General features: G+C 70.8%; 109 protein-coding genes and 4 pseudogenes (1 of these 113 only partly in view). 59 read left to right on the top strand and 54 right to left on the bottom strand.

Annotated elements, in window-relative coordinates:
• Positions 1-16: 16 nt before the first annotated feature.
• Positions 17-250: pseudogene (locus ACXJY8_RS07025) on the bottom strand (integrase core domain-containing protein); the annotation flags it as partial.
• A 61-nt stretch (positions 251-311) separates the two neighbouring features.
• Between ACXJY8_RS07025 and ACXJY8_RS07020 the strand changes: the two are divergent.
• Positions 312-1525 (top strand): IS3 family transposase gene (locus ACXJY8_RS07020; RefSeq protein WP_463771847.1). Its coding sequence is split into 2 segments (ribosomal slippage): positions 312-591 and positions 591-1525, totalling 1215 coding nucleotides; the frame shifts between segments, so codons are not numbered across the junction.
• Between the two features lie 20 nt (positions 1526-1545).
• On the opposite strand, the pseudogene ACXJY8_RS07015 reads toward ACXJY8_RS07020, so the two are convergent.
• Positions 1546-1788, bottom strand: a pseudogene (locus tag ACXJY8_RS07015) (DDE-type integrase/transposase/recombinase); the annotation flags it as partial.
• A gap of 89 nt (positions 1789-1877) precedes the next feature.
• On the opposite strand from ACXJY8_RS07015, the gene ACXJY8_RS07010 reads away from it, so the two are divergent.
• The gene (locus ACXJY8_RS07010; RefSeq protein WP_463777946.1) at positions 1878-2630 is read left to right on the top strand and encodes an IS6 family transposase; all 753 of its coding nucleotides are present in this window, start codon (positions 1878-1880) and stop codon (positions 2628-2630) included.
• A 229-nt stretch (positions 2631-2859) separates the two neighbouring features.
• On the opposite strand, the gene ACXJY8_RS07005 is transcribed toward ACXJY8_RS07010, so the two are convergent.
• Positions 2860-3714, bottom strand: a complete 855-nt coding sequence (locus tag ACXJY8_RS07005) for a Crp/Fnr family transcriptional regulator (protein WP_463777944.1) — start codon at positions 3712-3714, stop codon at positions 2860-2862.
• A gap of 230 nt (positions 3715-3944) precedes the next feature.
• Between ACXJY8_RS07005 and ACXJY8_RS07000 the strand changes: the two genes are divergently transcribed.
• Entirely contained in the window at positions 3945-4208 is a 264-nt protein-coding gene (locus ACXJY8_RS07000; protein ID WP_463777942.1) for a helix-turn-helix transcriptional regulator, read from the top strand.
• Positions 4209-4505: 297 nt separating this feature from the next.
• On the opposite strand, the gene ACXJY8_RS06995 is transcribed toward ACXJY8_RS07000, so the two are convergent.
• Complete coding sequence (locus ACXJY8_RS06995) at positions 4506-4889, bottom strand: VOC family protein (protein WP_463777940.1); 384 nt, start codon at positions 4887-4889, stop codon at positions 4506-4508.
• 393 nt (positions 4890-5282) lie between these two features.
• On the opposite strand from ACXJY8_RS06995, the gene ACXJY8_RS06990 reads away from it, so the two are divergent.
• Positions 5283-5750, top strand: coding sequence for a Ros/MucR family transcriptional regulator (locus tag ACXJY8_RS06990; RefSeq protein ID WP_463777937.1), 468 nt, complete (start codon positions 5283-5285; stop codon positions 5748-5750).
• 63 nt (positions 5751-5813) lie between these two features.
• On the opposite strand, the gene ACXJY8_RS06985 is transcribed toward ACXJY8_RS06990, so the two are convergent.
• Entirely contained in the window at positions 5814-6284 is a 471-nt protein-coding gene (locus tag ACXJY8_RS06985; protein ID WP_463777935.1) for a response regulator, read from the bottom strand.
• 541 nt (positions 6285-6825) lie between these two features.
• Here ACXJY8_RS06985 and ACXJY8_RS06980 point away from each other — a divergent pair.
• Positions 6826-7206 carry a hypothetical protein gene (locus ACXJY8_RS06980; protein WP_463777932.1) on the top strand — a complete coding sequence of 127 codons (381 nt, stop codon included), beginning with the start codon at positions 6826-6828 and terminating at the stop codon, positions 7204-7206.
• A gap of 45 nt (positions 7207-7251) precedes the next feature.
• The gene (locus ACXJY8_RS06975) at positions 7252-7503 is read left to right on the top strand and encodes a hypothetical protein (protein WP_463777930.1); all 252 of its coding nucleotides are present in this window, start codon (positions 7252-7254) and stop codon (positions 7501-7503) included.
• 274 nt (positions 7504-7777) lie between these two features.
• Here the strand turns inward: ACXJY8_RS06975 and ACXJY8_RS06970 are convergent, their stop codons facing one another.
• The 8 genes and pseudogenes from ACXJY8_RS06970 to ACXJY8_RS06935 form a co-directional block, all read right to left on the bottom strand.
• Positions 7778-10009 (bottom strand): TonB-dependent siderophore receptor, encoded by a 2232-nt coding sequence (locus ACXJY8_RS06970; RefSeq protein WP_463777926.1) that lies wholly within the window; start codon positions 10007-10009, stop codon positions 7778-7780.
• Positions 10010-10279: 270 nt separating this feature from the next.
• Positions 10280-11033, bottom strand: a pseudogene (locus ACXJY8_RS06965) (IS6 family transposase).
• Between the two features lie 76 nt (positions 11034-11109).
• Positions 11110-11256 (bottom strand): annotated as a pseudogene (locus ACXJY8_RS06960) (ATP-binding protein); the annotation flags it as partial.
• A 160-nt stretch (positions 11257-11416) separates the two neighbouring features.
• Complete coding sequence (locus ACXJY8_RS06955) at positions 11417-11797, bottom strand: cupredoxin domain-containing protein (RefSeq protein WP_463777923.1); 381 nt, start codon at positions 11795-11797, stop codon at positions 11417-11419.
• Positions 11798-12242: 445 nt separating this feature from the next.
• Positions 12243-14192, bottom strand: coding sequence for a methyl-accepting chemotaxis protein (locus ACXJY8_RS06950; RefSeq protein WP_463777920.1), 1950 nt, complete (start codon positions 14190-14192; stop codon positions 12243-12245).
• 1015 nt (positions 14193-15207) lie between these two features.
• Entirely contained in the window at positions 15208-15726 is a 519-nt protein-coding gene (locus tag ACXJY8_RS06945) for a hypothetical protein (protein WP_463777917.1), read from the bottom strand.
• A gap of 103 nt (positions 15727-15829) precedes the next feature.
• Entirely contained in the window at positions 15830-19006 is a 3177-nt protein-coding gene (locus tag ACXJY8_RS06940; protein ID WP_463777915.1) for an efflux RND transporter permease subunit, read from the bottom strand.
• Positions 18996-20075 carry an efflux RND transporter periplasmic adaptor subunit gene (locus ACXJY8_RS06935; protein ID WP_463777912.1) on the bottom strand — a complete coding sequence of 360 codons (1080 nt, stop codon included), beginning with the start codon at positions 20073-20075 and terminating at the stop codon, positions 18996-18998. Before ACXJY8_RS06935 ends, ACXJY8_RS06940 begins: the two co-directional genes overlap by 11 nt.
• A 281-nt stretch (positions 20076-20356) precedes the next feature.
• Here ACXJY8_RS06935 and ACXJY8_RS06930 point away from each other — a divergent pair, with 281 nt between their 5' ends.
• The gene (locus tag ACXJY8_RS06930; protein ID WP_463777909.1) at positions 20357-21289 is read left to right on the top strand and encodes a DMT family transporter; all 933 of its coding nucleotides are present in this window, start codon (positions 20357-20359) and stop codon (positions 21287-21289) included.
• 55 nt (positions 21290-21344) lie between these two features.
• Here ACXJY8_RS06930 and ACXJY8_RS06925 read toward each other — a convergent pair whose 3' ends face one another.
• The 4 genes from ACXJY8_RS06925 to ACXJY8_RS06910 form a co-directional block, all read right to left on the bottom strand.
• Positions 21345-21668 carry a helix-turn-helix domain-containing protein gene (locus tag ACXJY8_RS06925; RefSeq protein ID WP_463777906.1) on the bottom strand — a complete coding sequence of 108 codons (324 nt, stop codon included), beginning with the start codon at positions 21666-21668 and terminating at the stop codon, positions 21345-21347.
• Positions 21652-22026 (bottom strand): type II toxin-antitoxin system RelE/ParE family toxin, encoded by a 375-nt coding sequence (locus tag ACXJY8_RS06920; RefSeq protein ID WP_463777904.1) that lies wholly within the window; start codon positions 22024-22026, stop codon positions 21652-21654. Before ACXJY8_RS06920 ends, ACXJY8_RS06925 begins: the two co-directional genes overlap by 17 nt.
• Before the next feature lie 81 nt (positions 22027-22107).
• Positions 22108-22719 carry a flavin reductase family protein gene (locus ACXJY8_RS06915; RefSeq protein WP_463777901.1) on the bottom strand — a complete coding sequence of 204 codons (612 nt, stop codon included), beginning with the start codon at positions 22717-22719 and terminating at the stop codon, positions 22108-22110.
• 10 nt (positions 22720-22729) lie between these two features.
• Positions 22730-23293, bottom strand: coding sequence for a nitroreductase family protein (locus ACXJY8_RS06910; RefSeq protein ID WP_463777897.1), 564 nt, complete (start codon positions 23291-23293; stop codon positions 22730-22732).
• A gap of 190 nt (positions 23294-23483) precedes the next feature.
• On the opposite strand from ACXJY8_RS06910, the gene ACXJY8_RS06905 reads away from it, so the two are divergent.
• Positions 23484-24425 (top strand): RgsD C-terminal domain-containing protein, encoded by a 942-nt coding sequence (locus tag ACXJY8_RS06905; RefSeq protein ID WP_463777894.1) that lies wholly within the window; start codon positions 23484-23486, stop codon positions 24423-24425.
• A 40-nt stretch (positions 24426-24465) separates the two neighbouring features.
• On the opposite strand, the gene thrS is transcribed toward ACXJY8_RS06905, so the two are convergent.
• On the bottom strand, positions 24466-26493 hold the full coding sequence (gene thrS, locus ACXJY8_RS06900) for a threonine--tRNA ligase (RefSeq protein ID WP_463777891.1): 2028 nt from the start codon (positions 26491-26493) through the stop codon (positions 24466-24468).
• A gap of 390 nt (positions 26494-26883) precedes the next feature.
• On the opposite strand from thrS, the gene ACXJY8_RS06895 reads away from it, so the two are divergent.
• Positions 26884-28278 (top strand): 2-hydroxycarboxylate transporter family protein, encoded by a 1395-nt coding sequence (locus ACXJY8_RS06895; protein WP_463777887.1) that lies wholly within the window; start codon positions 26884-26886, stop codon positions 28276-28278.
• Here the strand turns inward: ACXJY8_RS06895 and yidD are convergent.
• Both yidD and ACXJY8_RS06885 read right to left on the bottom strand, forming a co-directional pair.
• Positions 28259-28603 carry a membrane protein insertion efficiency factor YidD gene (yidD, locus tag ACXJY8_RS06890; RefSeq protein ID WP_463777884.1) on the bottom strand — a complete coding sequence of 115 codons (345 nt, stop codon included), beginning with the start codon at positions 28601-28603 and terminating at the stop codon, positions 28259-28261. The genes ACXJY8_RS06895 and yidD overlap by 20 nt on opposite strands.
• A 1-nt stretch (position 28604) precedes the next feature.
• Positions 28605-29048 (bottom strand): iron-sulfur cluster assembly scaffold protein, encoded by a 444-nt coding sequence (locus ACXJY8_RS06885; RefSeq protein ID WP_463777880.1) that lies wholly within the window; start codon positions 29046-29048, stop codon positions 28605-28607.
• A 348-nt stretch (positions 29049-29396) separates the two neighbouring features.
• Here ACXJY8_RS06885 and folE point away from each other — a divergent pair, with 348 nt between their 5' ends.
• The 3 genes from folE (at position 29397) to ACXJY8_RS06870 (ending at position 31737) form a co-directional block, all read left to right on the top strand.
• On the top strand, positions 29397-30164 hold the full coding sequence (gene folE, locus ACXJY8_RS06880; protein WP_495885049.1) for a GTP cyclohydrolase I FolE: 768 nt from the start codon (positions 29397-29399) through the stop codon (positions 30162-30164).
• A gap of 28 nt (positions 30165-30192) precedes the next feature.
• Positions 30193-30609, top strand: coding sequence for a phosphoribosyl-AMP cyclohydrolase (gene hisI, locus ACXJY8_RS06875; protein WP_463777875.1), 417 nt, complete (start codon positions 30193-30195; stop codon positions 30607-30609).
• Positions 30610-30705: 96 nt separating this feature from the next.
• Positions 30706-31737: a patatin-like phospholipase family protein gene (locus tag ACXJY8_RS06870; protein ID WP_463777872.1), complete on the top strand. Its 1032-nt coding sequence runs from the start codon at positions 30706-30708 to the stop codon at positions 31735-31737.
• Positions 31738-31760: 23 nt separating this feature from the next.
• On the opposite strand, the gene ACXJY8_RS06865 is transcribed toward ACXJY8_RS06870, so the two are convergent.
• Positions 31761-32192 carry a CBS domain-containing protein gene (locus ACXJY8_RS06865; RefSeq protein WP_463777869.1) on the bottom strand — a complete coding sequence of 144 codons (432 nt, stop codon included), beginning with the start codon at positions 32190-32192 and terminating at the stop codon, positions 31761-31763.
• A 198-nt stretch (positions 32193-32390) separates the two neighbouring features.
• On the bottom strand, positions 32391-33206 hold the full coding sequence (locus tag ACXJY8_RS06860; protein ID WP_463777867.1) for a rhomboid family intramembrane serine protease: 816 nt from the start codon (positions 33204-33206) through the stop codon (positions 32391-32393).
• Positions 33207-33504: 298 nt separating this feature from the next.
• Between ACXJY8_RS06860 and ACXJY8_RS06855 the strand changes: the two genes are divergently transcribed.
• Positions 33505-34113 carry a PAS domain-containing protein gene (locus ACXJY8_RS06855; RefSeq protein ID WP_463777862.1) on the top strand — a complete coding sequence of 203 codons (609 nt, stop codon included), beginning with the start codon at positions 33505-33507 and terminating at the stop codon, positions 34111-34113.
• A 77-nt stretch (positions 34114-34190) separates the two neighbouring features.
• The gene (locus ACXJY8_RS06850; RefSeq protein ID WP_463777859.1) at positions 34191-34817 is read left to right on the top strand and encodes a PilZ domain-containing protein; all 627 of its coding nucleotides are present in this window, start codon (positions 34191-34193) and stop codon (positions 34815-34817) included.
• Between the two features lie 18 nt (positions 34818-34835).
• Here the strand turns inward: ACXJY8_RS06850 and ACXJY8_RS06845 are convergent, their stop codons facing one another.
• Positions 34836-36113 (bottom strand): deoxyguanosinetriphosphate triphosphohydrolase, encoded by a 1278-nt coding sequence (locus ACXJY8_RS06845; RefSeq protein ID WP_463777856.1) that lies wholly within the window; start codon positions 36111-36113, stop codon positions 34836-34838.
• Between the two features lie 197 nt (positions 36114-36310).
• Here ACXJY8_RS06845 and erpA point away from each other — a divergent pair, with 197 nt between their 5' ends.
• Entirely contained in the window at positions 36311-36637 is a 327-nt protein-coding gene (erpA, locus tag ACXJY8_RS06840) for an iron-sulfur cluster insertion protein ErpA (protein ID WP_056349834.1), read from the top strand.
• A 136-nt stretch (positions 36638-36773) separates the two neighbouring features.
• Positions 36774-38621 carry an aq_1923 C-terminal domain gene (locus tag ACXJY8_RS06835; RefSeq protein WP_463777852.1) on the top strand — a complete coding sequence of 616 codons (1848 nt, stop codon included), beginning with the start codon at positions 36774-36776 and terminating at the stop codon, positions 38619-38621.
• Between the two features lie 64 nt (positions 38622-38685).
• On the opposite strand, the gene cuyB is transcribed toward ACXJY8_RS06835, so the two are convergent.
• The 4 genes from cuyB to ACXJY8_RS06815 all read right to left on the bottom strand — a co-directional run bounded on the left by cuyB (position 38686) and on the right by ACXJY8_RS06815 (position 42148).
• Positions 38686-39396, bottom strand: coding sequence for a cysteate racemase (gene cuyB, locus ACXJY8_RS06830; protein ID WP_463777849.1), 711 nt, complete (start codon positions 39394-39396; stop codon positions 38686-38688).
• A 144-nt stretch (positions 39397-39540) separates the two neighbouring features.
• Positions 39541-40428, bottom strand: a complete 888-nt coding sequence (locus tag ACXJY8_RS06825; RefSeq protein WP_463777847.1) for a LysR family transcriptional regulator — start codon at positions 40426-40428, stop codon at positions 39541-39543.
• Between the two features lie 33 nt (positions 40429-40461).
• Complete coding sequence (gene rnd, locus ACXJY8_RS06820; protein WP_463777845.1) at positions 40462-41613, bottom strand: ribonuclease D; 1152 nt, start codon at positions 41611-41613, stop codon at positions 40462-40464.
• Positions 41614-41692: 79 nt separating this feature from the next.
• The gene (locus ACXJY8_RS06815) at positions 41693-42148 is read right to left on the bottom strand and encodes a hypothetical protein (RefSeq protein WP_463777842.1); all 456 of its coding nucleotides are present in this window, start codon (positions 42146-42148) and stop codon (positions 41693-41695) included.
• Between the two features lie 185 nt (positions 42149-42333).
• On the opposite strand from ACXJY8_RS06815, the gene aspS reads away from it, so the two are divergent.
• From aspS to ACXJY8_RS06800, 3 genes are all read left to right on the top strand, one after another.
• Complete coding sequence (gene aspS / locus ACXJY8_RS06810; RefSeq protein ID WP_463777837.1) at positions 42334-44148, top strand: aspartate--tRNA ligase; 1815 nt, start codon at positions 42334-42336, stop codon at positions 44146-44148.
• Between the two features lie 54 nt (positions 44149-44202).
• On the top strand, positions 44203-44514 hold the full coding sequence (locus ACXJY8_RS06805) for a hypothetical protein (RefSeq protein WP_463777833.1): 312 nt from the start codon (positions 44203-44205) through the stop codon (positions 44512-44514).
• A 102-nt stretch (positions 44515-44616) separates the two neighbouring features.
• A complete protein-coding gene (locus ACXJY8_RS06800; protein ID WP_463777830.1) occupies positions 44617-45309 on the top strand; it encodes a hypothetical protein in 693 nt (230 codons plus the stop codon).
• A gap of 4 nt (positions 45310-45313) precedes the next feature.
• Here ACXJY8_RS06800 and ACXJY8_RS06795 read toward each other — a convergent pair whose 3' ends face one another.
• Positions 45314-45568, bottom strand: a complete 255-nt coding sequence (locus ACXJY8_RS06795) for a DUF3297 family protein (RefSeq protein WP_108036089.1) — start codon at positions 45566-45568, stop codon at positions 45314-45316.
• Between the two features lie 396 nt (positions 45569-45964).
• On the opposite strand from ACXJY8_RS06795, the gene ACXJY8_RS06790 reads away from it, so the two are divergent.
• The 4 genes from ACXJY8_RS06790 to ACXJY8_RS06775 all read left to right on the top strand — a co-directional run bounded on the left by ACXJY8_RS06790 (position 45965) and on the right by ACXJY8_RS06775 (position 50992).
• Positions 45965-48298: an NADP-dependent malic enzyme gene (locus tag ACXJY8_RS06790; RefSeq protein ID WP_463777827.1), complete on the top strand. Its 2334-nt coding sequence runs from the start codon at positions 45965-45967 to the stop codon at positions 48296-48298.
• A 173-nt stretch (positions 48299-48471) separates the two neighbouring features.
• Complete coding sequence (gene gnd / locus ACXJY8_RS06785) at positions 48472-49446, top strand: phosphogluconate dehydrogenase (NAD(+)-dependent, decarboxylating) (RefSeq protein WP_463777823.1); 975 nt, start codon at positions 48472-48474, stop codon at positions 49444-49446.
• A gap of 106 nt (positions 49447-49552) precedes the next feature.
• Entirely contained in the window at positions 49553-50281 is a 729-nt protein-coding gene (gene pgl, locus ACXJY8_RS06780) for a 6-phosphogluconolactonase (protein ID WP_463777820.1), read from the top strand.
• Positions 50282-50413: 132 nt separating this feature from the next.
• Entirely contained in the window at positions 50414-50992 is a 579-nt protein-coding gene (locus ACXJY8_RS06775) for a hypothetical protein (RefSeq protein ID WP_463777817.1), read from the top strand.
• A gap of 125 nt (positions 50993-51117) precedes the next feature.
• Here ACXJY8_RS06775 and ACXJY8_RS06770 read toward each other — a convergent pair whose 3' ends face one another.
• The 8 genes from ACXJY8_RS06770 to ACXJY8_RS06735 form a co-directional block, all read right to left on the bottom strand.
• On the bottom strand, positions 51118-51285 hold the full coding sequence (locus ACXJY8_RS06770) for a hypothetical protein (protein ID WP_463777815.1): 168 nt from the start codon (positions 51283-51285) through the stop codon (positions 51118-51120).
• Between the two features lie 167 nt (positions 51286-51452).
• Positions 51453-51650 carry a hypothetical protein gene (locus ACXJY8_RS06765; protein ID WP_463777812.1) on the bottom strand — a complete coding sequence of 66 codons (198 nt, stop codon included), beginning with the start codon at positions 51648-51650 and terminating at the stop codon, positions 51453-51455.
• A gap of 170 nt (positions 51651-51820) precedes the next feature.
• The gene (gene oxlT / locus ACXJY8_RS06760; RefSeq protein ID WP_463777810.1) at positions 51821-53119 is read right to left on the bottom strand and encodes an oxalate/formate MFS antiporter; all 1299 of its coding nucleotides are present in this window, start codon (positions 53117-53119) and stop codon (positions 51821-51823) included.
• A 410-nt stretch (positions 53120-53529) separates the two neighbouring features.
• Positions 53530-54012, bottom strand: a complete 483-nt coding sequence (locus ACXJY8_RS06755; protein ID WP_463777808.1) for a hypothetical protein — start codon at positions 54010-54012, stop codon at positions 53530-53532.
• 89 nt (positions 54013-54101) lie between these two features.
• Positions 54102-54875: a DeoR/GlpR family DNA-binding transcription regulator gene (locus ACXJY8_RS06750; RefSeq protein WP_463777806.1), complete on the bottom strand. Its 774-nt coding sequence runs from the start codon at positions 54873-54875 to the stop codon at positions 54102-54104.
• A 107-nt stretch (positions 54876-54982) separates the two neighbouring features.
• Positions 54983-55984: a 4-hydroxythreonine-4-phosphate dehydrogenase PdxA gene (pdxA, locus tag ACXJY8_RS06745; RefSeq protein ID WP_463777803.1), complete on the bottom strand. Its 1002-nt coding sequence runs from the start codon at positions 55982-55984 to the stop codon at positions 54983-54985.
• A complete protein-coding gene (locus ACXJY8_RS06740; protein WP_463777800.1) occupies positions 55981-57270 on the bottom strand; it encodes a four-carbon acid sugar kinase family protein in 1290 nt (429 codons plus the stop codon). The genes pdxA and ACXJY8_RS06740 overlap by 4 nt, the downstream gene beginning before the upstream one ends.
• 1 nt (position 57271) lies before the next feature.
• A complete protein-coding gene (locus tag ACXJY8_RS06735; protein ID WP_463777798.1) occupies positions 57272-58288 on the bottom strand; it encodes a 2-keto-3-deoxygluconate permease in 1017 nt (338 codons plus the stop codon).
• A gap of 464 nt (positions 58289-58752) precedes the next feature.
• On the opposite strand from ACXJY8_RS06735, the gene ACXJY8_RS06730 reads away from it, so the two are divergent.
• Positions 58753-59703, top strand: a complete 951-nt coding sequence (locus ACXJY8_RS06730; RefSeq protein ID WP_463780447.1) for an NAD(P)-dependent oxidoreductase — start codon at positions 58753-58755, stop codon at positions 59701-59703.
• Positions 59704-59853: 150 nt separating this feature from the next.
• Here ACXJY8_RS06730 and ACXJY8_RS06725 read toward each other — a convergent pair whose 3' ends face one another.
• Positions 59854-60096, bottom strand: a complete 243-nt coding sequence (locus tag ACXJY8_RS06725; RefSeq protein ID WP_463777796.1) for a hypothetical protein — start codon at positions 60094-60096, stop codon at positions 59854-59856.
• Between the two features lie 134 nt (positions 60097-60230).
• On the opposite strand from ACXJY8_RS06725, the gene ACXJY8_RS06720 reads away from it, so the two are divergent.
• Positions 60231-61316 (top strand): YeiH family protein, encoded by a 1086-nt coding sequence (locus ACXJY8_RS06720; RefSeq protein WP_463777794.1) that lies wholly within the window; start codon positions 60231-60233, stop codon positions 61314-61316.
• An 88-nt stretch (positions 61317-61404) separates the two neighbouring features.
• On the opposite strand, the gene ACXJY8_RS06715 is transcribed toward ACXJY8_RS06720, so the two are convergent.
• Together ACXJY8_RS06715 and ACXJY8_RS06710 are read right to left on the bottom strand one after the other, a co-directional pair.
• Positions 61405-62523, bottom strand: coding sequence for a 2'-deoxycytidine 5'-triphosphate deaminase (locus ACXJY8_RS06715; RefSeq protein ID WP_463777791.1), 1119 nt, complete (start codon positions 62521-62523; stop codon positions 61405-61407).
• A 101-nt stretch (positions 62524-62624) separates the two neighbouring features.
• Complete coding sequence (locus ACXJY8_RS06710; protein WP_463777788.1) at positions 62625-63044, bottom strand: hypothetical protein; 420 nt, start codon at positions 63042-63044, stop codon at positions 62625-62627.
• A gap of 144 nt (positions 63045-63188) precedes the next feature.
• On the opposite strand from ACXJY8_RS06710, the gene apaG reads away from it, so the two are divergent.
• The 3 genes from apaG to speG are packed head-to-tail and all read left to right on the top strand — an operon-like array spanning position 63189 to position 65339.
• On the top strand, positions 63189-63581 hold the full coding sequence (apaG, locus tag ACXJY8_RS06705; RefSeq protein WP_055950877.1) for a Co2+/Mg2+ efflux facilitator ApaG/CorD: 393 nt from the start codon (positions 63189-63191) through the stop codon (positions 63579-63581).
• A gap of 4 nt (positions 63582-63585) precedes the next feature.
• On the top strand, positions 63586-64758 hold the full coding sequence (argE, locus tag ACXJY8_RS06700; RefSeq protein ID WP_463777783.1) for an acetylornithine deacetylase: 1173 nt from the start codon (positions 63586-63588) through the stop codon (positions 64756-64758).
• Positions 64755-65339: a spermidine N1-acetyltransferase gene (gene speG / locus ACXJY8_RS06695; RefSeq protein ID WP_243913205.1), complete on the top strand. Its 585-nt coding sequence runs from the start codon at positions 64755-64757 to the stop codon at positions 65337-65339. Before argE ends, speG begins: the two co-directional genes overlap by 4 nt.
• An 82-nt stretch (positions 65340-65421) precedes the next feature.
• Here the strand turns inward: speG and ACXJY8_RS06690 are convergent, their stop codons facing one another.
• The 4 genes from ACXJY8_RS06690 to ACXJY8_RS06675 all read right to left on the bottom strand — a co-directional run bounded on the left by ACXJY8_RS06690 (position 65422) and on the right by ACXJY8_RS06675 (position 70350).
• Positions 65422-66627: a hypothetical protein gene (locus tag ACXJY8_RS06690; protein WP_463777777.1), complete on the bottom strand. Its 1206-nt coding sequence runs from the start codon at positions 66625-66627 to the stop codon at positions 65422-65424.
• Between the two features lie 172 nt (positions 66628-66799).
• Positions 66800-67819, bottom strand: a complete 1020-nt coding sequence (locus tag ACXJY8_RS06685) for an Hsp33 family molecular chaperone (RefSeq protein ID WP_463777775.1) — start codon at positions 67817-67819, stop codon at positions 66800-66802.
• Between the two features lie 273 nt (positions 67820-68092).
• Entirely contained in the window at positions 68093-69046 is a 954-nt protein-coding gene (gene argF, locus ACXJY8_RS06680) for an ornithine carbamoyltransferase (RefSeq protein ID WP_463777771.1), read from the bottom strand.
• A gap of 110 nt (positions 69047-69156) precedes the next feature.
• The gene (locus ACXJY8_RS06675) at positions 69157-70350 is read right to left on the bottom strand and encodes an aspartate aminotransferase family protein (RefSeq protein WP_463777768.1); all 1194 of its coding nucleotides are present in this window, start codon (positions 70348-70350) and stop codon (positions 69157-69159) included.
• Between the two features lie 273 nt (positions 70351-70623).
• Here ACXJY8_RS06675 and ACXJY8_RS06670 point away from each other — a divergent pair, with 273 nt between their 5' ends.
• The 9 genes from ACXJY8_RS06670 (at position 70624) to ACXJY8_RS06630 (ending at position 79075) form a co-directional block, all read left to right on the top strand.
• Positions 70624-71097, top strand: a complete 474-nt coding sequence (locus ACXJY8_RS06670; protein ID WP_463777765.1) for a RidA family protein — start codon at positions 70624-70626, stop codon at positions 71095-71097.
• Positions 71094-71846 (top strand): glycerophosphodiester phosphodiesterase family protein, encoded by a 753-nt coding sequence (locus tag ACXJY8_RS06665; RefSeq protein WP_463777758.1) that lies wholly within the window; start codon positions 71094-71096, stop codon positions 71844-71846. Before ACXJY8_RS06670 ends, ACXJY8_RS06665 begins: the two co-directional genes overlap by 4 nt.
• 80 nt (positions 71847-71926) lie before the next feature.
• Positions 71927-73324 carry a GNAT family N-acetyltransferase gene (locus tag ACXJY8_RS06660; RefSeq protein ID WP_463777755.1) on the top strand — a complete coding sequence of 466 codons (1398 nt, stop codon included), beginning with the start codon at positions 71927-71929 and terminating at the stop codon, positions 73322-73324.
• Positions 73321-74481, top strand: a complete 1161-nt coding sequence (locus tag ACXJY8_RS06655; RefSeq protein ID WP_463777752.1) for a M20 aminoacylase family protein — start codon at positions 73321-73323, stop codon at positions 74479-74481. The genes ACXJY8_RS06660 and ACXJY8_RS06655 overlap by 4 nt, the downstream gene beginning before the upstream one ends.
• Before the next feature lie 102 nt (positions 74482-74583).
• The gene (locus tag ACXJY8_RS06650) at positions 74584-75084 is read left to right on the top strand and encodes a glutathione peroxidase (RefSeq protein WP_463777747.1); all 501 of its coding nucleotides are present in this window, start codon (positions 74584-74586) and stop codon (positions 75082-75084) included.
• A 367-nt stretch (positions 75085-75451) separates the two neighbouring features.
• Entirely contained in the window at positions 75452-76147 is a 696-nt protein-coding gene (locus tag ACXJY8_RS06645) for a sigma-70 family RNA polymerase sigma factor (RefSeq protein ID WP_463777744.1), read from the top strand.
• Positions 76148-76351: 204 nt separating this feature from the next.
• Positions 76352-76579, top strand: a complete 228-nt coding sequence (locus ACXJY8_RS06640; protein WP_463777741.1) for a hypothetical protein — start codon at positions 76352-76354, stop codon at positions 76577-76579.
• Between the two features lie 444 nt (positions 76580-77023).
• A complete protein-coding gene (locus ACXJY8_RS06635; protein WP_463777739.1) occupies positions 77024-78067 on the top strand; it encodes a hypothetical protein in 1044 nt (347 codons plus the stop codon).
• A gap of 126 nt (positions 78068-78193) precedes the next feature.
• Positions 78194-79075 carry an alginate O-acetyltransferase AlgX-related protein gene (locus tag ACXJY8_RS06630; protein ID WP_463777735.1) on the top strand — a complete coding sequence of 294 codons (882 nt, stop codon included), beginning with the start codon at positions 78194-78196 and terminating at the stop codon, positions 79073-79075.
• A gap of 76 nt (positions 79076-79151) precedes the next feature.
• Here the strand turns inward: ACXJY8_RS06630 and ACXJY8_RS06625 are convergent, their stop codons facing one another.
• A complete protein-coding gene (locus tag ACXJY8_RS06625) occupies positions 79152-80135 on the bottom strand; it encodes a cation diffusion facilitator family transporter (protein ID WP_463777732.1) in 984 nt (327 codons plus the stop codon).
• 286 nt (positions 80136-80421) lie between these two features.
• Here ACXJY8_RS06625 and ACXJY8_RS06620 point away from each other — a divergent pair, with 286 nt between their 5' ends.
• Complete coding sequence (locus ACXJY8_RS06620; protein ID WP_463777729.1) at positions 80422-80880, top strand: HIT family protein; 459 nt, start codon at positions 80422-80424, stop codon at positions 80878-80880.
• Position 80881: 1 nt separating this feature from the next.
• Here ACXJY8_RS06620 and ACXJY8_RS06615 read toward each other — a convergent pair whose 3' ends face one another.
• The 3 genes from ACXJY8_RS06615 to ACXJY8_RS06605 form a co-directional block, all read right to left on the bottom strand.
• The gene (locus ACXJY8_RS06615) at positions 80882-81289 is read right to left on the bottom strand and encodes a PilZ domain-containing protein (RefSeq protein ID WP_463777725.1); all 408 of its coding nucleotides are present in this window, start codon (positions 81287-81289) and stop codon (positions 80882-80884) included.
• A gap of 195 nt (positions 81290-81484) precedes the next feature.
• Positions 81485-81712, bottom strand: a complete 228-nt coding sequence (locus ACXJY8_RS06610; RefSeq protein ID WP_463777723.1) for a hypothetical protein — start codon at positions 81710-81712, stop codon at positions 81485-81487.
• A 66-nt stretch (positions 81713-81778) separates the two neighbouring features.
• Entirely contained in the window at positions 81779-83860 is a 2082-nt protein-coding gene (locus ACXJY8_RS06605) for an NAD(+) synthase (protein ID WP_463777719.1), read from the bottom strand.
• Between the two features lie 260 nt (positions 83861-84120).
• On the opposite strand from ACXJY8_RS06605, the gene ACXJY8_RS06600 reads away from it, so the two are divergent.
• From ACXJY8_RS06600 to ACXJY8_RS06575, 6 genes are all read left to right on the top strand, one after another.
• Positions 84121-87549: a DNA translocase FtsK gene (locus tag ACXJY8_RS06600; RefSeq protein WP_463777716.1), complete on the top strand. Its 3429-nt coding sequence runs from the start codon at positions 84121-84123 to the stop codon at positions 87547-87549.
• 116 nt (positions 87550-87665) lie between these two features.
• On the top strand, positions 87666-88622 hold the full coding sequence (locus ACXJY8_RS06595) for an outer-membrane lipoprotein carrier protein LolA (RefSeq protein WP_463777713.1): 957 nt from the start codon (positions 87666-87668) through the stop codon (positions 88620-88622).
• A gap of 301 nt (positions 88623-88923) precedes the next feature.
• On the top strand, positions 88924-90207 hold the full coding sequence (gene serS, locus ACXJY8_RS06590; RefSeq protein ID WP_463777709.1) for a serine--tRNA ligase: 1284 nt from the start codon (positions 88924-88926) through the stop codon (positions 90205-90207).
• The gene (gene surE, locus ACXJY8_RS06585; protein WP_463777706.1) at positions 90207-90986 is read left to right on the top strand and encodes a 5'/3'-nucleotidase SurE; all 780 of its coding nucleotides are present in this window, start codon (positions 90207-90209) and stop codon (positions 90984-90986) included. The genes serS and surE overlap by 1 nt, the downstream gene beginning before the upstream one ends.
• Before the next feature lie 33 nt (positions 90987-91019).
• Positions 91020-91682 (top strand): protein-L-isoaspartate O-methyltransferase family protein, encoded by a 663-nt coding sequence (locus ACXJY8_RS06580; RefSeq protein WP_463777703.1) that lies wholly within the window; start codon positions 91020-91022, stop codon positions 91680-91682.
• Positions 91683-91801: 119 nt separating this feature from the next.
• Entirely contained in the window at positions 91802-93166 is a 1365-nt protein-coding gene (locus ACXJY8_RS06575; RefSeq protein ID WP_463777700.1) for a M23 family metallopeptidase, read from the top strand.
• 81 nt (positions 93167-93247) lie between these two features.
• Here the strand turns inward: ACXJY8_RS06575 and ACXJY8_RS06570 are convergent, their stop codons facing one another.
• A complete protein-coding gene (locus ACXJY8_RS06570; RefSeq protein ID WP_463777697.1) occupies positions 93248-94390 on the bottom strand; it encodes a polyamine ABC transporter substrate-binding protein in 1143 nt (380 codons plus the stop codon).
• Entirely contained in the window at positions 94387-94746 is a 360-nt protein-coding gene (locus ACXJY8_RS06565) for a RidA family protein (RefSeq protein WP_463777695.1), read from the bottom strand. Before ACXJY8_RS06565 ends, ACXJY8_RS06570 begins: the two co-directional genes overlap by 4 nt.
• 323 nt (positions 94747-95069) lie before the next feature.
• Between ACXJY8_RS06565 and ACXJY8_RS06560 the strand changes: the two genes are divergently transcribed.
• Positions 95070-95336, top strand: coding sequence for a GlsB/YeaQ/YmgE family stress response membrane protein (locus tag ACXJY8_RS06560; protein ID WP_108040045.1), 267 nt, complete (start codon positions 95070-95072; stop codon positions 95334-95336).
• Positions 95337-95487: 151 nt separating this feature from the next.
• Here the strand turns inward: ACXJY8_RS06560 and ACXJY8_RS06555 are convergent, their stop codons facing one another.
• Positions 95488-95706 carry a YgaP family membrane protein gene (locus tag ACXJY8_RS06555; protein WP_056185312.1) on the bottom strand — a complete coding sequence of 73 codons (219 nt, stop codon included), beginning with the start codon at positions 95704-95706 and terminating at the stop codon, positions 95488-95490.
• 283 nt (positions 95707-95989) lie between these two features.
• On the opposite strand from ACXJY8_RS06555, the gene ACXJY8_RS06550 reads away from it, so the two are divergent.
• Positions 95990-96418, top strand: coding sequence for a translation initiation factor 2 (locus ACXJY8_RS06550; RefSeq protein ID WP_463780445.1), 429 nt, complete (start codon positions 95990-95992; stop codon positions 96416-96418).
• Positions 96419-96422: 4 nt separating this feature from the next.
• On the opposite strand, the gene ACXJY8_RS06545 is transcribed toward ACXJY8_RS06550, so the two are convergent.
• The gene (locus ACXJY8_RS06545; protein WP_463777691.1) at positions 96423-96893 is read right to left on the bottom strand and encodes a low affinity iron permease family protein; all 471 of its coding nucleotides are present in this window, start codon (positions 96891-96893) and stop codon (positions 96423-96425) included.
• A gap of 74 nt (positions 96894-96967) precedes the next feature.
• Positions 96968-97858 carry a DUF3108 domain-containing protein gene (locus tag ACXJY8_RS06540; RefSeq protein ID WP_463777687.1) on the bottom strand — a complete coding sequence of 297 codons (891 nt, stop codon included), beginning with the start codon at positions 97856-97858 and terminating at the stop codon, positions 96968-96970.
• Positions 97859-98047: 189 nt separating this feature from the next.
• On the opposite strand from ACXJY8_RS06540, the gene ACXJY8_RS06535 reads away from it, so the two are divergent.
• The 6 genes from ACXJY8_RS06535 to phnE (ACXJY8_RS06510) all read left to right on the top strand — a co-directional run bounded on the left by ACXJY8_RS06535 (position 98048) and on the right by phnE (ACXJY8_RS06510) (position 102982).
• Positions 98048-98713, top strand: coding sequence for a DUF1045 domain-containing protein (locus tag ACXJY8_RS06535; protein ID WP_463777684.1), 666 nt, complete (start codon positions 98048-98050; stop codon positions 98711-98713).
• Positions 98714-98725: 12 nt separating this feature from the next.
• Positions 98726-99352 carry a DapH/DapD/GlmU-related protein gene (locus tag ACXJY8_RS06530; RefSeq protein ID WP_463777682.1) on the top strand — a complete coding sequence of 209 codons (627 nt, stop codon included), beginning with the start codon at positions 98726-98728 and terminating at the stop codon, positions 99350-99352.
• A 92-nt stretch (positions 99353-99444) separates the two neighbouring features.
• A complete protein-coding gene (phnC, locus tag ACXJY8_RS06525; protein ID WP_463777680.1) occupies positions 99445-100245 on the top strand; it encodes a phosphonate ABC transporter ATP-binding protein in 801 nt (266 codons plus the stop codon).
• 32 nt (positions 100246-100277) lie between these two features.
• Entirely contained in the window at positions 100278-101204 is a 927-nt protein-coding gene (phnD, locus tag ACXJY8_RS06520) for a phosphonate ABC transporter substrate-binding protein (RefSeq protein ID WP_463777678.1), read from the top strand.
• Positions 101205-101255: 51 nt separating this feature from the next.
• Entirely contained in the window at positions 101256-102134 is an 879-nt protein-coding gene (gene phnE / locus ACXJY8_RS06515; protein WP_463777674.1) for a phosphonate ABC transporter, permease protein PhnE, read from the top strand.
• A complete protein-coding gene (gene phnE, locus ACXJY8_RS06510) occupies positions 102131-102982 on the top strand; it encodes a phosphonate ABC transporter, permease protein PhnE (protein ID WP_463777671.1) in 852 nt (283 codons plus the stop codon). The genes phnE (ACXJY8_RS06515) and phnE (ACXJY8_RS06510) overlap by 4 nt, the downstream gene beginning before the upstream one ends.
• 39 nt (positions 102983-103021) lie before the next feature.
• Here phnE (ACXJY8_RS06510) and ACXJY8_RS06505 read toward each other — a convergent pair whose 3' ends face one another.
• On the bottom strand, positions 103022-103543 hold the full coding sequence (locus ACXJY8_RS06505; protein ID WP_463777669.1) for a DUF1993 domain-containing protein: 522 nt from the start codon (positions 103541-103543) through the stop codon (positions 103022-103024).
• A gap of 124 nt (positions 103544-103667) precedes the next feature.
• A complete protein-coding gene (gene phnF, locus ACXJY8_RS06500) occupies positions 103668-104414 on the bottom strand; it encodes a phosphonate metabolism transcriptional regulator PhnF (protein ID WP_463777666.1) in 747 nt (248 codons plus the stop codon).
• Positions 104415-104559: 145 nt separating this feature from the next.
• On the opposite strand from phnF, the gene phnG reads away from it, so the two are divergent.
• The 7 genes from phnG to ACXJY8_RS06465 all read left to right on the top strand — a co-directional run.
• Positions 104560-105003 (top strand): phosphonate C-P lyase system protein PhnG, encoded by a 444-nt coding sequence (gene phnG / locus ACXJY8_RS06495; RefSeq protein WP_463777663.1) that lies wholly within the window; start codon positions 104560-104562, stop codon positions 105001-105003.
• Positions 105003-105650, top strand: a complete 648-nt coding sequence (gene phnH / locus ACXJY8_RS06490) for a phosphonate C-P lyase system protein PhnH (protein WP_463777660.1) — start codon at positions 105003-105005, stop codon at positions 105648-105650. The genes phnG and phnH overlap by 1 nt, the downstream gene beginning before the upstream one ends.
• A complete protein-coding gene (locus ACXJY8_RS06485; protein ID WP_463777658.1) occupies positions 105641-106789 on the top strand; it encodes a carbon-phosphorus lyase complex subunit in 1149 nt (382 codons plus the stop codon). The genes phnH and ACXJY8_RS06485 overlap by 10 nt, the downstream gene beginning before the upstream one ends.
• Positions 106786-107691 carry an alpha-D-ribose 1-methylphosphonate 5-phosphate C-P-lyase PhnJ gene (locus tag ACXJY8_RS06480; protein WP_463777654.1) on the top strand — a complete coding sequence of 302 codons (906 nt, stop codon included), beginning with the start codon at positions 106786-106788 and terminating at the stop codon, positions 107689-107691. Before ACXJY8_RS06485 ends, ACXJY8_RS06480 begins: the two co-directional genes overlap by 4 nt.
• Complete coding sequence (gene phnK / locus ACXJY8_RS06475; RefSeq protein ID WP_463780443.1) at positions 107691-108461, top strand: phosphonate C-P lyase system protein PhnK; 771 nt, start codon at positions 107691-107693, stop codon at positions 108459-108461. The genes ACXJY8_RS06480 and phnK overlap by 1 nt, the downstream gene beginning before the upstream one ends.
• Positions 108462-108538: 77 nt before the next feature.
• Positions 108539-109231, top strand: a complete 693-nt coding sequence (phnL, locus tag ACXJY8_RS06470) for a phosphonate C-P lyase system protein PhnL (RefSeq protein WP_463780441.1) — start codon at positions 108539-108541, stop codon at positions 109229-109231.
• A 23-nt stretch (positions 109232-109254) separates the two neighbouring features.
• On the top strand, positions 109255-109838 hold the 5' portion of the coding sequence (locus ACXJY8_RS06465; RefSeq protein ID WP_463777651.1) for an alpha-D-ribose 1-methylphosphonate 5-triphosphate diphosphatase. Its footprint extends 559 nt past the window's final position; 584 of the gene's 1143 nt are visible here — the first part of the coding sequence; its start codon is at positions 109255-109257; the stop codon falls past the right edge of the window.

The following is a 109838-nucleotide window of genomic DNA, read 5'->3' as shown; positions in this document are numbered from 1 at the left end:
GTTTGTGGTCTACGGCCTATGCAAGTTCTCGGGCGATGACAGCTTGGTTGGCGAAGGCTCGGGGCGTCAAGCCGCCCAGGGCCGTGTGGGGTCGATCTTCGTTGTCGTGGCACCTCCAGTCCTCGATGCGCTCACGGGCATCGGCCAGCGACAGGAACCACGAGGCGTTCAGGCATTCCGCTCGTAGACGGCCGTTGAACCACTCGATGTAAGCGTTGTCGGTCGGCTTGCCCGGTCGGGAGAAGTCGATCTCGTGGGATTGCCCCGGTTTGGTGGACACCGACAACGCTTTCGCGTGAGGTGTTTATCCGATGCCCAAGAGCCATCCCCCATACCCCGCCGAGTTCCGCCGACAGATGGTCGAGTTGGTCCGCGCCGGCCGTGATCCGAACGATCTGGCTCGCGAGTTCGAGCCCTCCGCACAGGCCATCCGCAACTGGGTGGCCGAGGCCGACCGCAGCGAAGGACGGCGTGATGCGAAGCCACCGCCTGCCGACCCCGGCCTGACAGCGGTTGAGCGCGATGAACTCGTCCGGCTACGGCGCGAGAACCGGCAGCTGAAGCTGGAGCGCGATATCCTCTCTCGCGCGACGGCCTGGTTTGCTCGGGAGACCGGGGTTCTGCCGTCGGGGTCTTCCGGTTCATGAACGCGAACCAGGCCGACTTCCCGATCGCTGCCATGGCACGCATGCTCGGCGTGTCGAAGGCGGGATACTATGCCTGGGCTGGCCGGCAGCCCTCGGCGCGTCGGACAGCGGACGCAGCCCTGCTCAAGCGAATCCGCACCGTCCATCTCGGCTCGCACGAGACTTATGGCGCGCCACGCGTCCACGCCGACCTGCGCGAACAGGGCGAGCGGCACTCTCGCAAACGCATAGCCCGGTTGATGCGCGAGGCTGGCCTTGTCGGAGCCAGTCATCGGCGTGGTGGCCCTGTCACGACGCGGCGAGATCGAGAGGCGCGCCCGGCTCCCGACCTGGTCGACCGTAACTTTGCCGCCGCTGCCCCGAACCGGCTCTGGGTAGCGGATATCACCTACGTGCCGACTGATGCGGGCTTCCTCTACCTCAGCATCGTGCTTGACGCCTTCAGCCGCCGGATCGTCGGCTGGGCCATGGCCAATCACCTGCGTTCGGAGTTGGTTCTGGACGCTTTGGAGATGGCCGTGACACAGCGCAGGCCCCGCGACGTGATCCATCACTCGGACCAAGGATCGCAGTACACGTCGCTGGCCTTCGGCAGCCGCTGCCAGGAGGCGGGCGTGCGACCCTCGATGGGTTCGGTCGGCGACGCCTACGACAACGCCATGGCCGAGAGCTTCTTCTCGACCCTCGAATGCGAGTTGCTCGCCCGCCGCCGCTTCCGTTCGCAGGCCGAGGCACGAATGGCCTGCTTCAGCTACATCGAGGGCTTCTATAACCCGCTGCGCCGGCACTCGGCGCTCGGATACCGCTCGCCCGTCGTATACGAGCAGGAGACCCGACCGCACCCGTCACCTGAGACCCGGCTCAGCCAAGCCCCCTAACCGTCCACAGAAACGGGGCAATCCCACTCGACCCCGTTCAGGTAAGCCCACTGGTCGAGCATGCGCCCGGCGAACTCCGGTCCATTGTCGACCCGCAGGCTCTTGGGCCGCCCCCTCAGCCGGACCAAGGCATCGAGTGCCTCGGTCACCTGGAAGGCGCGGAAGTTGGCTCTCGGCGTGAGTGAGAGCGCCTCTCGCGTGTGGCAATCGACGACCGTCAGGATCCGGAACGGACGACCGTCGAAGAGGCGGTCGGACATGAAGTGGGCCTGTCGCAAACGCGAATGCGCCTTCGTTCACGGATCGTTAGCCATCCCTGACCAGCTTGCCGCCTCCGCCTTGGAGCCGGCCCATGATCCTGTCTACCATCGCCGCCAAGCTGAAGCAGCGCTCCAAGGCTGACTTCAAGGGCCGGCACTACGAGGCGTCGCTCATTGTGCAGGCCGTCTCCTGGTACTTGCGCTATCCGCTCAGCTACCGCGACATCGAGGAGTTGTTCCTGGAGCGTGGCCTGGAGGTCGATCACAGCACCCTGAACCGCTGGGTCTTGGCCTACGCGCCGCTGATCGAGAAGCGGTTGCGGCAGTTCCGCAGACCACACTGCGGCTCGGTCCGGATCGACGAAACGTACATCAAGGTGCGAGGTGAGTGGCGCTACCTATACCGGGCCGTCGATAAGCACGGGAACCCTGTCGACTTCCTGCTGACCGCCAACCGCGATCTCGATGCGGCCAAGCGCTTCTTTCGCAAGATGCTTTCGGCCGAGCCGTTGCTCGCCCCAGACCGCATCGGCACGGATGGCGCCGGCACCTACCCGCGGGCCATCGCCGAGAGCCGGAAGGCGGGCCTGCTGCCGGGAACGCCGATCCACTACGTCACCAAGCATCTGCAGCAGGGGATCGAGAGCGACCACTTCCGGGTTAAGCGGTCGATGCCGCGGGTGGGCGGCTTCCGCTCGTTCAACACGGCGCGGCGCACGATCCAGGGTTTCGAGGCCATGCTGTGGCTGCGCAAGGGCTTCGGCTTTGCCGGCGCATGGACCGTGCGCGAGCAGAACCGGATGCTTGCCGTCTGCTTCGGACTTTCACAGGCGAACAAAGCATGAAAATGAGGAGGTAGAGGCCGTTCTGCGCCCTATACTCAAGCTTGCGACAGGCCCGAACGGGGGAGGGGCAGGCATCCGGTTCCGTGAGAGGAAAGCTCAGGCTGAGTAAGCGCTGTTCGAATAGAACGGACGAAGCTGACGGCTGTCTGTCTCAACACCATCGCCGGTGGACTATCCACAGCAGGCGTCGTCGCACGGCTTAAGGGTCGCCGTTCCGAGTTCAGCGGGATCAATGCCGCTCTGATCGCCGGATTTGTACCGTCCCCAGGCTGCCACCTTCGAAGGTCAGGCGTTGAGGCGGCTCTGTGTGACTGGTTCGGATCTCCGCCACCGCCCCGTCGATGGCGATGAAGTTTGCGTATCCCTCCACGTGCAGGTAGCTGGCCTCAAACTCAGCCATGGCTTGCAGCCCTACCCAGTTCAAGATGACGAGGCGGCGATTTTTGAGTTCGATCAGCTGTTTATGTCTGAGTTCCTGAAGCGAACGATTGACGTGCACACCTGACAGACCAGCGATCTCGGCAAGATCTGTCTGCCTCAACGGCAGTTCAAAGCTTTGGCTTTGTGTCCGCCCGATAACGCGGTGGCGGACATACAGCTCGCAGAAGAGATGCGCTAATCGTTCGACGGCGGTACGCGTCCCGACGTTCATCAGCCATGTCTGAAGGGTCGCCTCATTCGCCAGGGCGCTCGTTTGCAAGGCGCGCGCGACGTTTGGGTGCTGTTGCAGCCTGCCGACTACATCAGGCGGGATCCATGCAATCCGACAGGGGGAAAGCGCCTCGATGGAATGGCACATCTTATCTTGGCGAAAACTCTCCAGATCACAGATGTCACCAGGGATGAGGAGCGCCAGGATCTGACGCCGGCCGCTGCTACGCAGTTTGAAGCGACAGGCCAGCCCTTCCAAGATCAGGAAAGCACCGGAGGCCTCATCACCTTCAGCAAAGAGGGTGGAGCGTGCATCAATCCGCTTGGATGATCCGCTGACCTCCTGCAGGAATGTTCGCTCAACATCCGATAGGCGGGCGAAGCCTTCGAGTTTGCGGATCGCGGGATTTTGCGATTGCACTGAGTTGGGCATTGGCAGTTTGTGCAGTTGTGCACACCCCTTTGACGCATTGGATCGACACCCAACACAGATCACAAATTTGTGAAAAGTCAAATTCAGTATTCAGGATTTTCGTCCTCCATTTGATGGATGACGTACGCAAATTTCTGTCATCCAAAATTGTCAAATTGCAGAAAATCAACCTCCTTCGCCCTCTGCAAAATCGAGGCGAGAACAGGCTTCGTGGAAAAGGATGCACGTCTATGCCGAAGGCCAAACAGGCTCTGGTCGCGGCTGGAACGCCCGTCCGGCTAGAGGTCGTGCCCTGGCGCGGCCTGCGCCGCGAGGATGCTGCCCGCTACGTCGGCGTTAGCACCGCGAAGTTCGATGAATGCGTGAAGGACGGGCGGATGCCCAAGCCCTTCAGGATCGACGGGTGCGTGATCTGGGACCTGCGCCGCCTCGATGCTGCTTTCGATGCCTTAAGCGAGCCTGCCGAGGTGAATTCCTTTGCTGATTGGTCGTGAAACCCGCCGAGGCCAACTAGCAAGCCGCCCGATCGCACTGACTGCGAGACCGAACGCAGGAATAGCCGTAACCCGGCATTCATACCCGCGAGCGCAAGCAGAGACATGAACTCACTCGTTTCTAACGTCGTCCAGATGCAATCTGCCAGCGTAACTCAGCAAATCGGAGTTGCTGTGACACGTCAGCAGATTGAGGCTCAGCGAGCTGTGGCCGACTTGGTGGCCGGGACAGCGGCAGCAGCGTCGCCACCTGCTCCTCCCGGCCAGGGTCAATTGGTTGACCGGCAGGTGTAGGCTTCAATCAGCGAATTTGTAGCGCGCGCAGAGCTTGTTGCCGTCCGGGTCGCGCAGGTAGGCGAGATAGATCCGGCCCATTGGCGTCTGACGCTCGCCTGGTGGGTTTTCGACGGAAGTGCCACCATTAGCGACGCCGGCCTCGTGCCAAGTGCTGGCTTCCTCGGGGCTGTTCATCGCGAACCCGATGGTGCCACCGTTCGCAGCCGTCGCAGCTTCCCCGTTGATCGGCTTGGTGATGACGAACCGGCTCCCTCGGTGAGCGTAGACCAAGCGGCCGAGGGCATCTGTGTTGCCGGGCTCGCTGCCCATGGCTCCAAAGAGCGCGTCGTAGAACGCCTTCGACTTAGCTAGGTCGTTGCTGCCGACGACCATATGGCTGAACATGGCATATTCCCCTTCGCGATGAAGATCCTGGGCTACCGCGCGCGAGACCCTACCCACAAGCCACAATCATGCTCGGCTTACGGCGTTAGGCGCTTCCTCGCGGCCTTGGCCAGAAAGGCAGCGTGACGCGGCAATTTCCGGTCTTAGTGTGACAGGGACACCGGACATGCCTGACTGATCCATACGGCTCTCCATAGGGAGCACGGTTGGCCGCCGGCCATATCGGGAGGTGTTGGCCGAACGGCTTCGCTCCCGCTGGCCAGCTTTTGCCGGATTGGGTCTATCGCCAAGCCTTTCCAGCCGGCTTGGGCACCATCATTTACCGCAAGGCTTGATAATCCTTCTCAAATGTAGGATTGCCTGTTGGATAAGGTATCACAACAGAAAAGTAGCATGTCAGAGAACACAGAAAATCAAAACACCGACATCGTCGACCTCGCAGGCGACATTGTCTCTGCGTATGTGTCGAACAACTCCGTTAGACCGGCCGATCTGCCGGACCTGATCCGTCAGGTTCACACGGCGCTTCAGGCGCTTGCCACCGGAGCTGCAGCAAAGTCGCCCGATGCCGAGATCGAGAAGCCGACGGCGGCCCAGATCCGCAAGTCGGTGACGCCGGGCGGCCTGGTCAGCTTCCTCGACGGCAAGAGCTACAAGACGCTCAAGCGTCATCTAACCGGCCATGGCCTCGATCCGCATAGCTACCGTCAGCGCTACGGTCTCTCGGCCGACTACCCAATGGTCGCCCCAGAGTACGCCGCGCGCCGCTCAGAGCTTGCGAAGTCCATTGGCCTTGGTCGGGTCGGCGGTCGTGAGGAAGACGTCGAGCCGAAAGCGAAAGCGCGTACGAAGGCTGCGTAAAGCCTCAACCGCTTGCGCTGTGACCTACAGTGCCAACGAATGACGAGCGGCTCTAAACCGTCATTAGAAAGCTGACGCATTTGGTAGCCGTCTGGTCATAGGACGCAGCATACTTTTGACCGTCTCATAAGGTCTTGGCCGGTTGATGACCTCATCGAGCCGAGACCATAGCGTCTTAGGAGAGAAAGGCTTTGCGATAACCTCGTTGACGCCCAAACGTACGGCGCGCTCAACCCTATCTTTTTGTGGCTGAGCCATCATCAGGATTATCGGAACAGTAGGAGCTGGGGAAGTTTCCGGGTTTCGGATTAGGCGGATGACTTCCTCGCCGGAGAGAATGTCGAGTTCCCAATCCAAAATTACCAAATCGGGGCGGCTCTCGGCGATGCATCCAAGAGTTTCGGCTCCATCAACAGCCTCCTGTATTCGCCTGATGCCGCTTCGTTGCAGCATATCGCGGACAATACGACGAATATAAAGGCTCTCGTCAGCAATAATGGCTGAGAGATCGGGAAAACTCGGAGCGCCGATCATAAGAGGGAACCTCGTCGACGCACAAAATTATCGCGACATTGAACCTTAGCGCTATCTGCCTTAACTTTCTCCCCGACAAAAACTGTTGAACTGCGAGCCGCATTGCCATTCTCGATTTGATGCGATGGCATCTTGGCGCGCGTTAGGTCCGGCTAACCGGCTTCAGGCACTCTCCCTGCAAGCCAAGTTGCGTACCGGCTTAGCGTGAGATGGACGATCCTACCCCGCCGGTTCCGTGAGCAGATCGGACGGCGGGGGCAGGCTTGTATCATGAGCCGTATTAGAATTAGGCGGCTATCTACGAGGCTAATTGACATCATATCAGCCTCAAGATGACTGCGCCCGCGCAGATTACGAGCGTCCCGATAAGGACAAGTTCAAGTCGCGTCATGGGTGCACACTTTGTGCACTCGCGGGAACCCTCAACGTAATCTGGGATAATCTCACGGGATAGTGAAGTTATGACGCGAAGGGTTTCGGCCTATGGCGCCCGTGGTGTGCCTCCCCTATCCCGTCCGGTCTGCAACAGCCGCCGGACCCCATGTCAGCCTCATCGAAACCTAACCTCGTCCCCGCCGATCCGAAGATCTGGCGCGAGGCCTTTCTCAACCTCCGGCCCAGCGTCGTTCCGTGCCCGGGCTTCACGCTTCAGTCCTGGGGTGGCGGGCACGAGGCGTGCGTCGACTTCCCGGATCGTTGGGCGGATGAGGCCGTGGCGCTCGGCTGGACGACGCTGGAGTGCTTCGGCGTGCACCCAGAGGCCGGCACGATCCGTGTCGACTTTTGCGGTGCCATGGTGCTCAGCGGCGAAAAGGTCTCGATGGTGCTTGACGACAGGATTGCCTTCGAGCGGACAACCTTCCGCCGCGACAAGCCCGGCCGGCCCAGCGGTGCGGTGCCGCTGTGGTTGTTCGGGCGGTGACGCGGCTCGGGGGCGCCCTATCTCAGCGGCATGTCTGACCAACCAATGACTACGGGCGACCTCTACAAGGCGAAGATCATTACAGATGCGGAACTTCAAGTCGTCGTTGACGCCTTCCTGGCTGATCCGGCGATGGCGTCCCACGTCTTCGCGAGCGGCTATCAGGTCGATGTCGTGAAAGCCGTCAACGCGAACGAATGGGCGCGGGGGCAGCTCAGGTCAGCCGGAGTGTCACCCCTTCTGAAGCGCATCGCTGCTCGCACCGCGATCCTGCTGGCCAGGGCGAAGAAGCCGTGAATGCCAACGAGAGGTCGTATCTTTTCGCCGCTAGCCTCCGACCGCTGGTCTGTCGACGTTCAGGCCCATCCAGACCAGATAGATCATTGGCACTGGGTCATTCGCCTGAACGGCAGGCATATTATCAGCGGAGGATGTTACCGCTCGGTCCGCCATGCGAGGCTGATGGCCGCCGGCAGCCTGCGGGTGAGGCAGGCTATCCACTACGGCCAAACACACCAAGAAGCCGAACAATGACCACAACGATCAGCCTCGCTGGATGTGCCTTGCGCCGCTACCACCGGTAGATCAGGCTGCCCAGGACCGTGGCTGGCTCGTTGCGGTTGCAGAAGCCGAACGAGCAGGTCTGATAGCGCCGGTCGAAGATGTTGTAGGCGTTCACCTGGGCGCGGAACCCTTTGTAGCGCGGATCGAGGGCGGCGAAATCGTAGGCCACGAGCGCGTCGTAAAGGGTCACTGCGGTGTTGCGCGCCGTGTTCAGGTCATCCGCGAAGCTCGTCCCGATGTAGCGGATGCCGCCGCCGACCTGGAGACCGCGCAGGGCTGACGAGGGCGGGAAGGCATAGGTTACAAACGAAGCGTAGGTGTCGCCAGGGATGCCCGAGACCCGGTTGCCATCGGTGGATACGGCTTCGCCGTTCGCATTGAGGGCGGTGCCGCTCTGGAACCGGATGTCGACGTGGGTGTAGGCAATCGTCAGATTGGTACCCGGCGCGATATTGGCCGTCGCCTCGGCCTCGAAGCCAGTGGAACGCACTGCCCCCGTGGCCGAAGAGAACGCGATGGCGTTCGGATCGGTGCGCAGGATGCTTGACTGGACGATGTCGAAGCCAGCGAAGGCGGCCTGGATGTTGGTGCCGGGGATCAGGTACTTCACGCCGGCCTCGATCTGGTCGCCGGTGGCAGGCTTGAAGGCCTGACCATTTCGGTCAAGGCCGACCTGCGGGGTGAAGGTGGTGGCGTAGCTTGCGTAAGGCACGAGCCCGGGTGCCAGGACGTAACCCAACCCAACGCGGCCGGTGAAGGCACTATTGTCCTGGCGGGAGACTGCGGAGTCTGTCGTGGCGCGGTTATCTTGGAAGACCTGATCGAAACGTCCGTTCACGGTCAGGATAAAGTCGCCGAACTTGGCTTGATCCTGGAGGTAGACGCCAACCTGATCCTGGGTCTGACGCGCGGCGGCTCCGAGAGCCGGGGTCGCGATGAACTGCTGGCCGTAATTGCGGGTGATCAAGTTGAGATCAGGGACCGCAACATTATCGCCGAAGTAACTTCCGAAGCGGCTGGTCAGGCTGTAGCGGGCGTAATCGATGCCACCAACCAAGGTATGAGCGACCGGGCCAGTGGCGAAATGTGCTTCGAGCTGATTGTCGAGGGTCTGTTGCACGATGCCGGAGCGGATGTAGCCGTTATCCCGGGTGCCGATCGTCCGCTCGGCATTGATAGAGGTAATGTCGACGTACTTGCCCGAGAGAAACACCCCGTAGTTCCGAAAATTCTGGCGGAAGATCAGGTCGGGCGTGAACTTGTGCTCGAAGGCGTAGCCAATCCGGTACTGGGTCTGGTCGAGGCCGGCGAAGCGCGGATCGCCCATATAGAAGTTCGTCGCGCGGAAGCCAGGGTCGTTGTAGAAGAACGTCGTGGCTGGAACGTTCCGGACTTGGTACTCGCTCAGGAACGTGAACGTCGTGTCGGCAGAGGGCTTCCAGGTGAAGGCCGGTGCGATGTTGAGCATGTCATCGTTGGTGCCGAGCCCGATGAAGCTGCCGGCCTCACGTCGTATGCCCGTGAGGCGATAGGCCATTGTGCCGCCCGATCCTTCGATCGGACCACCAACATCAAAGTTGCCTTGGAACCGGTCGAAGCTGCCGGCCTGGAACTGCACCTCGCCGAAGGGGGTGAAGACAGGGCGCTTCGAGGTCACATCGAGGATGCCGCCGGGCGAGCCAAGGCCATAAAGGCCCGAGGCTGGTCCGCGCAGGATCGTCACCGCCTCCAAGCCGTAGGGCTCGGTTTTCGGATAGGCGAAGCCGCTGCCGATGATGCGTAGTCCGTCGCGGTAGAGGCCCTGGTTGGTGAGGACGTCGAACCCGCGGATGAAGATCTGGTCGAAGCGCGGGTCGTAGCCGGACCGCGCCGAGACCCCTCCTGGGACGTAGGCTACCGCCTCGGCAAAAGTCTGGACGTTGCGGTCGTTCAGCTCCTCACGCGTGACGACCGAGATCGATTGCGGGGTCTCGACCAAGGGGGTGTTGGTCTTCGTCGCGGCCGTGGCGATCCGCGCCGTGTAGCCAGTGATGCCCGAAGGGCCGCCTCCACCGCCGCTTGTGGCCGCCGTCCCACCATCGCCTCCGCTGAGATTGGAGCTGCTACCACCGAGCGCGGGCGCGGGTGCCGTCCCTTCGACCGAAAGTTGGTCGAGTTGGACGCTCTGTTGGGCGCCTGCTGTTCCGGTGAGAGCGGTGCTGGCGAGCAGCAGGGCAAGGAGGGGGGATCGGCTAGGCATGACGCACGCTGGTAGAAGCGCCTTAAGCGGCGCAGTACGCGTTTCATCGCTACTCGCGGATTACGACGCAAGCCGAAAACGTGTTGTAAAACACACACTTAGAGCACTTCAAATCTGAAGAAGTTCTAAGGTGATGTGTCAGCCAGGTGATCTGAGCAACGCGACCTGCGCCCGAAGCTCCTCAATCTCTGCCAGCAATGCTCCGGCATCCACGGGGGCCTGTCGCAAGCCATGCCGTGGGCGGCAGCAGAGGCAGGATCTGCCCCGTTTTCAGGTTTTGTTAACCGCCTGAAGTCCGAAGCAGACCCTGAGTAGCCGGTTCTGCTCACGGACGGTCCAGGCGCCGGCAAACCCAAAGCCCTTGCGGAGCCAGAGCATGGCCTCGAAGCCCTGGATGGTCCGCCGCGCCGTGTTGAACGAGCGGAAGCCGCCGACCCGCGGCATGGGTTGTTTCACCCGGAAGTGGTCGCTTTCGATGCCCTGCTGCAGGTGTTTGGTCACGTAGTGGACTGGAGTGCGGGGCAAGAGGCCGCCGCTCCTGACAGCTGCGATCGCGGCCGGATAGGTGCTGGCGCCATCCGTGCCGATCCGGTCTGGCGCAAGAAGCGGCTGATCCACCAGCATCTTGCGGAAGAAGCGCTTGGCGGCGCCGAGATCCCGGTTAGCGGTCAGCAGGAAGTCGACAGGATTGCCGTGCTTGTCGATGGCCCGGTAGAGGTAGCGCCACTCACCCTGCACCTTGATGTAGGTCTCGTCGATCCGGACCGATCCGCAATGCGGCTTACGGAACTGGCGGAGCCGCTTCTCCATCAGCGGCGCGTAAGGCGAGCACCCAGCGGTTCAGGGTGGAGTGATCAACCTCCAACCCACGTTCCAGGAACAGTTCCTCGATATCGCGGTAGCTCAGCGGGTAGCGCAGATACCAGGAGACGGCCTGTACGATGAGCGCAGCCTCGTAGTGCCGTCCCTTGAAGTCACCCTTGGCGCGCTGCTTGAGCTTGGCGGCGATGGCGGACAGGATCATGGGGCGGCCTCCAGAATGGAAGGCGCCATGCAGGCCGTATGGTCAACGTCGGGTAAACGCCAGCGCTATCGCGTTTGCGACACGCCCACTGGCCGGCCTTGTTCAGGGCCTTCTCCTGTTCGAGCGCATTGACCAGGTCGACGGTGGCGAAGAATCGGACCTTCTTGCGATGGTGCTCGATGGCCTGCACGCCCAGGGCCGTTGTGACGTGCGTTTTGCCGGTTCAGGGCGAACTCAACGGTCGCGACGCCGTCCTCGGCCTAGGTAAAAGAGAAGTCTTACTTAATCCAAGCAGGCAAGGATTGACCAATAGGCTGAGCGTACCCCGCTTTCATGCTTCCCCAACGCGTCGCAGCAGTCGTATCGCTAAACCAGGCGACTGCTCAGTCGACATGCACGGCAAGCTTCATCTTCGGATGCACGCCGCAGAGAACGAGGAAGTTGCCACGCTGAGCGAATACCATCGTGGTTTGGGTGCCGGGTGCCTGATCGCCGAAGTCACGGCGGACCCCATCCGCCTCAATATAAGCGTGATGGACGGCCGTCGCCTCCTCGTTGGACAGCACGATAGACCCGCCGGCTTTCAATGTAACGGCCTGGAAGCCGAATTGTCGGGCTTTCTGGATGACGATACCGGCGACGTTCGAGAAGCTGGCATGTGCCTGGATACACCCGAGAACGCCAAGCAATCCTGAGATCGCAATGAAACAGGGCCTTTTTCTCCACGTACTCATCATCACGTACCACACCACGTCATAGAGCATCTTCTGCTTAGCGGGGTCTCTAACGCGCGACCAGTCCTAAAAGCGGTTTGATCTTGATCGGATTTCCAGTTTCTATATTCGTAAATGATTGCAGGTGGATCAAATCAGCAGAAATCTATTTCAGGCTCTATGTTCGCATAAACCATAGCTCAAAGAGTTCGGGATAAGGCGACGTTTTTTACTTTTTGATTGAACGCTAGCCACAGTAAACTTCACCAACGGCGTGACTGCGTCGGACGCATAGCTAAAACGGTGTCGGGCAACCAATCGTTGAACCGACATCCATCGCGCAGGCGGCAATGTCCGAAAGTATGGATTTCAGCCTGTCTGCTATCGGCCGAGCAGGCAACGAGGCTGACGTTTCACTTGCGGTAGATCCAAGGTTGGCGCTTGGCCTATGGAGCTAATCTCCGAACTTAGAACAAGGTGATACAGGCCCGCACTGTCATCTACCGAAGGCTTGCGCTTGCAGACCTTTGTCGATCACCGACAGGAACTGCACGTTCAGGCTGGTGCCGGACCGATGCCGCATGGCGCAGTCGAAGCGGCGTCCGTCCGCATCAATGACAACTTCGAAGCGGTCCGGTACTTGGGCGGGTTGACTGAGGTGCAATCGAGCGCCGCCTTCGGACAGGTCGCGGATGGAGCAGGCGATGCGCGCGCCGCCGGGCAGGTGGATCCAGGCTTGAAGGAGGACGCGAGGCCGTCGCTCTGTGCGCCGCTCCTCCATCCCGATGGTCCAGTTATCCAGCCCTGCGCTGATGCTGGACACCCCGTCGGCCGCCTGCTGCATGCTGGCCAGGATCGCGCCCGTGGCCTGCGCCTGCTCGTCCATCGCGGCGGTGACGCCGTCGACATGCCGACTGATCGTGCCGATCGCCGCCGTGATCGTCGCCAGGGTGGTGGCGACCTCGCCGGACACCGCCTGCATGCCGGCGATCTCGCTGCTAATCCGGTTCGTGGCGGCGGCGGCTTGGCCGGCCAGGTTCTTCACTTCGGTGGCGACCACCGCGAAGCCGCGCCCGGCCTCGCCGGCCCGGGCCGCCTCGATCGTCGCGTTGAGGGCCAGGAGATTGATCTGCTGGGCGATGTCCGTAATCATCGTGGCGACGCCGCTCATCGCCTGGGCCGCCCCCCGCAGCCGCTCGGTGGCGGCATCCGCCTCCCCGGCCCGGCCGTGGATGTCGTCCACCACGGTCTTGGACTGGGCCATGCTGCGGGAGATTTCCAGCGCGGAGGCGTTCATAACGTCGGCCGCGTCTGTGACCGCCTGGACGTTGTCGAGGGTGCGCTCGGCGGCCTCGACCGCGACGGAGCGCGCCGCCATGTTGGCGGTGACGTCGGTGGCGTACTTGACGATCTTGGTCAGGCGGCCGGCGGGATCGAAGATCGGGTTGTAGCTGGCCTGGATCCACACGGACCGGCCGCCCTTGCCGAAGCGCTGGAACATGCCCGTGGAGAATTCCCCAGCGCGCAGGCGGTCCCAGAAGGCAGCATACTCCGCTGTCTGGGCGTAGCCGGGCTCGACGAACTGGGCGTGCGGCCGGCCCCGGATCTCCTCGATCCCGTAGCCGACCGCCGTCAGGAAATTGGCATTGGCATCGAGAACGGTCGCGTCGGGGGCGAACTCGATCACCGCTTGCGAGCGGTTGACCGCCGCCAGCTGCGCCATCGCGTCCGCGACCTGCAGCTTCTGCGCGGTGATGTCGGTGGCGAACTTGACCACCTTGATCGGCACCCCGTCCCGGTCCCGGATCGGGTTGTAGGTAGCCTGGATCCAGATCTCGCGACCGCCCTTGGCGATGCGCTTGAACTCGCCCGAGCGGAACTCGCCGCGGCCGAGCTCCGCCCAGAACGCGCGGTACGCGGCCCCCGCGCGCTCCTCCGGGTCGACGAACAGGCCGTGATGGCGGCCCTGGACCTCGTCGAGGCTGTAGCCCACCGCGGCCAGGAAATTGGCGTTGGCCGCGAGGATCGTGCCGTCGAGGCCGAACTCGATGACGGCCTGGGAGCGCTGCAGGGCCTCGAGCTGCCCGTCATGGTCGATGGCCCGCAGGACCTCCGCGGTGACGTCGGTGGCGAGCTTGACCACCCGGGTCACGCGCCCGGCCCGATCGCGGACCGGGTTGTAGGTAGCCTGGATCCAGACCGCCCGGCCATCCTTCGCGAAGCGCTTGAACGCGCGCGTCTGCGGCTCGCCGCTGCGCAGGGCGTCCCAGAACGCGCGGTAGGCCTCGCTGGCCTGCTCCGCGGGGGAGACGAAGCGCCCGTGGGGCTGTCCCGTCACCTCGGAGAGGCTGTAGCCCATCAGGTCGAGGAAGAGCCTGTTGGCGGTGAGCACCGTGCCGTCGGGGGTGAACTCGATGCGAGCCCGGGACCGATCGATGGCCGCCATCAACGCACGTAGATCGGTGTCGAAGAATGGCACTTAGAACCTCCCGCGATGCATTGTTCGCGCCTTAAGCGCGTCTTGTTGAATAATCCTAAAAAAACTTCGAACATTTCCCAAGCGGGTCGGTGCCCAATCCCGGTTATAAGCAGCAGCCTTTTCACATATGCGTGAACTTTATCTTCGAGGCTAAACTTTTTAGGCCCTCATGTTTACATATAGGATTATTATCTTATATGCTTCGATGATCAATCGATTTGGGAGCTACGGTGCCGCCGTCTTCTCGTTGACGGACACGGCGCCGCATCGCCTCGAACCGAGGCGCGACGTGCTGCGCAGAGTCAGCGACATGGCCTGCAAATGTTTTCACGCTGATGAACTCCAGGAGCTTATCGACTTCCTGAGCGAATGCCGATCAACGTCTATGTAGTGTTGTAAGTAGCCGCTTGGCCTTTGAGCTTCCATCGGTGGCTCGTCTGACCGGGCTATGGCTGGTTCCCACCCTACATCCCTCGAAAGCAGACCGTCGCGAAAACACCCTGAACAGTCATCCCAAGGTGCCTCTCCACCGGTATACTTCTAAGACGCTAGCCTGCGCGAAGCGCATAGCTCGGTAATGTCGGGTATCCGGTCGGTTTCCTGACATTTGATCTTCGCGAAATTTTCGCGAAGCATTCTGTTGCAGACGGTGTCGGAAAAGGCTGACCGGAAATCTCCCGGCGTAAAAACCCTTTCCTCATACCTGACAACAGGCTTGCGCAGATCATCGTAGGACCTTGACGTGCTCGCTTGGCTTACGACGGGTCCGCCCCTCTTAATCAATCGGTCCAAAGCCAAGCGACCGGGTCAAGCAGAAGCTGTGATGACATTGGCCAGGAGCCGGCGCGGCGCGCGAAATCCCGGATGATCCCGGATAATCCCGCCAATTATCTCTGACTGTCGCCAGTTAGCGATGACATGGCCATCTGGGGCCGGTTCCCGAGCCGTCTTCGGAGCTGCGTCCCGAGCCGCCTTGGGCCCGTCAGCGGATCCAGACCTTCACCGCGTACTCCGCCGCCGTGCCGTCCGGGTTGATGGTGAGGATGCGGGTGGTGTCGAGACCCTCGACGCCCTCCTCCGTCTCGTAGGTCATCCGCAGGCCCGGCACCTTCCGGGCGTTGCACGGCGCCAGCGGCGAGCCCGGCGCGTAGCGCGGGAAGGACTCGGTCGGGGTGAAGCTCACCGTGCCGCGGCGCGGGGGCTCCAGGATGCGGGCCACCACCGGCCCCTGGGACGCGCAGTCGGGATAGAGGTAGGCGAAGAAGGCGATGGCCCGCGCCTCGCCCTTCGGCACGACCCGGGCCATCGGAAAGACCTGGATCGGCATGGGACTGCCTGGCGCGGGGCTGCCCGGTGCGGGTTCGCCCCGACCCGGATCGCCCCGCGAAGAATCGCCCGGCGTCGCCTCGACTGGTGGTGCCACCGGCACCTCGAGGGCCCGGGCGGCGGGCACGCTCCAGAGGACAGGGACGAGGAGGAGGGAGAACGGCGTCGGGCGCATGACGGGCTCCGGTGGGCGGGCGCCTATGGGCGGGGCTGGCCTCGCCGCCGGTCCAGGATGGCGGGCCGGCCCGTCGAAATTGCGGCGGGCCGGCGAGGGCGCCTCAGGCGACTGGCCGAAGCGCCCTGCCCTGCGGCGCCCCGAAGCGCGCGAAGCGCAGGGCCAGGGTCGGCAGGATGAGGAGGTTGAGCACCGTCGAGGTGGCGAGGCCGCCGAGGATGACGATGGCCATCGGACCCTCGATCTCGCGGCCGGGCTCGCCGGCCCCGAGGGCGAGGGGCAGGAGGCCGAGCCCGGTCACGAGGGAGGTCATCAGGATCGGCACCATCCGGTCGGCGGCCCCGAGCACCGCCGTGTCCCGGTCCCAGGCCTGCCCCTCCTCCACCACGAGGTGCTCGTAATGGGCGATCATCATGATGGTGTTGCGCAGGGAGATCCCGAACAGGGTCACGAAGCCCACGATCGAGCCCAGCGACAGCACCGCCCCGGTGGCGAAGACCGCGAGCACCCCGCCCACGAAGGCGAAGGGCAGGTTGACCAGCACCAGCATCAGGTTGCGCAGGCTCCCCGTGACGATGGCCAGCAGGAGCACGATGCCGAGGCCGGCCAGCCCCGAATAGACCAGGAGGTCGCGCCGGGCCCGCGCCTGCGCCTCGGCCGAGCCGGCGAAGCCCACATAGGTGCCGGGGGGCAGGGCGACCTCGCGGGCGATCTTGCGCCGGGCATCGGCCACGAAGCCGGCCACGTCGCGCCCCGTCACGTTGGCGGTGACCGCCTGGACCCGCTGCGCGCCCTCGTGCTGGACCTGGTAGCGGCCGGAGGTCTCGTAGATGTCGGCCACCTGGGCCAGGCGCACCACCCGGCCGCCGGAGCCGCGCAGGGGCAGGTCGCTCAGGGCCGAGAGCCGGCCCCGCGTGGCGGAATCGAGGATGACGAGGACGTTGAACACCGCGTTGCCGGCATAGGTCTGGCCGACGATGTCGCCCTGGTAGGCGGTGCGCACCACCTCCATGACCTCGATGGCCGAGAGGCCCCAGTGGCGCAGGTCGTTGAACCTCAGGCCCACATTGACCTGGGGCAGGCCCGCCGGGGAGCTCTGCTGGATGTCGACCGCGCCCCGGACCTCGGCGAGCTCGCGGGCGATGTCGCGGGCGGCGGTCTCGATGGCGGAGAGATCGGTGCCGAAGACGTTGATCACCACCGGCGCGGTGAAGCCCGAGACCGTCTCCTCGATCCGCTCGGTGAGGAAGGTCTTGAGTGAGAAGGCGGCCCCGGGGAAGCCCGCCATCACGGCCCGGATCCTGGCCTCCGCCGCCCCCTGCCCCGCCCCGTCGAGGCCAGGCTCCAGGTCGATGTGGATCTCGCTGTAATGGGTGCCGGCGGTGTCCTGGCCCGCCTCGGCCCGGCCGATCTGCGAGGCGACCGCCCGGATGCCCGGGATCTCCTTGAGGGCGGCGGTGATGCGGGTGCCCAGCCGCAGGGATTCCTGCAGCGAGGTGCCGGGGGCGGCCGCCATGTGCAGGATCAGGTGGCCCTCCTTGAGGTCGGGAAGGAAGGTCGAGCCGAAGAACGGCACCAAGGCGGCCCCCAGGAGGGTGACGAGGAGGCCGCAGGCCATGACGAGGCGCGGGAAGCGGTCGATCCGGGTCAGCAGGCGGGCGTAGAGGCGGCGCGCGGCGCGCATCACCGGCGGCTCCTCGGTCGAGGCCTCGCGCCGGTTCGTCAGCAGCCACATCGCCAGCGCCGGGGTCACCGTGAGGGCGACGGCCAGCGAGGCCACCACCGCGAGGATGTAGGCGAGGCTCAGGGGGCCGAACAGCCGGCCGGCGATGCCCGACAGGGCGAGCACGGGCAGGAACACCAGCAGCACCGCGATGGTGGCGTAGGCCACCGCCGTGCGCACCTCCAGGATGGCGTCGAGGACCACCCGCCCCTCGGGCCGCGGGCCGCCGAGGCGGCGGTTCTCGCGCAGGCGCCGGACCACGTTCTCGACGCCGATCACCGCGTCGTCCACCACCTCGCCGATGGCGATGGCGAGGCCGCCCAGCGTCATGGTGTTGAGGCTCTCGCCCAGCGCCTGGAGCGCCACCACGGCGGCGATGAGCGAGAGCGGGATCGCCAGCGCCGAGATCACGGCGGTGCGCCAGTCGTAGAGGAAGACGAACAGCACCACGACCACCAGGATGCCGCCGAGCCCGAGGGCCTGCAGCACGTTGCCGTTGGCGATGGCGATGAAGTTGGCCGGGCGGAACAGGTCGGCGTGCAGGGTCACGCCCTCGCGCGACAGGGCCGGGCGCAGCTCCTCCAGGGCGGCCTCGACCCGGGCGGTGACCGCGCGGGTGTTGGCGCCGTACTGGGCGCCGACCATGAGGAGCACCCCGGGCCGGCCGTCCACCAGGGCGGCGCCGATCGCCGGCTCGCCGGTGGCGACCACGGTGGCGACGTCCGCCAGGGTCACGCTGGCCCCGCCCTCGTTGATCAGCACCGTGCGCGAGACCGCCTCGGGGCTGAGCGACTGGCCGTCGGTCTGGAGGGCGATGCGCTGGTTGGGCGTGTCGACGAAGCCGGCCCCGCGCACGCCGGTGGCCTTGCGGGCGGCGGCCAGCACGTCGTTGACGCCGATGTTGAAGCGCACGAGGTCGTTGGGGCGGATCTGCACCTGGAGCGAGCGCACCGCGCCGCCGTAGACCGAGACCTGGGCGATGCCCGGCACGGCGAGGAGGCGCAGGCGGACGGTCCAGTCCGCCAGGGTGCGCAGGTCCATGTCGGAGCGGCTCTGGGTGGTCAGGCCCACGAGCAGCACCGTGCTGGTGGCGGAGGTCAGCGCCGTCATCGCCGGCGGCAGCACGCCTTGGGGCAGGCGGCCGGCCAGCGCCGTCAGCCGCTCGGTGACGAGCTGGCGCACCCGGTAGATGTCGCTGCCGGCCCCGAAGGTCACGGTGATCACCGACAGGCCTTGGATCGAGCTCGAGCGCAGGGAGACCACCCCCGGCAGGCCGTTGACCGCCACTTCCACGGGCTGGGTCACCAGCACCTCGACCTGTTCCGGGTTGAGGCCGGGCGCCTCTGTCTGGATCACCACGGCGGGCGGGGCGAATTCCGGGAAGACGTCGTACTGGGCGTCCGCCAGCACGACGAAGCCGTAGCCGGCCAGCGCCAGGCTGAGCGCCAGGACGATGCCGCGGAAGCGCACCGCGAAGGCGACCAGGGCCGCCTGGGGGCCGCCATGGCCCTGTGCCCCGGAACGCCCCGGCTCGGGACGGTACGCCTCAATCGTCATCGACGCCGCCCGAGACCTGGAGCTGGCTCTTCATCTCCTCGGAGAGGAGCGCCTGCGCGCCCGCGAGCACGATCTCGGTGCCGCCGGGCAGGTCCTCCACCACGTAGGCGTCGGCCGACATCGGCGGGTCGGCCTTCAGGCGGTGGCGGGCGAAGGCGTCGGGCCCCACCGCCCGGTAGATCCAGGCGCCCCCCTGCCAGTGCACCACCGCGTCCTCGGGCACGCTCAGGCCCGTGACGCTGCGGTCCGCCGCCAGGAAGGCCAGCATGCTCATGCCGGGCAGGAAGCCGCTGTCGCCCGGCACGGTGTAGAAGAAGCTCAGGCCCTGGATGCGCGGGTCCGTGCGGGTCGCGGGGGAGACGTAGGTCAGGGCGACCCGCGCGCTCTGGGGCGGCACCTCGGCGAAGGCCGCCGCCGGCGGGCCCTTCAGGCCCTCCCCCGGGGGCAGGGTGACCTGCACCAGGAAGTCGGTCCGCTCGATCAGCCGGGTGATGGTGGCCGAGCGCTCGACGATGGCCCGGCCGATCACCGGCCCCCATTCCTGCTGGGCGGTGGCCGAGAGGGTGCGCACCTGCGATTCCGCCGCCGCCAGGGCGGCCTGGTCGGTCTGGGCGGTGCCCCCCGCGGTCTCGAGCTGCACGGTGGTGGCGTATTGACCGAGCGACCTCGCCCGCTGCAGGGCGCTGCGCGAGACCTCGGCCCGGGCCTGGGCGGTCTGGAGGGCGGCCCGGGCGCTGGCATAGGCGTTGGTCAGGTCGGTGACCCGGGCGAGGTCGAGGACGCTGCCATAGGCCTGCAGCTCCTCCCGGTGCTCGGCCAGGGGCCGGGCCTCGGTGACGATGCCGATGCGGGTGCGCTCGGCGGCCGAGAGGCGCACCACGGTGCGGCCCTCCTCCACGGCGGTGCGCTGGGCCGGCAGGTGCGCGGGTTTCGCCGCCCCGGGTCTGGCCTGGAGCGCCTCGAGGCGCTCGCGCGCCGCGCCGAGGAGGGCGGCGCCCTGGGGCGAGACGGCGAGGCCGCCGAGGCCGGCCGCCGCGAGGCCGGCGAGGAGGAGGGATCGCCACGTCACCGGATGTCTCGCCCTCCCCTGCCGTTGCCGCGGCCGTGTCGCCGCCGCGTTCCGGGCCGGCATAACCTTGTCCACCGGCATAGGGAATCGGCGCGCCCGTCGATAGCGCGGGCGGATCGATAGCGGGGGATGGGTACGGTCCCTGGGCGGCGCCGGCGGCGGATGCGGGCGGATTTCGATGGCGGTGTTGCGCCGGGCGGCCTGTCCCCGCGCGGCGCGGCGGGCTATCCCCGCCCGCGTCGGCCGGCCTCGGGCCCGGCGAGCCCAGGGAGATCCGCCCCATGCGCGTCCCGGAGACGCCCGCCGGACGCGCGGCCGAGCCGGCCGCCACGGCCTACCCGCTCCTCGTGTTCACGATGCTGCTCTGGGGCGGCAACGTGGTGGCGAGCAAATGGGCGGCGGGCGAGGTCTCGCCCCAGGTGCTGACCTGCCTGCGCTGGGCCTTCGCCTGCCTCGCCCTGGCGCTGCCGGCGCGGGCCGGCCTCGTGGCGGAGTGGGACCGCTTGGCGCGGCACTGGCGCTACGTGCTGCTGATGGGGGCCTGCGGCTACACCCTCTACGCCAGCCTGTTCTACGCCGCCGGCCTGTTCACCAGCGGCATCAACATCGCCCTGTTCCAGGGGGCGATCCCGGTCCTCGTCATCCTGATCAACTATCTGGTCCACCGGGTGGCGGTGACGGGCGCGCAGCTCCTCGGCGTGGCCGTGACGCTCGCGGGCGCCGTGGTGGCGGCGACCCACGGCGACTGGCGGGTGCTCGCCACCTTCGCCTTCAACCGGGGCGACGTGCTGATGCTGGTCGCCTGCCTGCTCTATGCCGGCTACACCGTGGCGCTCTCGCACAGGCCGAAGGTCTCGGGCCTCAGCTTCTTCACGGCGGTGGCGCTCTCGGCCCTCGTGACCTCCCTGCCGCCGCTCTACGCCGAATGGGCGCTGGGCCACACGATCTGGCCGACGCGCAAGGGCTGGGCCATCGTGCTGTTCGTGGCGCTCGGGCCCTCGCTCATCGCGCAGCTCGCCTTCATGCGCGGCGTCGAGCTGATCGGCCCGAACCGGGCCGGTCTCTTCGTCAACCTGGTGCCGATCTTCGGGGCCGGCCTCGCCATCCTGCTGGTGGGCGAACCCTTCCGCTGGCACGACGCCCTGGCGCTGGCCCTCGTCATCGGCGGCATCGCCATCGCGGAGAGGCTGGGGCGCCGCCGCCGGGGTGCCTAGGCCGGCGCGGCATCGGTCGTCACGGCTCGCGCAGCGAGACCGAAGGTGGGGAGCGTCAGGCGAGAACCTGCAACCCGTGCTTCCGGACGACGCTCAGCAGCTTGAGCGCCATCCCGCTCGGCCGCTTGGCGCCGGTTTCCCACTTCTCGACGGTGCTCTCGCTCGTGTTGAGGTAGCGCGCGAAGACGGGCTGGCTGACGTTGTTGGCCTCACGGATCTGCTTGATCTGAGCAGGCTCGATGTCGTTCGGGACAGCCAGATGACGCGCATCGAAGTCGCGCATTGTCGCCTTGTCGAGGGCACCCACCTTGTGAAGCATGGCAGCAGACGTGTGGAGCGCCTCGGAGGCCGCGCTCCTGAATCTAGCTTTCGTCGCCATGGCAAATCTCCGTCAGGTCCCTGTCTGCAATGAGTTCGGCAAGCTGCTTCTCGGTCATCGCCCCGTAAGCCTTGGCGAGGGTTCGAAAGTCCTCCAGTTCGTCGTCCGCGATGTTTGCTCTGTCCTTCTTGGCGAACAGGTAGGCGAAGATCCAGTATCGACCCCCCTTGGCCAGGATGATGCTGCGATGTCGGTTCTTGTCCAGGCGCTTCTTGAAGACGCCGCCCCCCAGATCGTCGGCCTGACCTCGCGCTACATCCCGGATCGCCTCGCACAGCGCGTCGTCCCGGATGCGAGCCTTTCGGGCGGCTTTGAAGAACCATGCCGTCTTGAAGGTTCTGGGGATGTCGGCGGCCATCTTGAATCGTAGCACTAAGTGATACAGAAATCAAGGATTGGCGGCCATGTGCCTGGCTGACTTGAGGGGAGGCCGAGTGGCCTACCCGCCCCCGCCGGCTGGGCGGCGCAGCTCGAACCGGGTCTCGGATTCGGCGGTGAAGTAGTCGAAGTAGCCGCCGCGCAGGATCGGCCGCATGGCGCCGGTGTCGACGAGGCCGTCCTTGATGAAGCGGTCGTCGATGTAGATCGAGACCACCTGCCCGATCACCAGGAAGTGCGAGGCGTCGCTGCCGTCCAGCGGCGTCAGCGGCACGGTCTGCAGCCACCTGCACTCCAGGGCGGCGGGCGATTCGGCGACCCGGGGCGGGCGCACTTTTCGCGATGGCGCCGGGGTCAGGCCCGCATAGGCGAACTCGCTCTCTCCGCGCGGCAGGGGCGCCGAGGTGGCGTTCACCGCCTCGCGCAGGTCGTAGGTGGCGAGGTTGCAGACGAACTCGCCGCCCTCCTCCGCGAAGGTCATGGCGTCCTTGCGCCCGGCCGAGGAGAACATGACCATGTCGGGGCCGGATGCCACGGCGTTGAAGTAGGAATAGGGCGCGAGGTTCACCGCGCCGTCGCGGTTCATCGCGCTGATCCAGCCGATCGGGCGCGGGGCCACCAGGGCCTTCAGCGGGTTGTGCGGCAGGCCCTTGGTCTCGGCGTCGTAATGCATGGGGTGCCCCTCAGAGCCGGGTGACGATGTCGGCCAGCACCGGGCGGGGCCGGTCGGGCGGCACCTCCTGGGCGCGCCCGATATGGATGAAGCCCGCGAGGCGCTCGCCGGGCTCGAGGCCGAGGACGTCGAGGATGCGGGAATCGTAGGCGAACCACTCGGTGAGCCAGGCGGTGGCGTAGCCCGCGGCGTTGGCCGCCACCACGAGGTTCATCGCCACGGCGCCGGCCGAGAGCACCTGCTCCCATTCCGGAATCTTGACGTGCGGGCCGGCCCGCGACACCACCGCCACCACCAGGGGGGCCAGGGCGAGGCGGTTGCGCTCCAGCGCGAGGCGGGCGGCGTCGGCCTCCGGATGGTCGGCGGCATAGGCCGCCGCGATGGTCCCGCCGATGCGCGTCCGGGCCTCGCCGGCGATCACCAGGAAGCGCCAGGGGGCCAGCTTGCCGTGGTCCGGCACGCGCGCGGCGATGGTGAGGAGCGCGTCGAGCTCGGCCGCGTCCGGGCCCGGCCCGTCCAGGCGGAGGGGCGGGACCGAGCGGCGGGTGCGCAGGAGATCGAGGGTGGCGTTCATGGCGTCCCTGGAGCAGGATCGGGCGAGTGGAGGCGGGGCCTCGCACCCGGAGGGCCGGCACCCGGGCCGGGGCGGCCTTGCCGCCGCCATGGTCCGGTTCCAGAGGGCGGGCACCGGGGCGCGGCGGCCACCCGTGACATGGCGCGTCGGCGGCGGATTGGCAACGCCGGCGGAAGCGGGGAGGTGCGGGATGGCGCGGGCAGGATACGGATCGGTCTGGCTGGGCTGCGCCCTCCTCCTCGGCGGTCCCCCCGGACCCGCCGCGGCGCAGGACGGCAACGCCTTTCACAACCGGATCGGGCCCAACCTCCCCTCCCCCACCCTGTCGGCCCCGTCGATGTCCGATCCCTCGGCGCCGCCGCTGCCCAGCGCGGCGAGCGCGGCCCTGAACCTCTCGGCGGTGTTCGCCGGCGGCGACAGGCCCCTGCGCTCCGGGCTCGCCTGGCGCATCTACGAGGACCGCACGGACGGGACGAAGCCCGCTATCGTGGCCCGCTCCGAGGCGGCCGAGCCGAGCTTCACCCTGGCGCCGGGCTCCTACGTGGCCACCGTGACCTACGGCTTCGCCAGCGCCTCGCGCCGGGTCGTCATGGCGGGCCAGCCGGCCTCCGAGCAGCTCAAGGTCAATGCCGGGGCGCTCAAGCTCTCGGGCGCCATCGGCGACGTGAAGCTCAGCTCCGACCAGCTCGCCTTCTCGGTCTTCGTGCCGATCGGGACGAATTCGGAGGGGCGCCTCGTGCGCAGCGGCGTCAAGGCGGGCGAGCTCCTGCGCCTGCCGGAGGGCACCTACCACGTGGTCTCGACCTATGGCGGCTCGAACGCGATCCAGCGCGCCGACCTCAAGGTGGAGAACGGCAAGGTCACGGACGCCACCCTCAACCACCGCGCCGCGACCCTGACCCTCAAGCTCGTGGCGGCCGAGGGGGCGGAGGCCTTCGCGGGCACCGCCTTCTCGGTGCTGACGCCGGGCGGCGACACCATCCGCGAGGCCATCGGGGCCTTCCCGCAGGTGACCCTGGCGGAGGGCGACTACGTCCTCATCGCCCGCCACGACGGGCAGGTCTACACCCGCGAGTTCAAGGTCGAGAGCGGCCTGAACCGCGACGTCGAGGTCATCGCCAAGGCGGGCTGACGCCGCCTCCCGCCTCGTCTCCGGGGTGGGAGGCGCGGCCTCAGGGCGTCGGCGCCTCGCCGTGCCGGCCGTCGAGGGCGACCTCGGCGCTCGGCACGGTCTCGGCCACCGAATCCGCCCGGATGCGGTCCGGCGCGGTCGCCTCCGCCACCAGGGCGGCCAGGGTCTCGTCGAGGCCGCCGGTGCGGGTGTGCTGGCTGCCGAGGCGCCGCACCGAGACCGTGCGCTCCTCGCCCTCCTTGCGGCCGACCACGAGCATCACCGGGACCTTGGCCAGGGAGTGCTCGCGGACCTTGTAGTTGATCTTCTCGTTTCTCAGGTCGGCCTCGACACGCAGGCCGAGGCGCGTCGCGGCGGCCACGACCTCCCGGGCATAGGGGTCGGCGTCGCCCGTGATGGTGGCCACGACGATCTGCGTCGGCGCGAGCCAGAGCGGGAAATGCCCCGCGAAATGCTCGATCAGGATCCCGGTGAAGCGCTCCAGCGAGCCGCAGATGGCGCGGTGGACCATGACCGGGGGCTTCTTGCCGCTCTCGGCATCGACGTAGAACGCGCCGAAGCGCTCCGGCAGGTTGAAGTCGACCTGCGTCGTGCCGCACTGCCAGTCGCGCCCGATGGCGTCGCGCAGGACGTACTCGAATTTCGGCCCGTAGAAGGCGCCCTCCCCCGGGTTGATCGCGGTCTTGATCCGGCCGCCGGACTGCTCCTCGATCTGGGTGAGCACCCGGGTCATGACGTCCTCGGCATGGTCCCAGAGGGCGTCCGACCCGACCCGCTTCTCGGGGCGGGTCGAGAGCTTCACCACGATCTCGCCGAAGCCGAAATCCGCGTAGGTGGAGAGGATCAGGTCGTTGATCTTGAGGCACTCGTCGGCGAGCTGGTCCTCGGTGCAGAAGATGTGCGCGTCGTCCTGGGTGAAGCCGCGCACCCGCATCAGGCCGTGCATGGCGCCCGAGGGCTCGTAGCGATGGACCACGCCGAACTCGGCCATGCGCAGGGGCAGGTCGCGGTAGGACTTCAGGCCGTGCTTGAAGATCATCACGTGGCCGGGGCAGTTCATGGGCTTCAACGCGAACCAGCGCTTGTCCTCGGCCTCGTCGCCGGCGCTCTGGGCCGCGAACATGTTCTCGCGGTACCAGCCCCAGTGGCCGGAGGTCTCCCACAGGGCCTTGTCGAGGATCTGGGGGGCGTTGACCTCCTGGTAGTCGCCGCGCAGGCGCCGGCGCATGTAGGCGATCAGCTCCTGGAACACCGTCCAGCCCTTGGCGTGCCAGAACACGACGCCGGGTCCCTCCTCCTGGAAGTGGAACAGGTCCATCTCGCGCCCCAGGCGCCGGTGGTCGCGGCGCTCGGCCTCCTCCAGGCGGTGCAGGTAGGCGTCGAGATCCTCCTTCGTGGCCCAGGCGGTGCCGTAGATGCGGGTCAGCATCGGGTTGTTGGAATCGCCCCGCCAATAGGCGCCCGCCACCTTCATCAGCTTGAAGGCGGTGCCGACCTTGCCCGTGGAGGTCATGTGCGGGCCGCGGCAGAGGTCGAACCAGTCGCCCTGGCGGTAGACCTTGAGGTCCTCGCCGGGCGGGATCGCGTCCACGAGCTCGACCTTGTAGGCCTCGCCCTTCCCGGCGAAGAGCGCCCGGATGTCGTCGCGCTTCCAGACCTCCTTGGTGAAGGGGGCGTCGCGCGCGATCAGCTCGCGCATCTTCGCCTCGATCTTCGGGAAGTCCTCCGGCGTGAAGGGCTCGTCGCGGGCGAAGTCGTAGTAGAACCCGTTCTCGATCACCGGGCCGATGGTGACCTGCGTCGCCGGCCACAGGGCCTGCACCGCCTCGGCCAGCACGTGGGCGCAGTCGTGCCGGATCAGCTCGAGGCTGCGCGGATCGGTGCGGTCGAGGAACTCGATGCGGGCGTCCCGCTCGATCGTGTCGTCGAGGTCGCGCACCGTACCGTCGAGCGCCATGGCGACGGTGCGCTTGGCCAGGGACTTGGCGATGCCCTCGACGACGGCACGGCCGGTGATCGCGGCGTCGTAGCTGCGGGTGTTGCCGTCGGGGAAGGTCAGGGTCGGCATGGCCGGGGCTCCTTGGAGGCTCACTCCTGCGTACGCGGCAGGTAAGCGGGGGCGGTTCTCGGATCGGGGCGGCCGCGATGCGCCGCCGCGCCGGGCCGTTTAGACCCATTCGCAGCGGGAAGGAACGCGAATTCCGAGCGGGGCATCGCCCGCGCCGGGCCGGCGCTCCCGTCCCCGGACTGCCGACAATCGCGGGCTGCTGACAATCGCAAGTGATCCTCAATCACCATTGCCGCCCGTGCCGGCCGATCAATTGACAAGGACGGCCCGACCCGACTGATGCTGGCCCCCGGCCTTCCGTTCCGCACGGTCGAGACCAGAAAAAAATCCAAAAATCAGAGACGAGCCGGCCCCGCGGGGCAAACAGGGCTTTCGCCGGGAGACACGTTCATGCCGAGCCCCGTACCGACGGCGCACCCCGAGGGCGTCGCGATCACCACGACGGCCCACCTGCCGGGGGGACGGGCCGGGACGCAGCGATTCTGGCCGCAGGGCTGGTGGCGCCTCGTCGACATCCAGATCGGCATCATCCCGCTGCCGGTCTACCTGATCCTGGTGGCGCTGCTCTGGGTGCTGACCGCGGAGGGCGAGATCAAGGCCGACGCGCCGACGATGATCGCCGTGCTGGTGCTCGGCGGCTTCACCTGCGCGGAGATCGGCAAGCGCCTGCCGGTCCTGCGCCAGATCGGGGCGGGGGCGATCTTCGCCACCTTCATCCCCTCGGCGCTGGTCTACTACGCGCTGATCCCGGGTCCGATCGTCAAGGCGATCACCGACTTCACCAAGTTCACCAACTTCCTCTACCTCTACATCGCGGCGATCATCGTCGGCAGCATCCTGGGCATGGACCGGGCGGTGCTGATCAAGGGCTTCCTCAAGATCTTCGTCCCCCTCGGCCTCGGCTCCCTGGCGGCGGGCTGCGTCGGCACCCTGGTGGGCACCCTGCTGGGGCTCGGGGCGCACCACACCTTCTTCTTCATCGTGGTGCCGATCATGGCCGGCGGCGTCGGCGAGGGCGCGATCCCGCTCTCCATCGGCTACGGGGCGATCCTCGGGATGCCGCAGGGCGACGTCTTCGCCCAGGTGCTGCCGCCGGTGATGCTGGGCAGCCTCACGGCGATCATCCTGGCCGGCACCCTCAACGCGGTGGGCAAGCGCCGCCCGCACCTGACCGGCGAGGGCCGCCTGCAGCCCGACACCGAGAACGACATGGAGGCGGGCGCGCCCGTGGAGACCGGCCCGATCGACGCCGCCACGGTGGCGGCGGCCGGCCTCACGGCGGTGACGCTCTACCTCCTCGGCGTGATGTGCCACCACCTCACCGGCCTGCCCGCCCCCGTGGCGATGCTGTTCCTGGCGGTGCTGGCCAAGCTCGCCAGCGCGGTCTCGCCCCGGCTCCAGGCCGGCGGCTTCATCGTCTACAAGTTCGTCCAGGTCGGCATGACCTACCCGCTGCTCTTCGCCATCGGCGTCTCGCTCACCCCCTGGGACAAGCTCGTGGCGGCGTTCACGATCCCGAACCTCATCACCATCGTGGCCACCGTCGTCACCCTGATGGCGACGGGCTACGTCGTCGGGCGCCGGCTCGGCATGTACCCGATCGAGACCGCCATCGTGAACGCCTGCCACAGCGGCCAGGGCGGCACCGGCGACGTGGCGATCCTCACCGCCGCTAACCGGATGACCCTGATGCCCTTCGCCCAGATCGCCACCCGCATCGGCGGCGCCCTCACGGTGACGGGCACGCTGGTGTTCCTGAAGTGGATCACGGCGGCGCCGGTCTAGGCGCCCCCTCCTCCGTCGCCTCGCAGGCGAAGGGCGAGGGCGGTGCGTTGACCCCGCGCCAGCGGCCGTAGCGCCAGGGGCGGAACCAGGCGGCGCCCGGCGGCAGCGCCTCCGGCACCAGGTCGATGCCGTGGGTGCCGAGGGGGCCGCAGCGGCAGATGCGGGAAAACCCGATCCAGCCGCCGGCCCAGAGCCCGTGTCGCTGGATCGCCGCGTCGGTGTAGTGCGAGCACGAGGGCCAGTGCCGGCACTGGCGGCCGATCAGGCTCGACAGGGTGAGCTGATAGGTGCGGATCGCCCCGTGGGCGACGCGGCGGAGGAGCATGCTACTCGGCCGCCGCCGCCCCGGCCTCGATCCGGTCGAGGGCCTCCACCACCGCGTCGAAGGTCAGGAGCGTCGAGGCGTGGCGGGCCTTGAAGTCGCGCACCGGTTCCAGCACGGCGAGGTCCGCCCAGGCCCCCGTGGGCGCCGGGCCGTTCTCCTTGAGCATCCGCCGCATGGCGGCCCGGACCGCGCGCAGCTCGTCGGTGCTGGTGCCGACCACGTGGCGGGCCATGAGCGAGGACGAGGCCTGGCCCAGGGCGCAGGCCTTCACCTCGTGGGCGAAGTCGGTGACCGTACCGTCCCGCACCGCGAGGTCCACCGTGACGGTGGAGCCGCAGAGCTTCGAATGCGCGGTGGCGCTGGCATCCGGCGCCGGCAGGCGCCCGAGACGCGGGATGTCGGCGGCCAGTTCGAGGATGCGACGGTTGTAGATGTCGTCGAGCATGGAAGATCGATCCAGTTGCGGGTCCGCGGGGTTCATCTGCGGTTCCGCCAGGTTCCCTCGCGGCTCCGCCGGGACGGCCGGGCGCGGAGCCGGCTTCCGATCCCGGATGTCTGATCCGCGCGGCCCGCATTGCGCGACGGCGCGATAACGTCGATATAGGCCCCCACGCACCGTTTCGCGAGGAGGCGGCTCGTCGACCCGGGTCGCGCCCACGGCCGGGGTCGCGCCACGGCAGACGGCACCGTCCGGGCATCGGCCGAGCTTTTCCGACGGCCCCATGGTTCGACGATGTACGCAAAGCCTGACAGCCACCCGATGACGACCCGGATCGCCCGGGCGGAAGATGCCATGGATGCCGCGCTCAAATCCCTCTCCTACCGCCTGACCGAGACGGAGGAATCCGGGATGGAACCGACCCGCCAGAACGGCGCCCTCAGCGCCATGCGCAACGACAACGCGCGCGCGCCCGAAGCCCCCGAGACCGCACCCGAGATCGCACCCCTGCCCGCCTCCGCCCAGCGGGTGCCCGAGGCCGTCGCCACCGGCCGCCCGAGCCGCGAGGAGGCCGAGGCCGCCGTGCGCACGCTGCTGCGCTGGGCCGGCGACGACCCGAACCGCGAAGGCCTGCGCGACACGCCGGCGCGGGTGGTAAAGGCCTACGGCCAGATCTTCGGCGGCTACAGCCAGGATGCCGACGCGCTGCTCGAGCGGGTCTTCGAGGAGGTCGAGGGCTACTCGGACATCGTGCTGGTGCGCGACATCCCGTTCTACTCCCACTGCGAGCACCACATGGTGCCCTTCATGGGGCTGGCGCACATCGCCTACTACCCGACCAAGGGCGTGGTCGGCCTGTCGAAGCTCGCCCGCGTGGTCGACACCTTCGCCCGCCGCCTGCAGACCCAGGAGACCATGACGGCCCAGATCGCCGACGTGATCGAGAGCATCCTCAAGCCCCGCGGCATCGCCGTGATGGTCGAGGCCGAGCACCTCTGCATGGCGATGCGCGGCGTCCAGAAGGCCGGCGTCTCCACCATCACCACCCAGTTCCGCGGCGCCTTCCGCAACGACGCCAACGAGCAGGTCCGCTTCCTCACCCTCGTGCGCAACAAGTCCTGAGCCGGCCCGCGATGACGTCTGTCTCCCCATGACCCGCGCCTTCCCGGAGCCGGGCAGCCGGGCCGAGGTCGAGGAGGGGACCGCCTTCACCCCCCGCTTCGACGCCAACGGCCTCGTCTCCTGCATCGCCGTCGACGCCGCCGACGGGCAGGTTCTGATGCTCGCCCACATGAATGCCGAATCCCTGGCCCGCACCCTGGAGACCGGCGAGGCTTGGTACTGGTCGCGCTCCCGGGGCGAGCTCTGGCACAAGGGCGCCACCAGCGGGCAGGTCCAGCGCGTCGTCGAGATGCGGGTCGATTGCGACCAGGACGCCGTGCTGATCCGCGTGACGGTCGGGGGCGACGGCGGCTGCTGCCACACCGGCCGGCGCGCCTGCTTCTACCGCCGGGTCGATCACGATCCGGCGACCGGCCGCGCGACCCTGCGGCCCGCCGATGCCTGATCCCGGCGCGATGCGGACCTGTCCGAGGCGGGTCCGGCCCCGGCGCGCCGTCCGTGTCCCGTCTTCCCGGTCCCCCCGTTCCGGCGCCGTCCGGCGATGATGTGGGACGGCCTGTCCCCCGGGCCCGCCCGGGTCGAGGTCCGGCAAGTGGCGCCCGCCCGCGCGCGCTTTCCGGCCGGGGCGGTCGAGCCCGTGGCCCCGCCGCAGGCCCCCGGCCCCCGCATCGGCCTCGCGCTCGGCGGCGGCTCGGCCCGGGGCTGGTCGCAGATCGGGGTGATCGAGGTGCTGGAGGAGGCCGGCATCCATCCGGCCGTGGTGGCCGGCTGCTCCATCGGCGCCGTGGTGGGGGGCTGCTACGCGGCGGGCCAGCTCGGCCTGCTCAAGGCCTTCGCCCTGTCGTTGACCCGGCGCAGCGTGATGGGCCTCCTCGACCTGCGGCTGCGCTCCGGCCTGATCGCGGGCGACCGCCTGAAGCGGCGCCTCCAGCACGACCTCGCCGACCGCCGCATCGAGGGCCTGCCGATCCGCTTCGCCAGCGTCGCCACCGACCTCCACAGCGGCGAGGAGGTCTGGCTCACCCGGGGCTGCCTGGTGGAGGCCCTGCGCGCCTCCTACGCCCTGCCGGGCGTCTTCCCGCCGGTGCGCTGCGGCGGCCGGCTCCTCCTCGACGGCACCCTGGTCAACCCGGTGCCGGTGACGATCGCCCGGGCGCTGGGGGCCGACCTCGTGATCTGCGTCAACCTCAACGGCGACCCGCGCCCCGGCACGCGGGAGGCATCGCCCGCCCGGGTCACGGCCGAGGCCGTGCTCCCCGCCCCCCGCCGGCCCCGGCGCTGGATCCTGCGCCGTCCGGGGCCGCGGCAGGCCGAGCCCGAGCGGGCGAACGGCCTCGCCACCCCTGGGATGGCCCGGGTCATGCTCGACGCCTTCAACATCACGCAGGACCGGATCTCGCGGGCGCGCCTGGCCGGTGACCCGCCCGACATCGCCATCGTGCCGCGCCTGGCCGGGATGGGGCTGTTCGAGTTTCACCGGGCGGCCGAGGGGATCGCCCTCGGCCGGGAGGCGGCGCGGGCCGCCCTGCCCCAGATCCGCGGCCTCGTGGCGGCGGCCGCCGCCCGGACCTGATCCGGGCCCGGACCGGACCTGTCTCACGCCATGGTGATGTAGTCGCGCATGGCCCGGTGCTCGGCCTCGACGGCCTCGATCCGGCGCTTGACCACGTCGCCGATGGAGATGAGGCCGGCGAGCCGCTCCTCCTCGACCACCGGCACGTGGCGGAAGCGGCCCTCGGTCATGAGATGCATGACCTCCTCGATGCTGCAGGCGCGGGTGCAGGTGGTGACTTCGGCGGTCATGTGCTCCGAGACCAGGGCGTCGAGGGCGTTGGCGCCCTTGGCGGCGAGCGCCCGCATGATGTCGCGCTCGGAGAGGATGCCGCGCACCGCCCCGTCCGCATCGCTGACGACGACGGCGCCGATGCGCTTCTCGGCCAGGAGGTGGATGGCCTCGTCGAGGGTGCGCTGCGGCTCCACCGTGACGACGGAGCGGCCCTTCTCGGCGAGGATGCGAGCAACGGTCATGGACGTGTCCTTTCCCTGAATTCACCCGTGGGATGGGGCGGCCGGGCTTGGCCTGTCGCGGCGGGGCGCCCGGCTCGGTCTATGGCGATTGTGTGGCGTGCGCCCGCATATGGCAAGATCCCGCAGGGTCTTGCCGGGTGAATAGCAGGATAATTCAGATTTTGGGGCCGGAGCCGGGGCCGGAGCCGGGGCCGGCGATCAGCGCCGGGTGCGGTCGAGCAGCGGCAGCAGGAAGAAGCCCGCGACGAAGCCGCCGAGATGCGCGTCCCAGGCCACCGAGGTCGCCTCGGCGCCGAGCGGCAGGGCGATGATCCCGAACAGGAAGTTCGTCGCCAGCCAGATCCCCAGGAACACCACCGCGGTGCGGTTGCGCATCAGCTCCGGGATGGTCTGGAGCGGGGGTGGCGCCGGGCGCTGCCAGGGGAGGGCGCCGGCATAGACCGGCGGCGGCTGGAACACGAAGCGCGCGGCGGCCGCCATCAGGGCCGAGACGCCCGCCGAGGCCCCGATCAGGGGCGCGGTGCTCAAGGGGTCGAGGAGGACGTGGAGGATGCCGCCCGCCACCGCGCCCACGAGGGCGATCAGGCCGTAGCGCCAAGGGCCGTAGCGGCGGGCCACCGGCGAGCCGAAGGCGGCGAGCCAGACGGTGTTGAAGATCACGTGCATCCACGAGCCGTGCAGCAGCGCGTAGGTCGCGAAGGTCCAGGGCATCGCGGCGGGGTCGGCCGCCACGTAGCGCGCGAAGGCCTGCCGGGCCTCGACGACCTCGGGGTCGCCCGCCAGCGCCGCGGCCGCCCGCAGGAGTTCCTCGGCCCGGGCGGGATCGACGGCCACGCTCCAGCGCCCGGGAATCAGGGCGAGGTCGATCAGGGCGGCGATGTCCCAGGTATCCGGCAGCACGAATTCGCGCAGGGCGTGGATTCCCACCAGCACCCCGATCGACGCGGTGACCACGCCCGGCATGTTGAAGATCGGAACGCGGTTCTGCGGCGGCAGGTCGGGGCTGGCATCCATGGGGCCACCATGTCGGGGCGGGATGCGGCGCCGCAAGCCCCGCGGTGCCGGAAAGCCGCGCCGCGTGAACAATCGCCGCGCTCCGCCCGGCCTCGCGCGGAGGCGGCCTGCCTAAACTTGTCGGTGGACAACCCCCGGTCCCCGTTAACCTTGACGAAGGGTTAAGGGGGCGTCGCGAGGGTGGGCGGCATAAGCTCTGCGCGGAGCCTGGCACAGACTTCGGGAGCGGCCCAGAACCGTCCCGAAAGCGCCCGATCCGAGAAGGTCCCTCGCCGGACCGTGCCATTGTGGGACTCCCATGAAGCATCCGACCAGCCGCCTGCTCCACGCCTACTGGGACAAGCTGCGGCACGCCCGCGCCGCGCCGGAGCGCAGCGAGATCGAGCCCGGCGAGATCCGCAACCTCCTGGCCGACAGCCTGATCCTCGAGGTCGACATGGCGCGCGGGGCGGCCTCGGTCCGGCTGGCCGGCACCCATGTCTGCGCCCTGTTCGGGCGCGAGCTGAAGGGCCGGGACTTCGCCGGCCTCTGGGGTCGGCCCGACGCCGATCCGTGGCTGCTGGTCGAGGCCGTGGCCCTGGACACGGTCGGGGTCGTGGCCGGCCTGCAGGGCCTGACCGAGCGCGGCGAGGGCATCGACCTCGAACTCCTGCTGCTGCCCCTGCGCCACCACGGCGAGACCCAGTCCCGCATCCTGGGCGCCCTCAGCCCGACCTGCGTGCCGCACTGGCTCGGCATCCGGCCCCTGACGCAGATCCGCACCACCTCCCTGCGCATCCTCGGCCACGAGGCCGCCCCGGCCTACCGCGATGCGCAGGCGACCCTGCAGGACCTGCCCGAGCCCGCCAACGACAGCGCCCCCCTCCGGCGCGGCCACCTCCTCGTCCATCCCGGCGGACGCGCCTGAACCGGGCAAACCTTATCGTAACCAGCGACCGGTAGCCTGACGGGCAGTGAAGCCTCGAAACGAGTCGCCCTGTTCCCATGATCGAGGTCGCCGCCCGTCCGCCCGCGAGGCTGCCCCGTGACGTCCGGATCTCGGACCTGCGCCGGCACCACCGCGTCAAGGTCTCCATGCTGGGGCGCTACATGCTGGCGGACCGGCGGGAATACCCCTGCCAGACCGTCGACATGTCCCCGGGCGGGGTCCGCCTCACCTGCGCCGTCACCGGCGAGGTCGGCGAGCGCGTGGTGCTCTACCTCGAGCATGTCGGCCGGATCGAGGGCACCATCGCCCGCCTCATCCCCGGGGGCTTCGCCGTCCGCCTCAGCGCGACGCCGCGCAAGCGCGACAAGATCGCCTCGCAACTGACCTGGCTCGCCAACCGGGAGAGCCTCGGGCTGCCGGAGGGCCGCACGCACGAGCGCCTGACGCCCCTGGTCACGGGCGTCCTCCTGCGCCTGGAGAGCGGACGCGAGGTGTCGGCCCGGATCATCGACATCTCGATGTCGGGTGTCGCGCTCGCCACCGGCAGCACCCCGGCGATCGGCATGAGCCTGATGGTCGGGCGGACCCCCGGGCGGGTGGTGCGCCATTTCGAGGGCGGCATCGGCGTGCACTTCATGCTGCCGATCTCCGCCGACCTGTTCCACGAGGGGCTGATCCTCTGAGGTCGCCCGCCCCCGGCCCTACGGGTCGGTGAGGGGCAGGCCGCGGCTGGCCGGGCTCCAGTGCAGGTCCGGTGTCGTCGCGAACAGGCGCCGGTGGGCGATCACCGCGTAGGTGTCGGTCATGCCCGCGATGTAGTCGGCGACCCGGCGGGCGATGCGTCCCGCCTCCGCCCCCTCCAGGCCCGCCGACCATTCCTCCGGCATCGCGCCGGGCTCGTCCGTGAACCGCGCGAACAGGTCGGACACGATGTCGTTGGCCTTGGCCCGCACCGCGAGCACGCCGGGGTGGCGGTACATGCGGGCGAACAGGAAGGTCTTGATCTGCGCATCCGCCCGCGTGATCGCCTCCGAGAAGGCGACGACCGGCTCCGGCGCCGCCCGGATATCCGCCACCGAGGCCGGATTCAGCGCGGCGAGGCGCCGGGTGCTCTCGGCGATCACGTCCTCCACGAAGCGGGTGATGACGCGCCGTGCCAGCTCGTGGATCTTCCGCGAGGGCTCCAGGTTCGGGTACAGCCCCTCGATCTCGTCGAGGAGGCCGCGCAGGAACGGCACCGCGGCGAGGTCGGCGAGGTCGAACAAGCCGGCGCGCAGGCCGTCGTCGAGGTCGTGGCTGTCGTAGGCGATGTCGTCGGCGAGCGCCGCGGCCTGCGCCTCGGGGCCGGCGAAGCGGGCGAGTTCGAGGTCGTTGAGAGCGTCGTATTCGAGGATCGCGGCCGGGATGCCGCGGCCCGTCCAGCGCCGGGTCGGGCGCCCGTCCGGCTCCAGCAGCGGGCCGTTGTGCTTGACGAGCCCCTCCAGGGTCTCCCAGGCGAGGTTGAGCCCGTCGAAGCCGGCGTAGCGCCGCTCCAGCCGGGTGACGATGCGCAGGGCCTGGGCGTTGTGGTCGAAGCCGCCATGGTCCGCCATGCAGGCGTCCAGGGTGTCCTCTCCCGTGTGCCCGAAGCAGGTGTGGCCGAGGTCGTGGCTGAGGGCCAGCGCCTCGGCGAGGTCCTCGTCGAGACCGAGCGCCCGGGCGAGCGCCCGGGCGATCTGGCTCACCTCCAGGGTGTGGGTCAGCCGCGTCCGGTAATGGTCGCCCTCGTGGTGGACGAAGACCTGGGTCTTGTGCTTGAGGCGCCGGAAGGCGGAGGAATGGATGATGCGGTCGCGGTCGCGCTGGAAGTCGCTGCGCGTGGGCGAGATCGCCTCGGGGATCAGGCGCCCGCGGGTGGCCGCCGGGTCGGTGGCATAGGGCGCCCGCCAGCGCTCGCCGCGCCGCCGGGCCTCGCCCCGCCCAGTCTCATCCGCCTGCATCACGTCTCGCCGCCCCCATTCGATCGACCGGAAGAGTTCCGCCGGGCCTCGGCCCGGCCCCCGACGCGCCGTCGCGTTGCAGCATCGGCCCCCCAGGCATATCTTGTGTGTCCCACCCGTTGTTCCAACGCCGCCCCGGCCCGCGACCGGCCGGGACGGCCGGCGGATTTCGAGAGCACCCCGCGAGACTATCCCCGATGGCCGACATCACCCTGACGCCCCGCGCCGCCAAGCGCATCAACGAGATCATGGGTGCCGAACCGCCCGGCGCCTCCCTGCGGATCAGCGTGAACGGCGGCGGCTGCTCGGGCTTCTCCTACGCCTTCGACATTGAGCGGGCGCGGGCCGCCGACGACGTCGCGATCGAGCGCGACGGCGCCACCGTCCTGGTCGACCCGATGTCGCTGGAATACATGAGCGGTTCGACCATCGATTTCGTGAACGACCTGATCGGCCAGTCCTTCAAGATCGAGAACCCCCAGGCCACCGCCTCCTGTGGCTGCGGAACCTCGTTCTCGCTGTGAGTGCGGCGCGGCCCCCGCGGGGGCCGCTCCCGCGATTGCCTCCCGCGTGAAACTGCGGCACGGATGGGCCTTCTCCCCGACGCCTCCGGGCCTTTCCCCCTGAAAGCGCCTCTTCGCCAGCGATCCGGATAAGCCCATGACCTGCTCGAAAGGCCGCCCCCTCCGCGCGTGGGCGACCGGTGCCTCGGCCTGCGTCCTCGTCCTCCTCGGTGCGGGGACCGCCGTGCGGCCCGGGCCGGCCCAGGCCCAGGAGGCGGCCTCGGCGGTCCAGGACGTCACCCTGCAGGACGTGACCCTGGCCTTCGGCGACACGGTGCTGCGGGCGCCGCGCCTCACCGCCAGCGGCACCCGCCTCTCGAAGGACGAGCTCACCGCCCTGCTGAAGCCCGGCCCCGGTGAATCCTGGGCCTCCCGCCTCGTGCGCCTCGACGCCGCGAGCCTGGCGATGCCCGAGTTGCGGGTGGAGCGCACCGGCACCGCCGGGGCGACGCCGGTGGTCACCTATCGCGACGTGGTCGCCCGCGACGTCCGCGCCGGGCGCATCGCCGAACTCACCGCCGCCGGCGCCGCGATCCTCCTGGAGGGCGGTCCCCAGAAAGGCACCGGCACCTACGGCCGGATGCGCGCCACCGATCTCGACCTCACCGTGCTCGCCCGCCTCTACGGCGAGGCGGGCGACGGCAAGAGCGCCCTGCAGCGGATCTACGCCACCTTCGCGGTCGACGACGTCGCCTACGTGGATGCCCAGGGCACCGCCGTGAAGATCGCCCGGATCGAGGGCCGCGACCTCAGCGGCCGGCAGATCCCGGCGACCTGGACCGGCGCGCTCCAGGCCTTCACGGCCGTGGACTACGAGCGGCTCGCCCCCCCCGAGCGCTCGCGGCTGATGAGCCTCGGGGCCGACCTCGCCGAGGCGATCTCGGTGGGCTCCCTGGAGGCCAGTGGCCTCAGCGTCCAGGAGGCCAAGCCCCGCGACGCCTTCAGCCTCGGCATCGGCCGCCTCGGCCTCACCGGCGCCGGGCTCCACCTGGAGGACATCAGCTTCGCCGGCATCGACGGTGCCAAGGCCCGCCTCGCCCGGCTCTCCCTCGACGGCTTCTCCCTCGGCCCGACGGTGGCGGCCCTGCGCAAGCTGTCCGCCCTGACCACGCCGCCCTCGGAGGCCGAGCTGCGCCTGCTGACGCCGGCCCTCGGCACCCTGGCCCTGAAGGATCTCAGCCTCGACCTGCCCGCCGAGGCGAAGGCGCCCCGTGATCCCGCCGACAGGACGCCCATCGACAGGACGCCCGCCGGCGGCACGGGGGCCGCCCCGACCCATGTCGGCCTGCGCGACGGCTCGATGAACTTCGCGACCCCGCGCGACGGGGTGCCCACGGCCGGGCGCCTCAGCCTGTCCGGCCTGACCCTGCCGGCCTCGGCGGTGGCCGGGGTACCCGGCCTCGGCTCCCTCGGCCTCTACGGCTACAGCGACCTCGACCTCGCCCTGGTGGCCGACACCTCCTGGGACGAGGCCGCCCGCGAGCTGAAGCTCGCCGAGGTCTCGGTCTCCGGCAAGGACATGGGCAGCCTGCGCATCAACGGCATGCTCGGCGGCATCGGCCCGGAGGTCTTCAACCCGGACGTGGCGGTGTCGAGCTTCGCCATGCTGTCGGCCACCGCCAAGGCGCTGGACCTCACCATCGAGAATACCGGCCTGTTCGACCGCTTCATCGCCGCCCAGTCGAAGGTGCTCAGCCTCAAGCCCGAGGAGCTGAAGCAGGAATACGTCACCGCGAGCGTGTTCGGCGTGCCGGCGATCCTGGGCAATTCGGCGGGCGCCAAGGCGGTGGGCGCCGCCATGGGCCAGTTCGTGACCAAGCCCGGCACCCTCTCCCTCAGCCTGCGGCCCAAGAACGCCGCCGGCATCGGCATGCTGGAATTCACCGCCGCCCCGACCCCGGCGGCCCTGTTCGACCGCCTCGAGGTCAACGCCAAGGCCAATTGAGCCGCGGCGCATCGAGCCCAAAGGTCATCGGGCCCGAGGCCCGTCGGAGCCGGCCGGGCCGGGGTCACGCCGCCCGGCGGACCGGGGCGGCGGCGGCCACGCAGGCCTGCGCCAGGGCGTCGGTGGCATCGAGCAGGACCGCGCCCAGGGGCTCCGCCGGGTCGGTCAGGGCGAGCGGGATCTCGGTGCAGGCCATCACCACCTGCCGGCAGCCGTCCGCGACCAGCGCCGCGGCCGCGGCCTGCAGGAGGGGCCGGGCCTCGGCGCCCCGCCCCGCCTTGACGAGGCGGACCGCCCGCATCACCGCCGCCTGGTCCGCTGGGGCGCGGCAGGTGAAGCCGTGGCGGCCGAGATGCCGGGGATAGAGCCCCGCCCGGAGGGTGCCGTCGGTGGCGAGCAGGCCCACCGGCCCGCCCGCCAGGCCCCGGCGGGCGAGCGCCGCCGCCACCGCGTCGACGATGTGCAGGATGGGGACGGGCGTCAGGGCCTGGAGCGCCCCGTGCCAGTGATGCGCGGTGTTGCAGGGGATCGCCATGCGGGTGGCGCCGGCCGCCTCCAGGCGGCGCAGGGCCAGGGTCATCGCCGGCAGCGGGTCGGGCCCCTGCCCCAGGATCGCCCGGGTCCGGTCGGGAATGTCGGCGGCCTGGGCCACCATCACGGCGAGATGGTCCTGATCACGGGCGGCGGGCGTCGCCTCCACGAGCTTGCGCAGGAAGTCCACCGTCGCCATCGGCCCCATGCCGCCGAGCACGCCCAAGATCTCGCGTCCCGCCATCGTCCCCGTCCTCGTCGTGCGTCCCGACGGAGGGATGCGCGAAGACCGGCGCGGGGGCCAATGCCGAGTCGGAACGCCCCATGCGGGTTCGGACTAACCCGCCCCAAGCGTTATGCGGGTTCGGACTAACCCGCCCCATGGGTCTCATACGGGTCCGGACGGACCCGTCTCCGCCGCCGCCCAGATCGCCGCCACGGCGGCCCGCGTCCTGGGCCCGTGGGTCTTGGCGGCGTTGCGGTAGAGCCGGATCTCCAGGGGCACCGCGGGTCCCGCTGTGACGAGGCGCCCCTCGGCGAGTTCGCGGGTGACGAGGCTGCGCGGCACGAAGGCGAGGCCGTGGCCCTCGAGCGCCATGCATTTCAGGGCCTCGGCCATCGGGTTGGCATGGGCCACCGGCCCCGGCGGCAGGCCGAGCTCGGCCTCGGCGAGCTGGCTGACGCGCCCCAGGAAGGAATCCCGTCCGTACCCGAGGCGCGGCACCGGCCCGTTCTGCGCCAGGTCCGGGCTGCGCACCGGAACCAGCGCGTCGGCGCCGACGACCCGGTGGGGATAGAGCTCCGGGTCGAGGGGGATCGGCACGCCCGGATGGTGGAAGGTCAGGAGGAAGTCCGAGCCGCCTTCCACCAGGGCCTGGAGGCAATCGTGGAAGTCGTCCGGCAGGAGCCGCGTCGCCACCGGTCCCGTGCGCGCGGCGAGGGCCCGGAACCAGGCGGGGAAGAACGTCAGCGCCAGGGTGTGCAGCCCGGCGATGCGCACCAGCGGCTCGGCGGATTCGAGGCCCGCGCGCAGGTCCGCCCGGGCGCCGAGGAGCACCCGCACGCTCTCCTCGGCGGTGTCGCGGAAGCGGCGTCCCTCCGGGGTCAGGGTGGTGGGATAGGTGCTGCGATCGACGAGGTTCACCCCGAGCCAGAGCTCCAGGGCCCGGATGCGCCGGCTGAAGGCCGACTGGGTGACGTGGCGGGCCTCCGCCGAGCGGGAGAAGCTGCGGGTCTGGGCGAGGCTGAGGAAGTCCTCCAGCCACTTCAGCTCCACGATGTCAGTCCCACGACGCGCGCCCGCGCCGGTTCAGGCGAGTTCGCGCACCACCACCCGGCCGCGCTCGGCCGAGAGGGCGAGGCGGCCGCTCTTCAGGGCCAGGGCCTTCTCGCCGAACAGGGCCCGGCGCCAGCCGTGCAGCACGGCCACGTCGGCCGCGTCGTCCTCCGCGATGGCCTCGAGATCCTCCACCGTGGCGATGATCTTGGGGGCGACCCCTTCGGTCTCGCAGACGGCCTTCAGCAGGACCTTGAGCAGCTCGACCAGCGCGCCGTTGCCGCCCCGGCCGCGGCTGCGCTCGGGCAGCGCGATGTCCGAGAGGTCGCGGGCGAAGCCGCGCTCCACCGCCGCCAGGATGTCGGTGCCGGTGCGCGAGCGCTCGAAGCCGGCGGGGATCGAGCGCAGGCGCCCCAGCGCCTCGACGCTGCGCGGGGCCGAGGTGGCGACGTCGATCACCGCCTCGTCCTTGAGGATGCGCCCGCGCGGCACGTTGCGGCTCTGGGCCTCGCGCTCGCGCCAGGCGGCGACCTCCATCAGCACCGCGATCTCGCGCGGCTTGCGCATCCGGCCCGACAGGCGCCGCCAGGCCGAGCCCGGGTCGGCCTTGTAGGTGTCCGGCGAGGTGAGCACGCTCATCTCCTCGTCGAGCCACTCGCCGCGGTCGGTGGAGAGGAGCTGGCCCGCCAGCACCTCGTAGACCTTCACCAGGTGGGTGACGTCCGAGAGGGCGTAGCTGAGCTGGGCGTCCGAGAGCGGCCGGCGCGACCAGTCGGTGAAGCGCGAGGACTTGTCGATCTTGGCCTTGGCCACGTCGTTGACGAGCTGCTCGTAGGAGACCGAGTCGCCGTAGCCGCAGACCATGGCGGCGACCTGGGTGTCGAAGAAGGGCTGCGGCAGCAGGCCCCCGAGGAGCCAGATGATCTCCAGGTCCTGGCGGGCGGAATGGAACACCTTCACCACGCCCTCGTCGGCCATCAGCGCGAAGAACGGCGCGAGGTCGAGATCGGGCGCGAGCGGGTCGACGAGCACCCCCGTCCCGTCCGGCGCCGCCATCTGGATGAGGCAGAGCTTCGGATAGTAGGTCGTCTCGCGCATGAACTCCGTGTCGACGGTCACGAAGGAATGGGCGGACAGGCGGGTGCAGGCCTCGGCCAGGGCCGCAGTGGTGGCGATCAGATCCATGAATCGGCTATACCGAAGGTTCTCGTCCCAGGCGAGGGACGCCGGACCCGGTCACCAGAATTCGCGCCCGCGAATACCTCTAGGCGGCGACCTCGCGCGGCCCGTCGCGCGTCTTGACCGGGCGCCGCCGCGCCGCCAGCGCCCGGACATGGGCCGCGCGCTCCCGGCGCTGCGCCTCGGCCCGGGCGAGGAGCCAGTCGAGGATGCCGGCCTCGATCCGCGTGGCGCTGGCCGGGTCGGTGAGCCGGCGGATGCGGTCGGCGCGAAAGCCCCGGTAGCCGCCCCGGCCCCGGTCGATGCCGCCCAGGAGCGTCCGGCCCGGCCCGAGCTTCAGCTCGCGCGCTTCCACCCGCCGGGTGCTCCAGGCCCCGCGCGAATCCTCGTAGACGATCTCGAAGGTGCCCTCGAGGGGCAGGACGCGCCACCGGCCCTCCTGCCGCTCGCCCGTGGCGGGCGCGGCGGCGGCCCCGGAAGCGGCCGCGGGAGCCTCTACCCCGGTCTGCCGCAGAATGTCGAAAAAAGCGTTGGAATTCATGGGACTAATATGGGAATCGCCGGGTGATTCCGGAAGGGTTCCGAGGCCGCGCCGGCCGGGTTTCGGCGGCCTTCGGGCCTCCCCCGCGCATCGCCGTCGCCTTGACTTCACCTCTCCCGCGTGAATGGTGCGCCGCTCAATCCCCAAAGCCCGTGATCCGTCAGCCCGTTATGCAGCAGCCCGTCATGCACCGTTACCGGACCCATACCTGCGGGGCGCTCCGGCCGTCCGATGTCGGCCAGAGCGTCCGCCTCTCCGGCTGGTGCCACCGCATCCGCGACCATGGCGGCGTGCTGTTCATCGACCTGCGCGACCATTACGGCCTGACGCAGTGCGTGGTGGATTCGGATTCGAAGGCCTTCCAGGCCGCCAACGCGGCGCGCTCGGAATGGGTCATCCGCATCGACGGCCGGGTCCGCACCCGTCCCGCCGGCACCGAGAACCCGGACCTGCCCACCGGCACGCTGGAGGTCTACATCGACGACCTCGAGGTGCTCGGCCCCGCGGGCGAGCTGCCGATGCCGGTCTTCGGCGACCTCGACTACCCGGAGGAGACGCGGCTCAAGTACCGCTTCCTCGACCTGCGGCGCGAGAAGCTGCACGCCAACATCATGAAGCGCGGCGCGATCATCGACAGCCTGCGCCGGCGCATGCGCGAGGGCGGCTTCTTCGAGTTCCAGACGCCGATCCTCACCGCCTCCTCCCCGGAGGGCGCGCGCGACTACCTCGTCCCGTCCCGCGTCCACCCGGGCAAGTTCTACGCGCTGCCGCAGGCCCCGCAGCAGTTCAAGCAGCTGACGATGATCGCGGGCTTCGACCGCTACTTCCAGATCGCGCCGTGCTTCCGCGACGAGGATGCCCGCGCCGACCGGTCCCCGGGCGAGTTCTACCAGCTCGACATCGAGATGAGCTTCGTCACGCAGGAGGACGTGTTCCAGGCGGTGGAGCCGGTGCTGCGCTCGGTCTTCGAGGAATTCGCCGAGGGCAAGCGCGTCACCGGCACCTTCCCGCGCATCCCCTATGCCGAGGCGATGCTGAAATACGGCGTCGACAAGCCGGACCTGCGCAACCCGCTGATCATCGCCGACGTGACGGCCGAGTTCGCCCGCGAGGACGTGGCGTTCAAGGCCTTCAAGGGCGTGATCGCGTCCGGCGGCGTGGTCCGGGCCATCCCGGCCACGGGGGCCGCGACCCAGCCGCGCTCGTTCTTCGACAAGCTCAACGACTTCGCCCGCGCCGAGGGCGCCCCGGGCCTCGGCTACATCATCTTCGAGGACGACGGCGGCACGATCACGGGCAAGGGCCCGATCGCCAAGTTCATCCCTGCCGACGTGCAGGCGGCCCTTCGCGAAAAGACCGGCACCGGGGCCGGCGACGCGGTGTTCTTCTCGGCCGGCACCGAGGCCAAGGCGGCGGCCCTCGCCGGCAAGGCCCGCATCCGCATCGGCGACGAACTCGGCCTGTCCGACAAGGACCAGTACGCGTTCTGCTGGATCACCGACTTCCCGATGTACGAGTGGAACGAGGACGAGAAGCGGATCGACTTCTCGCACAACCCGTTCTCGATGCCGAACTTCGACCGGGAGGCGTTCCTCGCCCTCGACCCGGCGGATGCCGAGACGATCCTGAACATCAAGGCGTTCCAGTACGACATCGTCTGCAACGGCACCGAGCTGTCCTCGGGCGCGATCCGCAACCATCGCCCCGACGTGATGGAGAAGGCCTTCGGCATCGCCGGCTACGGCGTCGAGGTGCTGGAGGAGAAGTTCGGCGGCATGCTCAACGCCCTGAAGCTCGGCGCGCCCCCGCACGGCGGCATCGCGCCGGGCATCGACCGCATCGTCATGCTGCTCTGCGGCGAGCAGAACCTGCGCGAGGTCGTGCTGTTCCCCATGAACCAGCGCGCCGAGGACCTGATGATGGGCGCCCCCGCCGAGGCCACGCCGAAGCAGCTGCGCGAGCTCCACATCCGCCTCAACCTGCCCGAGAAGGGCGCCTGAGGCGACGAGACCGGCCTTCCCCGCGCGGGGAAGGCCCCGACCCCTGAGGCGCGCATGAGCCACCTCCTCCGTCCGGCCGAGGCACTGGTCCGCGCCGTGGCGATCCTCACGGCGCAGGGCTTCGCGGTGGTGGCCCGCAACACCCGGGGCGACAGCGTCTACCTCAAGCCCGAGGCCTGCGCCTTCGCCCTGCGGGTCTCGAACCATGCCCGCACGCCGAAGCAGCGCAAGAACCATCCCGACGCCATCACCAGCCTCGTCCTGCGCGACCCGACCTCCGAGGGCGCGCTGGCGGAGGCGGTGGCCGTGGCGGTGCGGAATTTTGCCGGTGAGCGGGCGAAGCGCGAGCGGGCACATCCGGTATGATCGGGAAGCCCGAGGCGTGATTCCCGACTCACCCACGCGTTGAGGACGACTCCTCGACGGGTGTCGCGTCTCGGCGATGGCGAGATGCGGACGACCAGACCGATGACGAACGCCAAGCAGATCAAACAGATTTTCGGACCCCTGGCAGCGCAGTATGACGACCTGAAACAGATCGGGTCCCACTATCTCTGGCTTCGTCCGGTTCGCCACGTGGCCCTGCGCGTCCTGATCGACCGCAGTTCACACAAGGACTTCTGTACGCCGCAATGGACGATGTTGCAGACCTTCATGCCGGGTTCCGATCTGCTGACGAGCATCGGCTATTCCGGCTACCTGCATCGTCCTGCATCGTCCCACGTGGTGGCATGGGACTGGTCGGACCCGACGATGATCGAGGATCTGCTCTCGGTCATCGCGACGGTCGCACTTCCCCGGCTTCGCGCAATCGATTCGCTGCCGGCCTTCTGGGCGGTCTACACCGACGGCACCGATCGCAAGGTGCCACAATGGCCGGAAACGCGCCTGATCTTCCACATCGCTCTCGGCGACCTGGTTGCGGCGCGGGCGCTCTACGAAGCCCTGGAGCCGGAGCTTCGCGAAAACCGGTATCCCGATGTCCCCTGGGTTCAGAAACGCCGCCGGATGGTCCTGAGCGTCGCCGAACCGCTCCTGGCCGACGACCGGGCCGCCCTCGCGACAATCCTGCACGGCTGGGAGGCGGACAACATCCGCGGCACCAAGCTCGAGCCTTACTGGGAGCCGACGCCGTTCCCGCTGGAGGACGCGTCGGCCTGAGGCTTCAGCCCTCGGCCGGTGCGTCGTCGCGAAAATACGGCTCCACGGGGCCCTTGAGCTTCACCGTCATCGGGTTTCCGGCCCGGTCCAGGGTCTTGCCGGCAGAGAGGCGGACCCAGCCCTCGCTGACGCAGTATTCCTCGACATTGGTCTTCTCGACGCCCTTGAAGCGGATGCCGATGCCGCGCTCGAGCATCTTCTCGTCGTAGTACGGGCTGTTGGGATTCACAGCGAGGCGGTCGGGGGGCGTATCGGACATCGTCGCGGGCCTTGGATCGTTTCACGTCGTGTGGGGCGGGAGCGCAAGCGGGTACGGGATTCGGCGTCCTCCCGCAACGCCGGGCCGATTCCGGAGTCCTGGCAGGAACACGATCGCCCGGCGCAGGACCATGGTCCGCCTCCACGATGGAACAAAACGCTCCGATCGTCAGCGTCGGACCGCGATCCGGGCGCGACAGGGAGGCCCCGCCGTAGGAGTTTGTGCCGATGGGGAAACCGGCCCGAACGGCGGGCGGGCACGGTCGATCCGGGGCTTCTCGCGCGGGTTGCGCCCATCCGGCAGCCGGTGCAACAGGGGCCCGCAAGCGAAGATCCCGCCGATGATGGGAGACGCGCTCCGACGCCGGGGCAGCGCGCAATCCTCAGGAGGACGACCATGGGCGACAATATGTCCGACGATCTCAAGTCGGGAGCGCTCGTCTATCACCGACTGCCGCGGCCCGGGAAACTGGAGATCCAGGCGACCAAGCCGCTCGGCAACCAGCGCGACCTCGCGCTCGCCTACTCGCCCGGCGTCGCCGCCGCCTGCATGGCGATCCACGAGGATCCGCAGGAGGCCGCCACCCTCACCATCCGCCAGAACCTCGTCGCGGTGCTCACCAACGGCACCGCCGTGCTCGGCCTCGGCGACATCGGACCGCTGGCCTCGAAGCCGGTGATGGAGGGCAAGGCCGTCCTGTTCAAGAAGTTCGCCGGCATCGACGTGTTCGACATCGAGGTCGCCCAGCACGACGTCGGCAAGCTCGTCGACGTGGTCTGCGCCCTGGAGCCGACCTTCGGCGGCATCAACCTCGAGGACATCAAGGCGCCGGAGTGCTTCGAGGTCGAGGAGCAGTGCCGGGCCCGGATGAACATCCCGGTCTTCCACGACGACCAGCACGGCACCGCGATCATCGTGGCGGCCGCCGTCCTCAACGGCCTCGAGCTCGCCGGCAAGCAGCTCTCCGACGTCCGCATCGTCACCTCGGGCGCGGGCGCGGCGGCGCTGGCCTGCCTCAACCTGCTGGTGTCGCTGGGCGCCCGCGTCGAGAACATCACCGTCACCGACATCAAGGGCGTGGTCTACAAGGGCCGGCCCGAGCTGATGGACCGCTGGAAGGACGTCTACGCCCAGGAGACGCAGGCCCGGACGCTCGCCGAGGTCATCCCCGGCGCCGACGTGTTCATCGGCCTCTCGGCCGGCGGCGTGCTGAAGCCCGAATACCTGGAGAAGATGGCCGACAAGCCGCTGATCATGGCGCTGGCCAACCCCTATCCCGAGATCATGCCGGACTTGGCGCAGGAGAAGCGCCCCGACGCCATGATCTGCACGGGGCGCTCGGACTTCCCCAACCAGGTCAACAACGTCCTCTGCTTCCCCTACATCTTCCGGGGCGCCCTCGACGTCGGCGCCACCTCGATCAACGAGGAGATGAAGCAGGCCGCCGTGAAGGCGATCGCGGCGCTCGCCCGCGAGACGCCCTCCGACGTGGTCGCCCGCGCCTATGGCGGCGAGGCCCGGCCCTTCGGCCCGCGCTCGCTGATCCCGAGCCCGTTCGACCCGCGCCTGATCCTGCGCATCGCCCCCGCCGTGGCCCAGGCCGCGATGGATTCGGGCGTCGCCGGGCGCCCCCTGGAGAACGTCCAGGCCTATACCGACAGCCTCGACCGCTTCGTCCACCGCTCGGGCTTCATCATGAAGCCGATCTTCTCCAAGGCGAAGGAGAACCCCAAGCGGGTCATCTACACCGAGGGCGAGGACGAGCGCGTGCTGCGCGCCGCCCAGGCGATCTGCGAGGACAAGGTCGCGCGGCCGATCCTCGTCGGCCGGCCCCGCGTGATCGAGACCCGGATCAAGCGCTTCGGCCTCTCCCTCCGGCAGGGCGTCGATTTCGACCTCATCGATCCCGAGGACGATCCGCGCTACCGCGACTACGTCGCCACCTACCTGGAGGCCGCCGGACGGCGCGGCATCACGCCGGACGCCGCCCGCACCCTGGTGCGCACCAACAACACCGTGATCGGCGCCATCGCGGTGCGCCGCGGCGAGGCGGACGCGCTGATCTGCGGCCTCGAGGGCCGCTTCGAGACCCGCCTGCGGGTGATCCGCGACGTGATCGGTCTCGCCCCGGGGGTGCTCGACTTCGCCGCCATGAGCCTGATCGTGACCAAGGAGGGCGCCTACTTCCTCGCCGACACCCATGTCCGCACGGATCCCAGCGCCGAGGAGATCGCCGACGTCGCCGTGGCCTGTGCGGAGCATGTCAGCCGCTTCGGCCTGACCCCGAAGATCGCGCTCCTCAGCCATTCGGATTTCGGCCAGTCGGATTCGCGCTCCGCGGTGAAGATGCGCACCGCCCTGGGGCTGATCCGCGAGCGCCGGTCCGACCTCGAGGTCGACGGCGAGATGCAGGCCGATTCCGCCCTCTCGGAGATGATCCGCGACCGGGTGATGCCGGCCTCGCGCCTGAAGGGAGCGGCCAACGTGCTGATCCTGCCGAACCTGGATGCGGCCAACATCGCCTTCCAGTTCGCCAAGGTGCTGGCCGACGCGCTGCCCGTCGGGCCGCTGCTCATCGGCCCGGCCAAGCCCGCCCACATCCTGTCGCCCTCGGTCACCGCCCGCGGCATCGTCAACGTCACGGCCGCCGCCGTGGTCGAGGCGCAGGCGGCCGATGTCGGCGCCAGCCCGGTCCTGGCCGAGCCCGGCGTCGGGCCGACCTCGGCGTAGGCGGGGGGCGGGCGCGGCTTCCGGCAAGGGGGAGACCCGCGCGCCGGACGCAGGGGCGGCGGCCGATCCGCCGCCTCGCCCCGGCAGCCCAAATGCGATAGCCCTGCGCGTGAGGGAGCGTGCGACGGCCGGGCGCGAGTCCGGTGCGTCATCGCGGGCACGGGAGACACGGGATGCAACTCGGCATGATCGGCCTCGGCCGGATGGGCGGCAACATCGTCCGCCGGCTCCTGCGGGACGGGCATCAGGCGGTGGTCTTCGACCAGAACCCGGAGGCGGTTGCCGCCCTGGTGGCGGAGGGCGCGACGGGGGCGGACAGCCTCGAGGACTTCGTCGCCAAGCTCTCCGCGCCCCGCGCCGCCTGGGTGATGCTCCCGGCGGGCGCCATCACCGAGGCCACGGTGAAGACCCTCGGCGGCCTGATGGCCGCGGACGACATCGTCATCGACGGCGGCAATTCCTTCTACAAGGACGACATCCGCCGCGCCGCCGAACTGAAGGGCGCCGGCATCCACTACGTCGACGTCGGCACCTCCGGCGGCGTCTGGGGCCTGGAGCGCGGCTACTGCATGATGATCGGCGGCGACACGGCCGCCCTGGAGCGCCTCGACCCGATCTTCCGGACCCTGGCGCCCGGCCTCGGCACCATCCCCAGGACCCCGGGCCGCGAGGGCCGCGACCCGCGGGCGGAGGCGGGCTACATCCATGCCGGCCCGAGCGGGGCGGGCCACTTCGTCAAGATGGTCCACAACGGCATCGAGTACGGCCTGATGCAGGCCTATGCCGAGGGCTTCGACATCCTCCGGCACGCCAATTCCGAGGACCTGCCCGAGGCCCAGCGCTTCGACCTGAACATCGGCGACATCGCCGAGGTCTGGCGCCGCGGCAGCGTGGTCTCGTCCTGGCTCCTCGACCTCACCGCCGGGGCCCTGGCCCAGGACGAGCACCTGGAGAACTTCTCCGGATTCGTCGCCGATTCCGGGGAGGGGCGCTGGACCCTGAACGCCGCCATCGAGGAATCGGTGCCGGCCAACGTGCTCTCGGCCGCCCTCTACGCACGCTTCCGCTCCCGCGAGGAGGCGAGCTACGCCGACAAGCTGCTCTCGGCCATGCGCAAGGGCTTCGGCGGGCACCAGGAGCCGAAATAGCGCCGCAGCGCTCCGGGGCCGGGGCCTCCCCGGCCCCCCTGCTCCTGTGCCCTCCGCTCCTGTGCCCCCTGCCCCGACGTCCCGTCCGCATCGAGGTCCCGCGCCCATGATCCCCCTGCCCGAGGCCGCCGAGATCCTGCCCGATGCCGCCGCGGTGGCGGAGGCCGCCGCCGAACGCCTCGTCGCCCTGTGCGGCTCGGCGCCGCGCCGCGAGATCGCGGTCTGCCTCTCCGGGGGCTCGACGCCGAAGCGCCTCTATGCCCGGCTCAGCCAGCCGGCGTACCGGGCGCGGCTGCCCTGGGAGCGCCTGCACTGGTTCTTCGGCGACGACCGGATGGTGCCGTGGACCGACCCGGCGAGCAACGTCCGCATGGCGCGCGAGGCCTTCGGCGACGCGCCCATCCCCGAGGGCCACCTGCACGGGATGGAGACGGGCGGCACGCCGGAGGCGGGCGCGCGCGCCTATGCGGAGACCCTGCGGGCGTTCTACGGCGCGGCCGTCCTCGACCCGGCCCGGCCCCTGTTCGATCTCGTCCTCCTCGGCCTCGGCGAGGACGGGCACACCGCCTCGCTCTTTCCGGCCAAGCCGGCGCTGGCGGAGCGCCACGCCTGGACGGCGCCGGTGCCGGAGGCGGGGCTCGCCCCCTTCGTGCCGCGCATCACCCTCACCTTCCCGGCCCTCGCCTCGGCCCGCGAGACCCTGGTCCTCGTCACGGGGGCCGGGAAGCAGGAGCCCCTGCGCCGGCTCGCGCGCGGCGAGGACCTGCCCGCCCGGCACCTGCGCAGTGTTGGCCGGCTCGTCTGGCTGGTGGACCGGGAGGCGGCCGGGGCCTGATCTACGCGAAATCAGAGCGTCGCCGCCCCGAGTCATCGCTTCACTGACAAAAAGGATTGATTTGTCGGTATCGGTGAGCGAACACTTGCCGATTGCCGGAATCTCCCGGTTTCGCAACGCTGTGCCATGGGCGTGGAGTCTTCCGACGGCCTGTCCCGCCGCCCTGCCCGGCGGCCGCGCCGCGCATCCCATCACCGGATCGGGCCGCTGCGCTCGGTCTCCGAGGCCGCGCCCCATCCGATCCTGCGCGGCATGCGCGCCGGTGCCCTCGCGGGCCTCGCCCTCGTGGCCGTGCTCGGCCTGCCGGTCCTGCTGATCCTCACCGTGAAGACGCCCTACCCGGTCGCGGACGAGGCGCCCGCCCCGGCCCGGGTCTGGGCCGCCGAGCCGGTCGCCCGGGCATCCGCCGAAGCTCTGCCCGTACCGTCGCCGGCATCCTCGCCCACCCCCCTGGCGACTGCGGCACCTTCGGCGAACGCCAGGCCGGCCCCGATCGTCACGGCCGTGGCCGAGCCGGCGGCGATCCCCGCCGCCCCCGCGTCCGGCGGCGCCCGCGCGGAGCGTCCGGCCCTCAGCCTCGACCTGATTCCGGTGCTCGACGACGAGAGCGGCGACCTCACCATCGAAGGGCCGGCGGCGCCCGCGGCCCCGGTGGTCAAGCCGGCCCGGCCGGCCCGCGCCGCGGCGGCCAAGCCGCCCAAAGCCCCCTGAAACGGCCTCCCCTCCGGCCAGGCCGAAGGCCGCCATCCCGAACCGGTCGGGCGGAGGCCCACGCATGACGAACCCGCCGCGACGCAGGTCGGGCGGGTCGAGGTCGTCGGACGTCCCGGGTGGGGTCAGGCGGCGCGCCGGACCGGAGCGCGGGTGTTGTCGTTGAGGGCGACGAACATGCCGGCGGAGCCCGTATCGGCGGCGACCGGCGGCGCGGCCTCGTCGTCGATCAGCAGGGCCAGCATCGGGCCGATGGCGACGGCGGCCAGGCCGAGAACGAACAGAGACAGCATCCTGGAACCCCGGTGACGGTGCGCATTCTCCTTATCGCACTGCACAACGGAATTTGGTATGCCTTATACCGCACTGCGGTCATGCGGCCGGAGCCGGGCTGACGGACGCACATCCGGGCCCTGCCGGGCGGGCCGGCGCGGGCCCTGCCGGGGAGGTCGGCGCGGGCCTACCGATGCACCGGTTCGCCGACGATCGGCGGCAGCGGCAGCAGGTAATATCCGCCGACCAGCAGGATGGCCGAGAGGACGAGGCCGAGGGACGAGACGTACAGCACGGTGAAGACGTCGCGGTTCAAGTCGGCCGTCTGCAGCACGACGATCGCGAAGGGAATGCTCACCAGTGCGAGGAGGACGGAGAGGGCCATCTCGGAACCTTTGGCGGGGGAAGGCGGACCGAGCCGGCTCGGAATCGCCCGGGGCGCGGACGGCATCGAGCCGGGCTCAGGGCCCGGCTCGAGCGGAGGATGTCGCACCGGCCGGTCCCGGCGGGAGGCCGGGCGGCGCCCCGGCCCGCGGGCCGGAGCGCCGCCCGGGATCAGGCGTGGGCCAGCACGCCGGCCGGCTGCACCACGCCCTGCGCGGCGTGGTGGCGCTTCAGCATCGGCCGCAGCACGGCGATGGCGAGGAAGGCCGCCACGAGGTCCATCACCGCCACGGTGTAGAGCACCGTCGCCCAGGTGCCGGTCGCCTGCATCAGCAGGTTGCCCACCGGCACGAACAGCGCGGCGAAGCCCTTGGCGCAGTAGAGCACGCCGTAGATCTTGCCGATGTGCTTGGAGCCGAAGGTGTCGGCGGCGGTGGCGCTGAACAGGGAGTAGACCTCGCCCCAGGCCAGGAACACGATGCCCGAGAGGATGACGAAGGCCCACGGGTTGGTGCCGAAATAGCCGAGCGCGACGATGCCGAGGCCCTCCATGGTGAAGGCGATGAACATCGTCTTCTCGCGGCCGATCCGGTCCGAGACGTAGCCAAAGAGCGGGCGCGAGATGCCGTTCATCACCCGGTCGAGCATCAGCGCGAAGGGCAGAGCGGCCATGGCGAAGAAGTACAGGTTGACCTGGAACTCCTTCACGCCGAGGTCCTGCGCGATGACGCCGAGCTGGGCCACCGCCATCAGGCCGCCCGTCACCGTGCAGGTGAACATCAGCAGCATCACCCAGAAGACCGGCGTGCGCAGGGCTTCCCGCAGGGTGTAGTCGCGCCGGGTCTGCAGCACATTGGTGGAAAAGGTGACCTGGCCCTTGGCGGGCGACCGCAGGCCCAGGGCCGCCAGCATGATGATGCCGCCCTGGATCAGGCCGAAGATGAAGAACGCCTGGGCGTAGCTGCCCTGGGAAATCATGTTGGCGATCGGGATGATCGTCAGCGCCGAGCCCGCGCCGTAGCCGCCGGCCGTCAGGCCGACCGCGAGGCCGCGCTTGTCCGGGAACCACTTGAGGGCGTTGTTGATGCAGGTGGCGTAGACGCAGCCGACGCCGATGCCGCCCGCCACCGAGCCGGCATAGAAGCCGCTGAGCGAGGTGGCGTAGGAATTGATCACCCAGGCGAGGCCGGTCATCAGGCCGCCGAACAGCACCACGCGGCTCGGGCCGTACTTGTCGATGAAGTAGCCCTCGATCGGCGTCAGCCAGGTCTGGACCACGACGAAGATGGTGAAGGCGACCTGGATCGCCGCGCGATCCCAGCCGAAGGTCTTCTGGATCTCGGGAACGAAGAGCGTCCAGGCATATTGTATATTGGCCGCCGCGACCATGCAGGCCACGCCGAGGATCAATTGCAACCATCGATTGACGGATGGCTTCGTCATAGGGGGCGCGGCAGCAGTCATCGCCATGAGCTCGTTTCCTCGTTCTGCTTGAGACGGGATGCGTTTTGCTGAAGATCCCGATTGAAATGTTCGATTGCGGCCCGCACGCCTGAGGCGAATCCTGTGGTTCACTTGTCGGGCAGCGCACCTGCATTATTTGGTATGCCACGGATCGGTGCAAGCAGAATAATTCTACACTGGACCGCGATTTTTCGGGATTAAACACGGTGCCGGCGCGTTTATCGCCTCGGACCCAGTCCTGGCCCGATTCGTTCCTGATCAGGGCGCGGCCGATCGACGGATGATCTCCGGCGGCGTCGTGACTTGCTGTCCTGTGCCTGTCCCCGGGCGCGCCGTTCCTTGGCGGGACTTGGACGATGCCAGGATCTTGTTGCGGAGCGGGATCGACAGCGTCCCGCTCCGGGCGGCCCGGGTTCCTATCGTGGCAGGCGCAGGAGGCGCGGCCGCCAGATGCCGAGCACGACATTGGCCGTCGCCACCGCCAGCAGCACCCAGAGGGTGTTGCGCTCCGGCCCGAGGGTCGCCGCGAGCGTGGCGGGGTCGACCCGGCCGGCCAGCGCCAGGGCGCTCTGCTCCGCCTCCTGGCGCATCGGCCCCTGCACGTAGACCAGCACGCCTTCGAACATCAGCACCCCGGTGGCGAGCTTCAGCCAGGCCCAGCCCGCGTTGAGGAAGCCGCGGTTCAGGGTCATGGCCAGCAGGCCGGAGACCAGGGTCAGCGCGAGGCTCGGCAGGACGATCCAGGTGGCGACCGCCCCCATGGCGGCCCGCGCCGCGGCGTAGCCGTCCAGGGCGCTCGGCGGCGGCGCCACGCCGAGCATGACCACGAGGGCCGCCATCGCGCCCATCAGGCCGGTCGCCCCCATGGTGTGGAGGAACTTCATCAGGCGTCGCTTCATGCGTCCGGCTCCCATCGGGACCGGCCGATCCTAAGCCGGACAGGCGGAGTCGCGGTAGGCGGGTCGGACAGGCGCCGCGATCCCGGCCCTCAGCCCTCCCGGTCGGGCGCCACGTGGATGCGGGCGCCGGCCTCGGCCAGGCGCCGCAGCTGCTCGCGCGGCTCGGGCGAATCCGTCACCAGGGTCCAGTCGCGCGGAAGCGGCGCCCAGGCGGTCTGCTCGGCGCGGCCGAGCTTGCCGGCATTGGCCAGCACGATCACCTCGCGCGCCTGGCGCATCATTAGGGACTTGAGGGCGACCTGGTCGAGGCTCGCCTCACACAGGCCGCGCCCGGCCACGACGCCGTCGGCGCTGAGGATGGCGCGGTCCGCCGTCATCAGGCGCAGGGCCTCGATGGCCAGGGGCCCGACGGTGCTCATGCTGGTGGCCCGCAGGGCGCCCCCGAGGACGACGAGGTCCAGGTCCGGGGCCTCGGCCAGGAAGGGCAGCAGCGCGAGGTTGTTGGTGATGATGCGCAGCCGCCGCTTGGCCAGGAGCTGGCCGAAGGCCGCCACGGTCGAGCCGGCATCGAGGATCAGCGTGTCGCCATCCGCCACGAGATCCAGGGCGGCGCGGGCGATCGCCCGCTTCTCGGCGCCGTTCACGGCGAGCCGCTCGGTGAGGGTGGTCTCGGGCGGGTGGCGCGTCAGGATCGCCCCGCCATAGGTCCGGCGCACGCCCCGGTTGGCCGAAAGGTGCTGCAGGTCGCGGCGGACCGTGGAGGCGGAGACCTTCAGGCGGGCCGCGACGTCGTCGACGTCGATCTCGCCGACGCTCAGCGCCTCCAGCAGCAACGCCCGACGCTCCTGGCTGCGCATCGACATGGGGTCCTGGCCTTCCCGGATTCGGTCCCTCGTCATGGCCGAGGCCGCGGCCGCTGGCCAGGGCGTTTCGCCCGGACCAGCCATCGCGCCGCGGGACGGCCCCGGCCTCAGGCGGCGATCGATTTCGGGGCGAGGTCGACGGCCTGGCGCAGCGCCTCGATCAGGCTGCGCTCGTCCGCGATGCCCTTGCCGGCGATGTCGAAGGCGGTGCCGTGGTCGACGGAGGTGCGGATCACCGGCAGGCCCACGGTGATGTTCACCCCCGCCTCGAGCCCCAGGACCTTGATCGGGCCGTGGCCCTGATCGTGGTACATCGCCACCACCATGTCGTAGTCGCCCCGCCCGGCGAGGAAGAACAGCGTGTCGGCGGGCAGCGGCCCGCGCACGTCCCAGCCCTTGGCCTGGCAGGCCGCGATGGCCGGAGTGATCTTCTCCGCCTCCTCGCCGCGCCCGAACAGGCCGTTCTCGCCCGCATGGGGATTGATCGCGCAGACGCCGATCTTCGGATCGGCGATGCCCGCCTTCACCAGCACGGCGTGGCCGCGGGCGATGACGCGCTCGACGAGGCCGGGCTCGATCTTCGCGATGGCGTCGATGAGGCCGATATGGGTGGTGACGTGGATCACCCGCAGCTTGGGCGAGACCAGCATCATCGAGACCTCCGGCGTGCCCGTGAGATGGGCGAGGAGCTCGGTATGGCCCGGAAACCGGTGGCCGGCGGCGTGCAGCGCCTCCTTGGACAGGGGCGCCGTGCAGATGCCCTGGGCCTGCCCGGCCTGCACGACCTCCACCGCCTTCTCGATGTAGCGGTAGGCCGCCTCTCCGGCCGCCGGCGAGACCTGCCCGAACGGCAGGTCGGCAGGCACCACCTTGAGGTCGAGGCACTGCACCGCCCCGCCGTCGAAATCCGCCTCCCCGGCCGCGGACAGAGAATCGACCGCGAGGCCGGAGCCGACGATCCGGCCGGCCTGCCGCAGGCGCTCGGCATCGCCGATGACCAGGGGCCGGCACGCGGCCTGGACCTCGGCATGCCCGAGGGCCTTCATGATGATCTCCGGCCCGATGCCGGCGGGATCGCCCATGGTGATCGCGAGGGTGGGACGGGTCATGAGGCGGGTCCTTCGGTTCTGGCGGCGCGCAGGCGCTCGCAAATGCGGATGAGGGAGTCGGCGTCGCCGAAGGCGCCGGCCTTGGTGGCGACCGGCACGGCGAGACGCCCCAGGGTCAGGCCCAGGGAGACGCCGGGCTCGATCTCGTCGACGAGGCGGATGCCGTCGACGCCGAATCGCGCCAGCAGCGCGGCGGCGGTCTCGCCGCCGGTGGCCGCCACGGCGCCGATCCGACCCGCCACCGGGTCGAGGGCCTCGGCGAGGCTTCGCGCCAGGCGCGGGCCGAGGGTCATGTCGGGTTCGTCCGCCATGGCGATCTCCACCAGGGCGTCGCCGCCGGCCTCGAGGATGGCGGCGACCCGCTCGGCGAAGGCCGCCCGATCCGCGCCGCCGCCGAGCAGCGTCTCGGGGCTGACGGGCAGGTGGGTGACGCCCTCCCGCACCGCAAGCCGGCGGGCGGCCGCCCGGCTCGTGGCCGCCAGGGACCCGACCACGATCAGGCTGCCGAACCGGCTCGGCGCGAGGGCCGTGACGACGGGCCGGCTCGCCGGTGCCGTCGGGCAGGCGGCGAGGGCGTGCGCGAGGCCCGCGCTGCCGACGAAGAACGGGGCCGGCGCGATGCCCAGGCCCGCCGCCGCGATCCGGTCGAGATCCGCGTCGGTCTCGGCGTCGCAGACCGCGACGGCCGGGCCCGCGGTGGCGATCCGGGCGAGGGCGCCGGCGAGGTCGGGCCCGCGCACGGCCGCGAGCGGCACCGTCTCGCTGCGGATTCCGGCGGAGGCGAGGACGGCTCCGAGGTCGGCGCTGGCGTAGGTGTGGTCGCGCCGCCAGACCTCCGCCTCCTCCAGGGGGCGGCCGTCGACCCGGACCCGGCCCCCCAGGGTGGTCCGACCGGTGGCCGGGAAGGCCGGGGCGCAGATGCCGAAGGCGGACCCGTTCCGGGCCGCCAGGACCGCCATGGCGGCGGCGGTCTCGGCGGCGGGCTGGCCCCGGAGCGTCGAGTCGATCTTCTTGAACAGGAGCCGGTCCGGTTCGAGCCAGCGTCCGAGCAGGTCGGCGTGCCGCGCCGCCGCGGCCTCCCCGGACAGGCCGCGGCTGTCGGCGTCGTAGGCCAGCACCGCGAGGTCCCGGTCGGCGACGCCCGCGGCGGCCCCCCAGGTCACCGCCGCGTCGAGGCCCCGCCGCCCGAAGGCGATGGCGCAGTCGGCCGCCCCCGTCAGGTCGTCGGCGAGGATGAGCCAGCGGCGGGCCGGATCGGCGGAGGCCATGTCATCGGCGGAGGCCATGTCAGCGCCCGGCGACGGGCTGCGCGGGCGCGACGCCCTCCGGGGCCTCGGTCTCGGCCTCCACGTCGCCGCCGCCGAAGCGCCGGGAGGCCCAGGCCGTGGCGATCGGCACGAGGATCGCCGTGACCACGACGCAGGCCGCCACCAGGATCGTCGCCGGCCCGGCGGCGTCGGCATAGGCCGGGTTGGCGGAGGCGACGATCGCCGGCACGGCGGCGGCGTTGCCCGCCGTCGAGGCCGCGGCGATCCCGGCGACCCCGGTCCCGCCCGTGAGCCGGTCGGCGAAGAACAGCGGGATGCCGGTGACCACCACCACGGCGACGCCCATGGCGAGGCCGAGGAGGCCCGCCTGCCAGACCTTGGTCAGGTCGAGGCCGGCCCCGAGGGCGAAGGCGAAGAACGGGATCATCACGGGAATCGCCCGGCCGAGGAAGGCGCGCATCTCCCGGTCGAGATTGCCGATGATCATGCCGACGAGGAGCGGCAGGATGGCGCCCACCAGGGTCTGCCAGGGAAAGGCCGAGAGGCCGGCAACCCCGAGGGTCACCATGGTGAGGAAGGGGCCGCTCTCCAGGGACATCACGGTGTAGGCCCCGACGTCGCGCGGGCGGCCGTACTGGCCCATCAGCGCCATGTAGAGGCCCCCGTTGGTGTCGTTCATCGCGGCGACCACCGCCAGGGTGGAGAGGCCCGCGAACATGCCGGCCGCGACGGGCGCCTCGCCGAGGACCTGCCCGAAGACCAGCCCGAGGAGGATGGCGATGCCGACCTTCACGATCAGCAGCGTGCCGCCCTTCTTCATGATGTAGGGCGTGGCGCGGAAATCGATGCTGGCGCCCATGCAGACGTAGAAGACGGCCAGGATCGTCAGGGCGCCGGAGAAGAGCGCGCCCGTGAACGAGCCGAACAGCTTCGGGGTGCCGGGGAAGAACGTGGCGATCAGGGCGCCGGCCAGGAGCGGCACCACCATCATGCCGCCGGGCACCGCCTCGATGGCCCGCTTGATCGGAATCTGCATGCGCGTCTCCTCCGTGCGCATTTTGCGCAATTTTTTGAGTTTTAGTGATCTCGCGCGGATACCGAGTGAGTATTCGGCGGAACGACCCGCGTCATTCTGCGCATATTGCGCATGAGGTCAACAAAATTGCGTGATACGCGCAACCGTGAGCGGATGCTCCCCGGGGCGGGGCGCTCCATCGCCCGGGCTGCCGGATTCCCAGCGTCCGCCTTGGTGATCGGCCGCCGGGAGGGCAAGATCGGTCCGGTCCCAGGATCGACTTGGTCCCGAGATCGACTTGGTCCCGGGATCGACTTGGTCCCAGGACCGACCTGATCTTAGGACCGGCCTCCCCTCCCCTCCCCGCCCCGGACGGGCCGCGTTCCCGAAAAAAACCGAAGGTCCCCGCCGTGACCCCATCAGACGAGGCATCGCCAGCCATGACGACATCCCAGGCCCCGGGTTCTCCCGCCGGGACCGGCCGCGTGCCGAAGGTCGTGATCGTCGAGTTCATGGACGAGGCCGCCATCGCGGCCGAACTCGGCGGGTTCGCGACGCTCTACGACCCGGCCCTGGTCGACCGTCCGGAGGACCTGCGGGCGGCCCTGGCAGATGCGGACGCCCTCGTGGTCCGCAACCGCACCCAGGTGACCGCGGCGCTCCTGGCCGCCGCCCCTGGGCTGAAGGCGGTGGGGCGCCTGGGCGTGGGCCTCGACAACATCGATCTCGCCGCCTGCCGGGACCGCGGCGTCGCCGTCTATCCCGCCACCGGCGCCAACGACGTCGCGGTGGCGGAATACGTGATCGGCACCGCGATGCTGCTCCTGCGCGGCGCCTACGGTGCCAGCGCCGCGGTGGCGGCCGGGACCTGGCCGCGCAACGCCCTGATGGGCCGGGAGATCTCCGGCAAGCGCCTGGGCCTCGTCGGCTTCGGCGCCATCGCCCGCGAGACCGCCCGGCGCGGCCTCGCCCTCGGGATGCGGGTCTCGGCGCACGACCCCTTCCTGCCGGCCGACGACCCGGCCTGGCGGGTGGATGGCGGTCCGGTCGCGCCAGCCGATCTCGACAGGCTCATCGCCGGCAGCGACGTCCTGTCCCTGCACGTGCCGCTGACGCCCGAGACCCGGGGGATGATCGGCGCGGATGCCGTCGCCCGGATGCCGGCCGGGGCGGTGCTGATCAATGCGGCGCGGGGCGAGGTGGTCGACGGCGCGGCCGTGGCGGCGGCCCTGCGCGCGGGGCATCTCGGCGGGGCCGCCCTCGACGTCTTCCCGCAGGAACCCCTGGATGCCGCTGCGGGCGCGCCCTTCCGCGACGTGCCCAACCTCATCCTGACGCCGCACATCGCCGGGGTGACCCGGGAGTCGAACGTGCGCGTGTCCCGCGTGACGGCCCAGGCTGTGCGCCGCCACCTGTCCGGGGTCCGGACGCCATGACCATGACGGGCCTCGACGCCGTCGGCGATCTCGCGGGATGGCGGGACGCATGACCGGCCCATCGCGGATTCCCGCGCGTCGGCGTATCAGGCGACGGGACGGGATGTGCGCGGTGGGCTTTCGCGCCGGAAGCCCGCGGAAGGGCGCTTCCTAGAGGATGGCGGTGATGAAGGCGGTAACCTGCGCATGAGCGTTCGCGACCATCTGGGCCACCGGCTCGTCGGACAGGTAGATGCGGCCCGCCGTCAGGGCCGCGGCGACCAGCCAGAACCCGATCACGGCGACGTTGCGCGCCCGGCGGTCGCCCGCGGTGGGGGCGCCCTGGCAGGCGATCTCGACGGGCTCGCCGAAGGGATCGTAGGCCATCGCCCGGCTGTCGGAGGGGGGACTCATCCGTGTGAATGTCGGCCTTCGCCCCTGCCCGATCAATGGACGGGTTTTGCGAAGATTCGCGCCACGGGAGAGCATTGTTCTCGCAGCCCGGACCGGGGCAGAATTTCCTTCCGAATGCCGCGTGGAAAGGCAGCATGAGCGCCGAGAGCATCACCACCGTTCCGGCCGGGGCGGACAGGCCGGGGGCCGCGGGCGGGCGGATCGCCTCGCTCCTGCCCGGCATCCTCGTCTGCCTCGCCGTCACGGCGGCGGCCCTGGCCGTGCAGGCCCTGGAGGAGCACGCCACCGGCCATCCCTACGTCGAGGCGCTCGTCATCGCGATCCTGCTCGGGATCGCGCTGCGCACCCTGTGGAGTCCGGGCGCCCGCTTCCGGGCCGGCATCGCGTTCTCGGCCAAGCAGGTGCTCGAACTCGCCGTCACCCTGCTCGGGGCCTCGATCAGCCTCGGGGCCATCGTCGCCTCCGGCACGAGCCTCCTCGTCGGCATCGTCGCCACGGTGGTGCTGGCGATCGTGGCCAGCTACGGCATCTGCCGGGTGCTCGGCCTGCCGCCCTGCATGGCGATCCTGGTGGCCTGCGGCAACGCCATCTGCGGCAACTCCGCCATCGCCGCGGTGGCACCGGTGATCGGGGCCGACAGCAAGGACGTGGTCGCCGCCATCGCCTTCACGGCGGTGCTCGGCGTGCTGATGGTGCTGGGCCTGCCGCTCTTCATTCCCCTCGTCGGCCTGTCCGCGCACCAGTACGGCACGCTGGCGGGGCTCACCGTCTACGCGGTGCCGCAGGTGCTCGCCGCCACGGTGCCGGTCGGCATCCTGGCGACCCAGGTCGGCACCCTGGTCAAGCTCGTGCGCGTGCTGATGCTCGGGCCCGTGGTGGTGGCCTTCTCGTTCATCGCCCCGCACCTGCCCCCGGAGGGCGCCTCGGCCGGAGTGCGGCCCGGCCGCCTCGGCTTCTTCAAGATCGTGCCCTGGTTCATCCTCGGCTTCCTGGCGCTGGCGACCCTGCGCTCGGCCGGGCTCGTCCCGGACGCGGCCTCCCAGCCCGTGACCCGCCTGGCGGGCCTCCTCACCGTGGTGTCGATGGCGGCGCTGGGCCTCGGCGTCGACGTGCGGGTGCTGGCGCGGGTCGGCGGCCGGGTCACCCTGGCGGTGACGGGCTCCCTCGTCGTCCTCCTCGCCGTCAGCCTGTCCCTGATCTGGGCCCTGGGAATCGCCTGAGCGCTCGCCCGGGCCGGCTCCCGCCGCCGCCCGCTCGGGCGGAGGGCCTGTCTTAGGCGAAGGGCTTGCTTCAGGCGAAGGGCTTTCTTCAGGCGAAGTGCTTGGAGAGCTTCAGCCCCTGGGCCTGGTAGTTCGAGCCGGCGCCCGTGCCGTAGAGGGTGGCGGGGCGCTCCACCATGCGCTCGTAGACGAGGCGGCCGACGATCTGGCCGTCCTCCAGCAGGAACGGCACGTCGCGCGAGCGCACCTCGAGGACCGCGCGGGCGCCCGCGCCGCCGGCGGCGGCGAAGCCGAAGCCCGGATCGAAGAAGCCGGCGTAATGGACCCGGAACTCGCCCACCAGGGGGTCGAACGGCACCATCTCGGCGGCGAAGTCGGGCGGCACCTGCACCGCCTCCTTCGAGGCCAGGATGTAGAACTGGCCGGGATCGAGGATCAGGGCCCGGGACGGGTCGGCCTGCAGGGGCTCCCAGAAATCCGCCGCCCGGTGGGCGCCCGGAGCGTCGACGTCGACGAGGCCGGTATGGCGCCGGGCGCGGTAGCCGATCAGGCCGGAGAAGCCCGAGAGATCGATGGAGACGCCGATGCCGCCCTGGAAGGTCGGGCTCGGGGCGTCGACCAGGGGCGAGGCCGCGTGCAGGGCGGCGAGCTCGACGTCGGTGAGGCGGGGCTCGCCGCGCCGGAAGCGGATCTGCGACAGGCGCGAGCCGGTGCGGACCTTCACCGGGAAGGTGCGGGGCGAGATCTCGGCATAGAGCGGCCCGTGATAGCCGGCCTCGACCTGGTCGAAGGCGGCGCCCCGGTCGGTGATGACGCGGGTGAAGACGTCGATGCGGCCGGTGGAGCTCTTCGGGTTGGCGCTGGCGGCGAGGTCGCCCGGCAGGGCGAGGTGCTCCTGCAGCTCGGCGATGTAGACGCAGCCCGTTTCCAGCACGGCCCCGTTCCGCAGGTCCATCTCGTGCAGCGCGAAGGCCTCGATGCAGGCCGAGACCGTGCGGGCGCCGGGCAGGAAGCTAGTGCGCACGCGGAACACCCGGGCGCCGAGGCGCAGGTCGAGGCTCGCGGGCTGGATCTGGTCGGGGGCGTAGGGCGTGTCGGGCCGGATCGCACCCGCGCGCGTCAGGGCCTCGATTCCGACCGCGGCCAGAATCCCGTGCTGGCGGCCACCCGCCCCGTCCTGCATCGCGGCCAGAATCCCGTCTTGCATCCGTTCGCACCACCCGCTCGTCCATCGGGCACCGCCCCGGACGCGGCCGGGGCGGGACCGCCGCATTCTGCACGCATGCGGCCGGATCGCCTAAGGTCCGGTTAAGCCTCCGGTTCCCGCTCGATCCGCAGGACGATCCAGGCGAGGACGAGGCGCGCGATGGCACCCATGGCGATCAGACCCGCGAGCGCGCTGGCCAGGATCGGGAATCCGGCGGGCCAGGCCGCCAGGGCGACGGCGAACAGCACCGCGCCGAGGCCGGCGGCCGGCCCGAAGGCCAGCACCAGGGAGGGCAGGCCCGCGATCCGGGGCGGCCCGCCCCCGCGGCGGGCGAGCCAGGCCCCCGCCGCCTGCGCCAGCCCGTCGAGGCCCAGCGCCACGGCGAGCGCCAGGGCGGCCCAGCCGTTGCGCTCCGGTGCGGTCCAGGCGAAGGCACCGGTCAGGCCCGCGAGCGCGAGGCCGGCGAGGAGCGCCCGGCCGGCGGACGGAAGGCGCGGGCGCGAAACGGTCTCCTCGACCACGGGACACGGACCTCGATCTTGCGCGGGCACCCCCGCATTCGCCACGATTGACGCGGTTTTGCGAGGGCCGTACCACGACGCCCTGTGCTTGTCGCGAACGCAGCGCGCTCGGGGTTCAGGTCCGGCCAGGGAGGCATGACGGGGATGTACAAGGCTCAGACGCGCGGGATCAGCGTGACCGTGATGCCACGCTTCGTCGAGGAAGAATCGTCGCCGGCCGAGAGCCGCTACTTCTTCGCCTACACGGTCGAGATCGTGAACAACGGCCCCGAGCAGGTGCAGCTGCGCTCGCGCCACTGGCGCATCGTCGACGGGCGCGGCGAGACCCAGGAGGTCCGCGGCGCCGGGGTGGTCGGCAAGCAGCCGGTGCTCGAGCCGGGCGAGTCGTTCAGCTACACCAGCGGCTGCCCGCTCACCACGCCGGACGGCCTGATGGCCGGCAGCTACACCATGGCGACCCATGGCGGCGAGAGCTTCGAGGCGGAGATCCCGGCCTTCTCGCTCGATTCGCCCCACGTCCGCCGCAGCGTGCATTAAGGTCATGTCGGCCGAAGGCCCGCGCCCGGAGACCCTCGACTGGCTGGCGCGGCTCGTGGCCTTCGACACCGAGAGTTCGAAGTCGAACCTCGCGCTCATCGACAGCGTGGCGGCCTCCCTCGAAGACCTCGGCGTGCCCTTCGTCCGCGTGCCCAACGCGACCGGCGACAAGGCGGCCCTGTTCGCCACCATCGGGCCGATGGCCGACGGCGGCATCGTGCTCTCGGGCCATACCGACGTGGTGCCGGTGACGGGCCAGGCCTGGAGCGCCGACCCCTTCACCCTGCGGGTGGCGGACGGGCGCGCCTACGGCCGCGGCGCCGTCGACATGAAGGGCTTCTGCGCCCTGGCCCTCGCGGCGATCCCGCGCTTCCAGGCCGCCGACCTCAAGCGCCCGATCCACATTCTCCTGTCCTACGACGAGGAGACCACCTGCCTGGGCGTCGCCGACACCATCGCGCGCTTCGGCGCCGACCTGCCGCGCCCGGGCGCGGTGATCGTCGGCGAGCCCACCGACCTCGAAGTGGCCGACGCGCACAAGAGCATCGTCACCTACCTCACCACCGTGCACGGGCACGAGGCGCATTCGGCCAAGCCGATGCTGGGCGCCAACGCCGTGATGGCGGCGGCCGACCTCGTCTCCGAGCTGAACCGGATCGCCGACGCGATGATCGCGCGCGGCGACGCCTCGGGGCGCTTCGACCCGCCCGCCACCACCGTGCATGTCGGCACCATCGCGGGCGGCACGGCCCGCAACATCCTGCCCAAGGTCTGCACCTTCCACTGGGAGTTCCGCGGCCTGCCCGATCTCGACATGGGCGAGATCCCGGCCCTGTTCGAGGCCAAGGTGCGCAGCGTGCTGCGCGACCGGCTCAACCGCTACGGCGATTACGGGCGCATCGAGACGCTGGAGGAGGTCTCGGTGCCGGGCCTCGCCCCCGAGCCCGGCTCGGCGGCCGAGCGGCTGGCCCTCCGGGTGGCGGAGCGCAACCACACGATCTCGGTGCCCTATGCCACCGAGGCCGGGCGCTTCCAGGTCGCCGGCATTCCCACCGTGGTCTGCGGCCCCGGCTCCATCGACCAGGCGCACCAGCCGGACGAGTACATCACCCTCGCGGCGCTCGCGGCCGGCGAGGCCTTCATGGACCGCCTCGCGGCGGCCTGCGTGACGCCATGACCGCCTTCGTGCCCCGCACCATCGCGGCGGACGGGCCGGTGAAGCTGCGCCCGCTGGAGCGCGAGGACCTGATGTTCGTGCATCAGCTCAACAACAACGACAGCATCATGCGCTACTGGTTCGAGGAGGCCTACGAGTCCTTCGCCGAACTGGCGCAGCTCTACGAGCGCAACATCCACAACCAGACGGAGCGGCGCTTCATCATCGCCAATTCGGAGGGGGCGCCTGCCGGCCTCGTGGAGCTGGTGGAGATCAACCACCTGCACCGGCGCTGCGAATTCCAGATCGCGATCCACCCGGCCTTCCAGGGCCAGGGCTACGCCCCGCGGGCCACGCGCATCGCCATGGACTACGCCTTCAGCGTCCTGAACATCCACAAGCTCTACCTGCACGTCGACAAGGACAATGCCCGCGCGGTGCGGATCTACGAGCGCTGCGGGTTCGAGCCCGAGGGCATCCTGAAGGACGAGTTCTTCGTCAACGGCAAGTACCGCGACGCGGTGCGGATGTGCCTGTTCCAGCCGGCCTATCTCGCGCGCCGGGGCGGCGGCGACATCGCCGATCCGGTCCTGAAGGCCTGAGCGCGACGCGCGGCGCCGGACCTCCGCGAAGAGGCCCGGCGCCGTTTCCCATCAGGCGATCGGATCACCGGTGCGCCGGGGGTCAGTTGCGGCCCGCGCCGCCCTGCCCGCCGGTGCGCTCGCCACCGCCCATGTTGCCGCCACCCATGCTGCCGGACTTGCCGCCCTGCGCGCCGGCATTCATGCCGCGCTCGGAACCGCCGGTTCGGCTGCCGGTGTTCATGGTGCCGCGCTCGGCGCCGCCCGAGCGGTCGGCCGCGTTGCGGACGCCCGAGCCCTCGGTCCCGCGCTCGCGGTTCGTGTCGCGCTCGGCCGAGGCACCGTTGCGGCCCCCCTGCTGGCGGCTATCGGCGTTGCGGATGCCGTCCCGCGACTCGCTCTGGGTCGAGCGGACGTTGCGCGTGTCGTGCCGCTCGTCGGTGCGGGACGAGACGGCCTTGCCGCGGAAGCTGCGCTCCTCGAAGCGGGCGCCGACGGTGCCGCCCCGGCGCTCGGTCACCGTCAGGCGGCGATATTCCGGCGAGCCGTAGACCACGCGCTGGCCGCGCACCACGACGTAGCGGGTGCCGGGACGGCGGGTGGTGGTCTCCTCGATCCGGACGAGGCGACGGTACTGGGGCGAGCCGTAGAGGACCCGTTGGCCCCGGATGGTGACGTAGCGCCGGCGTGAGCGCTCGATCACGCGGTCGCCGCCGCGATGCTCGATGGTGACGAGGCGCCGGTATTCCGGCGATCCGTAGACCACGCGCTGGCCGCCGATGAAGACGAAGCGGCCCGAGCGGCGCCCGCCCTCGAAGCGCTCGCTGCGCGTGTCGACCGAGACGCGGTCGCGCCGCTCGCGGCCGCCGACCCGGTCCTCGCGGGACGACATGTCCTGACGTGACGAGGTCCGGGTCGCCCGGTCGCCGCGCGCGCCGTCGCGGTCGCCCCGGTCCGCGCTGCGGGACTGCGAATCCTTGTTCTGCGAATCACGAGCCTGCGGATCCCGGCTCTGGGAATCCCGGGCCGCCGTGTCGCCGCGGCCGCCGCTCTCCGTGCGGCCACCCTCGCGGCGTCCGCCGGCCTCGGCCCGGCCGCCCATCTCGCTGCGGGCGCCGCCCGAAGCGCCCTCGGCGCCGCCCTGGCTGCGGGCGGCGGCCCCACCACGGCCCCCGCCGGCCTCGCCGCCACCGGCCGCGCCGGCCTGGCCCGCGCCCTGGGCGTAGGCCGAGGTCGTCATCAGCAGTGCCGTCAGACCAACGACGAGATTCTTGCTGACCAGATTCTTGCCGACCGTAAATTTCTTCATCGACGTTCCTCCTGAGCTCTTGTTGAGCACTCTTGAGAAACCCGAAACGTCGAAACCTTAGAAACGGTTCAAATACAAACCTCGGCTGCAGGGGCGAGAATTTGCAGCGTCTTGTTCTACATTATGGTCAAGCTTGGCGTTGCTGCCGCGACCTGTGCCGCGGCAGCCCGCATCAGTTGCCCGACTGGGCCGCGACTTCGGCCTCCACCGCCGCCGGGTCGAGGTCGTAGCGCCGCGAGCAGAATTCGCAGGTGATGCCGATGCGGCCGTCATCGGCGATCATGTCCCGGCGCTCCTGGGGCGAGAACGAGGTGATCATGCCCATCACCCGCTCGGGCGAGCAGCGGCACTGCTCGCGCACTCCTTGCGCCTCGAACACCCGCACGCCGCGCTCGTGGAACAGGCGGTAGAGCAGGCGCTCGGCCGAGACCTCCGGGTCGACGAGCTCGTGGTCCTCGATGGTCGAGACGAGGCTGCGCGCTTCGACCCAGGCATCGTCCTCCGGCACCCCGTTCGCGTCGAGGTGGACGTGGCCCTCGGGGATGTCGCCCGGGGGCAGGTCGGCGAGGCGGGCCCGGTCGATGGATTGGGGCAGGAACTGCACCAGGAGGCCGCCGGCCCGGTAGGTCCGGCCGCCGCCGGCATAGTGCTCGGCCACCGCGAGGCGGACTTGGGTCGGGATCTGCTCGGACTGGCGGAAATACTGGTGCGCCGCCTCCTCCAGGCTCTGGCCCTCGAGGGCGACGACGCCCTGGTAGCGGCTGCTGGTCGGTCCCTGGTCGATGGTCATGGCGAGGTGGCCCTGCCCGATCAGGTCCCGGTCCTGCAGCGGCCCGGCGCCGAGGGCCTCCACCCGCGCGGTGTCGAAGCGCGCGGTGGCGCGCAGCCGGTCGGGCGCCTCGAAATCGACCACGATCATCTCGACCGGGCCGTCGGTCTTGGTCTGGAGCTGGAAGCGGCCCTCGAACTTCAGGGACGAGCCGAGAAGGACGGTGAGGGCCGCCGCCTCGCCGAGGAGGCGCGCCACCGCGTCCGGATAGCCGTGGCGGCGCAGGATGGTATCGACGGACGGGCCGAGGCGGACCACCCGGCCGCGCACGTCGAGGGCCTCGACGGCGAAGGGCAGCACGACGTCGTCGTCGCCCTCGATTAGGAGCGGGGCTCCGTGTCCGGCGGTGGTTCCAGCAGGCATTCCAGAAGTCATGGCAGCTCCGATCGGGCTCGACGAACGCGAGGGCCGGGCCACGGACCGCGCGACCCCTGGGGCGGGGTCAGGGTCGGGTCATGGGATCGCCGAGCGGAATCGGCGGCGCACCGGTCAAAACGGCCGCGCTCGTCGCGCGGCCGCACCCGGCCCTCGTCAAGGATGAAGCCTATATAGGCATCCGGACGCGGCGGCGCGACGGGGCGGGTCCGCCTGGCGCGCACGCAGGCCCGGCGGGGCGCGTGCAGGCCGGGCGCGGCCTCAGAGCCCGTGGGCGTGCAGGCACCAGGCCAGGATGCCCTTCTGGGCGTGCAGGCGGTTCTCGGCCTCGTCGAAGATCACCGATTGCGGCCCGTCGATCACCTCGGCGGTGACCTCCTCGCCGCGATGGGCCGGCAGGCAATGCATGAAGATCGCGTCCTTGGCCGCGGCCGCCATCAGGCGGGCATCGACCCGGTAGGGCACGAGCAGGTTGTGCCGGTGCTGGTCGTCCTCGTCGCCCATGGAGACCCAGCAATCGGTGACCACCGCGTCCGCCCCGTCCACCGCCTCGTAGGCATCGGTGGTGACGTTGACGGCGGCGCCCTGCGCCTTCGCCCAGTCGAGGAGCGGCTGGGGCGTCGACAGCTCCGGCGGCGCCGCGATGTTGAGGGTGAAGTCGAAGCGCGCGGCGGCGTGCACCCAGGAGGCGAGCACGTTGTTGGCGTCCCCCGACCAGGCCACGGTGCGGCCCCGGATCGGCCCGCGATGCTCCTCGAAGGTCAGGAGGTCGGCCATGATCTGGCAGGGGTGCGAGACCTTGGTCAGGGCATTGATCACCGGCACGGTGGCGTACTCGGCCAGCTCCAGCATCAGCCCGTGGTCGAGGATGCGGATCATGATCGCGTCGACGTAGCGCGACAGCACCCGGGCGGTGTCGCCCACGGTCTCGCCCCGGCCGAGCTGCATCTCGCTGCCGGTCAGCATCAGGGTCTCGCCGCCGAGTTCGCGCATGCCGACGTCGAACGACACGCGGGTGCGGGTCGAGGGCCGGTCGAACACCATCGCCAGGGTCTTGCCGATGAGGGGCCGGTCCTCGGCCAGCGTGCCCTTGCGGCGGCGCGCCTTGATGCGGGCGGCGGCGTCCAGCACCGTGCGCAGCTGCTCGGACGAGAAATCCTTGAGGTCGAGGAAGTGGCGGGTTCCGTGGCCGGTCCCGTTCAGTGTCGTGGTCATCGGTCCGTTCTTCGTGTGCGTGGTCCCGGTTTCGGCAGATCCGGTCGGGCTTCGATGGGTCCGGCGCCGCGGCCGGGTTCGTGCGGCCGCCCGGCCGGTGACGCGTCGGGCTACTCGGCGGCGCCGCGCAGGCGCGTCCCGAGCCGGCCGGACGCCGTGTCGAGGCGGGTCACCGCCTCCGCCACGTCGGCCTCCGTGATGATCAGCGGCGGCAGCAGGCGCACCACGTTATCGCCCGCCGGGATCACCAGCAGGTGGGCGTCGCGGGCGGCGGCGGCGAACTCGGTGTTGAGCACGTGGAGCTTGAGGCCGAGCATCAGGCCCTCGCCGCGGATGTCGGCGATGACGGTCGGGTGCCGGTCCTGCAGGGCGGCGAGGCGCTGCTTCAGGATGATGCCCATGCGCTGGACATGGTCGAGGAAGCCCTCGGCCAGGATCACGTCGAGGACGGCGTTGCCCACCGCCATGGCCAGCGGATTGCCGCCGAAGGTGGTGCCGTGGCTGCCCGCGGTCATGCCGCGCGCGGCGTTCGCCGTGGCGAGGCAGACGCCCAGGGGGAAGCCGCCCCCGATGCCCTTGGCCGCGCTCATGATGTCGGGGGCCGCCCCCGACCATTCGTGCGCGAACAGCTTGCCCGTGCGGCCGACCCCGGTCTGGACCTCGTCCATGATCAGCAGGATGCCGTGTGCGTCGCAGAGCGCGCGCAGGCCGCGCAGGCATTGCGGCGGCACCGGGCGCACGCCGCCCTCCCCCTGGATCGGTTCGATCAGGATCGCGGCCGTCTCCGGGCCGATGGCGGCGCGCAGGGCCTCGTGGTCGCCGAAGGGCACCTGGTCGAAGCCGTCGACCTTCGGGCCGAAGCCCTCGATGTACTTCTGCTGGCCGCCGGCCGCGATGGTGGCCAGGGTCCGGCCGTGGAAGGCGCCCTCGACGGTGATGATCCGGAAGCGCTCCGGATGGCCGTCGGCGGCGTGGTACTTGCGCGCCATCTTGATGGCGGCCTCGTTGGCCTCCGCACCGGAATTCGCGAAGAAGGCCACGTCCGCGAAGGTCGCGTCCACCAGGCGCCGGCCCAGCCGCTCGCCCTCCGGGATCTCGAACAGGTTCGAGGTGTGCCAGAGCTTCTGCGCCTGCTCGGTCAGGGCCTGGACGAGGTGCGGATGGGCGTGGCCCAGCGCGTTCACCGCGATGCCTGCGCCGAAGTCGAGGTATCGCTCGCCGCCGCGTGCCTCGAGCCAGGCGCCCTCGCCGCGCTCGAAGGCGATGGGGGCCCGGGCATAGGTCGGCAGAAGGGCGGATGTCACGATCCCGTCTTCCCGTCATGTCTCGCGGGCACGCGAGACCGCGACCGCACCAAATGAAAGTGCCGCCTCGAACGGGGCGGCACGCGCGCGATTACTAGAGAAAAGCTCAATTCTGTCAACGACAGACCGGGTTCACATCCCTGACATGCCTGCCAATTAGGCTGTTGCGCGCGCCATGCGCGGCCCGCCTTGCGCCGTCGTCGCGGAAGTGCTCAGAGCCGCGTCACGCCGGCCGGACGACCCGCGGCCGCCCAGCAGAGGAAACCACGCAGCATGAGCACCGTCACGGAACGCCTGGAGGCCCTCGGCCTGACCCTGCCCAAGGCCGCGGCCCCGGTCGCGAACTACGTGCCCTTCGTGCGCAGCGGCAACCTCGTGGTGATCTCCGGACAGATCTGCTTCGGGGCCGACGGCCGAATCGCCGACGCGCACAAGGGCAAGCTCGGGGCCGAGGTCTCGGCCGAGGACGGCATCGCCGCGGCCCGGCTCTGCGCCCTGAACGTGCTGGCCCAGGTGCAGGCGGCGGTCGGCGACCTCGATCGCGGCGTCGTGCAGTGCATCCGCCTCGGCGGCTTCATCAACGCGGTCCCGACCTTCGCGGGGCTGGCCGGCATCATGAACGGCGCCTCCGACCTGATGGTGGAGATCCTCGGCGACCGCGGCCGCCACGCGCGCTCCACCGTCGGCGTCGCCGAACTGCCCCTCGACGCGGCCGTCGAGGTCGAGGCGATGTTCGAGGTCAAATGACCCCGAACGCCCCCGACTGGCTGACCGCCCGGCCCATCGCCCATCGCGGCCTGCACGACCGGGCGGCCGGCCTGCCCGAGAACACCCTGGCGGCGGCCGAGGCGGCGATGGCCGGCGGCTATGCCATCGAATGCGACGTGCAGCTCAGCGCCGACGGCGAGGCGATGGTGTTCCACGACGAGACCCTGGGCCGCCTGACCACGGAGGCGGAGGCGGTCGGCGCGCGTCCGGCCGCCGCCCTCGCGGCCCTGGCCGTGGCGGGGAGCGCCGAGCGCATCCCGACCCTGCCGGACTTCCTCGCCCGGATCGGGGGACGCACGCCCCTCGTGATCGAGGTGAAGTCGCGCTACACCGGCGACCTGCGGCTCGCCGAGCGCGTCGCCGCCCTCGCGGCCGCCTATGACGGCCCGGTGGCCCTCAAGTCCTTCGACCCGCAGGTCGTCGCCGCCCTGCGGAGGCTGGCGCCCGGGCTCCCGCGCGGCATCGTCGCCGAGACGCGCCAGGACGACCCGGCCTACGCGACGCTGGCCCCGAGCCTGCGGCGCTCCCTCTCCGACCTGCTGCACTTCGACGAGACCCGGCCGGACTTCCTGTCCTGGCGGGTGGACGACCTGCCCTGCGCGCCCACGCTCCTGTGCCGGCTCCTCGGGCGACGCCCCGTGATGACCTGGACCGTGCGCAGCCCGGAGCAGCGCCGCCACGCCGGGATCCATGCCGACCAGATGGTGTTCGAGGGGTTTTGCCCCTAGAAGCCCAACACCCCCTGCGACGGCGCGGGGCACCGCGCCGCCCTTGGCCCGCCGGGTCCCGGGGACTAGATTGCCCGGCGATGACGAACCCCGGCGAGACCCATCGGCCCGGCGACGAATCCGGCGCTTCGGCCGAGACCGTGACGGAACTGCAGGTGCGCGCGGTGCCGGGGCTCGCCGGGATCGCCGCGGCCGAGTGGGACGCCTGCGCCACCTCGGCCGAGACCCTCTCGGGGGGCGACGAGACCCACAACCCCTTCACCTCGCACGCCTTCCTGTCCTCCCTGGAGGATTCGGGCTGCGTCTCGCGCAAGACCGGCTGGCTGCCCCTCCACGTGGCGGTGGAGCGCGAGGGCCGCCTCGTGGGCGTGGCCCCCTGCTACCTGAAGTCCCACAGCCAAGGCGAATACGTCTTCGACCACGGCTGGGCCGACGCCTACGAGCGGGCGGGGGGCAGCTACTACCCCAAGCTCCAGGTCAGCGTGCCCTTCACCCCCGTCACCGGCCCGCGCTTCCTGATCGCGCCGGGCAGCGACGTGAACGAGGCGGCGTCCGCCATCGTCGCCGGCCTGCGGGCGCTGCGCGCCGAGACCAAGGCCTCCTCGATCCACGTCACCTTCATGCAGGAGCGCGAGTGGGCCCAGGCCGGGGCGCTGGGCTTCCTCCAGCGCGTCGACCAGCAGTTCCACTGGGACAATGCCGGGTACGGGACCTTCGAGGACTTCCTCGGGGCCCTGGCCTCCCGCAAGCGCAAGGCGATCCGGCGCGAGCGCCGCGACGCCCTGGCGCCCGGCATCACCATCGAGCACGTCACCGGCGCCGACCTGACCCCCGCCCACTGGGACGCCTTCTACGCGTTCTACGCCGATACCGGCGCGCGCAAGTGGGGCCGGCCCTACCTGAACCGGGCGTTCTTCGGGCTCCTGGGCGAGCGCATGCCCGAGCGGGTGCTGCTGGTGATGGCCAGGCGCGAGGGCCGCTACGTCGCCGGCGCCATCAACCTCATCGGGGACGTCGCCCTCTACGGCCGCAACTGGGGCTGCGTCGAGGACCACCCGTTCCTGCATTTCGAGGTCTGCTACTATCAGGCCATCGACTTCGCCATCGCGCGCGGCCTGAAGCGCGTCGAGGCGGGTGCGCAGGGTGAGCACAAGCTCGCCCGCGGCTACCGCCCGGTCCTCATGCACTCGGCCCACGACATCGCCGACCCGGCCCTGCGGCGCGCCGTGGCCGATTACTTGAGACGCGAGCGCGAACACGTGCTGGAGGCGGCCGAAGTCCTCGACACGCTGACGCCGTTCCGGCGGGAAACCTCGCCCGAACCCGATGGACCCTCGGACCGGCCGGCATCCGACTTGCCTGAGGCCGCACCGGAGGCCGAGTTACCCGATCCGAACGTGTCCTCCGATCCGAAACCGCCCGCCGACGACGCGCAGACCGCCCCGCGCGGGGCGCGAGAGCCCAAGGACGATCCGTGAGCCCCATCGACCGCATCAAGACCTTCGCCGACGACCTCGTGGCGATCCGCCGGGATTTCCATGCCCATCCCGAACTCGGCTTCGAGGAGGTCCGCACCTCCGGCATCGTCGCCGCGGAGCTGGCCCGCTACGGCATCGCCGTCCATCGCGGCATCGGCGGCACCGGGGTGGTGGGCGTGCTCGAGGGCCGCACGGGCTCGGGCCGCCGCATCGGCCTGCGCGCCGACATGGACGCCCTGCCGATCGAGGAGGAGACCAACCTGCCCTACCGCTCGACGGTGCCGGGCAAGATGCACGCCTGCGGGCATGACGGCCACACCACGATGCTGCTCGGCGCCGCGCGCTACCTCGCCGAGACCCGGGACTTCGACGGCACCGCCCTGTTCGTGTTCCAGCCGGCGGAAGAAGGCCAGGGCGGCGCCCGCGCGATGATCGCCGACGGCCTGTTCGAGAAATTCCCCTGCGACGAGATCTACGCGATCCACAACCAGCCCAACGGCCCGCACGGCAAGATCAAGCTGCGCCCCGGCCCGGCCATGGCGGCGGCGGACTTCTTCGACATCCGCATCACCGGGCGCGGCGCCCACGCGGCCCAGCCGCAACAGGGCATCGACCCCATCGTGGTCGGCTCCACCCTGGTCCAGGCGCTCCAGTCGATCGTCTCGCGCAACGCCGACCCGCTCAAGAGCGCGGTCCTCTCCGTGACGCAGTTCCACGCGGGCGCGGCCTACAACGTCATCCCGGAGGGCGCGCACATCACCGGCACCGTCCGGACCTTCGACGCGGACCTGCGCAGCCTGGTCACCACCCGCATCCGCGAGATCGCCGCGGGCATCGCGACCGCCTACGGGGCGACGATCGACGTCGACATCCGCGACGTGTTCTCGGTGCTGATGAACAGCCCGGAACACGCGGCCGCCGCCGCCGACATCGCCCGCGAGCTGTTCGGTTCGGAGGGCGTCGATGACCAGTCGAAGCCGCGCATGGGCAGCGAGGATTTCGCCGACATGGTCGCGCGGGTGCCCGGCGCCTATGCGTGGATCGGCTCGACCCCCGGCCCCGGCCTGCACAATGCGAGCTTCGACTTCGACGACAGCATCATCCCCCTCGGCTCGGCCTTCCTCGCCCGCCTCGTGGAGCGGCGCACCGCCGCCTGACGCAGCGCGGACCCGGGCGGCGGGGTCCGAGGCGCGGGTCCCCGCCGCCTCGTCCCCCTTGCCCGCCCGACCCCCTTTGCCCCTCACACGGTTCGCCCCGCCATGGACAGCCTGCACGACCTGATCCCGAGGGCGGCCGACGGGGCGCCCTACCCCCTGGCCCAGCACCGGGGACAGGTGATCCTGATCGTCAACACCGCCTCGAAATGCGGGTTCACGCCGCAATATGCCGGGCTGGAGGCCCTGGCGCAGAAGCATCGGGCCGAGGGCCTCGTGGTGCTGGGGTTTCCCTGCAACCAGTTCGGCGCCCAGGAGCCGGGGGATGCGGCCGAGATCGCCCGGTTCTGCAGCCTGACCTACGACGTCAGCTTCCCCGTCCTCGCCAAGGTCGCGGTGAACGGCCCCGCGGCCGACCCGGTCTTCGCCCATCTGACCAAGGCGAAGCCCGGCCTCCTCGGCAGCCGCGCCATCAAGTGGAACTTCACCAAGTTCCTGATCGGGCGCGACGGGCGGGTGATCGCCCGCTACGCCCCCTCGACGAAGCCGGAGGCCCTGGAGGCCGCCGTCGCGGCCGCCCTGGCGGAGCCCGCACCGGCGCCTTGAGGGCTCCGAGAGCGCGGGCCGGATCGGGCACGCCCTCGTTCCGCCGGCCGGCCGGGACGGACGGTGCGCCATTCCCAGCCAGCGGGCGCGATCGACGGGCAGGGTTAGGAAAGTCCTGCCGGAATCCCGCAGGGCGAGGAACCGCCTGAATCGACACAGGGAGGGCGACAGAAGCCGCGCCGCCCGTCGCTGTCCCGCGGCGCTTCCGGACCCGCACGGCCGACCCGCCGACCCGCCGACGCGCCGACTCGACGATCCGGTGAAGAGTTCGTTAGCCGGCGTTCAGCCTTGGTATGCCAAAGGCTCCCGAAGGCATTGCCGGATCGTCCCGGAATGGCGTGCGATCCAGGGGAGGCGGGGAGCGGGCATGGCGGCAGGACACGGGCGACGGGCCTCGGCCAACGGGGAGGCCGGCATCACGGCGTTGCCGGGCCGGGCGATGCCCGAGGCGGTGCGGGCGCATCTCGGCTCGGAACTCAAGGCCTTCTACGCCGCGATCCTCGCCGAGGAGCAGCCGGCGGCCCTGCTCGCGCTGATCGACCGGCTGGAGGCGCCCCCGGCCGCGGCCGCGGATTTCCGCGCCGGGCTGCTGGAGGCCCTGCCGGGCCTGCGCGCCTTCGCGCTGTCGCTCGCCATCGCACCCAACGCCGCCGACGACCTGGTGCAGGAGACCCTGCTCAAGGCCTGGGCGAACCGCCACCGCTTCGAGCCCGGCAGCAACCTGAAGGCCTGGCTCTGCACCATCCTGCGCAACCAGTTCTACACCGAGTGCCGCAAGCGGAAGCGCGAGGTCGAGGACGCGGACGGGGCGATGGCCGCCCGGATCGTCGCGCCGGCCGCGCAAGAGGCGAGCAGCGACCTGCGCCGGGTCTGGCAGCATCTCGGACGGCTGCCGGCCGCCCAGCGCGAGGCCCTGGTCCTGGTCGCGGCGCAGGGCATGACCTACGAGGCCGCCGCGGAGCTGATCGGCTGCCAGGTCGGCACCATGAAGAGCCGGGTCAGCCGGGCCCGGGCCTTCCTCATCGGCTCCCTCGGGATGGAGGCGCGCGGCGCGGCTCCGTGAGCCCGCGCCGACGTCCGGCGGAGGCGCCCCCCGGACCGGGGCCGGTCCTTCCGCCGTCGGGATCGTCCGGCTCGCGGCCGGCGGCGGTTCGACCTTTGCATCGCGGCGCAGATCGGCATGGATCGGTCCGGCCGATTTCGCCGTTGCTTCTGCCGCGCGCGGCATTCCGTCGATGTCATCGCCACCGATCGCAGGGATCGATCCATGATGAACGCCCGGACCTACCGCGTGACCCTGGAGACCCGCGACGGGCGTCGCGTCCTGACCGCCGCGGCCGAGCGCGAGGCCGCCCTGATGGCGGAATCGGTCCTGCGCCTCTATGCCGGCCAGACCCTGACGGTGGGCTTCAGCGTCGCCTGCGCCGACCCGGAGGCGCGCCGCCGCATCGCCTATTACCTGACCGACGTCGCCCTCGAACTCGAGCTCGCCTGAGCGCGACCTGCCCCTGCTCCGCCCGGCGGCCGGAGCCGGAAGCCCTGCGGGGGCCTCCACGCGTGTGCGGGCCCCGTGCGACGGGGCCCGCCTGCCGCTCGGATCGTCCGTAAGACCCGATGGCGCTGGACGAAGGAATTCCGGGTATGCGAGAACGCGGCGCCCGAGGCCGAGGCGGGTCGCGGGAGGTCAAGGGCCGGCCAAGATCGAAGCCCCGGTGTAAGGCTCCTGCGATGCGCGGTGCGGATCGTCCGGGCGGGCGGTCCGCCTCCGAGGCGGAATCCGGAGACGGGAGCCCTGGATCGGCCGAATGGAGAACCCAGGCATCCGGTCCGGCGCGCCGGTCCGCCGCGCGGTGTGCGAATGGCGCGGTCTCTTCGTCAATACAGGCATGTGCAGGCCTGCCGATCGGGCGATCCGCGCAGGTGTTCCGTAGGACCAACGATGCGATTCTTCGTCAACAGGGACGTGAGTGCAGGGATTCACTTCTGGCTGGCGCCCGACAATCCGCGTGCGATCAGCAAGGTCTTCATCTCCGTCAACGGGCGCCGGACCGCGGAGCTGTCGGCCTGGATCACCGACGACAACATCCGGGCGAATGGCTGGCACGCGACCGGTCAATGCGTCTACATGATCACCGAGAAGGAATTGCCGGAGCTCGCTTCCGCGAACCGGATCGAGATCTTCGATGCCGACACGAACATTCTCATCTACCGGGCCGTTCGCGAGAAGGTTTTCCTGCCGGCTAGGCTGATCAACCTCACCACGACCGTTCAAAAGAACACCTTCGTCGAGCAGAACCTGTTCGATCTGTTCCAGTACAGCTACTTCAACGTCGACCGGCTCTCGGAAGAGGTCGTGCAGAGCATCATGCAGGGGCCTTGGCTGACGTCGTCGCTCATCACCGGGGCCGTGATCTTTCCCCGTTACGAAGTGTTCTTCCAGGATGACACGTGCGTGAGCGGCGTCCTCATCCAGGACCCCTTCGTGGAAATGGCCGCCCGCATGCGGTGGCTTCAGTCGAAGAAGGCGATCGCGGACGACCCCGCGCAGAACTGGCGCCTGGGCGGGATGCTGGAATCGGTCCGCTTCGCGGCGGAGTACGACCTGTCGAACAGCCGGAACATCAAGCGCTTCCTGCGGATGCTGCCCGAGCCGTGCTACCGCCTGCTCTACAACCCGCTCTGCCGGCAGTTCGGAACACGCTCGCCGAGCGACCCGTTCGCACCCGGCAACTCTATCGTCGCCATGGAGATCATCTCGCGGATCAAGGTCGTGGGGCACAGCGATTACACGAACGAGTATTATACCGCGCTCCTCGACCGCCTGGGGGTCGCTCCCGTCGAGATGGCGCATCCCCAGCCGTCGGAGGACCTCCTGTCGCTCGCGACCCTGCTGAGATCGGTCGACGCCGCGCGGGATATGGTCGCGTTCGACACGGTGATTTCCGATGCCGTTCGGCATGCCGTCGGAAAGAGCTGGCAATGATCGACGCCGGGATCGCCGTTCGACGCCGGGCGGAGCGTGCCGGTCGGGGGCGGCCCGCAGGCATCCTAGCAGCCCGGCATCCCACCCATCCCGTGCCCGCGAAATCCTGAAGGCCCCGTCCGAGCCATGTCCGAGGACGATGTTCATCGAGGTGTCGACGGATGGCTCTTTCTCGTCGGCGGTACCAACAAGGTTCTCGCCCAGACCCGAAAAAATCCCCTCATCGACATCCAGCTCGATGCTTGGCGGGATGTCTTCGCGCGTCGCTATCGCGCCTGCAAAAAAGCAGGGTGCGCTTATTTCACGATGATCGCGCCGGAAAAGATCTACATCTACGACGATAAGCTCGGAGATCTGTCAATCGATCCGCGATCCTCTCTCTGCAACCGCCTGCACAGGAGGCTGCTGTTCCATCCGATCCTGCGCCGATCCTATATCGAATTGTCTCCGCACCTGCGCGCGCATCGCTCGGACGGCGATCTCTATCAGAGGACGGATACGCATTGGACGCTGGCGGGCTGCCAGATCGCCTATCGGCAGATCTGCCGAGCCTGCCGGGCCAGGGCGGTCGAAGACTTCCACCTTAGGGAGCGCCATGAGGAGCGGTCCGCCGGTGATCTCGGTTCGAAGTTCGAGCCCGCGATCTCGGAAGACCGGACTTTCTACCGCCTGCAATCGGATTCGACGCGGGTTCACGCGAACGCGAAGGCGTTGCTGTACGAGTCGCGGCAGACCGCCTCGCACAGGGGAATCCATCACGTCTACCGCAACCCAAGTGCGCGCGCGGATCCCCGGACGTTGATGCTGGTCGGTGATTCCTATTCGGACTTTCCCGCCGCGAGCTTGGTCGTCATGCTGGCCGAGACCTTCCGGGAGGTGCACTTCATCTGGTCACCAGCCGTGGATTGGGCCTATTTCGCCCGGGTGAAGCCGGACATCCTGATCGGCCAGATCGCGGAGCGGTTTCTTCGCCAGGTGACGGCGGACACCTACGCGGTTGAGCCGTAGGGCCCCTCGCCCGCAGGCGCCGGTCCATCACCGGCTGCGCCGCGCGCGCCTGCCGGACGGCGGCTGACGCCCCGCGTCAGGCGTTGGCGGAGGCCGGGGCGGCGCCCAGCGCGTCGGGGGCCGGGACGGCCCGGGACTGGACCTCGATGAACACCCGCGTCACGTCGGGGCTGCGGGCCTTCAGCCGGGCCTCGACCCGGGCGACCATGGCCTCGATCTGGCCGGCGGTCAGGCTGTCGTCCATGTCGAGGCTGACATTGACGAGGACATCGGAGGGGCCGAGGTGCTGGGTCAGCACGGTGTTGACGTGGTGCACCCCCGCCTCGTCGCGCACCACGGCGCGGATCGCCGCCACCAGCTCGGGATCGGCGGCCTCGCCGATGAGGAGGCCGTGCGTCTCGACCATCAGGAATGCCGCCATCCCGATCAGGATCAGGCCGATGCCGATGGAGGACCAGCCGTCGAGGGCCGGCATGTCGAGGACCCGGGCCAGGATCACGCCGGCCAGCGCCACCACGAGGCCCATCAGGGCGGCGACGTCCTCGGCCAGCACGGTGAACAGGGCCGGGTCCTTGCTCCGCCGGATCGCGGCGAGCGGCGGGCGGCTGCCCTTCTCGGCCCAGAACGCCTTCATGGCCACGAAGCAGGAATAGCCCTCGGCCATCACCGAGAAGCCCAGGATCGCCACGTTCACCCAGAAGCCCGAGATGGGGTAGCCCCAGACCACGGCATCGGCCGAGGGCTCGGGGTGCTGGAGCTTGTGGATGCCCTCGTAGACCGCGAAGGCGCCGCCGCCGAGGAAGATGAACAGCGCGACGATGAAGGCGTAGAAATAGACCTCGCGGCCGTAGCCGAACGGGTGCTTCTCCGTGGCGGGGCGCTGCGCGCGCTTCATGCCGATCAGGAGCAGGATCTGGTTGGTGGTGTCGACCACCGAGTGGACGCCCTCGGCCAGCATCGCCGAGCTGCCGGTGAGGAAGGCTCCGACGAACTTGGCCGCCGCGATCGCGAGGTTGGCCCCCGCCGCGGTGTAGATGGCGCTGGTGCTCTCGTGGGCCATGCGGCGGGGATCTCTCGGGCTCTGGAGCGGGACGCGCGGTCCCGGCGGGCGTCGCCGCGGACCGCGCGTCCCGCCAGGCGTCGCGGGTCAAGCGTCGCCGTTGGGGGGCAAAGCGCAGGCAACGCGCAGGGCAGCCGGAAGGTTCGCCGTCTCCGGATGATTCGCGCGCCGCGTTCGTGCCGCGTCCGGCACGGGGGCCGGATCGATTCCGCCCCAGGTGGACGCGGCGCGCCGGTCTGTGCATCGTGCGCGCCGATCGCACCCGCCAGACCCGGAGCCGGCCGCCGTGACGGACCTACCCCAGACCCTCGCTCCAACGCCCGCCTACGACCCCGACAACATCTTCGCCAAGATCCTGCGCGGGGAGATCCCGGCCGAGCGGGTCTACGAGGATGCCGACACCCTCGCCTTCATGGACGTGATGCCGCAAGGGGACGGCCACACGCTGGTGATCCCCAAGGCCCCGGCCCGCGGCCTCCTCGACGCCGACCCGGATTCCCTCGCCGCCCTGGCGCGGACGGTGCAGCGGGTCGCCCGCGCGGTGAAGGCGGCCTTCGCGGCCGAGGGTCTGACGGTGTTCCAGTACAACGAGCCGGCGGGCGGGCAGACGGTGTTCCACCTCCACGTCCACATCGTGCCGCGCTTCGAGGGCGTCCCGCTGCAGCGCCACGGCGGCGGCATGGCCGACCGGGCGGTGCTGGCCGAGCACGCCGCGCGCATCCGGGCGGCGCTCGCGGCGGGCTGAGTCAGGCGGCGCCGCTCACCGGCGGGCTGGCGAGGAGCCGGCGCAGGGCGGCGTTCTCGGCCTCGAGTTCGCTGATCCGGCGCACCAGGGCGAGCATCGCGGCGTCGTCCGCCGGGGGCGGGGCCGCCGCGGCGGGCACGGGCACGGGCGCCGGCGCGGCCTCGTCCACGAAGGTGATGCCGATGCCGTCCGCCCGGCGCCAGCACAGGGAGGCGCGGTAGGTCCGGTCCTTCTGCGGGATGTAGAGGTCGAAGCTCTCGGGCAGCGTCGAGGTCTCGGTGAGGGCCAGGCGGGCGCCGGAGGGGGACAGGTCCCGCACCAGGCAGTCCATGGTCGAGGCGCCCTTGTTGAAGATGATCTGCCCCTTGAGGAAGGTCCTCAGGCGCGATTCCCTGCGATGCTCCGACATGCTGTCCCGCTCCGGCATGCTGCCGCGTCTTCCGTCATCGGCCCGGCTCCGACCCCGGACCCATCGGGCGCCACCCTGGCACGGCGCCCCTTAAGGAATGATCGCCGCGATGCGTGGGCGGGCAGGCGCCGCGGGCCTCATGCAAAGCGCCGCGAGCCTCATGCAAAGCGCCACGGGCCTCAGTGCAAGCGGGCCTCAGTGGAAGCGGCTGTCCATGGTCTGGAACAGGTAGAAGCCGTTGAAGCGGACGGCGGTCTCGGCCGCGCGGTCGTCGAAATCGGCGGGGGCGTCGCCGGCCGTCGCGAGCTTGCCGCCGAAGGCCCAGCGGCCGTTCCCGAGGAAGGGCGGCACGGCACGGCTCTCCGGCACGGCGCAGCACAGGCCCTCGACGCTCCTGAGGCAGAAAACGTTGTAATTCTGCATCGGTCAATCTCCGATTCGCCCACCCAAGCTACGCCCTAAGCAGGCAATCGGACAGCACTGTGTCGATCAGGTCTCCGGAACGTTGCGGGCCAGCTCCTCGAGCCAGGGCGCGGCGCTTCCATCGGAGGGCGCGCGCCAGTCCCCGCGCGGAGACAGGGCGCCTCCCGCCGAGACCTTGGGGCCGTTGGGCAGCGCCGAGCGCTTGAACTGGCTGAAGCCGAAGAAGCGCTTGAGGAAGACGGCGAGCCAGCGCCGGATCTCGGGCAGGTCGTAGGCGCCGCGCTCGGCAGGCGGAAAGTCCGGCGGCCAGGCGCCGTCCTCCGCGTCGTGCCAGGCGTGGAGGGCCAGGAAGGCGATCTTCGAGGGCGGGAAGCCGTAGCGCAGGGTGTAGAACAGGGTGAAGTCCTGCAGGGCGTAGGGGCCGATCACGCCTTGCGTGCTCTGCGGGGTCTGGCCCGCCGCCACGGGCACCAGCTCGGGCGAGATCTCGGTGTCGAGGATCGCCCGCAGGGTGACGCCGACCTCGGGCGCGAACTGGCCCGAGCCGATGACCCAGCGGATCAGGTGCTGGATCAGGGTCTTGGGCACGCCGGCATTGACGCCGTAATGGCTCATCTGGTCGCCGACGCCGTAGGTGCACCAGCCCAGCGCCAGTTCCGACAGGTCGCCGGTGCCGATCACGAGGGCGCCGTTCTGATTGGCGAGTCGGAACAGGTAGTCCGTGCGCAGGCCAGCCTGCACGTTCTCGAAGGTGACGTCGTAGACCGGCTCGCCGCGCCCGAACGGGTGGTCCATGCCCTTGAGCATCACGGTGGCGGCCTCGCGGATGTCGATCTCGCGGGCGGTGGTGCCGAGCGCCCGCATCAGGGCATGGGCGTTGGCCTTGGTGCCCTCCGAGGTGGCGAAGCCCGGCAGGGTGTAGGCCAGGATGTTCTCCCGCGGGAGGCCGAGCCGGTCCATGGCCTTGGCCGCCACGATGAGGGCGTGGGTGGAATCGAGGCCGCCCGAGACGCCGATGACGACCCGCTTCGTCCCCGTCGCCTCCAGGCGCTGGGCGAGGCCCGCCACCTGGATGTTGTAGGCCTCGTAGCAATCCTGGGCGAGGCGGCCCGGATCGGCGGGCACGAAGGGGAAGCGCTCGACCGTGCGCTTCAGCCCGAGGTCGCCGGCCGGCGGGTCGAGCCGGAAGGACACCCGGCGGTAGGGGGCCTTCAGCGGCGCGGCCCGCCCCGAATCGTCGAAGCTGCCCATCTGGAGCCGCTCCTGGGCGAGGCGGCCGAGATCGATGTCGGCCAGGGTCATCACGGGCTCGGGCGAGAAGCGCGGCCCCTCGGCGAGGCGCACCCCGTTCTCGTCGATGCTGGTCTGCCCGTCCCAGGACAGGTCGGTGGTGGATTCGCCGGTGCCGGCGGCGGCGTAGACGTAGGCGCAGAGGCAGCGCATCGAGGCGGCCCGCGACAGCATCGCCCGGGATTCCGCCCGGCCCACCGTGATCGGGCTGCCCGACAGGTTGGCGAGCACGGTGGCGCCGGCGAGCGCCGCGTCGGTGCCGGGGGAGGCGGGGACCCAGAGGTCCTCGCAGACCTCGATGCCGAGGACCAGGTCGGGGATGTCCGCGGCGGCGAACAGGAGGTCGGTGCCGAAGGGGGCCTCCAGGCCGGCGACCCGGATGGTCTCGCCCGCGATCCCGGCGCCGGAGGCGAAGTGGCGCTTCTCGTAGAACTCCCGGTAGGTCGGCAGGAAGCTCTTCGGGACCACCCCGAGGAGGCGGCCGCGGTGGATGGCCAGGGCGCAGTTGTAGAGCCGGTGGCCCCAGCGCAGGGGCGCGCCCACGACGAGGACGGGCTGGAGCGCGGCCGAATCCGCCACGAGGCGCGCGACGGCCGCCTCCACCGCGTCCAGCACCGTCACCTGCAGGAACAGGTCCTCGATGGCGTAGGCCGAGACGCAGAGCTCCGGGAACACCGCCACGGCGACCCCGGCGCCGTCGCAGGACCGGGCGAGGGCGAGGATGCCGTCCGCGTTGCGGGCCGGGTCGGCCGGATGGCTGCGGGTGGTGCAGGCGGCGACCCGGGCGAAGCCGTGCCGGTAGAGCGAGCGGAAGCCGGGATCGGCCGGGGCGGGCGGGGTCGCCGAGGGGTTGGGCAAGGGGCGGGGCTCCGGGCTGGTCGCACCGGTACCTTAGCCCCTGGCGCCATCCGCCTCCAGCGCAAGGGTTAAGCGGCGGCCCGAGCGGGCCGGGGCGAGGGGGCTCCGGGTTCGGAGGGCTCGATGCGGGGGGCTGGTCGACGTGGTCGGGCCTCGGTCGCGGGGGCGGATCAAGCGTCTGTTAACGACGATGCCCCTAACTCAGCGCTGAACCGCGCCGCTCCCGGCGGCGGACCCGTTTTGAGTACATCCGGCCAATCATGCGCGCATCGGGACGGCTCCCCTACTCCCACCGTGATCCTTCGCGCCCCGTTCGCGGCGGCGACCGTCTCGGCCTGTCGATCGGCGCCCTGGCGCACCGGTTGATGAACCTGCGGGCGACCCTCTCGCGCCGCCTCGCCGGCCCGCCGCAGCGGCCGGACTACACGGTGGCGGCCACCCGCCCGACCCCGAGCTGGATGACGAGCCCGCAGGCCCTGGTCGGCCGGGGCGAGGTCGGCCTCGCCTTCCGGCCCGCCCCGGCGATCCAGGCCTGGCCCGCCCAGGTCTTCGACGACCGCGCCACCCTCGACATGATTCCGCGCCGCGCCGCCCCCTCGGCCGGGTTCGACGACGGCCCGATGGAGGCCGACGCGCCCGCGCCCCGCGTCCTGATCCGGACGCCGCGCCGCCCGGCCGCGATCATGCCCGAGGCGGGCGAGGCCCAGGCCTCCGCCGCCCCGGCCGGCCCGGCCGTGCGCTACACCCGAACCCCCGATCCGGTGCTGCACGAACGGCGCCAGCGGGCGCTGGACGCCGAGCGCGCCGCCCGTGCCCAGGCCCATGCGGAGGCCGAGGCCGAGGCCCTGCGCCTCCAGGCCGAGCAGGACGCGCTGCGCCGCGACGCCGAGGCGCGCGAGCAGGCCGCCCTCGCGGCCGAGGCCGAGGCCGAGGCCCTGGCCGCCCAGGTGCCCGAGCCCCTGTGGCGCCAGCCCTTCGTCGCGCCCCCCGGCGTGCGCTTCTTCCGCAGCCCCGACCGCCGCCAGGGCCGCCCCAACGCCGAGGCCCCCGCCCCCGAGCCGGAGCCCGCTCCGGCCGAGCCCGCCCGCCCCGAGACCGTCCTCCCCGAGACCGTCCTCCCCGAGACCGCCCTCCCCGAGACCGCCCTCCCCGAGACCGCCCTCCCCGAGACCGCCCTCCCCGAGACCGCCGTGATCCCCGACGACCGCGACTGGTCGGACGTGCCGGACTGGTCCGAGGTCCATGCCTGGTTCGACGGGCGCGACGGCGCCGCCCTCGACGCCTGGTCGGCGATCCAGGCCGAGCCCGCCCCGCTGCCGGCCCCCGAGGCCGTCGCGATCGCGGCCTGCGACGTCGCCGTCGCGGCGACCGAGACCGAAGCCCTGCCGGCGGACGCCCCCGCGAGCGCCGAGGCGCCGGCCCGCGCCGCCTATCGCCTGGAGCACCTCGTGCGCTTCGAGCCCTTCGGCCCGCCGCGTCCGGTCGAGGGCCAGGACAACGCGCTTCCGGGCGCGGCGCCCGCCCGCCCGGCCCCGCTCCACGCCATGGCCGCCCGCGCGGCGATCCGCGCCGGCCGGCCGGCGGTTCTGCCCGTCGCCGCCCCGATGGCTGCCGAGGCCGCCGCTCCGGTCCCGGTTCCCTCTTCTGCCCCCTCCTCGGTCCCGTCTTCGGCCCCCTCCCCTGCCCTCTCCCTCGCCCAGCCGCCGGCGATGCCGTTCGTGCCCGTCGCCCCCTTCGCGCCGGTCCCCTTCGCGCCGGTCCCCTTCGTGCCGGCGCCCCGGGCGGCCGAGCCGGCCTTCGTGCCGACCCCGATCCCGGCGCGTCCGGTGCTGCTGCGCAACCCCAAGGGCCTGTCCGTCCCCGAGCCCGAGCCCGAGGCGGCCGTGCCCGACGCGTCGGCCGCTCCGGTCGAGGCGCTCGCCGCCGAAAGCCCCGCCCCGGAGGCGGAGGCCGTCGCGGTGCCGGAGGCTCCGGCCGTCCACATGCCGCGCGCGATCCTGCCCGAGCGCCCCCTCCTCATCCCGGCCGGCCGGCACGTGCCGATGTCCTTCGTGGAGAACGCCGATTACGAGCACCCGTCCCTCGACCTCCTGGCCGAGCCGCCGCTGAACGACACGGAGGAGGTCGACGCCGACGTGCTGGAGCAGAACGCCCTCAACCTCCAGCAGACAGTCCAGGATTTCGGCGTGCGCGGCGACATCCTCGCGGTGCGCCCCGGCCCGGTGGTGACCCTCTACGAGCTGGAGCCGGCGCCCGGCACCAAGTCGAGCCGCGTGATCTCGCTCTCGGACGACATCGCCCGCTCGATGTCGGCGGTCTCCGCCCGCGTCGCCGTGGTGCCGGGCCGCAACGTCATCGGCATCGAACTGCCCAACGACACCCGCGAGACCGTGTACCTGCGCGAGCTCCTCGCCTCGGCCGATTTCGGGATGAGCAAGCACAAGCTCGCCCTGTGCCTCGGCAAGAACATCGGCGGCGAGCCGATCATCGCGGACCTGGCCAAGATGCCTCACCTGCTGGTGGCCGGCACCACGGGCTCGGGCAAGTCGGTGGCCATCAACACGATGATCCTCAGCCTCCTCTACCGGATGAAGCCGGAGGAGTGCCGCCTGATCATGGTCGATCCGAAGATGCTGGAACTCTCCGTCTACGACGGCATCCCGCACCTGCTCTCCCCCGTCGTCATCGACCCGAAGAAGGCGGTCATCGCCCTCAAATGGGCGGTGCGCGAGATGGAGGAGCGCTACAAGAAGATGTCCAAGATCGCCGTGCGCAACATCGACGGCTACAACGCGCGCATGGCGGAGGCCCGGGCCAAGGGCGAGGTGATTACCCGCGAGGTCCATACCGGCTTCAACCGCGAGACCGGCCAGGCCGTCTACGAGACGGAGGAGATGGACCTCTCGGCGCTGCCCTACATCGTGATCGTGGTCGACGAGATGGCCGACCTGATGATGGTGGCGGGCAAGGACATCGAGGGGGCGATCCAGCGCCTGGCGCAGATGGCGCGCGCGGCCGGCATCCACCTGATCATGGCGACCCAGCGTCCCTCGGTCGACGTGATCACGGGCACGATCAAGGCCAACTTCCCGACCCGGATCTCCTTCCAGGTGACGAGCAAGATCGACAGCCGCACGATCCTGGGCGAGATGGGCGCCGAGCAGCTGCTGGGCCAGGGCGACATGCTGTTCATGGCCGGCGGCGGGCGCACGACGCGCGTGCACGGGCCGTTCTGCTCGGACGCGGAGGTCGAGAGCGTGGTCGCCCACCTCAAGCGCCAGGGCCGGCCCTCCTACCTCGAGGCCGTCACGGCCGACGACGGCAGCGGCGACGAGAAGCCCGCCAAGGGCTCGAAGGCGGACAAGGCCGACCGGGCCGAGAAGGCCCAGGCCGCCGAGATCGAGGACATCGACGCCCCGATCTTCGACGCGGGTGCCTACGCGGGCAGCGGCGGCATCGATCCCGGCGCCGAGCTCTACGACCAGGCGGTGCAGGTGGTGATGCGCGACCGCAAGGCCTCGACGAGCTACATCCAGCGCCGTCTGCAGATCGGCTACAACCGCGCCGCCTCGATCATGGAGCGGATGGAGATCGAGGGCATCGTCGGCCCGGCCAACCATGCCGGCAAGCGCGAGATCCTGATGGAGGGCGGCCACGCCGCCTCCGGCATGATGGACTACGACGACTGAGACGCCGTGTCCGGGTGGGGCCGCCGCCGCCCCACCCGTCGCATATTCGCCACAGGGCGGGCTTCTAAGCGGGCACCACCCGCACGCCTTCGCATCGCCTTCAAGGGAGCGTCCCGATGATCGGCCGCCGTCACCGCCTCGCCGCCGGTCCGTTGCTCGTCCTGGCGGCCAGCCTCGCGCAGCCGCAGCCCGCCGCCGCCCAGGTCTCCTCCTTCCTCGACGGCCTGTTCGGCCGCAAGGAGCAGCCGGCCCCCGCGCCGGAGCCGGAGCCCGCCCCGGAGGCCGCGCCCCCGGCCGCCGCCCCGAAGAAGCCCGTCGCCCAGGCCCCGAAGGCCGCCAAGCCGTCCGACAAGGCGGCCGCGGCCAAGGGAGACGGCAAGGCCGAGTCGAGGGCCGCCAAGGGTGAGGCGAAGGCGGAGGCCAAGGGCGAGGCGAAGGGCGCCGATCCGAAGACGGCCGCCAAGGTCGCGGCCGTGGGCGCGCCCACCGCGGCGGCGGCCCCGGAGGCGGACGACGCCACCGTGATCGCGCAGGCCAACGCCTACTTCAACGGCATGACCACGCTCACGGGCAACTTCGTCCAGGTCGGCCCGGACGGGCGCCGCATCGGCGGCAAGCTGACCCTCGCCAAGCCCGGCCGCCTGCGCTTCGACTACGACCAGCCCTCCCCCCTGGAGATCGTGGCCGACGGCACCTCGGTGGCGGTCAAGGACCGCAAGCTCGGCACCCAGGACCTCTACTTCATCTCGCAGACGCCCCTGAAATTCCTGCTACGCGAAAAGATCGACCTCGCCCGCGACCTCTCCGTCACCGACGTGGCGAACGATCCGGGCGGCCTGCGGATCTCCCTGGAGGACCGCTCGACGCTCGGCGGCACCTCGCGGATCCAGCTGTTCTTCGACCCCGAGGTGAAGACCCTGAGCCAGTGGCGGATCACCGACCCGCAGGGCTACCAGACCACGGTGCAGCTCGCGAACCTGCAGAAGGGCCGCCCCGTCGAGGGCAGCCTGTTCTTCATCAATTACGGGCGCACCGAGGATAAGGCGGCCGAGCGCCAGATCCGGGCGCAGTAGGCCGCCGGTCTCGAGGCGCCCCCGGCGAGGCCGAATTCCAGGGCGCCGGTTTTGCCGCCCGCGTCGTCATTCCGAGTCGCCGAGGGCGAGCCCGGAATCCAGGACCGCTGCCGTGCCCGATATGGCACCGTCGGCGGTTCTGGATTCCGGGCCCTGCTTCGCAGTCCCGGAATGACGGTGTGGTTCGTGTGCGATTCGGCCCTGTGAGCGCCGCCGGCTGTCGCGCACCCGGCATTGCCCACCCGACCTTGTCGGGCCGGGGCGGATGCGGCTAAGCGTCGGGCTCGCTTGAGGACGAGCCATGCACGACATCCGCGCCATCCGCGAGAATCCGGACGCCTTCGACGAGGCCCTGCGCCGCCGCGGGCTGGCACCGCTCGCCGCCGAACTGATCGCCCTGGACGACGCCCGCAAATCCGCGATCTCGGCCGCGCAGGGCAACCAGGAGCGCCGCAACGCCCTGGCCAAGGAGATTGGCGGCGCCAAGAAGGCCAAGGACGAGGACCGGGCGCAGGCGCTGATGGCCGAGGTCGCCCGCCTGAAGGACGAGGCCCCGGCCCTGGAATCCGCGCAGGCCGAAGCGGGCAAGACCCTCGACGACCGCCTCGCCGCGATCCCGAACCGCCCGAACCCGGAGGTGCCCGACGGCGTCGACGAGCACGGCAACGTCGAGTACCGCCGCTTCGAGGCGCACCGCCCCCAACTCGCCACGGGAAAGCAGCATTTCGAGATCGGCGAGGCCTCGGGCCTGATGGATTTCGAGGCCGCCGCCCGGATGTCCGGCGCCCGCTTCGTGGTGCTCAAGGGCCAGCTCGCCCGCCTGGAGCGGGCGCTCGGGCAGTTCATGCTCGACCTGCACACCGGCGAGCACGGCTATACCGAGGTGGCGCCGCCGATCCTGGTGCGCGACGAGGCGATGTTCGGCACGGCGCAGCTGCCGAAGTTCCGGGACGACCAGTTCCAGGCGGGCGAGCACTGGCTCATCCCCACGGCGGAAGTCCCCCTCACCAACCTCGTGCGCGAGAGCATCCTGCGCGAGGAGGAGCTTCCCTTACGCTTCACCGCCCTCACCCCGTGCTTCCGGGCCGAGGCCGGCTCGGCGGGGCGCGACACCCGCGGCATGCTGCGCCAGCACCAGTTCAACAAGGTCGAGCTCGTCTCGATCACCACGCCCGAGCAGTCGGCCGAGGAGCACGAGCGCATGCTCGGCTCGGCGGAGGCCGTGCTGAAGAAGCTCGACCTGCCCTACCGGATCATGACGCTCTGCACCGGCGACATGGGCTTCGCCTCCCAGAAGACCTACGACATCGAGGTCTGGATGCCGGGCCAGGAGACGTTCCGCGAGATCTCGTCCTGCTCGGTCTGCGGCGACTTCCAGGCGCGGCGGATGAACGCGCGGGTGCGCGCCCGGGATGGCAAGGCGGTGAATTTCGTCCACACCCTCAACGGGTCCGGCGTGGCCGTGGGCCGCGCGCTCATCGCCGTGATGGAGAACTACCAGAACCCGGATGGCAGCGTCACGGTGCCGTCGGTGCTGAAGGCCTATATGGGCGGGATCGAGCGGATCGAGGGGTTCAAGAGCTGATGCGCATTCTCGTCACCAACGACGACGGCATCCACGCGCCGGGGCTCGAGACCCTGGAGGGGATCGCCCGGGCCATCTCGGACGACGTCTGGGTGGTGGCGCCGGAGACCGACCAGTCCGGCGTCTCGCATTCCCTCTCGCTGAACGATCCCCTGCGCCTGCGCCAGGTGGCCGAGAAGCGCTTCGCCGTGAAGGGCACGCCGTCCGACTGCGTGATCATGGGCGTGCGCCACATCCTCAAGGACCACGGGCCGGACCTCGTGCTCTCGGGCGTCAACCGGGGCCAGAACGTCGCCGAGGACGTGACCTATTCGGGCACCATCGCGGCGGCCATGGAGGGCACGATCCTCAACGTGAAGTCGATCGCGCTCAGCCAGGCCTACGGCGCCGGCGGCCGGGGCGCCATCAAGTGGCACTGCGCCGCCGAGCACGGGCCCGGGGTGGTGCGCCGGATCCTCGACATCGGGATCGAGCCCGGCATCGTGATCAACGTGAACTTCCCCGATTGCGAGCCCGAGGAGGTCCAGGGCACGGCGGTGGCCGCGCAGGGCTTCCGCAACCAGGCGCTGCTCGCCATCGACGCCCGCCAGGACGGGCGCGGCAACCCCTATTTCTGGCTCGCCTTCGCCAAGGCGACGTTCCAGCCCGGCCACGGCACCGACCTCAAGGCCATCGCGGAGAAGCGCATCTCCGTCACGCCGCTGCGCCTCGACCTCACCGACGAGCCGAGCCTGACGCGCTTCGCGCAGGGGTTCTCGGAGTCGGGACCCGCGCGCTAGCCCGAGGGACGCGGGACCGATCGAGATCCAGCCATGATGCACGAGGGCTCGATCGAGGATGCCGCCTTCGTCATGGCCCTGCGGGGCCGGGGCGTGCGCGACACCGACACCCTGCGGGCGATGGAGCGGGTGCCGCGCGAGCGCTTCGCCCCGGCCCATCACCGCGACCTCGCCCGGCGCGACCTCGCCCTGCCGCTGGCCTGCGGGCAGACCATGACGGCGCCGACCACCGTGGCGGCGATGCTGAAGGCCCTGGCCCTGGCCCTGCGCCCCGGCGCCCGCATCCTCGAGATCGGCACCGGCTCGGGCTACGTCACCGCCCTGCTGCTGCGCCTCGGCGCCGCCCATGTGCGCAGCCTCGAGCGCTACGCCACCCTGGCGGACGACGCCCGCGACAACCTCGTGCCGGAGGACCGGCTGCTCGTCGAGATCGCCGTCGGGGACGGGCTGAATCCGGCGACCCTGCGCGGGGCGGAGCCCTTCGACCGTATCCTCCTCAACGGCACGGTGCCGGCGATTCCCGACCACCTCGCCGGCCTGCTGGCGCCGGGCGGCCGCCTCGTCGCCCCGGTCGGGCGGCCGGAGGCGGCGGGCCTCGTCACCTGGACGCGGGGACCGGACGGCACCCTGGAGGCGCGCCCCGGTGCGGCCGTCCGGCTGGCGCCGCTCACCCCCGGGCGCGCCCGCGTCCTGTAGGGCGAAAGGTTCCCGCACGCGTCCCTTCGTGGCGCAAACGTGGTGAATCGGAACGGTTGCTTAACCTGAATCCGGTTTGAATGACGTCATCAAGTTGCGTCAGGCAAACAGGTGCGTCGATGCGGGTTCGCGGGACTGGTCGAGGGTTGAGGACGCTGTCGCGTTTCGCGCTCATCGGCGTGATTGGAGGCGGTGCGGCCGCCTGTTCTTCGGATGCGTCCCGGTTGGGCGATCCCTTCGGCAATCCATTTGCCTCGAACCTGTCGAGCGAGCCCGCCGCGACGGGCAGCCTGCCCGACGGCGAGATCGCCCCGGCGCCGGTGGTGCGCACCAGCCGCATCCAGTCCCAGGCCCTCGGGGCCCCGGGCGCGGCCTCCTCGCCGGCGGCGATGTCGCCCCGCCCGATGGCGGCGGCTCCCGCCCCGGCCCGGCCCCAGACCACCCGCCTCGCCTCCACCGAGCCGGTCCCCGGCGGCATGACGGGTTCGGCGGTTTCGGGCATGAACCCCGACGCGGCCCGCATGAGCACCCGCGCGGTGCCCGCCGCGCCGGCCCCGAAGGTGATCGACCGGACCGCCGAGAAGCGCGCCGCCGACGCCCGCCGCGAGGCGGAGGCCCGCGAGGCCGCCGAGGCCAAGGTGGAGGCCAGGCGCCAGGCCGAGGCCGCCAAGCTCGCCGAGGCCCGCAAGGTCGTGGAGGCCGCCAAGGCCGCCGAGACCCGCAAGGCCGCGGAGAAGGCGGCCAGCGCCGCCAAGGTCGCCGAGACCAGGGCCGCCGAGGCCCGCAAGGCCCATATCCGCCCCGGGCAGGCCGTGGCCAAGGCCGAGGACAAGCCGGTCCGCAAGATCGAGATCAAGGAGGCCAAGGCCGAGGTGAAGGCCGACGCGGCCAAGGACGCCGCCAAGAAGGCCGACGCGGCCCGCAAGACGGCCGAGGCCGAGGCGGCCAAGCAGGCCAAGGCGGACGCGGCCAAGGATGCGGCCCGCAAGGTCGCCGAGGCGAAGGCCGCGGAGGCCGCCGCCAAGGAGGCGGCCAAGGCGCCCGTGAAGGTCGCCGCGGTCGAGGCGCCCAAGTCCGAGCCCGCCAGCACCGGTTCCGTCGCCGCCCCCGCCGTGGAGCAGTCGTTCCGCTGGCCCGCCAAGGGCCGGGTGATCTCGGGCTACGGCACCTCCGGCAACGAGGGCATCAACATCTCGGTGCCCGAGGGCACGGCGGTGAAGGCGGCCGAGGACGGCACCGTGGCCTATGCCGGCTCCGACGTGAAGGGCTACGGCAAGCTCGTCCTGGTGCGCCACTCCAACGGCTACGTCTCGGCCTACGCCCATAACGGCGAACTCGACGTCCGCCCCGGCGAGAAGGTCAAGCGCGGCCAGACCATCGCGAAGTCCGGCGCCTCGGGCAACGTGACCTCGCCCCAGCTCCACTTCGAGATCCGCAAGGGCGCGACCCCGGTCGACCCGATGCCCCACCTCGCCAGCAACTGACCCTCCGGTCGGAGCATTCCAGACACCGAAACGGCGGCCCCTCGGGGCCGCCGTTCTCGTTCCGGGCCGATGATGCCGGCCTCACCGGCCGGTGCGCACCCGGGTCCAGCTCCGGGTGACGAAGCGCTGGGTGCGGTCGTCCCAGGCGGTGTTGCTGGAGAGGCGCTGCATCGTCGCCTCGTCCGGGTAGATGCCGGGATTGGCCAGGATCTCGGGCTTGACGAACTTCCGGGCCGCCGCGTTGCCGCTGGCATAGGAGACGAAGTTGGTGTTGGCCGCCGCCACCTCGGGCCGCATCATGTAGTCGAGGAAGAGGTGGGCCTCGGCCGGATGGGGCGCGTCCTTCGGGATCGCGAAGGCGTCGAACCACATCAGCGCGCCCTCGCGGGGGATGACGTAGCCGATCTCGACCCCGTTCTTGGCCTCCTCGGCGCGCTTGCGCGCCTGCATCACGTCGCCGGAATAGCCGACCGCGAGGCAGAGGTCGCCGTTGGCGAGCCCGTTGATGTATTCCGAGGAGTGGAACTTGCGCACCGAGCCCCGGACCTTGAACAGGGCGTCGGTGACCTGGGTGATGTCGTCCCAGCGCTTGGAATCCGGCTTGAAGCCGTAGAAGGGCAGCAGGCTCGGGATCAGGTCCTCGGGCGAATCGAGCAGCATCACCCCGCAATCCTTGAGCTTGGCCATCAGGCCCGGATTGAGGACGAGGCTCCAGGTGTTGAGGGGCTGGCTCGCCCCCAGGCGCTCGCGCACCTGGGCGAGGTTCACGCCGATGCCGGTGGTGCCCCACATGTAGTCCACGGCGTAGGTGTTGCCGGGGTCGTAGGTGGCCAGCCGCGCCGCGATCTCGGGCCAGGCATGGACGAGGTTCGGGATGCGGGCCTTGTCGAGGGGCTGGAACACGCCCGCCCGGATCAGCCGCTGCAGGAACGGCCCGGAGGGCGCCACCACGTCGTAGCCCGAGCGCCCGGCCAGCAGCTTGGTCTCGAGGATCTCGTTGTTGTCGTAGGTGTCGTAGACGACCTTGATCCCGGTCTCCCGGGTGAAGGCCTCGAGCATCTTCGGGTCGATGTAGTCCGACCAGTTGTAGATGTTGACCACGCGCTCGCCCTTCGGCGCGGGCGTCTCGGCCCGGGCCGCGGGCAGGCCGAGCGCCAGGGCGGCGAGCGCCCCGGCGATCAGCCCCCCGGACAGGAGCGCGCGGCGGGTGCCGGCTCGGATCATGCCTGTCCCTTCGCGGCCACCACCACGATCTCGACGAGGTATTCGGGGGCGGCGAGCCTGGCCTCCACCGTGGCGCGGGCCGGCGGGTTGTCCTTGGCCACCCAGGCGTCCCAGGCCGCGTTCATCTCCGCGAAGGTGGCGATGTCGGCCAGATAGATCGTGGCGGTGAGGATGCGGCTCTTGTCGGTGCCGGCCGCCGCCAGCAGGCGGTCGATCTCGCCCAGGATCTCCTGGGTCTGGGCGGTGACGCCGGCGCCCACCACCGTGCCGGCCACCTGGCCCGCGAGGTAGACCATGTCGCTGTAGGTGACGGCCTGGCTCATGCGGGGACCGGATTCGAAGCGCTGGATCGTCATGGTGGGGAAACGTGCCTCTTCGGGTGTCGGCCGCGGGATGCCGCGAGGCACCCCTGGGATGCCCCCTGGCATCCCGGCTCGGGGCAAGCGTTGTGCCGCGCCGGGGACCCGGAGGTAAAGGGGGCCCGGCACCCGGCGCGCAAGGCGATCCGGCCATGCCGGACGGTCTTCGCGTGCCACGCGACAAAGTCGCGTCGTGCAGCGCAACTCATCCCACGGATGCGGCGTTCTCACCCCATGCGTTAAGGTCAAGGCTAGACAGCCGGCCTCTGCCGCCAGTGACGTCCGACCCAGAGGGTTCGGCCAAGTTCGAGGATCAGCTCATGGGTATCATCTGGACCATCATCATCGGCTTCCTGGCCGGTGTCATCGCCAAGTTCATCATGCCGGGCAGCAATGAGCCCGCCGGCTTCATCCTGACCACGATCCTCGGCATCGTCGGCGCCTTCGTCGCCACCTTCCTCGGCCAGGCGCTCGGCTGGTACGGTCCGAACCAGGGCGCGGGCCTGATCGGCGCGGTCGTCGGCGCGATCGTCGTGCTCGCGATCTACGGCTTCATCCAGGGTCGCCGCTCGACCACCACGCTGTAAGTCCACGCGACAACCCAAGACCGCACGAGAAAGGGGCGCCTCACCGAGGCGCCCCTTTTTCATGTCCGGAGGATTCCTGTCCGGAGGACAAGCCGCCCGATGCCCGATGCCTTCGGGCCTGGAAGCCCCGGGGCATCGGGCGCGCGGCCGCTCAGGCCTCCGTCACGGCCTTGACGGCGCAATGGCCGGTGGCGCCGCGGATGGCGAGGCCGGCGCCGACCACGAGGGCCGCGAGGCTCAGCCACTTGTTCGGACGCGGCTGCGCGGCGGCGGCGGCGATGCCGAGGCCGAGCACCACCGAGACGGCGCGCTCCGTGGTGGTGAGGTTCGGGGTGCCGCTGAAGATGTCGTGGATCATCGCGTTGGCCATGCTGGCGTCTCCTGTGCTGCGTCGCGGGGCGAACGCGGCGGAGGAACGGGCGTTCCACCGCCAGGGTGCGGCGCGGCACGGAGCCGCCCCGATCCGCCGACCTGCTCCGAGACCTGCTCCAAGACCTCCTCGAAGACCTGCTTGGAGCCCCCTGCTAAGGTCTCGCCCGCGATCCCTGTGCATATCGGAATTGTAATTCGTCTGCGGCATTGCTCCTGGTTGTAGAAGGGCCGAGACCCGCGGAGCCGCCACAGAATGCGGCTCGGGGGGATACGACATGGGTATGAGGACTGGATTCGCCGCGGTGCTGATCGCGGTGAGCGTCGGGGCATGCGGCAGCATCACGCGCGGCACGACGGAGAAGATGGCCTTCCTCTCGGAGCCCTCCGGCGCGACGATGACGACCACCAGGGGCTACGCCTGTCCGGCGACCCCGTGCTCCCTCGAGGTGGAACGCTCGGACGAGTTTGACGTGACCTTCGCCAAGCCCGGCTTCCAGCCCGCGATCGTCCCGGTCCGCACCAAGGTGGTGGGCGCGGGCGCTGCCGGAATGGCGGGCAACGTGCTCGCAGGCGGCGTGATCGGCATCGGCGTCGATGCCTATACGGGGGCGGCCCTGGACCATACCCCGAACCCGGTCAGCGTGTCGCTGGTGCCCGAGGCGCTCCCTACGGCCCAGCGCGCGCGCCGCCGCCGCGCCCCCGACACCTGACCGATCAGCGCGGATAGGCGGTCAGGCCGCCGGCCCGGGCGGCGGCGGCCTCGGCCTTGCGGTGGGCCTCCGCCTCGGCCGCGCAGGCGGCCGCCTCGAGATCGTCCAGGGGGGCCGTCCCCGCGCAGCGCGCCCGCAGGGCGTCGAGCTCCTCCTCGGTGAGGCTCTCGATGCCGATGTAGCGGTTCTGCGCGGCGCTGGCCCGGATCAGCTCGTCGAGCTTGGCCTGGATCGCCGCGCCGTCGCGGTTCTGGGTGTTCTGGATCAGGAACACCATCAGGAAGGTCACGATGGTGGTGCCGGTGTTGATGATGAGCTGCCAGGTGTCGGAGAAGCCGAACAGCGGCCCCGTCACCGCCCAGACGAGGATCAGCGCGATGCTGACGGCGAAGGTCGCCGGGCGTCCGGCGGCGCGGGCCACCTTCGAGGCGAAGGCGGTGAAGAGCTGGGCCGATTTCAGGCTCCCGACACGCATGAGACCTCCGCGATCGTCATGGCCGCGCTGACCGGAGGAAGAACCCGCGATGGCGGGAAACCGTTGCCGCGCCCCTAACGGGCGTTGGGCAGGCGCACGGTCACCCCGGGCCTGGCCGCCGGGCTTTCCGGGCGGTCCGGCGGCGCGCCGCCCCAGCGCGTCGCCTCGATGCGCGCCGTGCCCCATCCGGTGGCGACGGCGATCGAGAGGGGCAGCAGCAGCGTCCCGTCGAGGATCGGGGCGAAGCGCACCCGCATGTCGTCGTTGGCGGCCATCCGGCGGACGTTGCTCCCGCCGGAGCGGTGCCCGGAGATCGGCACCCAGCGCACCCGGCAGTCGAGGGCGGGCCCCCGATAGGCGCCCTCCGTCACCGTCACCAGGCTGCCGCGCGACAGCACGAGGTCGGCCCGGCTCGCCCCGTCGAAGACCGGAATGCGCCGGTCGCACAGGCCCGGATCCAGGGGGGCGGCCCCGAGGGGGATCGTCAGCATGGTCAGGGGATCGACCACGCCGACCTTGTCCTCCGGCGCCACCGGGACCCGGTCCTCGCGCGGGGCCGGGGGCGGCTCGACGCTGGCGCTGCGCACGCGCCCGCCGGCGAGGTCGAGCGCCACCGCGATCGGCTTGCCGCCGTAGCGGCTGTCGATCCGGAAGGTGGCGGTCACCGCGCCGGCGCGGGTCGTCGACCCGGCGACGGCGGCCTTGCCGGCCCCGTCGAAGAAGAAGCCGGCCAGGCCGCGCAGGCCCGCCTCGAGTTCGAGGGCATAGCGCTCGTCCGCCCGCTCGACCACGAGGGTGGCCTCGCCCGCCGGCAGGTTCAGGAAGCTGAGGCCGTAGGCCGCCGTGAAGCGGCGCGCGGGGGCGTCGCCCACGGCCCGGGCGCCGGCCGCGCCGGCCACGAGCGCGGCGCCCGCCAGGGCCAGGGCCTGCAGGGCCCGGATGTGTCTGTGCCGGGGAGCGGACACGGAAGATCGCCTCATCGCGCCGCGGGCGGCGCCCAGCCTGTCATATCGGCGTTGGGCACGCGTAGTATGCGCGCTTCGGCACGTCGCGTGCCGCCGCGATCCGCGGCCAGAACCTTCGGCCGAAATACCACGCCGATCGAAACATCCCGTATCCCGCATGCCGCCGGGAGCCGCCAGGACACGACGCCCTTGGACCGACCCGCCCGATACGCCCTGTATTTCACCCCCGCCCCCGGCTCGGCGCTGGCCGCCTTCGGCGAAGCCGTCCTCGGCTCCGGCCCGGCGCCCGGCCCGGAGGCGCTCCGGGCGATCCTGGCCGCCAACACCGCCGAGCCGCGCCTCTACGGGTTCCACGCCACCCTGAAGGCGCCGATGCGCCTCGCCCCCGGCGCGACCGAGGCCGATCTCCTCGCGGCGGCCGAGGCCCTGGCGGCCCACCGGAGCCCCCTGCCCGTCGGCCCCCTGCGGGTGGCCGCCCTCGGGGCCTTCGCCGCCCTGGTACCGGCCGCAGCCCCGCCGGATCTCGGGCTCCTCGCGGCCGAATGCGTCGCCGCCCTCGACCCCCTGCGGGCGCCCCTCACCGAGGCCGAGCGCGCCCGGCGCCGGCCCGAGCGCCTGGACCCCCGTGGGCGCGCGCTGCTGGAGCGCTGGGGCTACCCGCACGTCTTCGAGGCCTTCCGCTTCCACATGACGCTCACCGGCCCCCTCGGGGCGGAGGACAGGGCCACCGCCCTGCCCCTGCTGGCCGAGGCCGCCGCGGGCCTGCCCGACCTCGCGATCGATGCGCTGAGCGTGGTCGTCCAAGAGGGCGCGGCGCCGTTCCGCCTCCTGCGCCGCCTCCCCTTCCCCGCCTGACAGGATCGCCCGATGGTCTCCGATCGCCTCGGCCTCGAACCGGCCGTCCACCCCACGGCCCAGCTCTCGGATTGCCGCCTCGGCCGCTACACCGAGGTCGGGGCCCGCACGCGCCTCAGCGAGACCAGCCTCGACGACTACTCGTACATCGTCGAGGACGGGCAGGCGAACCACACCACCATCGGCAAGTTCTGCTCCATCGCCTCGCACGTGCGGATCAACCCCGGCAACCACCCGATGGAGCGGGCCTCGCAATCCCACTTCACCTACCGGGCCAGCGCCTACTGGCCGGGCGAGGCGGACGACGCGGCCTTCTTCGCCCGGCGCCGGGCCCTGCCCGTCACGATCGGGCACGACGTCTGGATCGGGCACGGGGCCGTCATCCTGCCCGGGCGCAGCGTCGGCACCGGGGCGGTGATCGGCGCGGGCACGATCCTGACCCGGGACGTGGCGCCCTACACCATCGTGGTCGGCAATCCCGGCCGCGTGGTGCGCCGCCGGTTCCCGGAGGCGGTGGCCGAGCGCCTGCAGGCCCTGGCCTGGTGGGACTGGGACCATGCCCGGCTGGGCCGGGCGCTGCCGGATTTCCGCACCCTGTCGGTCGAAGCATTCCTGGAGCGCTACGAAGCCGAGGCATAAGACTGCCGGCTATTGGTTAGCCGGAAAATAGTCATTCTCCTGTCGTGTGGGACAGGTCTACCGGCGCTCACCGTGAATCGCCGGAGGCCTCCATGCTGATCCTCGAAGGGCTTGCCCGCCATTACGGCGACCGCCGCGCGGTGGACAGCGTCTCCCTCGCCATTCCCCGCGGCCAGTTCGTGGGCGTGATCGGGCGCTCGGGCGCCGGCAAGTCGACCCTGCTGCGGATGATCAACCGCCTCGCCGAGCCGACGGGCGGCCGCATCCTGTTCGAGGGTCTCGACGTCACGGCCCTGCGCGGCCGCGACCTGCGGCGCTGGCGGGCGCGCTGCGCCATGATCTTCCAGCAGTTCCACCTCGTCGGCCGCCTCGACGTCCTGAGCAACGTGCTGATGGGCCGGCTCTCGGAGGTGCCCCGGCACCGCTCGCTGCTCAAGCTCTGGTCGGAGCGCGAGCGCGCCCTGGCCCTGGCCGCCCTCGACGAGTTCGGCATGGGCGACTTCGCCGGCCACCGGGCCGACCAGCTCTCCGGCGGCCAGCAGCAGCGCGTCGCCATCGCGCGGGCGATGATGCAGGCCCCCGACCTGATCCTGGCCGACGAGCCCGTGGCCTCCCTCGATCCGCGCAACACCCGCATCGTCATGGACGCCCTCGCCGAGGCCAACCGGCGCCACGGCCTCACGGTGCTGTGCAACCTGCATTCCCTCGACCTGGCCCGCGGCTATTGCGACCGCCTCGTCGGCCTCGCCGACGGCCGCCTCGTCTTCGACGGCGCCCCCGCCGACCTCACCGAGGCGGTGGCCCGCCAGCTCTACGGGCTGGAGGCGGGCGAGGTCCTCGACGCCCCCGAGCCGGCGCGGACCCGGGCCTATCCCGCCGCCCTCGTCGCCTGATCTTCGTCGTCCACCCTGTTCGGGAGATTCCCATGCTGACCCGTCGATCCCTCGCCGGAGCCCTCGCGCTCGCCCTCCTCGCCGCACCCGCCGCCGCGCAGGACTGGAAGGCGGCCTATCCGGAGCTCACCCTGGCGGTGATCCCGGCCGAGAACGCCTCGGGCACCAGCGACCGCTACGCGCCGATGACCGCCTACCTGTCGAAGGCCCTCGGCGTGCCGGTGACGCTGCGCATCGCCAACGACTACGCCGCCGTGATCGAGAGCCAGCGCGCCGGCAACGCCCAGCTCGCCTTCTACGGCCCCGCCTCCTTCGCCCGCGCGGTGATGACCGGCGTCAAGATCGAGCCCATCGTCAACCAGCGCCACGACAACGGCGCCTCGGGCTACACCTCGGTGATCTACGTGCGCGCCGACAGCCCGTACCGGACGATCGAGGACCTGAAGGGCAAGAACCTCGCCTTGGTCGACCCCAACTCCACCTCCGGCAACCAGGCGCCGCGCTACTTCCTGCACAGGGCCGGCCACCCGGTCGACACCTTCTTCGGCAAGACCGTCTATGCCGGCAGCCACGAGAACGCCGTCCTCGCCCTGGTGCAGGGCACCGTGGACGCGGCGGCCAACCTCTACAATTCCGACACCGACACCATGGTCACCCGGATGGCCGCCAAGGGCATGCTCAAGAAGCCGGACGGCACCCCGATGGGCCAGGGCGACTTCCGCGTGGTGTTCCGGTCCGACTTCCTGCCGGAGGGGCCCTTCGCCATGCTGGCGAGCCTGCCCGACGACCTGAAGGCCAAGATCCGCGACGCCCTCGTGGCGATGCCCAGGGCCGACAAGGCCGCCTTCGACCGGCTCTCGGACGGCAAGGACCAGGGTTTCACCCCCGTGACCCTGAAGGACTACCAGCCGATCCTCGAGATGCTGAAGTTCAACGACGACCAGCGCCGCAAGTCTTGAGCGGATTTTCGATCTTGAGCGGATTCGGCCCGGGGTCGCCGGGGGGCGGCGATGCCTGAGCGGATCACGCCCCTGCCCCCGGACCGGGCCGCCGCCCTGGCGGGGGCCTACGCGGCCGCCGTCACGGCGACCCGGCGCCGGACCTGGGCCGGCCTCGCCGGGCTGGTGATCCTCACCGGGCTCGCCGCCCGGGCCGCCGAGGTGCGTCCCCTGGTGCTGGCGGCCCATCTCGGCCGCTTCACCGACTACATCGCCCAGATCCTGCCCCCCCTGACCTGGGCGAACCTGCCGGGGGACCTCTCCGAATGGTACTGGGGCGGCCCAAAATGGCTCGGGCTCCTCGGCGAGACCCTGCTGATGGCCTATCTCGGCACCCTCCTGGGGGCGGTCGGCGGGTTCCTGCTGTGCTTCTCCGCGGCCGCCAACGTGGCGGGCAGCCGGACGGCCTGCTTCCTGGTGCGGCGCGGGCTGGAATTCTGCCGCACCGTGCCGGAGATCGTGTTCGCGCTGATCTTCGTCATCGCCTTCGGCCTCGGGCCGATGGTGGGGGTTCTCGCCCTGGCGATCCACACCACCGGGGCGCTGGGCAAGCTGTTCTCGGAGGTCGTCGAGAACATCGACATGAAGCCGGTGGAGAGCCTCACCGCCGCCGGGGCCGGGCGGATCGAGACCCTGCGCTTCGCCGTGCTGCCGCAGGTGCTGTCGAACTTCGTCTCCTACGGGCTGCTGCGCTTCGAGATCAACGTGCGCGGCGCCGGCGTCATGGGCTTCGTCGGGGCCGGCGGCATCGGCCAGGAACTCCTCGTGGCGATCCGCAACTTCTACTACGCCGACGTCAGCGCCATCCTGGTCCTGATCATCCTCACCGTGATGGCGATCGACCTCGGCACCGAGCGCCTGCGCCATCGCCTCCTCGGAGGCCTGCGATGACCGGTCCCGAATGCGGTCCGGCCGAGATCGCCGCCCTGCGCCGGCGCTTTCCCAACAGCTTCCGGCCGGCCTGGCGGGGGCGGCTGCTCGCGGTCCTCGCGCTCGCCGGGCTCGCCGCCCTGGCGGGCTACGCGATGGTCCGCCTCGATTTCTCCGCCGGGCGCCTGCTTGCCGGGCTCGGGCGCCTCGGCGAATTCAGCCGGCTGATGTGGCCGCCGGAGACCGGCGGCCGGGCCTGGACCTTCCTGCAGTCCCTGGCCGAGACCCTCGGCATCGCCTTCATCGGCACGCTGACGGCCGCGCTCCTGGCCTTTCCGGTGGCGTTCCTCGCCGCCCGCAACGTCGTGCCGAACCCCTTCGTGCACGCCGCCGTTCGGCGCGGCCTCGACGTGGTCCGCTCCGTCGACGTGCTGATCTGGGCGCTGATCTGGATCAACGTCGTCGGGCTCGGCCCCTTCGCCGGGGCGCTCGCCATCGCGTGCGCGGATTTCGGGGCGCTCGGCAAGCTGTTCTCCGAGGCGGTCGAGACCGTCGACGGCAAGGCCGGCGAGGGCGTCTCCGCCTCCGGCGGCGCCGAACTGCACCGCATCCGCTTCGGGTTGATCCCGGCGGTGCTGCCGGTGCTCGGCAGCCAGGTGCTGTACTTCTTCGAATCGAACACCCGCTCGGCCACCATCATCGGCATCGTCGGCGCGGGCGGCATCGGCCAGTATCTCAGCGAGCTGATCCGCGTCCTCGAACTGCGCCAGGTCGCCTTCCTGATCCTGATGATCCTCGTGACCGTGGCCCTCATCGACGCCGTCTCGGGCCGCCTGCGCCGGGCCCTGATCGGCGGGGCGGCGCGGTAGGGGCGAGGCCGCGAGCGATCCGCTCCCGGCCCCGGGCGGCTACGGCGCCGTGCGGAGGGTCGGCGGCCCGAGATGCTGGAGGTAGTCCGGCTTGCCGAGGCTCACCCCGGCGCTGCGGAGGATCCCGTAGGCGGTGGTGACGTGGAAGAAGAAGTTCGGGAGCGCGAAGCCGGTGAGATAGGCCTGCCCGGTGAAGCGGTATCCCGTGCCGTTCGGGAAGTTCAGCTCCACCGCGCGCTCCGCCCCGGAGGCCAGTGCGGCCGGGTCGATGCTCTCGACGAAGGCGATCGTCCGGGCGCAGCGCGCCTTGAGCTCGGCGAAGGTCGTCTCGACGTCGGGCATCGCGGGCGCCTCGATTCCGGCGAGCCGGGCCATCGCGTTCTTCGCGCTGTCGGACGCCATCTGATACTGGGCCGGCAAGGGCTTCATGTCCGGGGCGAGCCGCCGGGCGAGCAACTCCGCCTCCGGCTTCTCCGAGGCCGCCTTGTCGAGCCAGGCGCTCATGCTGTGGAGCGCGTTGACGAAGACCGGGACGCTGACGTCGTGGATGCTGATGCTCATCCGGAAACGCTAGGGCACGACTCGCCCGGGACGCGGTGAGAAGGCGCACATGGCCGGCCGGATCGGAGCCGGAATCGCCGGTCCGCGACGAAGGCCCGGCCCTCCCTCCGGCCCGGAGAACCCCTCACTCCACCACCAGCTCCACCCGGTCGGCGGCGAAGAGGCTGCGGGTGGCCTGGATGCGCGTGCCCGCGCCGTCCACGTTCACGCTCGACAGGGCGATCAGGGTGCGGCCGGGGGCGATGTCCAGGCGCTCCGCCTCCTCGGGGCTCGCCGGGCGCGCGCCGATCCGGGTCGAGAGCCGGGTGTAGTCGGCCACCCCGAAGCCCGCATAGGCGCGGGTGAGGGAGCCGCTGGCGGCGTAGGCCGCGTCGAAGCCGGCAAAGCGCGGCAGGGGCAGGCAGGTCCGGGCCGTCGAGATCGGGGCGCCGTCGGCCCGGTGCACGGTGAGGAGCTGGAGGATCGGCGCGCCGGGCGCGAGCCCCAGGGCCTCGGCCCAGTCCGCATCCGCCGGCACGGTCGCGGCGGCGATCAGGTCGCCCCAGGCCTCGCGTCCGGTGCGCGAGACGATCTCGGAGAACCGCGTCCGGGGGCCGATCGGGTAGGGGATCGGGCCCTGCTCCACGAAGCTGCCCCGCCCTTGCGTGGTGCGCACCAGCCCGCCCTCGGCGAGGACGCCCAGCGCCCGGCGCACCGTGTGCCGGTTCACGCCGAAGCGCGCGGCGAGCGTCGATTCGGCCGGCAGCTGCGCCCCGGCCCCGAGGGTCCCGTCGCGGATCTCGGCCGCCAGGGTGTCGGCGATCTGCCGCCAGACGGCGAGGCCGCCCCCGCGCTGGAGCGCCGTCACGCGGGTGTCGCCCGCCTCGGTCATGGTTTCCTCGCCTGGGTCGCTGGCATGACGTCCTTGAAAGCCTCCCGGAAAGCCCTTGCACCCGATCGTCCACTTGTCTATACATCTAGACATGTTTGGAGACCGACCGATGCCGAGCGCCAGCCAAACACCACCTGAGCCCGGGATGCCAGACCTCGCCGCGCGCCGCCGCGCGATGGCGCTGGCCGGTGCGGCGACCCCCGGTGAATTGCTGGCGGCCCTGGCGCGGGCCGGCGCCGCAACCGAGGCGGAGGATCTGCGGGCGCCGGAGACGGGCCTCGTCATGGTCCGCGGGCGGATCGGCGGCGACGGCCGGCCCTTTAATGCCGGCGAGGCCACGGTGACCCGGGCGGCGGTGCGCCTGCCCGGCGGCGAGACCGGCTTCGCCTACCATCTCGGCCGCGACCGGGCCCGCGCCCGCCTCGCCGCCATCCTGGACGCGCACTGGCAGCGCCCGGAGACGCGCCCGGCCCTCGAGGCGGCGCTGGCCGAGATCGCCGGCCGCCGGGCGGACGCCGCGCGGCAGGCCGCCCGCAAGGCGGCGGCCACCCGGGTGAACTTCTTCACCCTGGCGCGGGGAGAGGATTGATGGCCGACCCTCTCGCCCGCGGCTTCGCCGATCCCGTCCACGAGGGACAGGCCGTGTTCCGCGCCGCCATGGAGGCCCTGAGCCGGCCGGGCCGGATCCGCCCCCTGGCCAGCGCCCTGGCGCCGCCCGCCCCCCTCACCCCCGAACTCGCGGCCCTGGCCCTGGCGCTCACCGATGCCGACACGCCGGTCTGGCTCGACGCGCCGCTGCGGGCCGAACCGGCGGTCGCCGCCTTCCTGCGCTTCCACACCGGGGCGCCCCTGGTCGCGAACCCCGGACAGGCGGCCTTCGCGCTGATTGCCGATCCGGTCCATTGCCCGCCCTTCCCGGATTTCGCGCAGGGCACCCCCGCCTACCCGGACGCCTCCGCCACGCTGATCCTGGCCGTCGACACCCTCTCGGACGAGGATGGACAGATCTTGTCTGAACAGGGTTTCGCGGGACCCGGCATCCGCGGCACGGCGCGGCTCGCCGCCGGGCCCCTGCCCGCCGACTGGGCCGCGCGCTGGGCCGCGAACCATGCGGGCTTCCCCCTGGGTATCGACTGTCTCTTCGTGGCGCCGGGCCGCCTCGCCGGGTTGCCGCGCTCGGCCCGGCCCGTCGCCGCCGAAGCTTTGCCGGGTTCGGAGGCTCTGCCATGTACGTAGCGGTGAAGGGCGGCGAGGCCGCCATCGACAACGCCCACCGGCTCCTGGCCGAGGTCCGGCGCGGCGACCCGGCCGTGCCCGAGCTCACCGTGGCGCAGATCCGCGAGCAGATGCGCCTCCTCGTCGACCGGGTGATGACCGAGGGCTCCCTCTACGATCCGGATCTGGCCGCCCTCGCCCTGAAGCAGGCCCGGGGCGACGTGGTGGAGGCGGTGTTCCTGGTGCGGGCCTACCGCACCACCCTGCCGCGCTTCGGCGCCACGGAGCCGGTCGACACCGGCGCGATGACGCTGGCCCGGCGCATCTCCGCCACCTTCAAGGACCTGCCCGGCGGGCAGGTGCTGGGCCCGACCTTCGACTACACCCACCGCCTCGTGGATTTCGGCCTGGCCGACGGAGATTCGCCCGGCCGCTGCCCCGATCCCGCCGCCGAGGCGGAGCCGGAGGCCGATGCCGACGCCTGCCCGCGGGTCACCGACCTCCTGGGCCAGGCGGGCCTGCTCGAACCCTCGCCCCCGGACGCGGGCGCCCCCGTGGGCGACCTCACCCGCGAGCCGGTGGACTATCCCGCCGACCGCGCGGTGCGGCTCCAGGGGCTGGCCCGGGGCGACGAGGGCTTTCTCCTCGCCCTCGGCTACTCGACGCAGCGCGGCTACGGCCGCACCCATCCCTTCGTCGGCGAGATCCGGGTCGGGGCGGTGGAGCTCGACTTCACCCCGGAGGAGCTCGGCTTTCCGGTCGGCCTCGGCACGGTCGAGCTGACCGAGTGCCAGATGATCAACCAGTTCCACGGCCACGGCGCGGTGCCGCCGCAATTCACCCGCGGCTACGGCCTCGTCTTCGGCCAGGGCGAGCGCAAGGCCATGGCGATGGCGCTGGTGGACCGCTCGCTGCGGGCCGCCGAGCTCGGCGAGGCCGTGGCGGTGCCGGCCCAGGACCAGGAATTCGTGCTGGCCCATTGCGACAGCCTCCAGGCGACGGGCTTCGTCGAGCACATGAAGCTGCCGCACTACGTCGACTTCCAGGCCGAGCTCGAACTGGTGCGGCGCCTGCGCGCCGAGCACGCCGCCCCGGCGGCCGCGCCGGCCGCGCCCGAACCGGACGCAGACGAATTCCCCCTGCGGGAGGCCGCCGAATGAACCCGCCCAATCCCGCCGCGGCGCCCGCCGCGGCCGCCGTCACCGTCCCGGCCGGCGCCGGCTACAATTTCGCCTATCTCGACGAGGGCACGAAGCGGATGATCCGCCGGGCCATCCTCAAGGCCATCGCGATCCCCGGCTACCAGGTGCCCTTCGCCGCCCGCGAGATGCCGATGCCCTATGGCTGGGGCACCGGCGGCGTGCAGGTCACCGCCGCGATCCTGGGCGCCGCCGACGTGCTCAAGGTGATCGACCAGGGCGCCGACGACACCACCAACGCGGTCTCGATCCGGCGCTTCTTCACCGCCACCGCGGGCATCGCCACGACGACCCGGAAGGCCGAGGCCACGGTGATCCAGACCCGCCACCGCATCCCCGAGGCGCCGCTGGCCGAGGGGCAGGTCCTCGTCTACCAGGTGCCGATCCCCGAGCCCCTGCGCTTCCTCGAGCCGCGCGAGACCGAGACGCGCCAGCTCCACGCGCTCGCCGAATACGGCCTCATGCACGTGAAGCTCTACGAGGACATCGCCCGCCACGGCCACATCGCCACCACCTACGCCTACCCGGTGGAGGTGGCCGGCCGCTACGTGATGGACCCCTCCCCGACCCCGAAATTCGACAACCCCAAGATGGACGACTGCCCCGCCCTCCAGCTCTTCGGGGCCGGCCGCGAGAAGCGCATCTACGCGATCCCGCCCTACACGCGGGTGCGCAGCCTCGACTTCGAGGACCATCCCTTCCGGGTCCAGAGCTTCGACCGCCCCTGCGCCCTCTGCGGCGCCGAGGGCGTCTATCTCGACGAGGTCGTCCTCGACGACGTCGGGGGGCGGATGTTCGTCTGCTCGGACACCGACTACTGCGAGACCCGCCGCGCCGACGGCCAGAGCGGAGAGGCCGCGTGATGGAACCGCTCCTGACCGTCGACGGCCTGACCAAGCGCTACGGCCGCCGCCTCGCCTGCGACGGCATCGGCTTCACCCTCGACCCCGGCGAGGTCCTGGCGGTGGTCGGCGAATCGGGCTCCGGCAAGTCGACCCTGCTCTCGCTCGTCGCCGGCGAGGTCGCGGCCGATGCGGGCTCCGTCGCCTACCGCATGCGCGACGGCGCCACGCGCGACCTCGACACCCTGAGCGTGGTCGAGCGGCGCGCGCTGATGCGCACCGACTGGGGCTTCGTGCGCCAGGACGCCACGCAGGGCCTGCGCATGGCGGTCTCGGCCGGGGGCAATGTCGGCGAGCGCCTGATGGGCGTCGGCGAGCGCCATTACGGCCGCATCCGCGCCACCGCCCTCGACTGGCTCGCCCGCGTCGAGATCGCCCCCGACCGGATCGACGACCCGCCGACGCGCTTCTCCGGCGGCATGCGCCAGCGCCTGCAGATCGCCCGCAACCTCGTCACCGCGCCCCGCCTGGTGCTCATGGACGAGCCGACCTCGGGCCTCGACGTCTCGGTCCAGGCCCGCCTCCTCGACATGATCCGGGGGCTGGTCGCCGAGCTCGGCCTCGCGGTCATCATCGTCACCCACGACCTCGCCGTGGCGCGCCTGCTCTCGCACCGCGTCCTCGTCATGCGGGCGGGCCGGGTGATCGAGACCGGCCTGACCGACCAGGTCCTCGACGATCCCCAGGCCGCCTACACCCAGCTCCTCGTCTCCTCGGTGCTCGCCGCATGACGCCTCCGCCTTCCGGTTCGCCTTCTCCCCTCCCTTCGCCTCCCCTCCCTCCGCCCCCCCTCCCTTCGCCCCCCCTCCTGGCCTTCGAGGACGTGGGCAAGAGCTTCACCCTGCACCTGCGCGGCGGCGCCGTGCTGCCGGTGATCGCCGGCGCCACCCTCGCGGTCCATCCGGGCGAGTGCGTCGTGCTCGGCGGCGCCTCCGGCGCGGGCAAGTCCTCCCTGCTGAAGATGGCCTACGGCCATTACCGCTGCGCCGCCGGGGCGATCCGGGTCCGCGATCGCGCCCGCATCGTCGACCTCGCCACGGCCGCGCCGCGCGAGATCCTGGGCTTGCGCCGCACCACCCTCGCCTATGTCTCGCAGTTCCTGCGGGTGATTCCCCGGGTCGGCGCCCGCGCCGTGGTGGAGGCCGCCGGCCTCGAGGGCGGCCTCGACGCCGCGGCGGCCCGGACCCGGGCGGCCGACCTCCTGGCCCGCCTCGACCTGCCCGAGCGCCTCTGGGCGCTCCCGCCCGCCACCTTCTCGGGGGGCGAGCAGCAGCGGGTGAACATCGCCCGGGGCCTGATCGCCGACCGGCCGATCCTGCTGATGGACGAACCCACCGCCTCCCTCGACGCGAAGAACCGCGCCGTGGTGGTGGAGCTCATCGCCGAGAAGCGGGCCGCCGGCACCGCCATCCTCGGCATCTTCCACGACGCGGACGTCCGCGAGGCGGTGGCGACGCGCATCGTCGACGTCTCGGCCTTCCGCGGGGCGCTGGCGGCATGATTCGGGATCGGGAACAGACGCGCATGACGGACCGGGTCCAGATCCTCGAGAACGCCCGCCTGGTCCTGCCCGACCGGGTCGAGGAGGGCTGGCTTGCCGTGGTCGACGGGCGCATCGCCGAGATCGGCACCGGCCGCGCCCCCGAGCGCGGCCTAGACTGCGCCGGCGACACCGTCATCCCGGGCCTCGTCGAGCTCCACACCGACCACCTGGAGAGCCACTACGCCCCGCGCCCCGGCGTGCGCTGGCATCCCCTCGGGGCGGTGCTGGCCTACGACGCGCAGATCGCGGCCTCGGGCATCACCACGGTGTTCGATTCGCTGCGCGCCGGCACCGACCCGGACGGCAGCGGCCTCGGCACCGAGCTCAACCTGCTCGCCGGCGCCCTGGCGGAGGCGCAGGCGGCCGGCCTGTTCCGGGCCGAGCACCGCACGCACCTGCGCTGCGAGATCCCCTCGACCGACGTGGTCGAGACCGTGCAGGCCTTCGCCGAGCGCTACGCCGTCGGCCTGCTGTCGCTGATGGACCACACGCCGGGCCAGCGCCAGTTCCGTGACGTCGACAAGTACTACGTGTATGCCGGGCGCGGCGGCCGCTCCCTCGAGGA

Source organism: Methylobacterium sp. TK31 (genome assembly GCF_055361545.1).
Note: the sequence above shows the minus strand (reverse complement) of the source record. Positions and strands in the feature narration are given on the sequence as shown.

What these genes read in the sequence shown, in the direction of transcription:
- ACXJY8_RS07010 (WP_463777946.1), top strand. Translation starts at nt 1,878, where the DNA reads ATGATCCTGTCTACCATCGCCGCCAAGCTGAAGCAGCGCTCCAAGGCT.
- ACXJY8_RS07005 (WP_463777944.1), bottom strand. Translation starts at nt 3,714, where the DNA reads ATGCCCAACTCAGTGCAATCGCAAAATCCCGCGATCCGCAAACTCGAA.
- ACXJY8_RS07000 (WP_463777942.1), top strand. Translation starts at nt 3,945, where the DNA reads ATGCCGAAGGCCAAACAGGCTCTGGTCGCGGCTGGAACGCCCGTCCGG.
- ACXJY8_RS06995 (WP_463777940.1), bottom strand. Translation starts at nt 4,889, where the DNA reads ATGTTCAGCCATATGGTCGTCGGCAGCAACGACCTAGCTAAGTCGAAG.
- ACXJY8_RS06990 (WP_463777937.1), top strand. Translation starts at nt 5,283, where the DNA reads ATGTCAGAGAACACAGAAAATCAAAACACCGACATCGTCGACCTCGCA.
- ACXJY8_RS06985 (WP_463777935.1), bottom strand. Translation starts at nt 6,284, where the DNA reads ATGATCGGCGCTCCGAGTTTTCCCGATCTCTCAGCCATTATTGCTGAC.
- ACXJY8_RS06980 (WP_463777932.1), top strand. Translation starts at nt 6,826, where the DNA reads ATGTCAGCCTCATCGAAACCTAACCTCGTCCCCGCCGATCCGAAGATC.
- ACXJY8_RS06975 (WP_463777930.1), top strand. Translation starts at nt 7,252, where the DNA reads ATGACTACGGGCGACCTCTACAAGGCGAAGATCATTACAGATGCGGAA.
- ACXJY8_RS06970 (WP_463777926.1), bottom strand. Translation starts at nt 10,009, where the DNA reads ATGCCTAGCCGATCCCCCCTCCTTGCCCTGCTGCTCGCCAGCACCGCT.
- ACXJY8_RS06955 (WP_463777923.1), bottom strand. Translation starts at nt 11,797, where the DNA reads ATGCTCTATGACGTGGTGTGGTACGTGATGATGAGTACGTGGAGAAAA.
- ACXJY8_RS06950 (WP_463777920.1), bottom strand. Translation starts at nt 14,192, where the DNA reads ATGGCGGCCATCGATCGGTCCCGGGCTCGCATCGAGTTCACCCCCGAC.
- ACXJY8_RS06945 (WP_463777917.1), bottom strand. Translation starts at nt 15,726, where the DNA reads ATGCGCCCGACGCCGTTCTCCCTCCTCCTCGTCCCTGTCCTCTGGAGC.
- ACXJY8_RS06940 (WP_463777915.1), bottom strand. Translation starts at nt 19,006, where the DNA reads ATGACGATTGAGGCGTACCGTCCCGAGCCGGGGCGTTCCGGGGCACAG.
- ACXJY8_RS06930 (WP_463777909.1), top strand. Translation starts at nt 20,357, where the DNA reads ATGCGCGTCCCGGAGACGCCCGCCGGACGCGCGGCCGAGCCGGCCGCC.
- ACXJY8_RS06925 (WP_463777906.1), bottom strand. Translation starts at nt 21,668, where the DNA reads ATGGCGACGAAAGCTAGATTCAGGAGCGCGGCCTCCGAGGCGCTCCAC.
- ACXJY8_RS06920 (WP_463777904.1), bottom strand. Translation starts at nt 22,026, where the DNA reads ATGGCCGCCGACATCCCCAGAACCTTCAAGACGGCATGGTTCTTCAAA.
- ACXJY8_RS06915 (WP_463777901.1), bottom strand. Translation starts at nt 22,719, where the DNA reads ATGCATTACGACGCCGAGACCAAGGGCCTGCCGCACAACCCGCTGAAG.
- ACXJY8_RS06910 (WP_463777897.1), bottom strand. Translation starts at nt 23,293, where the DNA reads ATGAACGCCACCCTCGATCTCCTGCGCACCCGCCGCTCGGTCCCGCCC.
- ACXJY8_RS06905 (WP_463777894.1), top strand. Translation starts at nt 23,484, where the DNA reads ATGGCGCGGGCAGGATACGGATCGGTCTGGCTGGGCTGCGCCCTCCTC.
- thrS (WP_463777891.1), bottom strand. Translation starts at nt 26,493, where the DNA reads ATGCCGACCCTGACCTTCCCCGACGGCAACACCCGCAGCTACGACGCC.
- ACXJY8_RS06895 (WP_463777887.1), top strand. Translation starts at nt 26,884, where the DNA reads ATGCCGAGCCCCGTACCGACGGCGCACCCCGAGGGCGTCGCGATCACC.
- yidD (WP_463777884.1), bottom strand. Translation starts at nt 28,603, where the DNA reads ATGCTCCTCCGCCGCGTCGCCCACGGGGCGATCCGCACCTATCAGCTC.
- ACXJY8_RS06885 (WP_463777880.1), bottom strand. Translation starts at nt 29,048, where the DNA reads ATGCTCGACGACATCTACAACCGTCGCATCCTCGAACTGGCCGCCGAC.
- folE (WP_495885049.1), top strand. Translation starts at nt 29,397, where the DNA reads ATGGATGCCGCGCTCAAATCCCTCTCCTACCGCCTGACCGAGACGGAG.
- hisI (WP_463777875.1), top strand. Translation starts at nt 30,193, where the DNA reads ATGACCCGCGCCTTCCCGGAGCCGGGCAGCCGGGCCGAGGTCGAGGAG.
- ACXJY8_RS06870 (WP_463777872.1), top strand. Translation starts at nt 30,706, where the DNA reads ATGATGTGGGACGGCCTGTCCCCCGGGCCCGCCCGGGTCGAGGTCCGG.
- ACXJY8_RS06865 (WP_463777869.1), bottom strand. Translation starts at nt 32,192, where the DNA reads ATGACCGTTGCTCGCATCCTCGCCGAGAAGGGCCGCTCCGTCGTCACG.
- ACXJY8_RS06860 (WP_463777867.1), bottom strand. Translation starts at nt 33,206, where the DNA reads ATGGATGCCAGCCCCGACCTGCCGCCGCAGAACCGCGTTCCGATCTTC.
- ACXJY8_RS06855 (WP_463777862.1), top strand. Translation starts at nt 33,505, where the DNA reads ATGAAGCATCCGACCAGCCGCCTGCTCCACGCCTACTGGGACAAGCTG.
- ACXJY8_RS06850 (WP_463777859.1), top strand. Translation starts at nt 34,191, where the DNA reads ATGATCGAGGTCGCCGCCCGTCCGCCCGCGAGGCTGCCCCGTGACGTC.
- ACXJY8_RS06845 (WP_463777856.1), bottom strand. Translation starts at nt 36,113, where the DNA reads ATGCAGGCGGATGAGACTGGGCGGGGCGAGGCCCGGCGGCGCGGCGAG.
- erpA (WP_056349834.1), top strand. Translation starts at nt 36,311, where the DNA reads ATGGCCGACATCACCCTGACGCCCCGCGCCGCCAAGCGCATCAACGAG.
- ACXJY8_RS06835 (WP_463777852.1), top strand. Translation starts at nt 36,774, where the DNA reads ATGACCTGCTCGAAAGGCCGCCCCCTCCGCGCGTGGGCGACCGGTGCC.
- cuyB (WP_463777849.1), bottom strand. Translation starts at nt 39,396, where the DNA reads ATGGCGGGACGCGAGATCTTGGGCGTGCTCGGCGGCATGGGGCCGATG.
- rnd (WP_463777845.1), bottom strand. Translation starts at nt 41,613, where the DNA reads ATGGATCTGATCGCCACCACTGCGGCCCTGGCCGAGGCCTGCACCCGC.
- ACXJY8_RS06815 (WP_463777842.1), bottom strand. Translation starts at nt 42,148, where the DNA reads ATGAATTCCAACGCTTTTTTCGACATTCTGCGGCAGACCGGGGTAGAG.
- aspS (WP_463777837.1), top strand. Translation starts at nt 42,334, where the DNA reads ATGCACCGTTACCGGACCCATACCTGCGGGGCGCTCCGGCCGTCCGAT.
- ACXJY8_RS06805 (WP_463777833.1), top strand. Translation starts at nt 44,203, where the DNA reads ATGAGCCACCTCCTCCGTCCGGCCGAGGCACTGGTCCGCGCCGTGGCG.
- ACXJY8_RS06800 (WP_463777830.1), top strand. Translation starts at nt 44,617, where the DNA reads ATGACGAACGCCAAGCAGATCAAACAGATTTTCGGACCCCTGGCAGCG.
- ACXJY8_RS06795 (WP_108036089.1), bottom strand. Translation starts at nt 45,568, where the DNA reads ATGTCCGATACGCCCCCCGACCGCCTCGCTGTGAATCCCAACAGCCCG.
- ACXJY8_RS06790 (WP_463777827.1), top strand. Translation starts at nt 45,965, where the DNA reads ATGGGCGACAATATGTCCGACGATCTCAAGTCGGGAGCGCTCGTCTAT.
- gnd (WP_463777823.1), top strand. Translation starts at nt 48,472, where the DNA reads ATGCAACTCGGCATGATCGGCCTCGGCCGGATGGGCGGCAACATCGTC.
- pgl (WP_463777820.1), top strand. Translation starts at nt 49,553, where the DNA reads ATGATCCCCCTGCCCGAGGCCGCCGAGATCCTGCCCGATGCCGCCGCG.
- ACXJY8_RS06770 (WP_463777815.1), bottom strand. Translation starts at nt 51,285, where the DNA reads ATGCTGTCTCTGTTCGTTCTCGGCCTGGCCGCCGTCGCCATCGGCCCG.
- ACXJY8_RS06765 (WP_463777812.1), bottom strand. Translation starts at nt 51,650, where the DNA reads ATGGCCCTCTCCGTCCTCCTCGCACTGGTGAGCATTCCCTTCGCGATC.
- oxlT (WP_463777810.1), bottom strand. Translation starts at nt 53,119, where the DNA reads ATGGCGATGACTGCTGCCGCGCCCCCTATGACGAAGCCATCCGTCAAT.
- ACXJY8_RS06755 (WP_463777808.1), bottom strand. Translation starts at nt 54,012, where the DNA reads ATGAAGCGACGCCTGATGAAGTTCCTCCACACCATGGGGGCGACCGGC.
- ACXJY8_RS06750 (WP_463777806.1), bottom strand. Translation starts at nt 54,875, where the DNA reads ATGTCGATGCGCAGCCAGGAGCGTCGGGCGTTGCTGCTGGAGGCGCTG.
- pdxA (WP_463777803.1), bottom strand. Translation starts at nt 55,984, where the DNA reads ATGACCCGTCCCACCCTCGCGATCACCATGGGCGATCCCGCCGGCATC.
- ACXJY8_RS06740 (WP_463777800.1), bottom strand. Translation starts at nt 57,270, where the DNA reads ATGGCCTCCGCCGATGACATGGCCTCCGCCGATCCGGCCCGCCGCTGG.
- ACXJY8_RS06735 (WP_463777798.1), bottom strand. Translation starts at nt 58,288, where the DNA reads ATGCAGATTCCGATCAAGCGGGCCATCGAGGCGGTGCCCGGCGGCATG.
- ACXJY8_RS06725 (WP_463777796.1), bottom strand. Translation starts at nt 60,096, where the DNA reads ATGAGTCCCCCCTCCGACAGCCGGGCGATGGCCTACGATCCCTTCGGC.
- ACXJY8_RS06720 (WP_463777794.1), top strand. Translation starts at nt 60,231, where the DNA reads ATGAGCGCCGAGAGCATCACCACCGTTCCGGCCGGGGCGGACAGGCCG.
- ACXJY8_RS06715 (WP_463777791.1), bottom strand. Translation starts at nt 62,523, where the DNA reads ATGCAAGACGGGATTCTGGCCGCGATGCAGGACGGGGCGGGTGGCCGC.
- apaG (WP_055950877.1), top strand. Translation starts at nt 63,189, where the DNA reads ATGTACAAGGCTCAGACGCGCGGGATCAGCGTGACCGTGATGCCACGC.
- argE (WP_463777783.1), top strand. Translation starts at nt 63,586, where the DNA reads ATGTCGGCCGAAGGCCCGCGCCCGGAGACCCTCGACTGGCTGGCGCGG.
- speG (WP_243913205.1), top strand. Translation starts at nt 64,755, where the DNA reads ATGACCGCCTTCGTGCCCCGCACCATCGCGGCGGACGGGCCGGTGAAG.
- ACXJY8_RS06690 (WP_463777777.1), bottom strand. Translation starts at nt 66,627, where the DNA reads ATGAAGAAATTTACGGTCGGCAAGAATCTGGTCAGCAAGAATCTCGTC.
- ACXJY8_RS06685 (WP_463777775.1), bottom strand. Translation starts at nt 67,819, where the DNA reads ATGCCTGCTGGAACCACCGCCGGACACGGAGCCCCGCTCCTAATCGAG.
- argF (WP_463777771.1), bottom strand. Translation starts at nt 69,046, where the DNA reads ATGACCACGACACTGAACGGGACCGGCCACGGAACCCGCCACTTCCTC.
- ACXJY8_RS06670 (WP_463777765.1), top strand. Translation starts at nt 70,624, where the DNA reads ATGAGCACCGTCACGGAACGCCTGGAGGCCCTCGGCCTGACCCTGCCC.
- ACXJY8_RS06665 (WP_463777758.1), top strand. Translation starts at nt 71,094, where the DNA reads ATGACCCCGAACGCCCCCGACTGGCTGACCGCCCGGCCCATCGCCCAT.
- ACXJY8_RS06660 (WP_463777755.1), top strand. Translation starts at nt 71,927, where the DNA reads ATGACGAACCCCGGCGAGACCCATCGGCCCGGCGACGAATCCGGCGCT.
- ACXJY8_RS06650 (WP_463777747.1), top strand. Translation starts at nt 74,584, where the DNA reads ATGGACAGCCTGCACGACCTGATCCCGAGGGCGGCCGACGGGGCGCCC.
- ACXJY8_RS06645 (WP_463777744.1), top strand. Translation starts at nt 75,452, where the DNA reads ATGGCGGCAGGACACGGGCGACGGGCCTCGGCCAACGGGGAGGCCGGC.
- ACXJY8_RS06640 (WP_463777741.1), top strand. Translation starts at nt 76,352, where the DNA reads ATGATGAACGCCCGGACCTACCGCGTGACCCTGGAGACCCGCGACGGG.
- ACXJY8_RS06635 (WP_463777739.1), top strand. Translation starts at nt 77,024, where the DNA reads ATGCGATTCTTCGTCAACAGGGACGTGAGTGCAGGGATTCACTTCTGG.
- ACXJY8_RS06630 (WP_463777735.1), top strand. Translation starts at nt 78,194, where the DNA reads ATGTCCGAGGACGATGTTCATCGAGGTGTCGACGGATGGCTCTTTCTC.
- ACXJY8_RS06625 (WP_463777732.1), bottom strand. Translation starts at nt 80,135, where the DNA reads ATGGCCCACGAGAGCACCAGCGCCATCTACACCGCGGCGGGGGCCAAC.
- ACXJY8_RS06615 (WP_463777725.1), bottom strand. Translation starts at nt 81,289, where the DNA reads ATGTCGGAGCATCGCAGGGAATCGCGCCTGAGGACCTTCCTCAAGGGG.
- ACXJY8_RS06610 (WP_463777723.1), bottom strand. Translation starts at nt 81,712, where the DNA reads ATGCAGAATTACAACGTTTTCTGCCTCAGGAGCGTCGAGGGCCTGTGC.
- ACXJY8_RS06600 (WP_463777716.1), top strand. Translation starts at nt 84,121, where the DNA reads ATGCGCGCATCGGGACGGCTCCCCTACTCCCACCGTGATCCTTCGCGC.
- ACXJY8_RS06595 (WP_463777713.1), top strand. Translation starts at nt 87,666, where the DNA reads ATGATCGGCCGCCGTCACCGCCTCGCCGCCGGTCCGTTGCTCGTCCTG.
- serS (WP_463777709.1), top strand. Translation starts at nt 88,924, where the DNA reads ATGCACGACATCCGCGCCATCCGCGAGAATCCGGACGCCTTCGACGAG.
- surE (WP_463777706.1), top strand. Translation starts at nt 90,207, where the DNA reads ATGCGCATTCTCGTCACCAACGACGACGGCATCCACGCGCCGGGGCTC.
- ACXJY8_RS06580 (WP_463777703.1), top strand. Translation starts at nt 91,020, where the DNA reads ATGATGCACGAGGGCTCGATCGAGGATGCCGCCTTCGTCATGGCCCTG.
- ACXJY8_RS06575 (WP_463777700.1), top strand. Translation starts at nt 91,802, where the DNA reads ATGCGGGTTCGCGGGACTGGTCGAGGGTTGAGGACGCTGTCGCGTTTC.
- ACXJY8_RS06570 (WP_463777697.1), bottom strand. Translation starts at nt 94,390, where the DNA reads ATGATCCGAGCCGGCACCCGCCGCGCGCTCCTGTCCGGGGGGCTGATC.
- ACXJY8_RS06565 (WP_463777695.1), bottom strand. Translation starts at nt 94,746, where the DNA reads ATGACGATCCAGCGCTTCGAATCCGGTCCCCGCATGAGCCAGGCCGTC.
- ACXJY8_RS06560 (WP_108040045.1), top strand. Translation starts at nt 95,070, where the DNA reads ATGGGTATCATCTGGACCATCATCATCGGCTTCCTGGCCGGTGTCATC.
- ACXJY8_RS06555 (WP_056185312.1), bottom strand. Translation starts at nt 95,706, where the DNA reads ATGGCCAACGCGATGATCCACGACATCTTCAGCGGCACCCCGAACCTC.
- ACXJY8_RS06550 (WP_463780445.1), top strand. Translation starts at nt 95,990, where the DNA reads ATGAGGACTGGATTCGCCGCGGTGCTGATCGCGGTGAGCGTCGGGGCA.
- ACXJY8_RS06545 (WP_463777691.1), bottom strand. Translation starts at nt 96,893, where the DNA reads ATGCGTGTCGGGAGCCTGAAATCGGCCCAGCTCTTCACCGCCTTCGCC.
- ACXJY8_RS06530 (WP_463777682.1), top strand. Translation starts at nt 98,726, where the DNA reads ATGGTCTCCGATCGCCTCGGCCTCGAACCGGCCGTCCACCCCACGGCC.
- phnC (WP_463777680.1), top strand. Translation starts at nt 99,445, where the DNA reads ATGCTGATCCTCGAAGGGCTTGCCCGCCATTACGGCGACCGCCGCGCG.
- phnD (WP_463777678.1), top strand. Translation starts at nt 100,278, where the DNA reads ATGCTGACCCGTCGATCCCTCGCCGGAGCCCTCGCGCTCGCCCTCCTC.
- phnE (WP_463777674.1), top strand. Translation starts at nt 101,256, where the DNA reads ATGCCTGAGCGGATCACGCCCCTGCCCCCGGACCGGGCCGCCGCCCTG.
- phnE (WP_463777671.1), top strand. Translation starts at nt 102,131, where the DNA reads ATGACCGGTCCCGAATGCGGTCCGGCCGAGATCGCCGCCCTGCGCCGG.
- ACXJY8_RS06505 (WP_463777669.1), bottom strand. Translation starts at nt 103,543, where the DNA reads ATGAGCATCAGCATCCACGACGTCAGCGTCCCGGTCTTCGTCAACGCG.
- phnF (WP_463777666.1), bottom strand. Translation starts at nt 104,414, where the DNA reads ATGACCGAGGCGGGCGACACCCGCGTGACGGCGCTCCAGCGCGGGGGC.
- phnG (WP_463777663.1), top strand. Translation starts at nt 104,560, where the DNA reads ATGCCAGACCTCGCCGCGCGCCGCCGCGCGATGGCGCTGGCCGGTGCG.
- phnH (WP_463777660.1), top strand. Translation starts at nt 105,003, where the DNA reads ATGGCCGACCCTCTCGCCCGCGGCTTCGCCGATCCCGTCCACGAGGGA.
- ACXJY8_RS06485 (WP_463777658.1), top strand. Translation starts at nt 105,641, where the DNA reads ATGTACGTAGCGGTGAAGGGCGGCGAGGCCGCCATCGACAACGCCCAC.
- ACXJY8_RS06480 (WP_463777654.1), top strand. Translation starts at nt 106,786, where the DNA reads ATGAACCCGCCCAATCCCGCCGCGGCGCCCGCCGCGGCCGCCGTCACC.
- phnK (WP_463780443.1), top strand. Translation starts at nt 107,691, where the DNA reads ATGGAACCGCTCCTGACCGTCGACGGCCTGACCAAGCGCTACGGCCGC.